Origin of the sequence: Dactylosporangium salmoneum (genome assembly GCF_039532525.1) — a bacterium.
GTDB classification, from domain to species: domain Bacteria; phylum Actinomycetota; class Actinomycetes; order Mycobacteriales; family Micromonosporaceae; genus Dactylosporangium; species Dactylosporangium salmoneum.
The window spans coordinates 243,748-358,044 of record NZ_BAAARV010000004.1; the positions used below are offsets into that span (position 1 = coordinate 243,748).

104 protein-coding genes and 3 pseudogenes (1 of these 107 only partly in view) are annotated in these 114,297 nt (G+C 72.9%); 55 read left to right on the plus strand and 52 right to left on the minus strand.

Going from position 1 to position 114,297, the window contains the following annotated elements; genetic code table 11:
* Window positions 1-319: pseudogene (locus tag ABD352_RS02070) on the minus strand (M17 family peptidase N-terminal domain-containing protein); the annotation flags it as partial.
* Between the two features lie 129 nt (window positions 320-448).
* Between ABD352_RS02070 and gcvT the strand changes: the two are divergent.
* Complete coding sequence (gcvT, locus tag ABD352_RS02075; protein WP_344610441.1) at window positions 449-1,540, plus strand: glycine cleavage system aminomethyltransferase GcvT; 1,092 nt, start codon at window positions 449-451, stop codon at window positions 1,538-1,540.
* A 36-nt stretch (window positions 1,541-1,576) separates the two neighbouring features.
* Here gcvT and cobS read toward each other — a convergent pair whose 3' ends face one another.
* Together cobS and ABD352_RS02085 are read right to left on the minus strand one after the other, a co-directional pair.
* Window positions 1,577-2,320 (minus strand): adenosylcobinamide-GDP ribazoletransferase, encoded by a 744-nt coding sequence (cobS, locus tag ABD352_RS02080; RefSeq protein WP_344610442.1) that lies wholly within the window; start codon window positions 2,318-2,320, stop codon window positions 1,577-1,579.
* On the minus strand, window positions 2,308-4,050 hold the full coding sequence (locus ABD352_RS02085; RefSeq protein WP_344610443.1) for a bifunctional adenosylcobinamide kinase/adenosylcobinamide-phosphate guanylyltransferase: 1,743 nt from the start codon (window positions 4,048-4,050) through the stop codon (window positions 2,308-2,310). Before ABD352_RS02085 ends, cobS begins: the two co-directional genes overlap by 13 nt.
* A gap of 96 nt (window positions 4,051-4,146) precedes the next feature.
* Between ABD352_RS02085 and ABD352_RS02090 the strand changes: the two genes are divergently transcribed.
* A complete protein-coding gene (locus tag ABD352_RS02090; protein ID WP_344610444.1) occupies window positions 4,147-4,347 on the plus strand; it encodes a hypothetical protein in 201 nt (66 codons plus the stop codon).
* 1 nt (window position 4,348) lies between these two features.
* On the plus strand, window positions 4,349-5,143 hold the full coding sequence (locus tag ABD352_RS02095) for a site-2 protease family protein (RefSeq protein ID WP_344610445.1): 795 nt from the start codon (window positions 4,349-4,351) through the stop codon (window positions 5,141-5,143).
* Window positions 5,144-5,152: 9 nt separating this feature from the next.
* On the opposite strand, the gene ABD352_RS02100 is transcribed toward ABD352_RS02095, so the two are convergent.
* The 5 genes from ABD352_RS02100 to nadA form a co-directional block, all read right to left on the minus strand.
* Entirely contained in the window at window positions 5,153-6,151 is a 999-nt protein-coding gene (locus ABD352_RS02100) for an aldo/keto reductase family protein (protein WP_344610446.1), read from the minus strand.
* 25 nt (window positions 6,152-6,176) lie between these two features.
* Entirely contained in the window at window positions 6,177-9,545 is a 3,369-nt protein-coding gene (locus ABD352_RS02105) for a WG repeat-containing protein (RefSeq protein ID WP_344610447.1), read from the minus strand.
* A 160-nt stretch (window positions 9,546-9,705) separates the two neighbouring features.
* Window positions 9,706-10,326, minus strand: coding sequence for a DUF3043 domain-containing protein (locus tag ABD352_RS02110; RefSeq protein WP_344610448.1), 621 nt, complete (start codon window positions 10,324-10,326; stop codon window positions 9,706-9,708).
* Window positions 10,327-10,428: 102 nt separating this feature from the next.
* Window positions 10,429-11,772: a UDP-N-acetylglucosamine 1-carboxyvinyltransferase gene (gene murA, locus ABD352_RS02115; protein ID WP_425553439.1), complete on the minus strand. Its 1,344-nt coding sequence runs from the start codon at window positions 11,770-11,772 to the stop codon at window positions 10,429-10,431.
* Between the two features lie 250 nt (window positions 11,773-12,022).
* Window positions 12,023-13,186 (minus strand): quinolinate synthase NadA, encoded by a 1,164-nt coding sequence (nadA, locus tag ABD352_RS02120; protein ID WP_344610450.1) that lies wholly within the window; start codon window positions 13,184-13,186, stop codon window positions 12,023-12,025.
* Between the two features lie 291 nt (window positions 13,187-13,477).
* Between nadA and ABD352_RS02125 the strand changes: the two genes are divergently transcribed.
* The 5 genes from ABD352_RS02125 (at window position 13,478) to ABD352_RS02145 (ending at window position 17,129) form a co-directional block, all read left to right on the plus strand.
* Window positions 13,478-14,596: a glycerate kinase family protein gene (locus tag ABD352_RS02125; protein WP_344610451.1), complete on the plus strand. Its 1,119-nt coding sequence runs from the start codon at window positions 13,478-13,480 to the stop codon at window positions 14,594-14,596.
* Between the two features lie 175 nt (window positions 14,597-14,771).
* Complete coding sequence (locus tag ABD352_RS02130; protein WP_425553440.1) at window positions 14,772-15,140, plus strand: HesB/IscA family protein; 369 nt, start codon at window positions 14,772-14,774, stop codon at window positions 15,138-15,140.
* A 145-nt stretch (window positions 15,141-15,285) separates the two neighbouring features.
* Window positions 15,286-16,266, plus strand: coding sequence for a carbohydrate kinase family protein (locus ABD352_RS02135; RefSeq protein ID WP_344610452.1), 981 nt, complete (start codon window positions 15,286-15,288; stop codon window positions 16,264-16,266).
* Between the two features lie 48 nt (window positions 16,267-16,314).
* Window positions 16,315-16,716 (plus strand): thioredoxin family protein, encoded by a 402-nt coding sequence (locus ABD352_RS02140; RefSeq protein WP_344610453.1) that lies wholly within the window; start codon window positions 16,315-16,317, stop codon window positions 16,714-16,716.
* Window positions 16,713-17,129, plus strand: coding sequence for a DUF4395 domain-containing protein (locus tag ABD352_RS02145; RefSeq protein ID WP_344610454.1), 417 nt, complete (start codon window positions 16,713-16,715; stop codon window positions 17,127-17,129). Before ABD352_RS02140 ends, ABD352_RS02145 begins: the two co-directional genes overlap by 4 nt.
* Here the strand turns inward: ABD352_RS02145 and ABD352_RS02150 are convergent.
* Together ABD352_RS02150 and ABD352_RS02155 are read right to left on the minus strand one after the other, a co-directional pair.
* Window positions 17,126-17,281 carry a sulfurtransferase TusA family protein gene (locus ABD352_RS02150; protein ID WP_344610565.1) on the minus strand — a complete coding sequence of 52 codons (156 nt, stop codon included), beginning with the start codon at window positions 17,279-17,281 and terminating at the stop codon, window positions 17,126-17,128. The two genes, ABD352_RS02145 and ABD352_RS02150, sit on opposite strands and share 4 nt — an antisense overlap.
* A gap of 47 nt (window positions 17,282-17,328) precedes the next feature.
* The gene (locus ABD352_RS02155) at window positions 17,329-18,411 is read right to left on the minus strand and encodes a cysteine desulfurase family protein (protein ID WP_344610455.1); all 1,083 of its coding nucleotides are present in this window, start codon (window positions 18,409-18,411) and stop codon (window positions 17,329-17,331) included.
* A 162-nt stretch (window positions 18,412-18,573) separates the two neighbouring features.
* Here ABD352_RS02155 and ctaC point away from each other — a divergent pair, with 162 nt between their 5' ends.
* A complete protein-coding gene (gene ctaC / locus ABD352_RS02160) occupies window positions 18,574-19,437 on the plus strand; it encodes an aa3-type cytochrome oxidase subunit II (protein WP_425553441.1) in 864 nt (287 codons plus the stop codon).
* A 13-nt stretch (window positions 19,438-19,450) separates the two neighbouring features.
* On the plus strand, window positions 19,451-19,894 hold the full coding sequence (locus ABD352_RS02165; RefSeq protein ID WP_344610456.1) for a cytochrome c oxidase subunit 4: 444 nt from the start codon (window positions 19,451-19,453) through the stop codon (window positions 19,892-19,894).
* 38 nt (window positions 19,895-19,932) lie between these two features.
* On the opposite strand, the gene ABD352_RS02170 is transcribed toward ABD352_RS02165, so the two are convergent.
* From ABD352_RS02170 to ABD352_RS02195, 6 genes are all read right to left on the minus strand, one after another.
* Window positions 19,933-20,463, minus strand: a complete 531-nt coding sequence (locus ABD352_RS02170) for a phospholipase (RefSeq protein WP_344610457.1) — start codon at window positions 20,461-20,463, stop codon at window positions 19,933-19,935.
* Between the two features lie 79 nt (window positions 20,464-20,542).
* Window positions 20,543-20,737 (minus strand): hypothetical protein, encoded by a 195-nt coding sequence (locus tag ABD352_RS02175; protein ID WP_344610458.1) that lies wholly within the window; start codon window positions 20,735-20,737, stop codon window positions 20,543-20,545.
* 57 nt (window positions 20,738-20,794) lie between these two features.
* Window positions 20,795-21,559 (minus strand): hypothetical protein, encoded by a 765-nt coding sequence (locus tag ABD352_RS02180; RefSeq protein ID WP_344610459.1) that lies wholly within the window; start codon window positions 21,557-21,559, stop codon window positions 20,795-20,797.
* 66 nt (window positions 21,560-21,625) lie between these two features.
* A complete protein-coding gene (gene trpD / locus ABD352_RS02185) occupies window positions 21,626-22,675 on the minus strand; it encodes an anthranilate phosphoribosyltransferase (RefSeq protein ID WP_344610460.1) in 1,050 nt (349 codons plus the stop codon).
* A 26-nt stretch (window positions 22,676-22,701) separates the two neighbouring features.
* Window positions 22,702-23,097: a response regulator gene (locus ABD352_RS02190; protein WP_344610461.1), complete on the minus strand. Its 396-nt coding sequence runs from the start codon at window positions 23,095-23,097 to the stop codon at window positions 22,702-22,704.
* Window positions 23,094-24,056, minus strand: coding sequence for a cytochrome c oxidase assembly protein (locus ABD352_RS02195; protein ID WP_344610567.1), 963 nt, complete (start codon window positions 24,054-24,056; stop codon window positions 23,094-23,096). The genes ABD352_RS02190 and ABD352_RS02195 overlap by 4 nt, the downstream gene beginning before the upstream one ends.
* Window positions 24,057-24,160: 104 nt before the next feature.
* Between ABD352_RS02195 and ctaE the strand changes: the two genes are divergently transcribed.
* From ctaE to qcrB, 4 genes are all read left to right on the plus strand, one after another.
* The gene (gene ctaE, locus ABD352_RS02200) at window positions 24,161-24,760 is read left to right on the plus strand and encodes an aa3-type cytochrome oxidase subunit III (RefSeq protein WP_344610462.1); all 600 of its coding nucleotides are present in this window, start codon (window positions 24,161-24,163) and stop codon (window positions 24,758-24,760) included.
* Window positions 24,761-24,845: 85 nt separating this feature from the next.
* The gene (gene qcrC, locus ABD352_RS02205; protein WP_344610463.1) at window positions 24,846-25,712 is read left to right on the plus strand and encodes a cytochrome bc1 complex diheme cytochrome c subunit; all 867 of its coding nucleotides are present in this window, start codon (window positions 24,846-24,848) and stop codon (window positions 25,710-25,712) included.
* Entirely contained in the window at window positions 25,709-26,806 is a 1,098-nt protein-coding gene (gene qcrA / locus ABD352_RS02210; protein ID WP_344610464.1) for a cytochrome bc1 complex Rieske iron-sulfur subunit, read from the plus strand. The genes qcrC and qcrA overlap by 4 nt, the downstream gene beginning before the upstream one ends.
* Window positions 26,803-28,428 (plus strand): cytochrome bc1 complex cytochrome b subunit, encoded by a 1,626-nt coding sequence (qcrB, locus tag ABD352_RS02215; protein WP_344610465.1) that lies wholly within the window; start codon window positions 26,803-26,805, stop codon window positions 28,426-28,428. Before qcrA ends, qcrB begins: the two co-directional genes overlap by 4 nt.
* A gap of 46 nt (window positions 28,429-28,474) precedes the next feature.
* On the opposite strand, the gene ABD352_RS02220 is transcribed toward qcrB, so the two are convergent.
* Window positions 28,475-29,299 carry an alpha/beta hydrolase family protein gene (locus ABD352_RS02220; RefSeq protein WP_344610466.1) on the minus strand — a complete coding sequence of 275 codons (825 nt, stop codon included), beginning with the start codon at window positions 29,297-29,299 and terminating at the stop codon, window positions 28,475-28,477.
* A gap of 66 nt (window positions 29,300-29,365) precedes the next feature.
* On the opposite strand from ABD352_RS02220, the gene ABD352_RS02225 reads away from it, so the two are divergent.
* Window positions 29,366-31,294 (plus strand): S9 family peptidase, encoded by a 1,929-nt coding sequence (locus ABD352_RS02225; RefSeq protein ID WP_344610467.1) that lies wholly within the window; start codon window positions 29,366-29,368, stop codon window positions 31,292-31,294.
* Between the two features lie 101 nt (window positions 31,295-31,395).
* Here ABD352_RS02225 and ABD352_RS02230 read toward each other — a convergent pair whose 3' ends face one another.
* The 7 genes from ABD352_RS02230 to ABD352_RS02260 all read right to left on the minus strand — a co-directional run bounded on the left by ABD352_RS02230 (window position 31,396) and on the right by ABD352_RS02260 (window position 40,678).
* Window positions 31,396-32,412, minus strand: coding sequence for an aspartate-semialdehyde dehydrogenase (locus ABD352_RS02230; protein ID WP_344610468.1), 1,017 nt, complete (start codon window positions 32,410-32,412; stop codon window positions 31,396-31,398).
* A 147-nt stretch (window positions 32,413-32,559) separates the two neighbouring features.
* Window positions 32,560-32,847 (minus strand): Lrp/AsnC family transcriptional regulator, encoded by a 288-nt coding sequence (locus ABD352_RS02235; RefSeq protein ID WP_344610469.1) that lies wholly within the window; start codon window positions 32,845-32,847, stop codon window positions 32,560-32,562.
* Between the two features lie 39 nt (window positions 32,848-32,886).
* Window positions 32,887-33,705 (minus strand): nucleotidyltransferase family protein, encoded by an 819-nt coding sequence (locus ABD352_RS02240; protein ID WP_344610470.1) that lies wholly within the window; start codon window positions 33,703-33,705, stop codon window positions 32,887-32,889.
* Window positions 33,702-34,220, minus strand: a complete 519-nt coding sequence (locus ABD352_RS02245) for an NUDIX hydrolase (protein WP_344610471.1) — start codon at window positions 34,218-34,220, stop codon at window positions 33,702-33,704. The genes ABD352_RS02240 and ABD352_RS02245 overlap by 4 nt, the downstream gene beginning before the upstream one ends.
* Before the next feature lie 18 nt (window positions 34,221-34,238).
* Complete coding sequence (locus ABD352_RS02250; protein WP_344610568.1) at window positions 34,239-36,029, minus strand: RelA/SpoT family protein; 1,791 nt, start codon at window positions 36,027-36,029, stop codon at window positions 34,239-34,241.
* Between the two features lie 1,975 nt (window positions 36,030-38,004).
* Window positions 38,005-39,738: a DEDD exonuclease domain-containing protein gene (locus tag ABD352_RS02255; protein ID WP_344610472.1), complete on the minus strand. Its 1,734-nt coding sequence runs from the start codon at window positions 39,736-39,738 to the stop codon at window positions 38,005-38,007.
* Between the two features lie 46 nt (window positions 39,739-39,784).
* The gene (locus ABD352_RS02260; RefSeq protein ID WP_344610473.1) at window positions 39,785-40,678 is read right to left on the minus strand and encodes a GAF domain-containing sensor histidine kinase; all 894 of its coding nucleotides are present in this window, start codon (window positions 40,676-40,678) and stop codon (window positions 39,785-39,787) included.
* 204 nt (window positions 40,679-40,882) lie between these two features.
* Here ABD352_RS02260 and ABD352_RS02265 point away from each other — a divergent pair, with 204 nt between their 5' ends.
* The 4 genes from ABD352_RS02265 (at window position 40,883) to ABD352_RS02280 (ending at window position 45,637) form a co-directional block, all read left to right on the plus strand.
* On the plus strand, window positions 40,883-42,259 hold the full coding sequence (locus ABD352_RS02265) for an NYN domain-containing protein (RefSeq protein ID WP_344610474.1): 1,377 nt from the start codon (window positions 40,883-40,885) through the stop codon (window positions 42,257-42,259).
* Between the two features lie 82 nt (window positions 42,260-42,341).
* Window positions 42,342-42,578 (plus strand): hypothetical protein, encoded by a 237-nt coding sequence (locus tag ABD352_RS02270; RefSeq protein ID WP_344610475.1) that lies wholly within the window; start codon window positions 42,342-42,344, stop codon window positions 42,576-42,578.
* Window positions 42,579-42,587: 9 nt separating this feature from the next.
* Window positions 42,588-43,844, plus strand: a complete 1,257-nt coding sequence (locus ABD352_RS02275; RefSeq protein ID WP_344610476.1) for a M48 family metallopeptidase — start codon at window positions 42,588-42,590, stop codon at window positions 43,842-43,844.
* Between the two features lie 656 nt (window positions 43,845-44,500).
* A complete protein-coding gene (locus tag ABD352_RS02280) occupies window positions 44,501-45,637 on the plus strand; it encodes a glycosyltransferase family 4 protein (protein ID WP_344610477.1) in 1,137 nt (378 codons plus the stop codon).
* 146 nt (window positions 45,638-45,783) lie between these two features.
* Here the strand turns inward: ABD352_RS02280 and ABD352_RS02285 are convergent, their stop codons facing one another.
* The 3 genes from ABD352_RS02285 to ABD352_RS02295 form a co-directional block, all read right to left on the minus strand.
* On the minus strand, window positions 45,784-46,452 hold the full coding sequence (locus tag ABD352_RS02285; protein WP_344610478.1) for a response regulator transcription factor: 669 nt from the start codon (window positions 46,450-46,452) through the stop codon (window positions 45,784-45,786).
* Window positions 46,453-46,485: 33 nt separating this feature from the next.
* Window positions 46,486-48,036, minus strand: coding sequence for a sensor histidine kinase (locus ABD352_RS02290; protein WP_344610569.1), 1,551 nt, complete (start codon window positions 48,034-48,036; stop codon window positions 46,486-46,488).
* 128 nt (window positions 48,037-48,164) lie between these two features.
* A complete protein-coding gene (locus tag ABD352_RS02295; RefSeq protein WP_344610479.1) occupies window positions 48,165-49,955 on the minus strand; it encodes an AMP-dependent synthetase/ligase in 1,791 nt (596 codons plus the stop codon).
* Between the two features lie 129 nt (window positions 49,956-50,084).
* Between ABD352_RS02295 and ABD352_RS02300 the strand changes: the two genes are divergently transcribed.
* From ABD352_RS02300 to ABD352_RS02325, 6 genes and pseudogenes are all read left to right on the plus strand, one after another.
* On the plus strand, window positions 50,085-50,528 hold the full coding sequence (locus ABD352_RS02300) for an SRPBCC family protein (protein WP_344610480.1): 444 nt from the start codon (window positions 50,085-50,087) through the stop codon (window positions 50,526-50,528).
* Window positions 50,525-50,821: pseudogene (locus ABD352_RS02305) on the plus strand (hypothetical protein); the annotation flags it as partial. The gene ABD352_RS02300 and the pseudogene ABD352_RS02305, both read left to right, overlap by 4 nt.
* A 54-nt stretch (window positions 50,822-50,875) precedes the next feature.
* Complete coding sequence (locus ABD352_RS02310) at window positions 50,876-51,820, plus strand: ROK family glucokinase (protein WP_344610481.1); 945 nt, start codon at window positions 50,876-50,878, stop codon at window positions 51,818-51,820.
* On the plus strand, window positions 51,817-52,491 hold the full coding sequence (locus tag ABD352_RS02315; RefSeq protein WP_344610482.1) for an endonuclease/exonuclease/phosphatase family protein: 675 nt from the start codon (window positions 51,817-51,819) through the stop codon (window positions 52,489-52,491). Before ABD352_RS02310 ends, ABD352_RS02315 begins: the two co-directional genes overlap by 4 nt.
* 45 nt (window positions 52,492-52,536) lie before the next feature.
* Complete coding sequence (locus tag ABD352_RS02320; protein ID WP_344610483.1) at window positions 52,537-53,949, plus strand: flavin-containing monooxygenase; 1,413 nt, start codon at window positions 52,537-52,539, stop codon at window positions 53,947-53,949.
* Window positions 53,950-53,960: 11 nt separating this feature from the next.
* A complete protein-coding gene (locus ABD352_RS02325; protein WP_344610484.1) occupies window positions 53,961-54,746 on the plus strand; it encodes an alpha/beta hydrolase in 786 nt (261 codons plus the stop codon).
* Between the two features lie 714 nt (window positions 54,747-55,460).
* On the opposite strand, the gene ABD352_RS02330 is transcribed toward ABD352_RS02325, so the two are convergent.
* Entirely contained in the window at window positions 55,461-56,273 is an 813-nt protein-coding gene (locus ABD352_RS02330) for a DUF308 domain-containing protein (RefSeq protein ID WP_344610485.1), read from the minus strand.
* A gap of 178 nt (window positions 56,274-56,451) precedes the next feature.
* Here ABD352_RS02330 and ABD352_RS02335 point away from each other — a divergent pair, with 178 nt between their 5' ends.
* Window positions 56,452-57,159 (plus strand): lysophospholipid acyltransferase family protein, encoded by a 708-nt coding sequence (locus ABD352_RS02335; RefSeq protein ID WP_344610486.1) that lies wholly within the window; start codon window positions 56,452-56,454, stop codon window positions 57,157-57,159.
* Window positions 57,160-57,198: 39 nt separating this feature from the next.
* On the opposite strand, the gene ABD352_RS02340 is transcribed toward ABD352_RS02335, so the two are convergent.
* Window positions 57,199-60,762, minus strand: coding sequence for an AAA family ATPase (locus tag ABD352_RS02340; protein WP_344610570.1), 3,564 nt, complete (start codon window positions 60,760-60,762; stop codon window positions 57,199-57,201).
* 129 nt (window positions 60,763-60,891) lie between these two features.
* Entirely contained in the window at window positions 60,892-61,584 is a 693-nt protein-coding gene (locus tag ABD352_RS02345; RefSeq protein ID WP_344610487.1) for a Crp/Fnr family transcriptional regulator, read from the minus strand.
* Window positions 61,585-62,017: 433 nt separating this feature from the next.
* Between ABD352_RS02345 and ABD352_RS02350 the strand changes: the two genes are divergently transcribed.
* On the plus strand, window positions 62,018-62,767 hold the full coding sequence (locus tag ABD352_RS02350; protein WP_344610488.1) for a phosphotransferase: 750 nt from the start codon (window positions 62,018-62,020) through the stop codon (window positions 62,765-62,767).
* Window positions 62,768-62,800: 33 nt separating this feature from the next.
* Window positions 62,801-63,295 carry a polyadenylate-specific 3'-exoribonuclease AS gene (locus ABD352_RS02355; protein WP_344610489.1) on the plus strand — a complete coding sequence of 165 codons (495 nt, stop codon included), beginning with the start codon at window positions 62,801-62,803 and terminating at the stop codon, window positions 63,293-63,295.
* 125 nt (window positions 63,296-63,420) lie between these two features.
* Here the strand turns inward: ABD352_RS02355 and ABD352_RS02360 are convergent.
* The 3 genes and pseudogenes from ABD352_RS02360 to ABD352_RS02370 all read right to left on the minus strand — a co-directional run.
* Window positions 63,421-63,544 (minus strand): annotated as a pseudogene (locus ABD352_RS02360) (IS5/IS1182 family transposase); the annotation flags it as partial.
* A gap of 88 nt (window positions 63,545-63,632) precedes the next feature.
* On the minus strand, window positions 63,633-64,064 hold the full coding sequence (locus ABD352_RS02365; protein WP_344610490.1) for an ABA4-like family protein: 432 nt from the start codon (window positions 64,062-64,064) through the stop codon (window positions 63,633-63,635).
* The gene (locus tag ABD352_RS02370; RefSeq protein ID WP_344610491.1) at window positions 64,061-64,999 is read right to left on the minus strand and encodes a hypothetical protein; all 939 of its coding nucleotides are present in this window, start codon (window positions 64,997-64,999) and stop codon (window positions 64,061-64,063) included. Before ABD352_RS02370 ends, ABD352_RS02365 begins: the two co-directional genes overlap by 4 nt.
* Window positions 65,000-65,081: 82 nt before the next feature.
* On the opposite strand from ABD352_RS02370, the gene ABD352_RS02375 reads away from it, so the two are divergent.
* The 12 genes from ABD352_RS02375 to ABD352_RS02430 all read left to right on the plus strand — a co-directional run bounded on the left by ABD352_RS02375 (window position 65,082) and on the right by ABD352_RS02430 (window position 78,277).
* Entirely contained in the window at window positions 65,082-65,720 is a 639-nt protein-coding gene (locus ABD352_RS02375; protein WP_344610492.1) for a MerR family transcriptional regulator, read from the plus strand.
* A gap of 121 nt (window positions 65,721-65,841) precedes the next feature.
* A complete protein-coding gene (locus ABD352_RS02380; protein ID WP_344610493.1) occupies window positions 65,842-66,870 on the plus strand; it encodes a 6-phosphofructokinase in 1,029 nt (342 codons plus the stop codon).
* Between the two features lie 67 nt (window positions 66,871-66,937).
* A complete protein-coding gene (gene proC, locus ABD352_RS02385) occupies window positions 66,938-67,741 on the plus strand; it encodes a pyrroline-5-carboxylate reductase (protein WP_344610494.1) in 804 nt (267 codons plus the stop codon).
* A 34-nt stretch (window positions 67,742-67,775) separates the two neighbouring features.
* Entirely contained in the window at window positions 67,776-68,276 is a 501-nt protein-coding gene (locus ABD352_RS02390; RefSeq protein ID WP_344610495.1) for a DUF2199 domain-containing protein, read from the plus strand.
* A gap of 590 nt (window positions 68,277-68,866) precedes the next feature.
* Complete coding sequence (locus ABD352_RS02395) at window positions 68,867-69,952, plus strand: FHA domain-containing protein (protein WP_344610496.1); 1,086 nt, start codon at window positions 68,867-68,869, stop codon at window positions 69,950-69,952.
* Window positions 69,953-70,587: 635 nt separating this feature from the next.
* Window positions 70,588-71,775 carry an elongation factor Tu gene (gene tuf, locus ABD352_RS02400; protein ID WP_344610497.1) on the plus strand — a complete coding sequence of 396 codons (1,188 nt, stop codon included), beginning with the start codon at window positions 70,588-70,590 and terminating at the stop codon, window positions 71,773-71,775.
* 42 nt (window positions 71,776-71,817) lie between these two features.
* Window positions 71,818-72,324, plus strand: coding sequence for a DsbA family protein (locus ABD352_RS02405; protein ID WP_344610498.1), 507 nt, complete (start codon window positions 71,818-71,820; stop codon window positions 72,322-72,324).
* Window positions 72,325-72,454: 130 nt separating this feature from the next.
* On the plus strand, window positions 72,455-73,492 hold the full coding sequence (locus ABD352_RS02410) for an acyltransferase family protein (RefSeq protein WP_344610499.1): 1,038 nt from the start codon (window positions 72,455-72,457) through the stop codon (window positions 73,490-73,492).
* Window positions 73,493-73,564: 72 nt separating this feature from the next.
* Window positions 73,565-74,356: a hypothetical protein gene (locus ABD352_RS02415; RefSeq protein WP_344610500.1), complete on the plus strand. Its 792-nt coding sequence runs from the start codon at window positions 73,565-73,567 to the stop codon at window positions 74,354-74,356.
* Between the two features lie 32 nt (window positions 74,357-74,388).
* Window positions 74,389-75,516, plus strand: coding sequence for a hypothetical protein (locus tag ABD352_RS02420; RefSeq protein WP_344610501.1), 1,128 nt, complete (start codon window positions 74,389-74,391; stop codon window positions 75,514-75,516).
* A complete protein-coding gene (locus ABD352_RS02425; protein ID WP_344610502.1) occupies window positions 75,513-76,988 on the plus strand; it encodes a hypothetical protein in 1,476 nt (491 codons plus the stop codon). Before ABD352_RS02420 ends, ABD352_RS02425 begins: the two co-directional genes overlap by 4 nt.
* Complete coding sequence (locus ABD352_RS02430; RefSeq protein WP_344610503.1) at window positions 76,985-78,277, plus strand: AAA domain-containing protein; 1,293 nt, start codon at window positions 76,985-76,987, stop codon at window positions 78,275-78,277. The genes ABD352_RS02425 and ABD352_RS02430 overlap by 4 nt, the downstream gene beginning before the upstream one ends.
* Window positions 78,278-78,335: 58 nt before the next feature.
* Here the strand turns inward: ABD352_RS02430 and ABD352_RS02435 are convergent, their stop codons facing one another.
* The 3 genes from ABD352_RS02435 to ABD352_RS02445 form a co-directional block, all read right to left on the minus strand.
* On the minus strand, window positions 78,336-78,635 hold the full coding sequence (locus ABD352_RS02435) for a hypothetical protein (protein ID WP_344610504.1): 300 nt from the start codon (window positions 78,633-78,635) through the stop codon (window positions 78,336-78,338).
* 877 nt (window positions 78,636-79,512) lie between these two features.
* Window positions 79,513-80,124: a winged helix-turn-helix domain-containing protein gene (locus ABD352_RS02440; RefSeq protein ID WP_344610505.1), complete on the minus strand. Its 612-nt coding sequence runs from the start codon at window positions 80,122-80,124 to the stop codon at window positions 79,513-79,515.
* 375 nt (window positions 80,125-80,499) lie between these two features.
* The gene (locus ABD352_RS02445) at window positions 80,500-80,892 is read right to left on the minus strand and encodes an NYN domain-containing protein (RefSeq protein ID WP_344610506.1); all 393 of its coding nucleotides are present in this window, start codon (window positions 80,890-80,892) and stop codon (window positions 80,500-80,502) included.
* A gap of 79 nt (window positions 80,893-80,971) precedes the next feature.
* Here ABD352_RS02445 and ABD352_RS02450 point away from each other — a divergent pair, with 79 nt between their 5' ends.
* On the plus strand, window positions 80,972-82,960 hold the full coding sequence (locus ABD352_RS02450) for a diguanylate cyclase domain-containing protein (protein WP_344610507.1): 1,989 nt from the start codon (window positions 80,972-80,974) through the stop codon (window positions 82,958-82,960).
* Here ABD352_RS02450 and ABD352_RS02455 read toward each other — a convergent pair.
* Entirely contained in the window at window positions 82,952-83,716 is a 765-nt protein-coding gene (locus ABD352_RS02455) for a thioesterase family protein (protein WP_344610508.1), read from the minus strand. The two genes, ABD352_RS02450 and ABD352_RS02455, sit on opposite strands and share 9 nt — an antisense overlap.
* 29 nt (window positions 83,717-83,745) lie before the next feature.
* Here ABD352_RS02455 and ABD352_RS02460 point away from each other — a divergent pair, with 29 nt between their 5' ends.
* The 4 genes from ABD352_RS02460 to ABD352_RS02475 all read left to right on the plus strand — a co-directional run bounded on the left by ABD352_RS02460 (window position 83,746) and on the right by ABD352_RS02475 (window position 88,589).
* A complete protein-coding gene (locus ABD352_RS02460) occupies window positions 83,746-84,717 on the plus strand; it encodes a magnesium transporter CorA family protein (RefSeq protein WP_344610509.1) in 972 nt (323 codons plus the stop codon).
* On the plus strand, window positions 84,714-86,093 hold the full coding sequence (lpdA, locus tag ABD352_RS02465; RefSeq protein ID WP_344610510.1) for a dihydrolipoyl dehydrogenase: 1,380 nt from the start codon (window positions 84,714-84,716) through the stop codon (window positions 86,091-86,093). Before ABD352_RS02460 ends, lpdA begins: the two co-directional genes overlap by 4 nt.
* Window positions 86,094-86,167: 74 nt before the next feature.
* Entirely contained in the window at window positions 86,168-87,562 is a 1,395-nt protein-coding gene (locus ABD352_RS02470; protein ID WP_344610511.1) for a class II 3-deoxy-7-phosphoheptulonate synthase, read from the plus strand.
* The gene (locus ABD352_RS02475) at window positions 87,555-88,589 is read left to right on the plus strand and encodes a threonine aldolase family protein (protein WP_344610512.1); all 1,035 of its coding nucleotides are present in this window, start codon (window positions 87,555-87,557) and stop codon (window positions 88,587-88,589) included. Before ABD352_RS02470 ends, ABD352_RS02475 begins: the two co-directional genes overlap by 8 nt.
* 69 nt (window positions 88,590-88,658) lie before the next feature.
* On the opposite strand, the gene ABD352_RS02480 is transcribed toward ABD352_RS02475, so the two are convergent.
* From ABD352_RS02480 to ABD352_RS02495, 4 genes are all read right to left on the minus strand, one after another.
* A complete protein-coding gene (locus ABD352_RS02480) occupies window positions 88,659-89,876 on the minus strand; it encodes an MFS transporter (protein ID WP_344610513.1) in 1,218 nt (405 codons plus the stop codon).
* Between the two features lie 118 nt (window positions 89,877-89,994).
* Window positions 89,995-90,849, minus strand: coding sequence for a deoxyribonuclease IV (locus tag ABD352_RS02485; protein ID WP_344610514.1), 855 nt, complete (start codon window positions 90,847-90,849; stop codon window positions 89,995-89,997).
* Window positions 90,849-92,849: a Stk1 family PASTA domain-containing Ser/Thr kinase gene (locus ABD352_RS02490; RefSeq protein ID WP_344610515.1), complete on the minus strand. Its 2,001-nt coding sequence runs from the start codon at window positions 92,847-92,849 to the stop codon at window positions 90,849-90,851. Before ABD352_RS02490 ends, ABD352_RS02485 begins: the two co-directional genes overlap by 1 nt.
* 34 nt (window positions 92,850-92,883) lie before the next feature.
* Window positions 92,884-93,504 carry a hypothetical protein gene (locus tag ABD352_RS02495; protein ID WP_344610516.1) on the minus strand — a complete coding sequence of 207 codons (621 nt, stop codon included), beginning with the start codon at window positions 93,502-93,504 and terminating at the stop codon, window positions 92,884-92,886.
* A gap of 82 nt (window positions 93,505-93,586) precedes the next feature.
* Here ABD352_RS02495 and ABD352_RS02500 point away from each other — a divergent pair, with 82 nt between their 5' ends.
* From ABD352_RS02500 to ABD352_RS02510, 3 genes are read left to right on the plus strand one after another with little or no spacing between them, the layout of a single operon-like run.
* Window positions 93,587-93,895 carry an Rv2175c family DNA-binding protein gene (locus tag ABD352_RS02500; protein ID WP_344610571.1) on the plus strand — a complete coding sequence of 103 codons (309 nt, stop codon included), beginning with the start codon at window positions 93,587-93,589 and terminating at the stop codon, window positions 93,893-93,895.
* Between the two features lie 4 nt (window positions 93,896-93,899).
* The gene (locus tag ABD352_RS02505) at window positions 93,900-94,220 is read left to right on the plus strand and encodes a lycopene cyclase domain-containing protein (RefSeq protein ID WP_344610517.1); all 321 of its coding nucleotides are present in this window, start codon (window positions 93,900-93,902) and stop codon (window positions 94,218-94,220) included.
* Window positions 94,217-94,558 (plus strand): lycopene cyclase domain-containing protein, encoded by a 342-nt coding sequence (locus tag ABD352_RS02510; protein WP_344610518.1) that lies wholly within the window; start codon window positions 94,217-94,219, stop codon window positions 94,556-94,558. The genes ABD352_RS02505 and ABD352_RS02510 overlap by 4 nt, the downstream gene beginning before the upstream one ends.
* Here ABD352_RS02510 and ABD352_RS02515 read toward each other — a convergent pair.
* Complete coding sequence (locus tag ABD352_RS02515; RefSeq protein WP_344610519.1) at window positions 94,494-95,558, minus strand: polyprenyl synthetase family protein; 1,065 nt, start codon at window positions 95,556-95,558, stop codon at window positions 94,494-94,496. The two genes, ABD352_RS02510 and ABD352_RS02515, sit on opposite strands and share 65 nt — an antisense overlap.
* A 10-nt stretch (window positions 95,559-95,568) precedes the next feature.
* Window positions 95,569-97,572: an NsdA family TPR-like regulatory protein gene (locus tag ABD352_RS02520; protein WP_344610520.1), complete on the minus strand. Its 2,004-nt coding sequence runs from the start codon at window positions 97,570-97,572 to the stop codon at window positions 95,569-95,571.
* Between the two features lie 145 nt (window positions 97,573-97,717).
* Between ABD352_RS02520 and metF the strand changes: the two genes are divergently transcribed.
* Both metF and ABD352_RS02530 read left to right on the plus strand, forming a co-directional pair.
* Window positions 97,718-98,635: a methylenetetrahydrofolate reductase [NAD(P)H] gene (metF, locus tag ABD352_RS02525; RefSeq protein ID WP_344610521.1), complete on the plus strand. Its 918-nt coding sequence runs from the start codon at window positions 97,718-97,720 to the stop codon at window positions 98,633-98,635.
* Window positions 98,622-99,284: a CDP-alcohol phosphatidyltransferase family protein gene (locus ABD352_RS02530; protein WP_344610522.1), complete on the plus strand. Its 663-nt coding sequence runs from the start codon at window positions 98,622-98,624 to the stop codon at window positions 99,282-99,284. Before metF ends, ABD352_RS02530 begins: the two co-directional genes overlap by 14 nt.
* Before the next feature lie 130 nt (window positions 99,285-99,414).
* On the opposite strand, the gene ABD352_RS02535 is transcribed toward ABD352_RS02530, so the two are convergent.
* Genes ABD352_RS02535 through ABD352_RS02560 form a run of 6 tightly spaced genes read right to left on the minus strand, consistent with a single transcriptional unit; the run spans window position 99,415 to window position 104,320 of the window.
* Window positions 99,415-100,851, minus strand: coding sequence for a phytoene desaturase family protein (locus tag ABD352_RS02535; protein WP_344610523.1), 1,437 nt, complete (start codon window positions 100,849-100,851; stop codon window positions 99,415-99,417).
* A complete protein-coding gene (locus ABD352_RS02540; RefSeq protein ID WP_344610524.1) occupies window positions 100,839-101,924 on the minus strand; it encodes a glycosyltransferase family 2 protein in 1,086 nt (361 codons plus the stop codon). Before ABD352_RS02540 ends, ABD352_RS02535 begins: the two co-directional genes overlap by 13 nt.
* A complete protein-coding gene (locus tag ABD352_RS02545) occupies window positions 101,912-102,649 on the minus strand; it encodes a carotenoid biosynthesis protein (RefSeq protein WP_344610525.1) in 738 nt (245 codons plus the stop codon). Before ABD352_RS02545 ends, ABD352_RS02540 begins: the two co-directional genes overlap by 13 nt.
* The gene (locus ABD352_RS02550) at window positions 102,646-103,182 is read right to left on the minus strand and encodes a GNAT family N-acetyltransferase (protein ID WP_344610526.1); all 537 of its coding nucleotides are present in this window, start codon (window positions 103,180-103,182) and stop codon (window positions 102,646-102,648) included. The genes ABD352_RS02545 and ABD352_RS02550 overlap by 4 nt, the downstream gene beginning before the upstream one ends.
* Window positions 103,179-103,784 (minus strand): monooxygenase, encoded by a 606-nt coding sequence (locus tag ABD352_RS02555; protein ID WP_425553442.1) that lies wholly within the window; start codon window positions 103,782-103,784, stop codon window positions 103,179-103,181. The genes ABD352_RS02550 and ABD352_RS02555 overlap by 4 nt, the downstream gene beginning before the upstream one ends.
* A gap of 47 nt (window positions 103,785-103,831) precedes the next feature.
* Window positions 103,832-104,320: a YbaK/EbsC family protein gene (locus ABD352_RS02560; protein ID WP_344610528.1), complete on the minus strand. Its 489-nt coding sequence runs from the start codon at window positions 104,318-104,320 to the stop codon at window positions 103,832-103,834.
* A 681-nt stretch (window positions 104,321-105,001) separates the two neighbouring features.
* Here ABD352_RS02560 and ABD352_RS02565 point away from each other — a divergent pair.
* The 4 genes from ABD352_RS02565 (at window position 105,002) to ABD352_RS02580 (ending at window position 112,431) form a co-directional block, all read left to right on the plus strand.
* Window positions 105,002-105,376, plus strand: coding sequence for an SAV_6107 family HEPN domain-containing protein (locus tag ABD352_RS02565; protein WP_425553443.1), 375 nt, complete (start codon window positions 105,002-105,004; stop codon window positions 105,374-105,376).
* A gap of 1,411 nt (window positions 105,377-106,787) precedes the next feature.
* Window positions 106,788-107,546, plus strand: coding sequence for a hypothetical protein (locus tag ABD352_RS02570; protein WP_425553444.1), 759 nt, complete (start codon window positions 106,788-106,790; stop codon window positions 107,544-107,546).
* Complete coding sequence (locus ABD352_RS02575) at window positions 107,543-109,075, plus strand: DNA polymerase Y family protein (protein ID WP_344610530.1); 1,533 nt, start codon at window positions 107,543-107,545, stop codon at window positions 109,073-109,075. The genes ABD352_RS02570 and ABD352_RS02575 overlap by 4 nt, the downstream gene beginning before the upstream one ends.
* Window positions 109,075-112,431, plus strand: coding sequence for an error-prone DNA polymerase (locus ABD352_RS02580; RefSeq protein ID WP_344610531.1), 3,357 nt, complete (start codon window positions 109,075-109,077; stop codon window positions 112,429-112,431). Before ABD352_RS02575 ends, ABD352_RS02580 begins: the two co-directional genes overlap by 1 nt.
* On the opposite strand, the gene ABD352_RS02585 is transcribed toward ABD352_RS02580, so the two are convergent.
* From ABD352_RS02585 to ABD352_RS02595, 3 genes are read right to left on the minus strand one after another with little or no spacing between them, the layout of a single operon-like run.
* Window positions 112,428-113,171: a hypothetical protein gene (locus tag ABD352_RS02585; protein WP_344610532.1), complete on the minus strand. Its 744-nt coding sequence runs from the start codon at window positions 113,169-113,171 to the stop codon at window positions 112,428-112,430. The two genes, ABD352_RS02580 and ABD352_RS02585, sit on opposite strands and share 4 nt — an antisense overlap.
* 19 nt (window positions 113,172-113,190) lie before the next feature.
* Window positions 113,191-113,616 (minus strand): hypothetical protein, encoded by a 426-nt coding sequence (locus ABD352_RS02590; RefSeq protein ID WP_344610533.1) that lies wholly within the window; start codon window positions 113,614-113,616, stop codon window positions 113,191-113,193.
* Window positions 113,609-113,974: a hypothetical protein gene (locus ABD352_RS02595; RefSeq protein ID WP_344610534.1), complete on the minus strand. Its 366-nt coding sequence runs from the start codon at window positions 113,972-113,974 to the stop codon at window positions 113,609-113,611. The genes ABD352_RS02590 and ABD352_RS02595 overlap by 8 nt, the downstream gene beginning before the upstream one ends.
* Window positions 113,975-114,166: 192 nt before the next feature.
* Between ABD352_RS02595 and ABD352_RS02600 the strand changes: the two genes are divergently transcribed.
* Window positions 114,167-114,297, plus strand: partial view of a hypothetical protein gene (locus tag ABD352_RS02600; RefSeq protein ID WP_344610535.1) — the 5' portion only. The gene runs 307 nt beyond the window's last position; 131 of the gene's 438 nt are visible here — the first part of the coding sequence; the start codon lies at window positions 114,167-114,169; its stop codon lies off the right edge, out of view.

Sequence of the window (114,297 nt, forward strand, 5' to 3'; positions counted from 1 at the left end):
GCAGCGACTCGCCCGCCGGGGCCTGGGCCGGGTCCCCGGCGGGCGGAGCTCCCAGGCCGACCGCCACCACGAGCGGCGCGGGCACCGCCCCGAACGCGGCCAGCTTGGTCACCTCGCCGAGCGCGCCGGTCGCACCGAGCACCCGCAGGGTCTCGGCGAGCCCGCCGCCCGGCCGTTCGCTGAAGGCCGCGGCCACGCTCTCGGCGCCCGGGGCGAGCTGCAGCTTCGTGTCGCCGCCCTCCTCGGCGTAGAGCCCGATGACGACGGCGTCGGCGGCGAGGTCGGCTGGGTCGGTGTCGACCAGGGTCAGGGTGGTCACAGATGCTCCACATCACTCGTGGTTCGTGTGCGTTTTGTGGGCGGCCGGATTCACTATGGCTTTTCCGCAGCTTCAGCATGCCGCCGATTCGGGTGCAGGACACGATAACCAACGCGATAGGTTGCGGGCATGACGCAACCCTTGCGGCACCCCGCGCTGTATCACCGTCACACGGCGCTCGGTGCCAAGTTCGCGGCGTTCGGCGGCTGGGAGATGCCCCTCGAATACGCCGGCGGCGGCGTGCTCAAGGAGCACGCGGCCGTCCGCGAGGACGTAGGAGTGTTCGACGTGTCGCACCTGGGCAAGGCCCGGGTCCGGGGCCGCGGCGCCGCCAGTTTCGTCAACGCCTGCCTGAGTAACGACCTCGATCGGATCAGCGCCGGCCAGGCGCAGTACACCCTCTGCCTGGACGACGACGGTGGCGTGGTGGACGACCTCATCGCGTACCGGTTCGGCGACGACGACGTATTCCTCATCCCCAACGCGGCCAACACGGCGGAGGTGGTCCGCCGTCTGACCGCGGCCGCCCCGAACGGCATCAGCGTGGTCGACCAGCACGAGCTGTTCGCCGTCCTGGCCGTGCAGGGCCCCCGCTCGAAGCCCCTGCTGGACTCCCTGGGCCTGCCGACCGACCACGACTACATGAGCTTCACCGTGGCCGAGCACGCCGGCACCGACGTCGTCGTCTGCCGGACCGGCTACACCGGCGAGCACGGCTACGAGCTGGTCGTCCCGTCCCACGACGCCCACACCCTGTGGGACGCCATCGTCGAGGCGGGCGCCCGTCCCTGTGGCCTGGCCGCCCGCGACACCCTGCGCACCGAGATGGGCTACCCGCTGCACGGCCAGGACCTGTCGCTGGAGATCAGCCCCGTCCAGGCCCGCTCGGGCTGGGCCGTGGGCTGGTCGAAGCCCGCCTTCTGGGGCCGCGACGCCCTGCTGGCCGAGAAGGCCGAGGGCCCCCGCCGCCTGCTGTGGGGCATCGAGTCCCTGGACCGGGGCATCCCGCGCGCCCACATGACGGTCCTGTCGGGCGACACGGCCATCGGCGAGGTCACGAGCGGCACCTTCTCCCCGACCCGCAAGGTCGGCATCGGCCTGGCCCTGATCGACACGGCGGCCGGCGTCTCGGAGGGCGACGAGGTCGCGCTGGACGTCCGGGGCCGGCGCTCCGCCGTCCGCGTGGTGAAGCCCCCGTTCGTCACGTCCTCCGTCCGCTGATCCCGGGGTTGACGGGCGGCGCTGTGCCGCTGCCCGTCAACCCACCGCCAGCACGATCAGCGCCCCCGCCGTGGACAGCTCGACGGCCGCCCCGATCACGTCACCGGTGAGGCCGCCCAACCGCCGCCGGGCGTGGGTGGTCAGTCCCCAGGAGACGGCCACCGCCACCACGACGGCAAGCGGCCCCCGCCACGGGGAGGCCAGCGACGCCGCCCCGGCCGTGACCAATGTCACTGCGGCCAGCCACGCGAGCGGCACGGTGGAGGCCACCAGGGCGCCCATGCCCTCCGGGCGGGCCGCCGGCAGGCCCCGGCGGCAGGCCACCGTCGCCCCGAGCCGCCCCGCGGCGAACGCCGCCGCCGCGGTCGCCACGGAGCTCCAGAACGGCCGGGCCAGCAGCGAGGCCGCCGCGGCCGCGTCGATCAGCAGCACCGCCGCGATCGCCGCCACGCCGAACGGCCCGATGTCCGACTTTTTCATGATTTCGAGGGCCTTGTCGGAAGTGGCGTACGAGCCCAGCCCGTCCGCCGTGTCCGCCAGCCCGTCCACGTGCAGCCCGCGGGTCAGCAGCAGCGACAGGGCGACCAGCACGGCCGCCCCCAGCAGGGGAGTCGCCCCCGCCAGGACCAGCCCCCGGCCGGCCAGGCCCAGGACCAGCCCCAGGAGCGCGCCGGCGAGCGGCGCCAGGAGCATGGCGTGACGTACGGCCGGGCGGTCCAGACTCGACGCCCGGACCGGCGCGACCGTGAACAGGCTCAGGGCGAGCCTCAGGCCTCCCACGACGGCTTCACGTACGGCATCTCCGCCGTCGGCGAGTCGGCCACCACGCGCTGGATCTCCGCCTCGATGCGCTCCTGCTCGCTCAGCCCGTCCGCGGCCGGCGTGGGCTCGGCGACCCGGATCGGGGTGGCCGCGGCGATCGTCAGGGCCGTGTTGACCAGCGGCAGGGCGGTGAGCGCCGTCGCGCCCTCGCCCAGCGCGAGGCCCATCTGCAGGAACGGCACGGCGCCGAGGACGTCGGCGGCGAGCTTGACCGTCGGGTTCTCGCCGTGGTCGGGCATCAGCAGCCAGTGGCGGGTCTGGGCGCCGTAGTCGCGGGCCACGAGCGCGCCGGCGATGGCGACCGGGCCGTCCACCATGACCGGCAGGCGGCGGGAGGCGGCGCCGAGGATGGCGCCGGTGGCCACGGCGATGTCGCCGCCGCCGAGCATCGAGAGCATGACGTGCGGGGCGCGGCTGCGGGCGCGGATGCGGTGCCGGGCGTCGCGCACGGCGGCGACCTTGCGGATCCAGGCGGCGTCGTCGACGAAGCCGGAGGAGTCCACCACCCGGCCGAGCAGGGCGGCCGGCTCGGCGCCGGTGAGCACCGCCACGACGGCGGCCGCGGCGGCGTCCGAGCCCGCGCCGCAGGCGGCCAGGACCAGCATGTCGACGCCCTCGTTGGCGGCGGCGTCGGCGAGGCGCCAGCCCAGGGTCAGCGCGGCGTCCACGGAGGAGTCGTCCAGCGAGTCGTGCACCTCGGCCGGGCCGGCGTCCGGGCAGTCGATGGCCTGCACACTCGCCCCGGCGGTGGCGGCGAGCATGGCGATCGTGCCGGTGCCCTCGACCACCTCCTGGAGGCGGCGGTCGGCGGCCTCGGCCGTGTCCCCGGCGGCGAACCCGCCGGTGCGGTCGCCGCGCAGCACCAGCACCCGCGGACGCTGGAACGGGCGCGGGTCGGGGCGGCCCTGCACGCCGCCGGCGAAGCGCACGACCGGGGTGAGCCCGCCGAGGCCCGCGCCGTTGAGCCGCAGGGTCAGCAGCCGCTCGCCGGCCTCGTGGGCGGTCGACTCGTCCGGCAGCGGAAGTTCCATGCCGGGGGAGAAGGACAGGGCGTCGCCGCCGTCCGCCGTGGACAGCACCGTCCCCGCCCCGGCCGCCTCGAAGACGAACGGCTCGGCCATCGGCACCACGGGAGCGGGCCGCGGACCCTCCCCGCCGCCGAGCCACGAGATCTGGCCCGCCACGACCAGGCCCACGAAGTCGCAGGCGGCCGCCACGCGCTGGTTGAGCAGGCCGTTGGCGTCGGCGAAGGTGCGGCCCGAGGCGGTGGCCGGCAGCACGCCCAGGCCCACCTCCGGGCTCACGAGCACCAGCCGCGCGGCCGCGCACGAGCGCACCGCGTCGGCGAGGGCGCCGATCGGGCCGTCGGCGTACGACGGATCGGACCAGTCGCCGCCGTTGTCGTACACCGCGCTGAGCCACCCGCCGAGGTCGTCGACGAGGATCGTCTCCTCGGGCTTGGCCTCGGTCAGCAGCTGCGCCAGCCGCTCGGGCGCCCCGCCGATCTCCTCGGTCCGCCAGTCCGAAGGCCGGCGGGCCTGGTGCGCGGCGATGCGCGCCGTCCAGCCGCCGTCCGACGTGCTCTCCTGGGCGGTCGCGACGTACCGCACCACGCCGGCCCCGGCGACGAGCGCCTCAGCCGCTTCCGACTTTCCGGACCGGATTCCTCCGAGCACCAGCAACCGCATGCCCCGTACTTTAGAGGGACACCCGTGGCCGGAGTCGGCTCAGGGCCAGCGGGCCGATACGCTCGAAGTCTTTCCACTGGGAACAGGAGTGTGACCATGGCGTGGACGTGGCAGTTCGAAGACGCTGAGAGTAGGTCCGTGGATGGGCCCAACGAGGCGTTTTCCAGCCAGTCCGACGCGGAGTCGTGGCTCGGCCAAAGCTGGCGTGACCTGGTGGCCAAGGGCGCGACGACGGCGATCCTCACCGAGGACGACCGCACCGAGTACCGGATGAATCTGTTGCCGGCCGGGGGCTGAGGTGTCGTACTACGGGCAATTCGGCAGCCGGACCAGCCGGCTGCCCAAGGAGGCGTTCCGCCCGAGTGCGATCTTCCTCGGGCTGCTCGCGTTGCTGGTGGCCAGCGGCTGGATGGCGTTCGAGGGCTACGGCAACGCGCGGATCAACGTGTTCCTCTTCGTCGCCGCGGGCTGGACGATCTCGCTCTGCCTGCACGAGTACTCCCACGCGCTGGTCGCGTTCAAGGGCGGCGACCACGACATCGCGCATCGCGGGTACCTGACGCTCAACCCGTTGAAGTACACCCACCCCCTGCTGTCGATCGTGCTGCCCCTGGTCTTCGTCCTGATCGGCGGCATCGGCCTGCCCGGCGGCGCGGTCTGGGTCAACCACGGGGCCATCCGCAGCCGGTTCGTCGACAGCCTCATCAGCTTCGCCGGGCCCGCGATGAACCTGGTGCTGGCGATCCTGCTGGTGATGCCGTTCACCCTGGGCCTGGACACGTCCGGGCAGCCGGAGTTCTGGGCGGGGCTGGCGTTCCTGGCCTTCCTGCAGCTCACGGCCAGCGTGCTCAACTTCGTGCCGATGCCGGGCGTGGACGGCGGCAACCTCGTCTACCCGTGGCTGTCCCCGCAGTGGCAGCGCGGCTTCAACCACGTGGCGCCCTGGGGCATGCTGATCCTCATCGCGCTGCTGTGGTCGCCGCGGATCAACGTCTGGTTCTTCTCGGTCGTGTACGGCATAGGCGACCTGATAGGACTCCCGTCCTACCAGGCCGACTACGGCTACTCGCTGTTCCGGTTCTGGTCGTTCTAGCCCGGCGGGCTACGGCCGCGAGGCGGGGCTCTGCGTCAGCGCGGGGTCCCGCTGCACGACCGGCTCCAGCACCTCGTCGATCCGCTTGAGCAGCTCCGCGTCGAGCGTGAGCCCGGACGCCTTGACGTTGTCCTCGAGCTGCTCGGGCCGGGTGGCGCCGACGATCGCCGACGAGACGTTGGGGTTCTGCAGCACCCAGGCCACCCCGAGCTGCGCCATCGACAGCCCGGCCTGCTCGGCCAGCGGGCGCAGCTGCTGAACCGCCTCCAGCACATCGTCCTGGAGCAGCCGCGCGATGAAGCCGGCCCCCGACTTCTGGTCCGTCGCCCGCGAGCCCGCCGGCGCCGGCTGGCCCGGCTTGTACTTCCCGGTGAGCACCCCCTGCGCCAGCGGCGACCACACAATCTGCCCGATCCCGAGCTCCTCGCTGGCCGGCACGACCTCGGCCTCGATGACCCGGTACAGCGCCGAGTACTGCGGCTGGTTCGACACCAGCTGGATGCGCAGCTCCTTGGCCAGCGCCGCGGCGGCCCGGATCTCCTCGGCCCGCCACTCCGACACGCCGATGTACAGCGCCTTGCCGGCCCGGACCACGTCGGCGAACGCCTCCATGGTCTCCTCGAGCGGCGTGCTGTGGTCGTACCGGTGTGCCTGGTACAGGTCGACGTAGTCGGTCTGCAGCCGGCGCAGCGACCCGTCGATCGACTTCATGATGTGCTTGCGCGACAGGCCGCTGTCGTTGCGGCCGGGCCCGGTGCGCCAGAAGACCTTCGTGAAGATCTCCAGGCCGTCGCGGTTCTGGCCCTTCAGCGCGTCGCCGAGCACCACCTCGGCGCGCGTGCCCGCGTAGACGTCGGCGGTGTCGAAAGTCGTGATGCCGAGGTCGAGGGCGGTGTGCACGCACGCTGTGGCCTGCTCCGCCTCGACCTGCGAACCATGAGTGATCCAGTTGCCGTACGAGATCTCGCTGACGAGCAGACCGGAACGGCCGAGGTGTCGAAACTCCATGTCACGACCCTATGTCGGGCCGTTGCTACATCACCGGGCGGGTGTCGGCCAGCAGCCGGTCGATCTCGTCCGTGACGCCGATCCGGCTGGCGAAGGTGGCCTGGATGATGGTCCGCCCGCGCCGGTCCAGCGCGCCCCAGCGCTGGGCGTCGTCGACGATCAGGAACGCCACCGGGTGGATCATGATGGTGTGGTGCACCGGCGGCACCAGCACCCGCCCGGAGCGGTCCACCACGCCCTTGCGCCCGTCCAGCGACACGACGGCGAGGCCCTCGTCGCTGAAGCCGTCGATGTACCGCCCGTCGAGCAGCGCCGTGGCGAAGCCGTCGTACTGGAACTGGACCACGACCCGCCCGACGCTGTCGACCGCGCCCCAGTGCCGGCCGCGCCGCACCGCCGAGACGCCCCGGCGGAAGGGCCGCACGTCGTCGTACCCGGTGGAGATCAGCACGGTGTTGTTCTTGTCGATGGCGATCCACCGGGTGGTGCCGTCGCGCGACACCCAGGCCACGCCGTCGGAGAAGCTGCCCACGCCGATGTACCCGGCCTCGGGCTCGATCAGCACCCGGCCGCCGTCGTCGATGAGCTCCCAGTTCTGCGCGCCCTGCCGGTGCACCCAGGCCACGCCGTCGCGGAACGGCTGCACGTCGAGGTATCCGGGCCCGATGACGAAGTTGCCGTCGGCCTCGATGTACCCCCAGCGCTGGGTCTGCTCGTCGAACGCGGGGGAGGGCGCCTTGCGGATCTGCAGGATCTCGTCGCGGCTGCGGGGGTACGGCCCCCACCCCTTCTCGGCCACCCGCCGGAACACCGCGTCCAGGGCCAGCTCGGTCTGCGCGATGAGCTCAGGATCCTCCTCCTTGCGAAGGTCCAGCGCCCGCTCGAAGTGGTTGCAGGCCTCCATGTAGCGCCCCTGGTCGTAGGCGCACTTGCCGGCGTGCTGGTGCATGGTCGCCCGCAGCCGGTCCGGCAGCTCCGAGGAGTTGGCCAGCGTGAACAGCCGGTCGGCCTCCTCGAACTCCTCCCGCCACTGCAGCACGTGCGCCAGGCGGGCCTGCGCGATCGCGATGCGCCGCAGCTCGCCGGTCGCCTCCGCGTGCGCGAGCGCCAGCTTGCCGTCGGCGAACGCCTTGGGCAGGTCCCCGAGGATTCGCGACACCACCGCGCGGAGGCTGAGCAGCCGCGCCCGCGTCGGGTTGTCCGACACCCCGTTCAGCTTCGCCGTGAGCTGGTCGCGGATCTCGGTGACCCGTACCACCTCGTCCCCCTCGACCTGCTCGCGCAGCGTGTCGGGATCGAACCGCCAGACGAACGACGCCAGCACCTGCTCCGGGTCGGGCCCGGCGGCCGGCTCGGCCCGCGGCCCCGGCGGCGAGGTCGGCGCGATCGCCGCCAGCTCGGGCGGGAACCCCTCGGCACCCGGCCGCACGATGGGCAGGTACCCGGTCGCCTGCAGCCCGTCGACCCCGGCCCCGGTCAGCTGCGCGGAGCGATAGGCGCCCATGGAGTCCCCGGACGCCACCGACGGCGCCGGCGCCTCGCCGACCTCCACGAACTCGACGCGGATCCCAGGACCGGAGGACCCGGCGCTCGTACCGCCTGTGCTCACGCTTCCGCCCACCGCACCCGGATCGACCTCGGCAACTTCACCAGTGCCCTCGTCCCCCGAGGGCGCGCCGTGCGCGGCTTCCGCGCTCACGGGCGTTTCGTCCGCGTTCCCGCCGCCATCGCCGTCGGCGCCGCGCTCGGGCTCCTCGGCCGCATGACCGCCACGGGAGTGTGCCCCGCCGCCGACCGGCGCGTCCTGGGCATCGCTCGCGTGTGCCCCACCCATCGGCGCACCGCTCACGGGCGCGCCGCTGACTGGTGCGCCACTCACCGGCGCGGCGCTGACCGGCGCGTTGCGCGGCGGCTCGGGAGCCGCGGCCGCCGGCGCGGTCGGCTCGGCGTTGCCCGGCCCGGAGTCGATCGGTCGGTGGGGGATTTGCCCCGGGTTGTTCCGCCCCGGGGTGATCGGCCCGTAGACGACCGGACCGTACGTGACCGGACCGGGACCGCCGGGCGCCGAACTCACGGGCGCACTGCTCACGGGAGCGGCGCTCACCGGCGCCGAACTGACCGGTGCCGAGCTCACGGGCGCGGAGCTGACGGGCGCGGAGCTGACGGGCGCCGAACTGACGGGTGCCGAGCTGACCGGGGCCGAGCTCACGGGAGCGGCGCTGACCGGGGCGTTCTCGGGCGTACCGTAGACGCCCGGCGCCGCCCGGCCGACCGTGGCCCGCCCGGAGGAGCGCACCGGCGCCGCCGGCGGCCCGGCCTGCGGGTTCGCGGTCCGGGGATGCCCGGGATTGCTCCGCCGCACCCGCGGCACCTCGTCGGTCGGCTCGTCGAGCGCCCGGCTGCGCGGCCGCCCGTACGCGTTGCCCTGCGCCGGTCGCGCCGGGTAGCCGCCCGGTTCCGCGCCGCGCCCCGGCGGGTACCCGCGCGGATCGCCCCCGCGCTGGTCGCCGTAGTCCCGCCGGTCGGGGAACCCGCGGCCGTCGGTGAACTCGCGGCGGTCGTCGCGCTCGCGCGGGCCGCCGGGTTCGCGCCGGTCGGCGAATCCGCGGCCGTCGGTGAACTCGCGGCGGTCGTCGCGCTCGCGCGGGCCGCCGGGTTCGCGCCGGTCGGCGAATCCGCGGCCGTCGGTGAACTCGCGGCGGTCGTCCTGGTCGCCGCGCCGCTCGTCGTGCCTGCGGCCGTCGGGGAAGTCCCGGCCGTCGCCGTAGCCGCGCTGTTCACCGCGGCCGCGGGGGTCGCCGTGGTCCCGGCGGTCGTCGTAGCGGCGGTCGTCGTGGGCGCGCCGGTCGTCGTACCCGCGAGGCTCGTCGTGCCCGCGCCGGTCGTCATAGCCGCGGGGCTCGTCGTGGGCGCGCCGGTCGTCGTAACCGCGGGGCGCGTCGTAGCCACGCCGCTCGTCGTATCCACGCCGGTCGTCGTAGCCGCGGGGCGCGTCGTAGCCGCGGCGGTCGTCGTGGGGGCGCTGGTCGCCGTACCCCCGGCGATCCTCGTAGCCGCGGGGCTCGTCATAACCGCGCCGGTCGTCGTGGCCGCGGGGGCGATCGGGGGCGCGGCGATCGTCGTGGCCGCGCGGGGCGCCGTGGTCGCGCCGGTCGTCGTAGGCGCGGGGGTCGTCGTGCGGGCGGCGGTCGTCGTATCCGCGAGCGTCGTCGTATCCGCGGCCGCGCGAGTCGTATCCGCCCTGGTCAGGGGCCTGGCCGCGATGCTGGCCACGCCCGAGTCGGTCGGCCTCGTCGCGTCGCTGTTCCGGAACTCGCCCGCGGGGCACGGTCGGCACGGCCGCCCAGTTGGGCGCGGCGGTTCCCGGCTCTTCCCCCGGGTACTCGTCGCTCACAGCTTCGCTCTCCTCGCCACGCTCCGGCACCCATGCTGCACCGGCGCCCGCCACGCGCCTACCGGTGACGTTGTGGTCCGGTCGCGAAGGGAGACTACGGCTTGGAGCCCCTCCACCGCCACCGCCGCCGCCGAAACGTGTCCGGGCGGCCGACAGAGGATCAGATGGGCTGGCCGATCTTGACCTGCGGCTTCGGGTTGCGGATGAAACGGAACGAGATCGAGCGCATGACCGCGTAGAGGTACAGCGAGCCCATCTTGTCCTTGGCGTCCGGGAAACGCTGCTTGACCAGCTTCTTCACGGAGCGGGAGATCAGGAAGCCATCGACGAGGGTGGCCAGCAGCATCACGAAGAACAGCGCGTTGGCGGCGATGTAGATGCTCGGGTTCAGCGATCGGTTGAAGCCCACGATCATGACGAGGAACGTGGTGCCGAAGAAGAAGGTCCCGATCGTGCGGCGGGAGTCCACGATGTCGCGCACCAGGCGGCGGACCGGACCCTTGTCGCGGGCCAGCAGGAAGCGGTCGTCGCCGTTGGCCATGCCCTCGCGCGCCTCGAGGCGCTCCTGGCGCTGCTTCTCGCGCAGGCGCTTGGTGGCCTCCTTGCGGTTGGCCGCAGGCGGCTCGGGGACCCGGCGCCCAGCGATCACGCGCTTGGGCGTCTTCTGCCCCAGCTCTTCCTTGCTCGGGGTGTAGCCCTTCCTCGTCGCGGGCGTCTCGGGCTCGGAGACGGCGACGGAGGCTTCGGGCGCTTCTGGCTTACGGCGAAACAGCGACGGCACGACACGAAGGGTAGCCGACGCTGCGGAAGATCAGCAGCATCGGCTACCTCTCAGCCGATTTCTCTCAATGCGGCGGCCGGCTGGCCGTTACGCACCGTGCGTTCAGCCAAGCTCCACGTGGGCGCCCAGCGCGTTGAGCTTGCCCTCGAAGTCCTCGTAGCCGCGCTGGATGAGCTTCACGCCGTACACCCGGGAGGTGCCCTCGGCGGCCAGCGCCGCGATCAGGTGGCTGAAGCCAGCCCGCAGGTCGGGGATCACCAGGTCGGCCGCGTGCAGCTTGGACGGCCCGGCGATGACCGCCGAGTGCATGAAGTTGCGCCGGCCGAAGCGGCAGGGCGTGCCGCCCAGGCACTCGCGGTACGTCTGGATCGTCGCCCCCATCTGGTTGAGCGCCGCCGTGTAGCCCAGCCGCCGCTCGTACACCGTCTCGTGCACGATCGACAGGCCCCGGGCCTGGGTGAGCGCCACGACCATGGGCTGCTGCCAGTCGGTCATGAAGCCGGGGTGCACGTCGGTCTCCATGGCCACGGCCTTGAGCTCGCCGCCCGGGTGCCAGAAGCGGATGCCGCCCGTGCCCGGCGCGTCGTCGATCTCGAACGCCCCGCCGACCGAGGTGAAGAGGTTCAGGAACGTCATCATGTCGGCCTGCCGCGCGCCCTTGACGAACACGTCGCCGCGGGTGGCCAGCGCCGCCGCGGCCCAGCTGGCGGCCTCGATGCGGTCCGGGATCGGCCGGTGGCTGTAGCCGGTCAGGCGGGGCACGCCCTGGATCTCGATGACCCGGTCGGTGTGCACCTTGATGATCGCGCCCATCTTCTGCAGCACGCAGATGAGGTCGATGATCTCCGGCTCGACGGCGGCGTTGCGCAGCTCGGTGACGCCCTCGGCGCGCACCGCAGTCAGCAGGATCTGCTCGGTGGCGCCGACTGACGGGTACGGCAGCTCCAGCTTCGCGCCCTTGAGCCCGTCGGGCGCGGTGATGTCCATGCCCTTCTCGGACTTGTCCACGACCGCGCCGAACTCACGCAGCGCCTGGATGTGGAAGTCGATCGGCCGGCCGCCGATGTTGCAGCCGCCCAGGTCGGGGATGAACGCGTGGCCGAGGCGGTGCAGCAGCGGCCCGCAGAACAGGATCGGGATGCGGCTGGAGCCGGCGTGCACGTTGATCTCGTCGACGTTGGCCGACTCGACGTCGGACGTGTCGAAGACGAGCTCGCCGTCGAGCGCGCCGCGCGTGACCTTGACGCCGTGCAGCTCCAGCAGGCCGGTGACCACCTCGACGTCGCGGATCGCGGGGACGTCGTACAGCCGGCTCGGAGTCTCACCGAGCAGCGCGGCCACCATCGCCTTGGAGACAAGGTTCTTGGCACCGCGCACACGGAGCTCGCCGTTGAGCGGCGTGCCGCCGTGCACGGTGAGGACGTCACCGGCGTCGTAGTTGGTCACGGAACCCCTCCTGCAGGCAGGAAATAGAAGCAAGACGCTGACACAGCGTGACCGGAGCGCGGAATTCGCGCCGCATCGCCCGCGCAGCATATCCACATCTACTGCATGCAAAAGTCAGGCGCACGTCAGCCCTGGCACGAAGACGGGACTCGGACACAGATCACCACAGAGGGTGACGGCTCACTATGCGCTACGCAGACGCCGGCTCCCCCTCGGCGGGGGCGCCGGCGTCTCAGTCGAACGGGTGGTCCTACGGCAGCGCCAGCATCCGGTCGAGGGCGACCCGCGCGTAGTGCGCGGTCTGCGCGTCGACCGTGATCTGGTTGGGCACCCGCCCGGCGACGAGCTCCTCGAGCGCCCACACCAGGTGCGGCAGGTCGATCCGGTTCATCGTCGAGCAGTAGCAGACGTTGCGCTCCAGGAACATGATCTGCTTGTCCGGGTGCGCCAGCGCGAGCCGCCGGACCAGGTTGAGCTCGGTCCCGATCGCCCACGCCGAGCCGGCCGGCGCGTTGTCGATCATGCGGATGATGTACTCCGTGGAGCCCACGTAGTCGGCCGAGGTGACCACGTCGTGCCGGCACTCGGGGTGGACCAGCACGTTGACCCCCGGCACCCGGGAGCGCACGTCCTGCACGGCGTCGAGTGAGAACCGCCCGTGCACCGAGCAGTGCCCCCGCCAGAGGATCATCCTGGCCGCGAGGAGCTGCTCGTCGGTGAGCCCGCCGTTGGCCTTGTGCGGGTCGTAGAGCACGCAGTCGGAGAGCTCGAACCCGAGCTTGAGCACGGCGGTGTTGCGCCCGAGGTGCTGGTCGGGCAGGAAGAACACCTTGCTGCCCTGCTCGAACGACCACCGCAGCGCCGTCTCGGCGTTCGACGAGGTGCACACGACGCCGTCGTTGCGCCCGACGAACCCCTTGATGTCGGCCGAGGAGTTCATGTACGTCACCGGCACGACGTCCCCGGCGATCCCCAGCGCCGCGAACCGCTCCCAGGCCTTCTCGACCTGCGAGAGCACGGCCATGTCGGCCATCGAGCACCCGGCGGCCAGGTCGGGCAGGACGACCCGCTGCGCGTCGGAGGTGAGGATGTCCGCGCTCTCGGCCATGAAGTGCACGCCGCAGAACACGATGTACTCGGCCTCGGGCCGCGCCGCGGCCTCGCGCGCGAGCTTGAAGGAGTCACCGGTCACGTCGGCGAACTGGATCACCTCGTCGCGCTGGTAGTGGTGTCCCAGCACGAAGACGCGATCGCCGAGCGCGGCCTTGGCGGCACGGGCGCGCTCGACCAGCCCAGGGTCGCTGGGCGCGGGCAGGTCGCCGGGACACTCGACCCCTTTTTCGGTGTCGGGATCGGTGCCACGCCCCAGCAACAGCAGCGCGGTGGCGGTAGACGAAGGTTCATCCCAGGTCACGTCCTGATGGTCCCACGCTGCGTCGCGGCGGGAACTGTGACGTGCGCGATGACCGACCAAACCGGCATTGCGGATAAGTCGGGCGCTCCGCGCCACGACTTATCCGACTTTTCGCCCGCCGGGCGATTCGCACCCTGAGCCAGATATGCCGAGATGTCGCCACACCCGAAATTACGCCTGTCGGGGTATAAATCCGACATGTCGTGGCGCGCCAGCGCCCGACATGTCGGGAATCGACGCAACCGGGACCGCCCGGGGAGCGCGAGCGCGGGCGGCGCGCACAATGACCCAATGCGCGTGCTCGTGTGCCCCGACAAGTTTGCCGGCACGATCTCGGCCGTCGGCGTGGCCGAGGCGTTCGCCGAGGGCTGGCGGTCCGAGAAGCCCGGCGACGAGCTGGTGCTCCACCCGCTCTCCGACGGCGGCCCCGGCTTCGGGGAGGTGCTGGCCACGGCCCTTCCCGACGCCAAGCGCTTCGCCGTGCCGACCACCGACCCGCTCGGCCGCCCGGTCGAGGGCCACGTGCTGCTGGACGGCGAGACCGCGTACGTCGAGAGCGCCGAAGCCTGCGGCCTGCACCTCCTCGCCGAGGCGGAGCGTGATCCCAAACACACGACGACGTTCGGCCTCGGGTCGCTGGTCCTCGCCGCGCTGGAGGCCGGGGCCCGGGAGGTCGTCATCGGGCTCGGCGGCAGCGCGACCAACGACGGCGGGGCCGGCTTCCTCGCCGCAGTCGGGGCGGCGCCGCTGGACGCGGCCGGGTACGCGCTGCCGTACGGGGGAGCAGCCCTCGCCGGCGTCGCGGCGCTCGGCGGCGAGCCCCGGCTGCGCGGGGCCACGCTGGTCGCCGCCACCGACGTGGACAGCCCGCTGCTCGGCCTGCACGGGGCGAGCGCGGTGTACGGGCCGCAGAAGGGCGCCGGCCGCGAGGACGTGTTCGTGCTCGACGGGGCGCTGACCCGCTTCGCCGAGGTGCTGGGAGGGCTCCCGGGGGCGCCGGCCGGCCTCGCGGGCCTGCCGGGGGCGGGGGCGGCCGGCGGGCTCGGGGCGGCGATCCTCGCGGTCGGCGGGCGGGTCGAGTCCGGCATTGGGCTGGTCCGGCGGCTCACCGGGCTCGACGCCGAGCTGGAGGAGGCCGGGCTGGTGGTGACCGGGGAGGGCTCCTTCGACGAGCAGTCGCTGCGCGGGAAGGTCGTGGCCGGTGTGGCGAACGCCGCACGCGACCTCGGGGTGCCCTGCGTGGTGCTGGCCGGCCGGGTCGACGCGGGGCGCCGGGAGGCCGCCTCGATCGGTGTCACCGAGGCCCACAGCCTGGTGGAGCACTTCGGCAGCGTGGCCACGGCCCTCGCCCGCCCCGCCGACGGCCTGCGTGAGCTGGGCCGGCGCCTGGCGAGGCAGTGGAGCCGCTAGCCACAGGTCGTAGGGCCATACCCGCCGCGGGGTGCCGTGGGTGGGTCCGGGAACCGGAAAGCCCTGGCAGTGGAGCCGCTAGCAGAAACCGTGTCACTATGAGAGGGAATGCCATCGGAAGCCGGGGTGTTGGCTTCTGAAGGAACTGTAGACATCACCGCAGGGAGCTTTGATCGTGACCGCTTCGCAGCTTGCCGAGCCCGTTCAGACGGACAACCCGGCCGGCATCGGCCTCACCGCGGATGCCGCTCTCAAGGTGAAGGCGCTGCTCGAGCAGGAGGGCCGGGGCGACCTGCGGCTGCGCGTCGCGGTGCAGCCCGGCGGCTGCTCGGGCCTGCGCTACCAGCTGTTCTTCGACGAGCGCTCGCTCGACGGGGACAAGATCAGCACCTACGACGGCTTCGAGGTCGTCGTCGACCGCATGAGCGTGCCCTACCTCACCGGCGCGACGATCGACTTCGCCGACCGCATCGACGCCCAGGGCTTCACCATCGACAACCCCAACGCCCAGGGCTCGTGTGCCTGCGGCGACTCGTTCCACTAGGCCTCGGAACACCAAGCTCAAAGCACGCGAAACGGCCACTCGACCGAGGTCGGGTGGCCCTTTCGTTTGTAACGGGAAAGTAAAGGTTCGGGGGGTAGTCTGTTCAGGCTCGTTCACCCGCCGCCCGAATCCATCGAGGATTTCTATGAAGATCGCCGTCACCGGCTCGATCGCGACCGACCACCTGATGCACTTCCCGGGCCGCTTCGCCGAGCAGCTCCTGGCCGACCAGTTGCACAAGGTGTCGCTGTCGTTCCTCGTCGACGACCTCACGGTCCGTCGCGGTGGGATTGCCGCCAACATCGCCTTCGGCATGGGCCTGCTCGGCCTGCGCCCGATCCTGGTCGGCGCGGTCGGCGCCGACTTCGACGACTACCGCAGCTGGCTCACCCGCCACGGGGTGGACTGCGAGTCGATCTACGTCAGCGAGATCGCCCACACCGCCCGCTTCGTCTGCACCACCGACGACGACATGAACCAGATCGCCTCGTTCTACGCGGGCGCCATGTCCGAGGCCCGCAACATCGAGCTCTCCCCGGTCGCGAGCCGGGCCGCCGGCCTCGACCTGGTCATCATCGGCGCCAACGACCCGGTCGGCATGATCCGTCACACCGAGGAGTGCCGCGAGCTGGGCATCCCCTTCGCCGCCGACATCTCCCAGCAGCTGGCCTTCATGTCCGGCCCGGACATCGCCAAGCTCGTCGACGACGCCGCCTACCTGCTCACCAACGAATACGAGTTCGAGCTGCTGCAGTCCAAGACCGGCCTGACCACGGACGTGCTGCTGGACAAGGTCGACATCATCGTCACCACGCTCGGCAAGGACGGCGCGCTCATCCGCAGCCGCAGCCTCGACGCCGAGATCCGCGTCCCGGCGCTGCGCGGGGTGCAGAGCGTCGACCCGACCGGCGTCGGCGACGCGTTCCGGGCCGGCTTCTTCGCCGCCCTGTCGTGGGGCATGGGCCTGGAGCGGGCGGCCCAGGTCGGCTCGACGGTGGCGGCGCTGGTGCTCGAGACCGTCGGCCCCCAGGAGTACTCCATCCAGCGCGACGACTTCGCCAAGCGCATCGCCGTCACGTACGGCGACTCCGTCGCCGACGAGATCCGCGCCCACCTCCCCGCGTGATCAACGTATCCCTATCGACTTGATAGGGATCGGAGTATCGTGGCCGCCGTGACGTACCTGGTCCTGGCGGTCCTCGCCGTGGCGACCGTCGCCGGCCTGCTCTACCGAGCCCGCTACGGTCGCCTCCGCACGTCGGCCGGCGACCTTCCTCCCGGTCTGCTGCCCCCGGGCGCCTCCGACGGCGTCGTCCTGCTGCACTTCACCTCGGCGACCTGCGCCCCGTGCCGCCAGGTGAAGGCCGTCTGCGCCGATCTTGTCCAGACCCTTCCAGGTGTACGGCACGTCGAGGTCGACGCCGACGCGCACCTCGACGCCGTGAAGTCCCTCGACATCTGGCGCCTGCCCACGCTGCTGATCGTCGACCGCGGCGGCAACATCGCCCGCCGCAGCGTCGGCGTCCCCGACAGGTCCGAGCTGCGCCGCACGGTCACGGAGGTCATGGCGGCATGAACACGACAGGACTCGACCCCCGCGGTCCCCGGTTCGCCGCAGTGCTCACCACGATCGTCTTCGTGGTCGTCCTGCTCACCGGCAGCGGCTGGCTCGCCCTCGCCCAGGCTGTGATCTTCGCCATCGGCGCCTACGACCCGCGCCGCACGCCGTACGGCCTCATCTACCGCCATCTCGTGGCGCCCCGCCTCGCGCCGCCGGCCGAGCGCGAGGACCCGGCCCCGGTCCGCTTCGCCCAGACCGTCGGCCTGGTCTTCACGGTCGTCACCGTGGCCGGCTACCTGTCGGGCGCCACGGTCCTCGGCATCGTCTTCGCGGCGTTCGCCCTGGTCGCGGCGTTCCTCAACGGCTTCTTCGGGCTGTGCCTGGGCTGCGAGGCGTACCTGCTCATCCGCCGTCTCCGGGCGGCCTAGAGACGCACGGTGTGGCGGTCGCCCTCGGTCGCCACGAACGTGTGACCCTTCATCCGGCACCAGGCCGGGATGTCCAGGGCCGCCGCCGGGTCGTCGGCCAGCACCGCGATCTCGGTCCCCGGCGCCTGCCCGGCGGCCGTCCTGGCCAGCATGATCACCGGCAGGGGACACCGCTTGCCGAGCGCATCGATGACAAGGGTCACAGGCCGGCCTCCGCCCGCGCCTCGGCGACCAGCCCCGGCAGCACGCCGAGGAACGTGCGGACGTCCTCGGCGGATACTCCACTGTGGAGCGAGACCCGCACGTTGCCGTGGGTGAGCACGCCCATCGCGGCGAGCACGTGCGAGGGCCGCAGGGTGTCCGAGGTGCAGGCCGAGCCCGACGAGACGGCGAAGCCGGCCCGGTCGAGGGCCTGCAGCAGCACCTCGCCGTCGACGTAGAGGCACGAGAAGGTGACGATGTGCGGCAGCCGCTCGTCCGGCTCGCCGACCACCTCCACGTCGGGCACGCTCCGCGCGACCGCGTGGCGGATCTCGGCGACGAGGGCGGCCTGCCGTACCGACTCCTTCTGGGCCTCCTCGGCCGCGGCCCGCAGCGACGCCGCGGCCGCGACCACCGCGGGCACGTCCGTCGCCCCGTCGTCCCAGGGGGACTCCCACCGGGTGCCCTTGCGGACCGCGAGCACCCCCACCCCGGCCGGCCCGCCCCACTTGCGGGCGCTGCCGGCCAGCAGCGACCAGCCCCCGGGCAGTGGCACCCGGCCGATGGACTGGGCGGCGTCGACCAGCAGCGGCACCCCCGCGGCGGCGCACAGCTCGGCCGCCGCGGCCACCGGCTGCACCGTCCCCACCTCATGATTCGCGCTCTGGACGGCGGCGAGGGCCACTTCCGGGGAATTGATCGCCAGTTCCAGCGCGGGCAGGTCCACCACCCCGGTGCGCGACACCGGCACGCTCACCGCGGCGTCCCCGGCGGCCTTGATCACCGACGAGTGCTCGACCGCTGTGTGCACCACCACGCGCCGGTCGCGGGAGCGCCGCACGCCCTCCACGGCCCGCCGGACCGCGTCCGACCCGCCGGAGGTGAAGTGCAGCTCGTCGGGGCGCACGCCCAGCACCGCGGCGGCGGTCTCCCGGGCCGCGTCCAGCAGCCGGCGGGCCCGGCGGGACGGGGTGTAGAGCCGGCCGGGGTCGGCCCAGCCGTCCTCGATGGCGGCCAGAAATGCTTGCCTGGCAACGGGATGCGGGGGCACGGCGGTGGCCGAGTCCAAGTAGACGCCCACCCGGGCAACGCTATCGCGACCCGGACACGGCTACCCCAAGCCGGGCGGACCGCACATGGTCGAGTACGCTCGCCAGCGTTGGAGAGGCTTGCCGTGCGAAGCTACCTAAAGATCGCTTTCACGGCGCTGCTAAGGAGGCAGGAGCAGGTGGTCTCAAGAGGTTTGAGCCCCGCGCGAGCCATTGGGCTCGCCGTCTCGGCCGTCGGGGTGACGACCCTGCTCGCCGGATGCTCCGTCGAGGACACGTTCCACGGCTTCGGCTGGCCGAAGGGCATCACCGAGCAGGGTGACCGGATGTTCGACCTGTGGATCGGGTCGGTCGTCGCGGCGCTCGCCGTCGGTGTCTTCGTGTGGGGTCTGATCTTCTGGTGCGTGGTGCGCTACCGGAAGCGGGGCGACGCGCTGCCGCCGCAGACGCGGTACAACATGCCGTTCGAAATTCTCTACACGGTGGCGCCGTTCGTGGTCATCGCCGTGTTGTTCTTCTACACCGCGGTCATCCAGACCGACGTCGACCGGCTGTCCAAGAACCCGGACGTCAACGTCGAGGTCATCGCCTCCAAGTGGAACTGGCAGTTCGTCTACACGAACACCAAGGGCCCGGACGGCAAGGACATCACCACGGTCGGCTCGGACGACTACATCCCGGTGCTGGTGCTGCCGGCGGGCAAGACGGTGCAGTTCAAGGAGACCTCGCGGGACGTCATCCACTCGTTCTGGGTGCCGGACATCCTGTTCAAGCGGGACGTCATCCCTGGCGTGGAGAACCGGTTCGAGATCAAGCTCAAGGACAACGCCCAGGGCGCCTACGTGGGCCGGTGCGCCGAGCTGTGCGGCACGTACCACTCGATGATGAACTTCGAGCTGCGGGTCGTGAACCCGGACCAGTACACGCAGTACCTGTCCCTGCGCACCGCGGGCAAGAGCACCCCCGAGGCGCTCGCGTCGCTCGGCTTCCCGAACCAGGGCTACGCCACGACGACCCACCCGTTCGACACCGACCGCACCAAGCGGTCCTCGAGCTGACAGGGGCACGGACATGAAGGCTGAGAACCGTCTCTTCTTCGTGCTGGCGCTGTTCATCTTCGCCATGGCCGGGCTCTACGGCTGGTGGACCAGCGCGGCGTCGCCCGAGCAGACCGGGCACCGCGGCGTCGAGTGGATCGGCGTGGTCGCGCTGATCCTGTCCGGCCTGCTGCTGACCATGATCGGCGGCGCGCTGGCGCTGATCTCCCGGCGCATCGAGCCGCGCCCGGAGGACCGCCCCGACGCGGAGATCGCGGAGGGCGCAGGCGACCTGGGCTTCTTCAGCCCGGGCAGCTACTGGCCCTTCGGCCTGGCCCTCTCGGCCATGATCGCGAGCCTCGGCCTGGCGTTCGACCAGTGGTGGCTCGTGGCCGTCGGCCTGATCTCGGTGCTGGTCGCCACCTGCGGCCTGATGTTCGAGTACTACACCGGCACCCGCCGCGGCGCCGAGCACTGAGTTTCGCCTAGGAAAAGGGGGCCCTCGGGCCCCCTTTTTCATGCCCGCGAACGGGCCTCGGCGGCCTGTCCCTTGGCCAGCAGGTCGGCGGCGCGGTCCAGGGCGGCGTCGCTCAACGCGACGCTGCCGAAGGCCTTCACGGCCTGGTAGTACGTCCACGCGAGGCTGGTGCAGGCCGGGCGCACGAAGACGTTGTACGCCGCGCACTTGGCCTTCAGGTCGTAGTAGAACGAGTCGTCGATGCGGCCCTTGTTGGCCGGGAACGTCCCGATGGCCTTGAAGTTGCGGTAGCCGAAGTCGTGCCGGGCGCACGGCAGCCGGAAGTCGAAGCCGAGCGGCTGGTCGGGGCTGTCCGAGCAGTAGTCGGTGGACCAGTCGAAGCCGTAGGAGGCCCAGTCCGACTGGTGCTGGCGGGCCGAGAGCCAGGCGTTGGCGCTGGCCGCGGTGGGCTGCGACCAGGAGGTGAGCACCGCCGGCTTGTCGGCGGGCACGGCGGCGTGGGCGTCGGTGGCGACGCCGATCGCGATGAGCAGCGCGGTGACGGGAATGACGAGGCGCCGGAGCTTCATGGCCCGGATTGTTGCCTGTCGATGTCGCCCGCGGCGGAACTCTGCGCCGAGCGGTACTTGCCGGTAGCTGAACGGAGGTTCAGGCGGCGCGCCGGCTCGGCCGGCGCAGCAGCACCCGCGGGCGCCGGTCCATGAGCAGGATCACGGGGGCGACCGCGACGGCCGTGCCGCAGCCCGTGCAGGCCAGGTCCGGGCGGTTCGCCGCCGGGTGGGCGGGGCGCGGCGGGCGTTCGAAGGTCCGCACCCGGCCGCAGGTGTCGCAGTGCAGCTGCATGCCGCCACCGTGCCATCGCCGCGGCGCCGTGGGCCGGACCCTCGCCCGCGTGTCGGATTACTTTTTGGACGCTTTCGCGGTCGACGGCGTCGGGGAGGGGCCGACCGCCCGCGGCGGCTGGAAGGCCTCCTCGCTGACGCTGGGGGTGGTGTACTGCAGCACCAGCTCGGTCGTCTTGCCCGCGTCGGAGGTGCCCTGGAAGTAGGCGAGCAGCCCGGCCGGGTTCACGCACGCCGTCTCGGTGCGGATCCCGGTGGCGGTGACCGACACGCACTGCGCGTCGCCGCGCTTGGAGGCCCCGGCCCGCGCCCCCTGACCCTGCGCGATCGTGGCCAGGCGCCCCAGGGCCGCCTCGGGGGCCAGGAATTCGCCCCCGAACGCCTCGCTGATGGCCTTGGCCTCGGTGGGGGACATCGTGTCCGCCCCCGGGCCCTCCTGGCACATCACGGGCACCGTGGTGGGCTTCTTGCCCTTGGTGGGGGAGGGGGCCGGGCCGATCTGGCACAGGAACGTGCCGTCGGGCGTCGAGATGTACGTCATGGACCCGCTGCGGTACGCCCGCCGCGGCGCCGACTGCGACACCGTCACGACCGCGCCAGAGGGCGTGCCGTACTGCATCGTCGCGTCCGAGTCGAGCCCGAGCACCAGCCGGGAGGCGAGCGAGTCGACCATCTCCAGGGCCTGGTTGGCCGACTCGGCCTGCTGCTTGGCGGGCGCGCTGCAGGCGCGGAACATCATGCCGGCGAAGCCGAGCGTCAGGGCGCCGGCCACGACGGCGGAGAGCAGCGCCTTCTTGGGGTTGTTGCGCGGCAGTTCGGCCATGCCCCAACCAACGCGCGGCCCGGCTTGTCGGTTATGCGCGGCTCGATGACTCGGCGCCGCGACGCGTCATTCGGCGGGCTTGAAGGCCGCCCAGCGCTTGACCAGGGCCGTCGCCGCGCCCGAGTCCACCGCCGCGGCCGCGCGCTCGATGCCGGCCTTGAGCTGGTCCTGGAGGTTCTGCGGGTCGATGCCGCCCCGGGCGGTGAGCGCGGCGGCCGCGTTGAGCAGCACCGCGTCGCGCACCGGGCCGGGCTCGCCGGCGAACATCCGCCGGGCCACGTCGGCGTTGTGGGCCGAGTCACCGCCGCGCAGGTCGCCCGGGGCCGAGCGGGGCAGGCCCAGGTCGACGCTGTCGAGCACGGTCTCGGTGACCGTGCCGCCGCTGACCACCCAGACCCTCGTCGGGGCGGCGGTGGTGAACTCGTCGAGGCCGTCCTCGCCGCGGACCAGCAGCACGGAGTACCCCCGGCCGGCCATGACCCCGGCCATCACCGGCGCCATCCGCAGGTCGAAACAGCCGATGGTGGCCGCCGTGGGCCGGCCCGGGTTGGTCAGCGGGCCGAGGAAGTTGAACACCGTCGGCACGCCCATCTCGCGGCGCGGCACGCCGGCGTGGCGCATGCCGGGGTGGAACCGCGCGGCGAAGCAGAAGCCGATGCCGACCTCCGCGACGCAGCGGGCCACCTCCTCGGCACCCAGGTCGATCGTGACCCCGAGCGCCTCGAGCAGGTCGGCCGCGCCGGTGGAGGAGGACGCGGCCCGGTTGCCGTGCTTGACCACCGGCACCCCGGCGGCCGCCGTGACCACCGCCGCCATGGTGGAGATGTTCACGGTGTTGGCCCGGTCCCCGCCGGTGCCGACGATGTCGACGGCCGCGTTGCGCAGCTCGTCGGAGATCGGCACCGGGGTCGCCTGGGCCAGCATCGTCTCCGCGCACCCGGCGACCTCGGCCGCCGTCTCGCCCTTGGCGCGCAGCGCGATCACGAAGGCGGCCGTCTGCACGGGCGTGGCCGACCCGGTGAAGATCTCACCCATCGCCCACTTGGTGTCCTCGGTGGACAGGTCGTCCCCGCGGAGCAGGGCGGTGAGCAGCGTCGGCCAGGTGCGGTCGCCCATGGCGGCCTCCAGGGGTGGGGGGTGTCCTACCGGCGGATAGCGGGGTATGCGCGGAGCAGGGCGGAGACGGTCTCCCCGGTGGTGACGGGGTCGAGCGGGTACATGATCGTGCCCTCGACCTTCGCGTAGGAGGCGAGCCAGCGGTCCGCGGCGCGGGCGATGGCCAGCACGACCGGGGGCGCGTCGGTGATCTCGTCCTTGAGCTGCCGGGCGATGCCCAGCCCGCCGCCCGGGGTGGCCTCGCCGTCGAGGACCAGCAGGTCGACGTCGGTGTCGTCGACGAGCTTGACGACCTCGGCGTACGTCGAGGCGTCGACGAACTTCACCTTCAGGTCGGCCGCGGGGCGGGTGCCGATGGCCAGCCGCATGCGGTCGCGGACCTCCGGGTCGTCGCTGTACAGCAGGACAATGTGCTCGCTCATGTGCGCGCTGCTCCTCGTGTGGCGTCTGCCCCGGGGATCGTACCGTCCGGGGTGATGGCGATTCCTGTGCGGGCCGACCACTCGGCCTCCTCCTGCCGCGCGCGCTCCTCGCGGTCCAGCTGGCGGTCGATCCGCTTGGCCTCCCGGTCGGACTGACGCATCCACTGCACGACCAGCACCGCGAGCATCGTCACCGACACGAACTCGCCACCGGCCCACAGAATGCCGCCCGCCGTGACCTGGTCCGCGACCGGGTCGGCCCAGCTCAGGTGCAGCGACGGGTACCAGTCCCCGCCCAGCAGCGTCTTGCTCTGCATGATGGTGAGCCCGAGCACGGTGTGGAACGGCGTGGACAGGAACATCAGCAGGGCGCGGGCCGGGTACGGCCACCGCCCCGGCAGCGGGTCCAGGCCGATCAGCGGCCAGAAGAACAGGCAGCCCACGGCGATGAAGTGCGCGTGGGTCAGCTCGTGGACCCACTCGTGGCGCATGGTGAGGCCGTAGAGGTCCGTGAAATAGAGCACGAACGGCGTGACCACGAAGAAGCCGAAGGCCACCAGGGGGAACGCCAGGATCCTGGCCGCCCGCGAGTGCACGACCGCCAGCAGCACCCGGCGCCCGCCGGCCGGCAGCGTGCGCAGCGCCAGCGTCACCGGCGCGCCCAGGGCCAGGAAGATCGGCGCGATCATCGACAGGATCATGTGCTGGACCATGTGGATCGACAGCAGTGCGGTGTCGTACTCCTCGACCCCGCTCATCGTCACCGCGGCGATCGAGCCCAGGCCCGGGAACAGGAACAACAGCGTGCGCGCGACCGGCCAGCGGTCGCCCCGGCGGTGCAGCTTCACCACACCGGCGAGGTAGAGCCCCGCGGCGGCCACCATCGCCAGCGTCAGCCACGAGACGTGGAAGGAGCCGAGGAGCGACGAGGCCGACGGAGGACCGGGTTCACCTGCGATGACGAGTGCGTGGAACACGCCCCCAGACTATGCCGTCGCCCGGATAGTCCCTGTCTGGTGGACCCCGAGGAAACCTGGTGATGATCGGAGGCAATAATGACGCTGTGACTGCGGCCCCAGCGATTGCCAAGAGCCAGATCCACTCACTGACCAGGCCCAACATGGTCAGTGTCGGGACGATCGTGTGGCTCTCCAGCGAACTGATGTTCTTCGCGGCGCTGTTCGCGATGTACTTCTCCATCCGCGCGGCTGCGCCGGAGCTGTGGGAGAAGCACACCGAGGCGCTGAAGATCCCCTACGCGTTGACATTCACGATCATCCTCGTGCTGTCGTCCATCACCTGCCAGATCGGCGTGTTCCGCGCCGAGCGCGGTGACGTCCACGGCCTGCGGCGCTGGTTCGCGCTGACGTTCATCATGGGTCTGGTCTTCGTGCTCGGCCAGGTGAACGAGTACCGCAACCTCGTGCACGAGGGCATCAAGATCAACGGCGACGGATACGGCTCGATGTTCTACCTGACCACCGGGTTCCACGGCCTGCACGTCACGGGCGGCCTCATCGCCTTCATCATCTATCTCATCCGCACGACGATGGGCCGCTTCACCCCGGCCCAGGCGACCGCGGCGATCGTCGTGTCCTATTACTGGCACTTCGTCGACGTCGTGTGGATCGCGCTGTTCGCGATGATCTACTTCTTGCAGTAGCCGTCGGGCCGCGTCACGCTCCTCGACCCCTTCTGCTGACCACAACCACCGAGACGACATAGGTGATGACGACAAAGGTGAGGCCATGACTTCTGACCAGAGCAAGCGACCGCTTGCCCGGCTGGTCCCGGGGAGCAGGCGCGCGGCGCGGAGCAAGCTTCGCCGGCGGCTGGAGGCGGCCGTGCGGCTGATCGCCGCGCTCACGATTGTCGGCGGCCTATACAGCGCATACGCCCCCGGCGTCGGCCGCGCCGAGGACACTCCGGCCCTGTCGCAGCAGGCGCAGCACGGCAAGGAGCTCTACCAGACCTCCTGCATCACCTGCCACGGCGGCAACGCCCAGGGCGTGCAGGACCGCGGCCCCAGCCTCATCGGCGTCGGGTCGGCCGCGGTCGAGTTCCAGGTCAACACCGGCCGCATGCCGCTGGCCCGCCAGGAGGCCCAGGCCGAGCGCAAGGCGCCGGCGCTGAGCCCGCAGGACGCCGCCGACATCGGCGCCTACATCCAGGAGCTGGGCGGCGGCCCGCAGCTGCCGAGCGCGAGCAGCCTCGACGCTGACGTGAAGAAGGCGCAGTCCGACCCCAAGACCCTCGCCCGCGGCGGCGAGCTCTACCGGGTCAACTGCTCCTCCTGCCACGCCTTCTCCTCCGGCGGCGGCGCGCTGTCCTCGGGCAAGTTTGCCCCGACGCTGGAGCATTCGACCAACCGCGATATCTACGGCGCGATGCTGACCGGGCCGCAGAACATGCCGGTGTTCGGCAACAACCAGCTGAGCCCCGACGACAAGGCCGCGGTCATCGCGTACATCCAGAACCTCAACAAGAACTCGCAGACAGACCCCGGTGGCTGGAACATCGGCCGCTACGGCCCGGTCCCCGAGGGAATCGTCATCTTCCTCATCGGTATCGCGGCGCTCGTGTTCGCCACGCTGTGGATTGCAGGGAAGTCATGACCACCCACACCGACGCGGCCGTCGAGCCGTTCGACGTCAGCGACCCGAGCCTGACCCGGTTCGACCTCGTCAAGGAGGGCGCGCGCCGGGACGGTGTCGAGATCGTGCACTACGCGCCGCGCTTCCCGGTGCCGGGGACGAAGGCGGAGAAGCGCATCGAGCGCGTCCTCGCGTTCCTGTTCCTGCTCACCGGGCTCATGGGGACCGCGTTCGTGGTCGCCTACATCGCGTGGCCCTGGCGCTACGGGCACGGCGACGAGACGTACCAGAAGCTGTACCCCTACTACAACCCGGTGCTCGGCGCGACGCTCGGCCTCGCGCTGCTGACCCTGGGCCTGGGCATCATCACCTGGTCGAAGAAGCTCCTCCCCGAGGAGGTCTCGATCCAGGAGCGCCACGACGGCGCGTCGGACCGCACCGAGCAGCTGCTCACCGCGGCCACCATCGTCAACATGGGCGACGAGCTCGGCCTCAAGCGCCGCCGCTTCGTCGGCCTGGCGTTCGCGGCCGGCGCGGCCCCGCTCGGCGCGGTTGCCGGCGCGCTGCTGGTCGGCTCGATGATCAAGGCGCCGACCCAGAACGGGAAGAACGTGTTCTTCACGACGGGCTGGGACCCGGCCAACAACGGCGGCAAGCCGGTCCGCCTCACCCACGAGGACGGCACCCCGATCCGCCCGGCCGACGTCAGCGTCGGCGGCCAGATCACCGTCTTCCCCGGCATCCCGGGCGGCGCGACGAACAAGTACGCCGACTCGCCCACCCTGCTCATGCACCTCCGCGAGGGGGACGCGCAGGACACGTTGAAGAACGCCAAGCCGGTCAACAAGGGCTCGCAGTGGCAGAACTTCGTGGCCTACTCGAAGATCTGCACCCACGCGGGCTGCCCGGCGAGCCTGTACGAGCAGCAGACCAACCGCCTGCTGTGCCCGTGCCACCAGTCGCAGTTCCAGATCACCGACAACGCGCGGCCGGTCTTCGGCCCCGCCAGCCGGGCGCTTCCGCAGCTGCCGATCACGGTGGACGATGAGGGATACTTCGTAGCGGTGTCCGACTACAAGGTCGCCATCGGACCGGCCTTCTGGGAGCGGCCATGAAACGGCGTAAGTTTGACGTCCGGGCCCTCCCGGCCAAGTCCGCCGAGGCGCTCGACGAGCGCTTCCAGGCGGCGACCCCGCTGCGGCGGCTGCTGAACAAGGTCTTCCCCGACCACTGGTCGTTCCTGCTCGGCGAGATCGCGCTCTACTCGTTCATCGTGCTGCTGCTCAGCGGCATCTTCCTGGCGCTGTTCTTCGACCCGTCGATGGCCGAGGTGACGTACAGCGGCAGCTACGCGCCGCTGCAGGGCGTCGAGATGTCGCAGGCGTACAACACGGCGCTGCACCTGTCGTTCGACGTGCGCGGCGGCCTGTTCATGCGCCAGATGCACCACTGGTCGGCGCTGCTGTTCATGGCCGCGATCGTCGTGCACATGTTCCGGGTGTTCTTCACCGGCGCGTTCCGCAAGCCGCGCGAGGCCAACTGGATCGTCGGCGTGCTGCTGTTCTGGATGGGCTTCCTGGAGGGCTTCGCCGGCTACTCCCTGCCCGACGACGCGCTGTCCGGCACCGGTCTGCGCATCGCCAGCGCCATCATGCTGTCGATCCCGATCGTCGGCACCTGGGTGACCACCTCGCTCTTCGGCGGCGAATTCCCGGGCGACGTGATCCTGGACCGGCTCTACATCGCGCACGTGCTGCTCATCCCGGGCGCGCTGCTCGCGCTCATCAGCGTCCACATGGGCCTGCTGGTGAAGCAGAAGCACACCCAGTGGCCCGGCCCCGGCCGCACGAACGAGAACGTGGTCGGCGTGCGGATGTTCCCCGGCTTCGCGGCCAAGGCCGGCGGCTTCTTCATGATCGTGTTCGCGATGATCGCCGCGCTGGCCGGTCTGATCCAGATCAACCCGATCTGGCTGTTCGGCCCCTACAAGGCCGCGGTCGTCTCGGCGGCGAGCCAGCCCGACTGGTACGTCATGTTCCTCGACGGCTCGACCCGTCTCTTCCCGGCCTGGGAGATCCGGTTCGACCTGTTCGGCTGGGGTGACGGCTACACGATCCCGCCGATCTTCTGGCCCACGGTGGTGCTGCCCGGCATCCTGACCATGCTCCCGCTGTTCTATCCGTTCATCGAGGCGCGGTTCAGCAAGGACAAGGCCGTGCACAACCTGCTCGAGCGCCCGCGGGACAACCCGCTGCGCACCGCGCTGGGTGCCATGGCGATCTCGTTCTACGTCGTGCTGCTGATCTCCGGCGGCAACGACGTGCTGGCCGACAAGTTCCACATCAGCCTCAACGCGATGACCTGGGCGGGCCGCATCGGCATCCTCGTGCTCCCGCCGCTGGCCTACTACGTGGCCTACCGCCTCGCCCTGGGCCTGCAGCAGCACGACCGCGAGGTGCTGGCCCACGGCGTCGAGACCGGCATCATCCGGCGCCTGCCGGACGGCCGGTTCATCGAGGTCCACCAGCCGCTGCCCAGCGCCGCGGTCAGCCACGCCGAGGGCGAGGAGCACCACGGCCTGGAGTACGCGGGCTGGGTCGTGCCGAAGAAGATGAACCGCATCGGCGCGCTCGCCCCCACGGTGAAGGGCTTCTTCTTCCCGATCGAGAAGGCCGCGCCCCCGGCGCCGCGCCAGCTCGGCGGCGAGGAGCGCGAGGAGATCACCTCGGGCCACTGAGCCTGGTTCTCGTGAGTCGGCCCCCGGCAATTGCCGGGGGCCGTTCTCATTGGAGGTCCCAGGCGGCTATGCGGGCCGCCAGCCCGGCCCCGTGCTTCGCCCAGCGGAAGTGGTCGATCGGCGGACCGGGCTCGTAGGGCTCGCGGGTCACCGGGGCCGCGACGAGCTTCTCCAGCAGCTGCGAGACCGTGCCGGGCGGCGTGTACCGGTCGCCGGCCATGTCCACCGCCAGCACCGGCGTGGTGACCCTGGCCAGCCCGGCCTCCATGTCCACGCCCAGCAGCGCCGGATAGCGCCCGGTGCGGGCCGTGTGCGCCCAGTCCCGGATCACGCCGCGGGCCTGCCGCCCGCCGAAACCCCAGCCCGGCCACACCCGCAGCAGCGCCCCGGCGGCGGCGAGGGTCTGGGTCTGCGCCAGCACCTTGAACCGCTCGCCGGCCGGGTACCGCCGCCAGTACGGCACCCCGACCGCCAGCAGCGCGAGCCCGTCCACCTCGGAGCCCGGCTGCGCCGCGAGGTGCAGCGCGCACGCCTGCCCGCCGAGCGAGTGTCCGATGAGGAGCGTGCGCCGCCCGGCCCGACGCGGCTTGAGGTGCTCCAGCACCGCGTCCACGTCGGCGGTGAGCTCACCGAGCCCGTACCGCGACGTCCGGGAAGGCGCCGGCGTGCTCGCCCCGGTGCCGCGCAGGTCGGCCACGACCACCGCGAGCCCCTGCGAGGCCAGCTCCGAGGCGAACGCCCGGTAGTAGCGGGCCGGCACCCCCATCGCCGGCCAGAGCACGGCCAGCGTCGGTGCGCCGTCGTCCGCCGGGTACACGTGCAGGGCTATCCGGTCGGTCCCACGGTCCACCGTCTCCAGCGTCGGCTCCATGGTCGTAGGGTAGGGGTAGGAGGTTACCCGCGGGTAAGAAGAGTGACCCCCATTACTGTGCAGGTCGTGAAACCCGACGATCTACCGCATATGCGCACACCCGGCGCGCCCACCCTGAGCCCCGACGGGACCACCGCCGTCGTCGCCGTCGCCCGCCCCGACCTCGCTGCCGACGCCTACACCTCGCAGCTGTGGCTGGTCCCGACCGACGGCTCGCGCCCCGCGTCGCAGTTCACCACCGGCTGGCACGACAGCGAGCCGCGCTGGTCGCCCGACGGGCGCTGGCTCGCCTTCCTGCGCCGGGCCGCCAAGAGCGCCAAGCCCCAGCTGTGGGTCCTGCCGGCCGCGGGCGGGGAGGGCCGCCAGTTGACCGACGAGCCGCTGGGCGTGGGCCCGGCCGACTGGTCGCCGGACTCCACCAGCCTGGCGTTCTCCGCCCGCGTACCGCAAGGGCCCCGCTACGGCACCGCCACCACCGACGACGGCGACCCCGTCGGCCCCGACGCCGAGCCCCCGCGCCGCATCACGGAGCTGTTCAACCGCCTCGACGGCGTCGGCTTCCTGCGCGACCGCCCGTCCCACCTCTTCGTCGCCGACCTGGACGGCGGCGTCACCCGCATCACGACGGGCGGCCACGACCACGACGACCCGCGCTGGAGCCCGGACGGCGAGTGGCTGACCTTCGTCTCCGCCCGCCATCCCGGCTGGTCGGCCGACTGGGCCGCCGACGTCTGCGTGATCCGTCCGGACGGCACCGCCCTGCGCCCCCTGACCGGCGCCGCCTTCGTCCCGAGCCGCCCGCGCTTCACCCCGGACGGCGGCGCGATCGTCTTCGCGGGCGCCCCGGCCGGCGAGCATCGCGTCGACCCGGTGCTGCGCAACGAGTCGCTGTGGTCGGTCCCGGTCGCCGGCGGCGAGCCCCGCCCGCTGCTGGACCCGGCCGCGTACCACCTTGCCGCGCCGGGCGGCGACCTGGACGTGACCCCTTCGGGCGTCCTGTTCGCCGCCGAGCACCGCGGCGAGGTCCACCTGCTGCACGTCCCCTTCGACGGCGGCGCGCACCGCGTCGTGGTCTCGGGCCGCCGGCAGGTCGCGGGCTTCGCGTGGTCCGCCGGCACCTTGGCCGCCACCATCGCCACCCCGTCGGACTGGGGCGAGCTCTACGCCCTACCCCTGCCAGCCTCCGCCCCGGCCTCCGCTCCCGGCGCATCCCGGCTGACCACCTTCAGCGACGGCATCCAGGCGCTCGAACAGACTGAACTCACCGCCACCGCCCCCGACGGCTACCCCGTCCACGGCTGGGTCGTCCGCCCCGCCACCCCCGGCCCCCACCCCGTGCTGCTGATGATCCACGGTGGACCCTTCACCCAGTACGGCTGGCGCCTCTTCGACGAGCCCCAGGTCTACGCCGGCGCGGGCTACGCGGTCGTCTACGGCAACCCGCGCGGCTCCTCCGGCTACGGCGAGGCCCACGGCCGCGCCATCCGCGGCAACGTCGGCGAGGTCAGCGCCGCCGACCTGCTGGCCCTGCTCGACGCCGCGCTCGAGTCCCCCGATCTCGACACCGGCCGGGTCGGCGTGCTCGGCGGGTCCCACGGCGGCTTCATGACCACCTGGCTGGCCGCCCACCACGGCGAGCGCTTCCGGGCCGCGGTGTCGGAGCGGGCGGTCAACGCCATCGACAGCTTCGCCGGGACGTCGGACATCGGGTGGTTCTTCGCCGACTCGCTGTACGTCGACGAGTTCGCGCGGCAGAGCCCGCTCACCTACGCCGACCGGATCGCCACCCCCATGCTGATCATCCACTCCGAGCAGGACTGGCGGTGCCCGGTCGAGCAGGCGTACCGGCTGTTCGTGGCCCTCAAGCGCCGCGGCGCGCCGGTCGAGCTGCTGCTTTTCCCGGGTGAGGGGCACGAGCTGTCGCGCACCGGCCGGCCGTCGCATCGCGTCCAGCGCTTCGACGCGATCGTCGACTGGTTCGATCGGCACATGTAGCTCGTCGGTGCCGCTCCGTCTTAGTAAACCTAAGTCTAGGTCTCCCCAAAAAATCGGGGCCGCCGAAGATCGCGGAGCTAAGACGGAGCGTCACAAGCGAACTACGCGGCGAGCAGCTCCGCGATCTGCACGGCGTTGAGGGCGGCACCCTTGCGCAGGTTGTCGTTGGAGACGAACAGCGCCAGGCCGTGCTCGACGGTCTCGTCGACGCGGATCCGGCCCACGTAGGACGGGTCGGCGCCCGCGGCCTGCAGCGGCGTCGGGATGTCGCTGAGCACCACGCCCGGCGCGTCCGACAGCAGCTCCGTGGCCCGCGCGACCGACAGCGGCCGGGCGAAGCGGAGGTTCAGCTGCAGCGAGTGGCCGGTGAAGACGGGGACCCGCACGCAGGTGCCGGAGACCTTGAGGCCGGGGATCTCGAGGATCTTGCGGCTCTCGTTGCGCAGCTTCTGCTCCTCGTCGGTCTCGAAGGAGCCGTCGTCGACGATCGAGCCGGCCAGCGGGAGCACGTTGAACGCGATCGGGCCGGCGAACTTCTTCGCCTCCGGGAACTCGACCGCCGAGCCGTCGAAGGCGAGGGCCGCGGCGCCGTCGGCCACCTTGCGGACCTGCTCGTCGAGTTCGGCCACGCCGGCCACGCCCGCGCCCGACACGGCCTGGTACGTGGCGGCGACCATCGAAACGAGTGAGGCCTCGTCGTGCAGCGGGCGCACGACCGGCATGGCGGCCATCGTGGTGCAGTTCGGGTTGGCGATGATGCCCTTCGGCCGGTTGGCCGCGGCGTGCGGGTTGACCTCGGCGACGACCAGCGGCACGTCGGGGTCCATCCGCCAGGCCGAGGAGTTGTCGATGACGACGGCGCCGGCGGCGGCCACCTGCGGGGCGAGTTCCTTCGACGTGCCCTTGCCGGCCGAGAAGAGCACGATGTCCAGCCCGGCGTAGTCCGCGGTCGCCGCGTCCTCCACCGTGACCTGCGTGTCCTGCCAGTCGATGGGCCGCCCGGCGGAGCGGGCGGACGCGAACAGTCGCAACTCGTCTACTGGGAACTGGCGCTCGGCCAGGATGTGGCGCATGACGCTGCCGACCTGCCCGGTGGCCCCTACGATGCCGATCCTCATGGCGGCGAGGGTACCGGGTCGCGGGCCCGCACTCGATGCGATTTGGCGCACTACCGACGCCCTAACCAGGGCAAACGGGGGCTTCTTGCGGCCCGCCCGAGCGCTGGCGGCACGCCTTCTTGCGCAGGACGCGGAAAAACGTGGGAATTAGTCCGCGTCGGGCAGGCCGATCGCGAACGCCTCCTCGAGGTCGTGCCTGGAGTACGCCCGGAACGCGATGTGCGTGTCGGTGTCCACCACGCCCGGCACCTTCGAGATGCCGTTCGCGATGACCTGGGCGATGTCGTCGAACTGGCGCACCCGCACCATGGCGATCAGGTCGGTGTTGCCGGCGACGGAGTACACCTCGCTCACGCCGTCGAGGTTGGCGATGTTCTCGGCCACCTCGGGGATCGAGTCGGTGGCGCAGTCGATGAGGACGATCGCGGTGATCACCTGCGGTGCTCCCTCCATCCGGTGGTGGACATGGTCATGTTAGTGCGCGAGCACGGTCAGCCCCCGGCCGACCCGGATCGCGTCGGTGAGCTTCTCGTCCGCCGCCACCTCGCCGCCCGGCCACACCACCCCGCGGGTCACGTCCCCGGCCACGACGGCCCGCGCCCCGATCACGGCCCGGTCGAGCGCGCCGGTGACGAGGGCGTCCTCGCCGATCAGATTTCCCGGGTGTACGGCGTGCAGGTTCGCCGCCAGATAGTCCGCCGGAGTGCCAGTGTCCAGATAGGTACCCGGATACTCGACCACCCGCAGTCGGCCCTGGCGTTCGGCCGGGCGCCAGGCCAGACGTACCAGATCGGACGGCTCCGGCTCCAGAGTGGCCACCAGGTCCCACGGCAGCAGCGAGAACCCGGCGAAGCGGTGCCCGCCGAACTCGTTCGGCGGGCCGGGCACCCCGAGGATCCGAGCCTCGCGCCCGTCCCAGTCCTCCAGCAGGGCGGCGATGTCCGCCCCGGGCGGCAGCGCGTCGGACGCCAGGTAGGCGTCGGCGTTGCCCACGAGCACGCCCCGGCCGCCGATCCAGTCCCGCAGCAGCCCGATCCCGCCCGCGGTGCCGAGCGGGTCGCCGGGCTCGACGGAGAGGTGGGCCCGGTCGCCGACGTGCTCGGCGACCATGTGCCCGAGGTAGCAGGCGTTGACGGCGACCGGCAGGCCGAGGGCCTCCATCCGGGCCAGCGCGCGGTCCAGCAGCGGCACGTTGCCGACCGGGCACAGCGCCTTGGGCAGGTGCTCGGTGAGCGGGCGCAGGCGGCGCCCCTCGCCGGCCGCCAGAACGACCGCGCAGACGTCCCCGCTCATGCCTCGCGCACCTCGGGGTAGTCCTTGTACGGCCCGATCGCGTAGTGGGCGAGCAGCTGCGACGTCGACACCGTGAGCGGCGGCAGGTTGTCCAGCCGGTGCCAGGCCGCCTCGATCACCTCGGCCGAGTCGACGACGAGCTCGACGCCCGGCTCGACCTCGGTCTCGAACACCATGTCGACCCACTGCCCGCGGGTGTGCACGATCGCGTTGGGGTTCGCCGCGCGCATCCGCTCCGGCGGCAGCTTGATGCCGGTCTCCTCGGCGAGCTCCCGCGCGGCGCACTGCACCGGGGTCTCGCCGCGGTCCATCAGCCCGGCCGGCAGCGACCACCCGGCCCCCGGGGGCTGGCGCAGCAGCAGGATGCGGGTCAGTTGGGGGTCGCGGACGACGGCCACGGCGCCGATCGTGTACGTGGGCTGGAACGTGCGCACGATCCGGCGGCGCCAGCGGCCGGGCAGCCGGTAGAACGTGCGGTACGTCAGCGCGCGCACGCGACCTCGGAAGGGGGTCATCCGGCTAAGGCTAGTGAGCTATCGCGGCGAGTGGTCGACCAGGGCGATCAGCTCGGCCACGACGTCGTCGGCGCTGCGCGCGTGGTCGGCCACGGCGACGAACAGCGTCTCCAGGTCCGGGTAGCCCAGCCGCGGCGCCAGCCGCACCAGCGGCAGGTCGCTGGCCAGGCCGCGGCCCTGCTGGCGCAGCGCGAGCCCGATCGCCAGCCGCCCCAGCCGGACCTTGTTGGCCACGGTGATCGACGGCGCCTCGTGCGCCTCGAACCACCGGCTGATGTGCAGCCGCGCGTGCGGCGTCCGCACGAAGTCCAGCCACTCCGGCGACGGCCCGCGCGCCGGTGCGTCCGCGTCGAAGTCGAACTCGTCGCGCTGCCCGGCCCGCGTGATGATCTCGACGGTGTCCCCGTCGGCCAGCGGCGACGACACCGCGATCAGCCGCCCGTTGACCCGCGCCCCGATACATCGGTTCCCGACGTCCGCGCCGAGGATGTACGCCAGGTCGACCGGCGTCGCGTCGGCCGGCAGCAGCACCGGCCGCCCGCCCCCGGCCGTCAGCACCAGGATCTGGTCCTCGGCGAGGTCGCAGCGCAGCGAGGCGATGAACTGCGACGGGTCCGACGCCGCGGCCTCCCAGTCGAGCAGCCGCCGCAGCCAGTTCAGCTGCTCGGCCTTGCTCGCCGGCCCGAACCGCGCGGCGGTGGTCGGGTAGCGGAAGTTCGCCACGATGCCGTACTCCGCCGCCTGGTGCATCTCGACGGTGCGGATCAGCACCTCGAGCGAGCGCCCCTCCGGCCCGAGCACGGTGGTGTGCAGCGACCGGTAGTTGTTGTTCTTCGGCGTCGCGATGAAGTCCTTGAACCGGCCCGGCACCGGCCGCCACTTGCCGTGCACCGCGCCGAGCGCGGCGTAACAGTCCGTCTCCGGCCCGTCGACGACGATGACCACCCGCGGCAGGTCGTGTGGCTCCGCGTAGTTGCCGTCGACCGTGTCCTTCCAGATGGAGTACAGGTGCCGCGGCCGGGGCGCCACGGTCGCGTCGAGGCCGAACTTCTTCAGGTCGCTGTTGACCGCCGAGGTGACCTTCTCCAGGTACCCCTCCCAGCCGACCCGCTGGTTCACGTAGTCGGCCACCACCGCGTACCCGCTGGGGGACACGGCCCGCAGCACCCAGTCCTCGAGCTCCCGCTTCAGCGCCTGGATGCCGAGCCGCTCGCACAGCGGGATCAGTACCTCGCGGGTGGCGGTGGCGATGCGTACCCGGCTCTTCACCGACCGCGCGTCGATCGTGCGCATGTTGTGCAGCCGGTCGGCGAGCTTGATGACGAGCACCCGCACGTCCCGCCCGGCCGCCACGATCATCTTGCGAATCGTCTCGGCCTCGGCGTCCGCGCCGTAGAACATCTTGTCGAACTTCGTGACGCCGTCGACGAGCAGCGCCACCTCGCCGCCGAAGTCCCGCTCCAGCGCGCCGAGCGTGTAGTCGGTGTCCTCCACGGTGTCGTGCAGCAGCGCCGCCACGAGCGTGGTGGTGTCCATCCCGAGGTCGGCCAGGATCTCGGTGACCTCGAGCGGGTGCGTGATGAACGGCTCCCCGCTCTTGCGCATCTGCCCACGGTGCATCTGCTCCGCCGTGCCGTACGCCCTGCGCAGCAACGCGATGTCGGCCGACGGGTGGATCTGCCGGTGCACCCGCAGAATCGGCGCCATGGGGTCGTCGCTGGTCTGCCACGGCAGCATGGCCCGCAGCCGCGAACCGATGATCGCGGAGTACGTGGCCGTCGGATCGCCGGGCACCGCCGCCCCGATCAGCGCCGAATAACTCGGCGGTGGCGGTACCTCGGGCGAGTCGTCGGTGGGCGGCGCGGTGAGCTTCTGCCGGGGCGCCGCATATCGATCGTCGAGCTGGGCGTCCCGCCCCTTGCCCCGCGAACCCGCCGTCGGCTTCCGGGCGCCGTCGCCCTCGGGGCGCTTCGCTTCCGGCATCGGGTCTTCGCGGCGGGGCTGGTCCGTCCCGGAGGCCTGCGATGTGCCGTCACCGTGCGTGTTGCGCGGCTTGTCGGCCCGAACTCGGTTCTCGATGGCCCGGTCGTTGGCGGGCCAGTCCGCCGGCCCGCGCTGCTGCGCCGCCTCGGGCTGGCCGTCCTCGCCGCTCGGGCCCGGCCGGTCGCGCCACTCGGTCCGCTCCGGCCGGCTCGGCTGCTCCCGCCGGGCGTCGCGGTCGTTGTGGGCGTCGCGGGCGGTGCGGGTCGCGCGGTCGTTCGGCGCGTGGTCCGTGTGGGCGGCGCGGTCGTTCGCGGCGTGGTCCGCCTGGGCGGGGCGGTCGTTGTGGGGGTCGCGGGTCGCGCGGTCGCTCGGCGCGTGGTCCGCATCGGGGGCGCGGTCGTTCGCGGGGTGGTCCGTGTGGGCGGAGCGGCCGTTCGGCGCGTGCTCGTTGGGCGAGCGGTCTTGCGGGGCGCGGTCCTGCCGCGTGCGATCGCCGGGGGCGGGGTCTTGCCGTGTGGGATCGCCGGGGGCGGGGTCTTGCCGTGTGTGGTCGCCGGGGGCGTGGTCTTGCGGGGCGCGATCGGCGGGGGCGCGGTCGTTCAGGGCGCGGTCGTGCTGGTGGCCGCGGTCGCCGGCCCCGGTGGGCATTCGTTCCGGCCGGCGGCCGTGCTCGTCGGCGGCGCCCCCGGAAGGCTGCCGGTCGGCGGCCAACCGGTCGCCCGAACCCGGTGGCGCGGCCCGGCGCCGGGCGGGCGCCTCGGGCACATTGATCGCGGCGGTCGGGAGACCCTTGGGGCCGAGGAACATCTCACCGGCGTGGAGCCGCTCACCCCCGTTCCCCGCGGCGGCGTTGCTGCCCGGTGGTTTGACGCTCCCGGGCGGGTTGGTCGCGAACCCCCCACCGCCGAGCGCCTCGACCCGTATCGTCATCGGCCCGAGGGCCGGCGCGTCCCCGTCGAGGGCGCCCAGCGCCTCGTCCCGGAGCCGTCGGGCATCGTCGCTGGTCGCGGCGGTCAAGAATCCGGTCGCCGGGCCGACACGGAAATTCGGAAACTCCGTGGGGTTGCCGTCCGACGCCGCTGGGTCCACCATGTACTCGCTGTGCGTCGCGGTCCGATCCGAATACGGGTCGGAAACCGGCTCGACGCCTGCACCAACGCCACTCACACCCGCACCAACGCCACTCGCGCCACCACCGATACCACCGCTGCCCGACAGCCCGCCGCCCGGGTGGACAGCTGGACGAGCGAGCCCCAAGCCGGAATGCGGGCCGTGGCCGACCAGGCCACCGCCGAACGACCCACCAGTCAGCGAACCGCCCGAACTCACGACGCCGGGACCACCGCCGCCCAGGAAGCCATCGGGTGCTGCACCACCATCGAACGAGCCGCCGTCGACCGAGTCCTCGCCAGGGCCGGGCAGGCCGGGGGAATGGACGGCGAATGACAGACCCGAACCCGCAGTGAGCGCGTGACCACCGGGCGGCGCGCCGGGCGCGTGAGCCGCAGGGGAGGGCGCATGACCAACGGGAGCCGATTGGCCGGGGCCCGCGCCGGGTGACTGGCCGCTGGAGGTCGGGCCGAGGTCGTCGGGGCCGGATATCTCGGCCGCATGAGGAGGCTCGGCGGCCGGGCCTGGCGGGGAGAGGGCCGCGCTGAAGTGCGCGCCGGACTGCAGACCGGGCTCCATGCGGCACCTCCTCACCGACGGGCCGGGGGGGCCTGGGTTTGGGTAGGTTCCAGCCTAGTTTCCTCTTGGGCATCCGATCGGTCATTTGAGTATGTGCGATCGTCCGATGTGCCTACCCATCCAGATCGGCCTGAACCGTGGCCGCGGCCTCCGCGCGGGCCAGGAACGGCCGCCACCGCCCCGCCCCGTCGGCCGGCGATGACCAGCCCACATCCGTCTTGACCAGCCTGGTTTCGGGTCGCTCGAGCCACGCGAGGATCCGTTCGGTCTCCTCCGGCGAGGCCCGCGGCGCCGGGCCCGGACCGGGCAACACCGTCTCCGCTGTGGCCAAAACCACATCAAGCGTCGGCTGTGGATGCACCCTCGGGGGTGAAACGCCCGCCGCGGCGAGTCGCCCGTGCCGCACGACCGCGATTTCCCAGCCCCCGGCCGCGGACGGGCGCGCCGCGACCAGCTCGGGCAGGCTGCTCAGCGAGGCCAGCCGCTGCATCCGGATCGCGGTACGCAAAAACACGATGAGCCGGCCACGGAGGGTCGCCGCGTCCTCGAAGCGCTCCGCCGCCGAGAGCGTCTCGATCCGCGCCATGAGTCCCCGCACGATCGGGCTCGGGTCGCCGGTCGTCGCGGCGCGGAACGGGGCGGCCGCCCAGGCCTCGTAGTCGTCGGCCGAAATCCGGTGCTCGCAGGGCGCGGGGCAGCGGCCCAGCTCGGCGAGGGCGCAGGCCGGCGTGGGCGTGCGCGGGGACAGCTTGTGGGTGCACTGGCGGATGGGCAGCGCGTCGTACACCCCGGCGGCGGCCAGCTCGGCGCCCCGCCGCGAGCCGAACGGCCCGAGATAGGCGCCGCCGTCGGCGTGCAGGTCGCGCACGACCGACAGCCGTGGGTAGGCCTCGGTGGTGAGCTTGAGCCACATGACGCGCTCGGGGAACTTCGAGCGGCGGTTGTACGGCGGCTTGTGCGCGGCGATCAGCCGCAGCTCGCGCACCTCGGCCTCCAGCGAGTGCGCGCAGGGGATCGCCTCGACCCGCTCGGCGGCGTTGAGCATCTCGTCGATGCGCGCCCGCTTCTCGGCCGCCGTGAAATAGCTGCGCACGCGGGTGGCGATCGAGGAACTCGTCCCGATGTACAACGGCCGGTCCTTGTGCCCCCGGAACACGTAGACCCCGGGCTTGTCGGGCAGCCCGTCGGCGAGGTGCCGTTTGCGCCGCTGGGCCGGGCTGACCGCCTTCACGAACTCGATGACGTCGCCGACGGTGTGCACCTTGAGACTGCCGAGCCGGGCGAAGAGCCCGTGCAGCACGTCCACGGTGGCGCGGGCGTCGTCCAGGGCCCGGTGGATCGGCTGGGTCGTCGCCCGGAAGTGCCGGGCCAGCGTGGAGAGCTTGTTGTTGGGCACCTCGTCGGCGATGAGCGCCCGCCGCGCGATCGCGGCGGTGTCGAGCACGATCGGCTTGGGCCACGGGTAGCCGTGCTTGGCGCAGGCGGCCTTCAGGAACCCCGTGTCGTAGGGCGCGTTGTGCGCGACCCACACGGTGCCCTTGGCGAACTCGAGGAAGCTCGGCAGCACCGTGTCCAGCTTCGGGGCCTCCAGCAGCATCATCTCCGTGATGCCGGTGAGCACCGTGATGAAGGCGGGCAGCCGCTCCTCGGGGTTGACCAGCGTGCCGAACTCGCCCAGGATCTGCCCGCCGCGGACCTTGACCGCGCCGATCTCCGTGATGCCGCCGCCGTCGGGCGCATTGCCGGTCGTCTCCAGGTCCACCACGACGAACGTGGTGGAGAAGAGCGTTGCCGCGCGGGGATCGTCGAAGAGGGTGTCGAGCGTTTCCTGGTGGTATTCGGCCACGGCCGCACACTACGGCCAGGGTGTGACAAAAACGCGTCCGCGCAGCTCAGTGCGGCGGGAAGCGCACCTCGAAGCGCACGTCCGGCGAGCCGAAGCTGGCCGAGGTGTCCATGATGGTGGCGCCGTGGGCCCGCAGGATGCCGGCGACGGCGCGCGGCACGGGCTCGTCGGCCTCCCGCAGGCCGGCCAGGTCGGTGTGCCACTCGGGCCGGATGCTGCCCCCGGCGTGCCTGATCTCGACCGCCGGCACCGGCTCGCCCAGCACCCGCACCGCGATCCGCCCGCCGGCCGGGGCGACCTTGAGCGCGCTGAAGATCACGTAGTCGAGCGCGCGGGACAGCTTGCCCGGGTCGGCGTGGATCATGGTCGCGTCGGTGAGGCCCAGGGTGATCGCGATGTTGCGGGCGTCGGCGATGCCGCGCAGCTCGCGGATGCGGGCCTCGGTCAGGTACGCCAGGTCCACCGGGCGCGGCTGCGCTCGCGGCTCCAGCTCGTCGGTGACCACCAGTCGTCGCAGCTCCAGCAGCTCCGTGACCTGCTTGGCCAGCGCCCGCAGTGCGCGCATCTGGTCGAGGTCGAGCCGGTGCGGGGAGTGGTCGACCACGCACAGGGTGCCCAGCGCGGCGCCGCCCTGGGTCAGCAGCGGCGCGCCGGCGTAGAAGCGGATGCCGTCGTCGCCGCGGACGAAGGGGTTGTCGGCGAAGCGCACGTCGGCGGTGGCGTCGGGCACCACCATCAGGTCCCGGCCCATGATCGCGTGGGCGCAGAAGGCCACCTCGCGTGGCGTCTCGGGCAGGTCGACGTCGCCGACCTTCGCCTTGAACCACTGCCGCTCGGCGTCGACCAGGGTGACCAGCGAGATCGGCGCGCCGCAGATCTCGCTGGCGATCCGGACGATGTCGTCGAAGTCGGTCTCCGGGGGCGTATCCAGGACGGCCATCGCATGTAAAGCAGAAAGCCGCTCCGCCTCGTTCTGTGGTACCGGTGCCGCCATCCCGACCTCCCGTGAACCTGATCGCGCGAACCCCTGCCGTACACCTAATCGGGTGAAATAAGGATATGTCAGCTTTTAGCCGTTCGAGGTAAGGCGGCGGTCCTGGACACCATCCCGGGCGAATGTGGTCGAGAATGCGACACTGGAGTGATGTCTGCGTACGACGTTCCCGATGACCTCGACCCCGAGGCCGCGGTGACCGCTGCGCAGGCCGCCGATGACCAGGAGCCAGCGCTGCCCGAACCGGTCCGCCAACGGGTGATCGCCCTTGCCGCGGGGGTCATGGGTGGCGTACCGCTGGACGAGCTCCCCATGCCGCTGCGCCGGGTGGCCAAGTTCGCCCCCAACCGCCGCGCGCGCCTGGGCGGGCCGGTCATCGCCATGCACCTGTCCGGCGACCCCCTGCTGCGCCAGCGCCTGGCCACGCGGGTCGTCAACGACGCCGGCGACCTGGGCGCGGCCATCCTGGAGGGCCTCGCGCCGGCGGCGGCCGACCCGGTCGAGGTGGCCGCCCTGGCGTACCTCGCCCGCCCCGACGGCTGGCGCGGGCTCGTCACCGACGCGACCGACGCCGTGCGGGCCGACGCCGAGGGCGCCGTCGCCTCCGAGCGCGTGCGCGACGTCGAGCAGCGCCTGGCCCGGGCCGAGCACGACCGCGCGGTGGCCAAGGTCGAGGCCGACAAGCTGCGCGACGAGCTGGCCCGGCTGCGCGACGAGGCGGCCGGCCTGCGCGACGAGGTGCGCTCGCTGAGCAAGGCGCTGCGGGAGTCGCAGGCCAAGGAGCGCAAGGCCACCGACATGCTCTCGGCCGAGAAGGGCCGGGCGGTGCGGGCCGCCGCCGACCACGACGCCGAGCTGCGCCGCCTGCGGGCCCGCCTGGCCGAGGCCGAGACCGCGGCCGGCGCGCAGCGGCAGAGCGCCAAGGACGCGCGGGCGGTCGACGACGCGCGGCTGTGGCTGCTGCTGGAGACGATCGGTCAGGCCGCCGTCGGCCTGCGCCGCGAGCTGGCCCTCGACCCGACCGACAAGCTCCCGGCGGACTTCGTCGCCGACACCGCCGCCGACCGGCCCGAGAGCGCCTCCGGGGCCGCGTCCGCGCGCGCCCTCGACGCCGACGACCCCGCCCGCCTCGACCAGCTGCTGAGCCTGCCCAAGGCGCACATGATCGTCGACGGCTACAACGTCACGAAGCGGGGGTACGCCGAGATCTCGCTCGAGCAGCAGCGCAACCGCCTGATCGCGGGCGTCGGCGGGCTGGTGGCGCAGACCCGCGCCGAGGTCACCGTGGTGTTCGACGGCGCCGAGCGGGTGCACGGCCTGCCACCGGCGCCGCGCGGCGTGCGCGTGCTGTTCTCCAAGAAGGGCGAGACCGCCGACGAGCTCATCCGCCGCCTGGTGCGGGCCGAGCCGGCCGGCCGGCCGATCGTGGTGATCTCCTCCGACAAGGAGGTCGTCGACGGGGTGCGCCGGCACGGGGCGTACCCGCTGGCGTCCGACACGCTCCTGCGCCGCCTCGCACGGTCCTGAGCTGCGGTTTCTCATTTTTGTCGTACCCCACCGTTACCGTTCGTGCTATCCGGTTCACCGGCACGTCGGTTTTGGAGGAGCGATGCTCGTCGACTGCGAAAGCTGTTCGGTGCGGGGCAACGCCTGCAGCAACTGCGTGATGACCCTGCTGCTCGACACGCCGCCCGCGTTCCACCAGCTCGGTGCCGAGGAGGTGCGGGCCATCGAGGTCTTCGAGCTGGCCGGCTTCGAGGTCACCGTGCTGGAGCCCACCCACTTCGAGAAGACGCCGATCAGGCCCGTCCCCTCACCCCGGCGCCGCCGCGGGCGCGCCGCATAGGCTGTTGCGATGACCCCTCGAGTCTGGGCCGTCGTCACGCTGGTCGGGCTGGTCATCGCGGCCGCCGCCGTCGCGCTGCTGCGGGTCCCGTGGTCGGCGCCGTCGGCCCCGCGGGCCGATCAGCTGGCGGCCCTGGACACGCTGCCGCACGACGCCGTGTCCCAGGGCCGGGCGTTCCATGCCGCGCTGCGCCCCGGCACCTACCTGTCGCTGGCGCTGGGCCTGCTGGTCGCCCTGCTGCTAGGCCTGACCCCGGCCGGCTCCTGGCTGGTCGAACAGGCCGGCCGCCCGTTCGGCGGCCACTGGCTGGCCCGGGCCCTGCTCGGCGGCTTCGCCGTGACGCTGGTCGGCGAGGTGGTGGCCCTGCCGCTGGCCGCCTGGCGCCAGTCCATCCTGCGCCGCTACGGCCTGTCCACCCAGGGCTGGGGAGGCTGGACGGTCGACCTGCTCAAGGGCTACGCCGTCGGCGCCGTCATCGGCGCGATCGTCCTGGTCGGCTTCTTCACCATCACCCACTTCGCCCCGCGCTGGTGGTGGGCCTGGGCCGCGGCCGGCGCGGCGGCCCTCGCCGTCCTGCTCACCTTCGTCTTCCCGGTCCTGGTCGAGCCGGTCTTCAACAAGTTCACCCCGATGCCGCCCGGCGAGCAGCGCACCAGCCTGATGAACCTGGCCGCCCGCGACGGCGTCCCGGTCCGCGACGTGCTGATCGCCGACGCGAGCCGCCGCACCCGCGCGGTCAACGCCTACGTCTCCGGCCTGGGCCCGACCCGCCGCATCGTCGTCTACGACACCCTGCTGGAGAAGGCCCCGCCGGACGAGGTCGAGGCCGTCGTCGCCCACGAGCTCGGCCACGCCAAGGACGGCGACGTCCTGACCGGCACCCTGCTGGGCGCCCTGGGCGCCGCCGCCGCGGTCTGCGTGCTGTACCTGCTGGGCTCCTGGTCCGCCCTGCTGCGCCTGGCCCGCGTCGACTCCATCGCCGAGCCCCGCGCCATCGCCCTGCTCCTGGCCGTCGCCACCGTCGGCGGCCTGCTCGCCGGCCCGGCCCAGTCCCTGGTCACCCGCCGCATCGAGGCCCGCGCCGACGAGCACGCCCTCGCCCTGACCCGCAACCCGGCCGAGTTCGAGGCCATGCAGGGCCGCCTGTCCCTGGTCAACCTGGGCGACCCGGACCCCAACCCCGTCGAGCAGTTCCTGTTCGGCACCCACCCCACCGCCGTCGAACGCATGGCCGCCGCCCGAGCCTGGGCCCGCGCCCATCCCTGACCCAGCCCCGTCCCCACTCACCCTGACCCGCGGGCCCTGACCCACTCACCCTGACCCGCGGGCCCTGACCCACTCACCCTGACCCGCGGGCCCTGACCCGCGGGCCCTGACCCGCGGGCCCTGACCCGCGGGCCCTGACCCGCGGGCCCTGACCCGCGGGCCCTGACCCGCGGGCCCTGACCCGCCGCGCCCCCGGACCCCGTTCGTTCCGCCCTGGCCGTTTCTGCCCCACTCCGACTCCAGCCCATCCCTGTCCCGCCCCCAGGTCACCGACGCGCTGACTCGCTTTCCAGCGCTGTCCGCGCCGCTCGGGCTGTCCGGGCCGGTCGGGCCAGTTGCGCTGCTCGGGCCGGTCGCACTTGTTCGGACCGTCCGCGCTGCTCGGGCTGGTCGTACTGTTCGGACCGTCCGCGCTGTCCGGGGCGTTCGGGCCGTCGGGGCCGTTCGCGCTGCTCGGGCCGTCGGCCGTTTGGGCCGGTCGCGCTACTCAGGGCCGTCCGGGACCCCGGAGCGTGGACCAGCGCGTCGATTCTGGCGGCCCGGGTGCTGAACGGGAGCCAGAGCCGGCGCAGCGTCCGGCCAGTGCCCTTGGTGGCAAGATGCCGGCCGAAGTGGACCCGGGTTTGGGCGGGGCGGGTGGGCGCTGGTAAGCACTGGTGGTGCGGACCCTCCTGGTGACCAACGATTTTCCGCCCCGGCCCGGGGGGATTCAGCAGTTCGTGCACAACCTTGCGGTGCGGGTGCCCGGGGACGAGGTCGTCGTGTACGCCTCCACCTGGAAGGGGGCCGGCAAGTTCGACGCCGAGCAGCCGTTCGAGGTGGTGCGGGAAGACACCGGGATGTTGTTGCCCACGCCGCGGGTGGCCCGGCGGGCGGCCGAGATCGCGCGCGGGCGGGGGTGTGACCGGGTCTGGTTCGGGGCGGCGGCGCCGCTCGGGCTGCTCGCGGACGGGCTGCGGCGGCGGGCCGGCGTCACGCGGGTCGTCGCGCTCACGCACGGGCACGAGGTCGGATGGGCGGCGCTGCCGGGCGCGCGCGGGCTGCTGCGGCGCATTGCGCGGGGGGCCGACGTGGTCACGTACCTGGGGGAGTACACGAGGGTTCGGCTCGACCGGGCGATCGGCGGGCTGACCGCGCTGGAGCGGCTGGCGCCCGGGGTGGACGTGGACGCGTACTCGCCCGGCGTCGACGGCGGTGCGGTGCGGGCGCGGCACGGGCTGCAGGGGCGGCCGGTGGTGGTCTGCGTGTCGCGGCTCGTGCCGCGCAAGGGGCAGGACGTGCTCATCCGGGCGCTGCCGGAGGTCCAGCGGGCGGTGCCGGGGGCGGCCCTGCTCATCGTCAGCGGGGGGCCGTACCGGGGAACGCTCGAGCGGCTGGCCCGCGAGCACGGGGTCGAGCGCGACGTCGTGTTCACCGGGTCCGTGGCCTGGGAGGAACTGCCGGCGCACTACGCGGCGGGGGACGTGTTCGCGATGCCCTGCCGGACGCGGCGGCGCGGGCTCGACGTCGAGGGGCTCGGGATCGTGTACCTCGAGGCCTCCGCCACCGGCCTGCCGGTGCTCGCCGGGGACTCGGGCGGGGCGCCGGACGCGGTGCGGGAGGGCGAGACCGGATTCGTGGTGCCGGGGCGGGACGTGAAGGCCGTGGCCGATCGGCTGATCACGCTGCTGCGGGATCGGGAACTGGCGGCGCGAATGGGGGCCACGGGGCGGGCCTGGGTCGAGGCCGAATGGCGGTGGGAGAGCCAGGCGGCCCGGCTGCATGCGCTTCTTGCCGGTGAAAAAGGCACATGAACAATGAGCGCCGGATCAGCCCCCGACAATCGGAAGAATGGGTGGCCTATTCCGGCAATGATGGGGCGATTGGCGCGGCCGGCTGCCGGGGGTAAGGAACGGCGAGCCGGCCGTCCGCGCGAATTGCTGGGGGAAAGGTAACGACGTCAGAAGCTCGGGGCGTCCGGGGCCTCGAGCAGGCCCAGGCGAAGGGCCGTCATCAGGGCCTGGGCGCGGTTCGCGGCGCCGAGCTTCTCGTACAGCTTCGAGATGTGCGTCTTCGCGGTCGACTCCGAGACGAACAGCTGCTTGGCGATGCCGGCCACGCTCATGCCGTCGGCCAGCAGGCGCAGCACCTGACCCTCGCGGGGGGACAGCTGCGGGCCGCTCGGGGCCAGGCGGCGCTTCATCGCCTCGGCCAGGTCGGCGGCGGTGAAGGCGCTGGGGGCCGAGGCGGCGTGCCGGGCCGCGGCCACGACCTCGTCCGCCGGGGCGGTCTTCGGCACGAACGCCGAGGCGCCGGCCTCGAGGGCGCCGAAGAGCTGGTCGTCGCCGGCGTACATGGTCAGCACGACGATGCCCATGCTGTTGCTGGTCTTGCGCAGGGCGCGGGTGGCCTCCAGGCCGCTGCCGTCGGGCAGGCGGAGGTCCATGATCACGACGTCGGGCTGGAGGGCGCCGGCCTGGCGGATCGCCTCGGCCGCGGTGGCGGCCTCGCCGACCACCTCGAACTGGCGGTCGCGCTCGAACGCGTGCCGCAGCCCCCGGCGGATCAGATCGTGGTCGTCGACGAGCAGCACTTTGGTGCGAGTCGTCGGCGTCGCGGTAGTAGACATTCCCGGTGCTCTCTCCCTCTGGGTGCCTTCACGCTACCGCGCACGCGGTGCGGTTCCGAGCACAACCGCCACTGTGGTCCCATTCGGCACTCGTGGCGTGATCTCCAACCGGCCCCGGATACGTTCCGCCCTCTCGGCCATGATCGCAAGACCATAGCGCCCATCCGGGCGGTTCTCACCGATGCCGCTGCCATCGTCGGAGATTTCTACCTGTGCGAACGGTGGATCGACCGCGCACGTTACCCAAAGATTCTCCGCTCCGGCATGTTTCCGTGCGTTGGTGATGGCTTCTTGGGCGATGCGCAGCAATTCTGCCTCGACGGCGGCGGGCAGCCGGGCGGTGGTCTCGTCGAGCGAGAGGTGGACCCGCAGGCCGGCGGAGGCGCCGACGGTGCGGGCGTAGTCGGCGATGGCGGCGGTGAGCCCGCCGTAGCGGTCGACCTCGCTGCGCAGCTCGAACAGCGACAGCCGCAGCTCGGTGATGACCCGGGTGACCTCGGCGCGCAGGACGCGCAGCTCCTCCTCGGCCGCCTCGGTGTTGGGCAGCGCGGCGACGGCGTTGTCGATGCCGTAGCCGACCATGACGAGCTCCTGGGCCACCCCGTCGTGGATCTCGCGGGCCAGGCGCTGCCGCTCCTCGGTGGTGGCCAGGGACCGGACCTCGTCGAAGAGCAGGGCCGCCTCCAGGCGCAGGGCGGCGGGGCCGGTGACCGCCTGGACCCTGGTGACCAGCGACGGCGGGTACGCCCCGGCCTCGTCGCTCTCCAGCACGATGAGCCCGACGGTGCGCACGCCGGCGATGAGCGGCACCACCATCGACGACGTGGTCTGCCGGCTGCTCACCGAGCGGGCCTGCGAGCGGGCGGAGACGATCGGCTGCTGGGTGGCCCAGGCGTCGGCCACCTTGCTCTCGGTGTCCAGCGCGGTCTCCCAGTCCAGCCGCTCGACGCCGGCCTGGGCCAGCACGACCAGCCGGCCGCCGCCGCTGCCGGACAGCACGGCGCCGCGCACGGACGGCACCAGGGCGCGGACCTCGTCGAGCAGGTGCTCGGCCAGGCCGCCCGGGTCCAGGGTGGCCCCCGGCAGCTGGCGGGCCACGCTGCGCAGCTGGGTGAGCAGGCGGGTTGCCTCGGCGTAGGGCTGCGGCGGCTCCTCCGGGCGGCGGGCCAGCAGGATGCGCTGCAGGATCGTGGCCTGGAAGGCGGCCACGGCGGCGACCACCAGCCACTCGGCGCCCGCGGTCAGGTACGCCCGCTCGTCGAGGCGCCCCTCGACACCCCCGCCGACGACCAGCAGCGCGGCCGAGGCGACGAGGTAGGCGCCCGCCATCCGGCGGCCCTCGGAGAGCGCGGCGGCGACGATCGGCACCGGGAGGTACACCAGGAGGGCCTCGGCGTCCCCGTTGAGCGTGGAGGCGGCGAAGGCCGTGAGGAGGACCTCCGCCGTGCGCCCGAGCCGGGCCACCTCGTGCCCCTGGGGCGCGGCCGTGGCGACGGTCGCCGCGGCGACCAGGAGGGCGAGCCAGAGCAGCTCGGCCGCCCGGATGCCGTCGGACAGCAACAGGGTCGCGGCCAGCGCGAGCATGGCCACGCGCACCGCGACGACGGCCGGGCGTGGGCGGGAGTGGGCGTTGGGTCGGTCCTCGGCCCGGGCGGGGGCGGCGGCCAGGTCCGTCAACAGCGATCCCTTCTCACCGAGAGCACGAAAATGGGTCAGCGCTCGTAGATGGCGGCGATGTCGCCGGCGTATTCCTTCATGACGACGTTCCGCTTCACCTTCAACGACGGCGTCAGCTCGCCGGTCGCCTCGGTGAAGTCGCGCGGCAGGATGCGGAACACCTTGATCGCCTCGGCCTTCGACACCGCCTGGTTGGCCTCGTCGATCGCCTTCTGGATCTCGGCCCGCAGCTGCGCGTCGTCGATCAGGTCCTCGACGCCGGCGGCGTCGGGCTTGCCGTTGTCGCGCTTCCAGGCCGGCAGGGCGTCGGGGTCGATGGTGACCAGCGCGGCGATGAAGGGCTGCCGGTCGCCGATCACCATGCACTGGCTGACCAGCGCGTGGGCCCGGACGCGGTCCTCGAGCACCGCCGGGGCCACGTTCTTGCCGCCGGCCGTGACGATGATCTCCTTCTTGCGGCCGGTGATGCGCAGGAACCCGTCGTCGTCGAGCTCGCCGAGGTCGCCGGTGTGGAACCAGCCCTCGGCGTCGATCGCCTCCGCGGTGGCCTCGGGGTTGTTCCAGTACCCCGTGAAGACGATGTCGCCCTGGACCAGGATCTCGCCGTCGTCGTCGATGCGGATGGTCACGCCGGGCAGCGGGCGCCCGACGGTGCCGATCTTGACGCCGTTGTCCCGGTTGGCGTTGGTCGCCGGGGAGGTCTCGGTGAGCCCGTACCCCTCGTAGATGGTTACGCCGATGCCGCGGTAGAAGTGGGCCAGCCGCTCGCCGAGCGGGGCGCCGCCGGAGATGGCCCGGGTGCACTGGCCGCCGAGCGCGGCCCGCAGCTTGCTGTAGACCAGCTTGTCGAAGAGCGCGTGCTGGGCCTTGAGCACCAGGCCGGGGGAGGGGGTCGCGCTGTAGTCGATGGCCACGCGCTCGGCCCGGTCGAAGATCGCGCCCTTGCCGTCGGCCTGGGCGCGCTGCTTGGCGGTGTTGTAGACCTTCTCGAACACGCGGGGCACGGACAGTACGAACGTCGGCTTGAAGCTCTTGAGCACGTCGGCCAGGTTCTTCGTGTCGGCCGTGTGCCCCATGGTGGCCCGGGCCTGCACGACGCCGATCTGGATCAGCCGGGCGAAGGAGTGGGCCAGGGGCAGGAAGAGCAGCGTGCGGGCGCCCTCGTTGAACAGCGAGCGCAGCTCCGGGATGGCGTTGACGATGTCCGAGAGCATGTTGCGGTGGGTGATCATGCAGCCCTTGGGGCGCCCCGTCGTACCGCTGGTGTAGATGATCGTCGCGAGGTCCTCCGCGGACGTCGCCGTGCGTCGCTTGTCCACGTCCTCGCGGGCCACCGAGGCGCCGTCGGCCCCGAGCTCCTCCACGGCGCCGCGCGGGCCGTCGATCTGCCACACGTGGGCCAGGGCCGGCGCCTGGTCGCGGACCTGGGCCACGGCGTCGCGGTGGGCGTCGGTCTCCACGAAGCAGGCGACCGCGCCGGAGTCCTGCAGGATCCAGGCCACCTGCTCGGGGCTGGAGGTCTCGTAGATGGGGACGGTGACCGCCCCGCAGGTCCAGATCGCGTAGTCGATCAGCGTCCACTCGTAACGCGTCTTGCTCATCAGGGCGACCCGCTCGCCCGGCTCGATGCCGGCCGCCAGCAGGCCCCTGGCCAGGGTCACGACCTGGTCGAGGAACTGTGCGCAGGTCACGTCCTGCCACGCACCGTCGGTCAGGCGCTGGAACTGCACCGCGTCCGGGGCAACGGCGGCGTTGTCCCAGACGGGGTCGGTCAGCGTGGCCGTCTCGGCGATGATGACCCCGGCGGGGACGGAGAACTCGCGCACGTCCGACTCCATTTCGACTGTGGTTCCGTACCCGGAACCTACCGGTAGGTGGGTTCCGGCGCGCGGGGGCCCGCCGGGGGCGGCGAGCCGACGCTCCGCGGTCGTCGCGGCAGAGGTAGCCTGCCACGCATGGCCGACACTTCGACACAGTCGATCGTCATTGACGCGACCCCGGAGCGGGTCGCCGCGGTCATCGCCGACTTCGCCCACTATCCGGAGTGGGTCGCGGCGGTGAAGACGGTGGCGGTGGTCGAGGAGTACGAGGACGGGTACGCCAGCCAGGTCCGCTTCGTGCTCGATTCGGGCCCGGTGTCCGATGAGTACACCCTGCGGTACGAGTACGCCGAGGACCTGAGTCGCATCGAGTGGAGCCTCGTGGCACCGTCGAAGATGCAGAAGCAGCAGGACGGCTCGTATGACATCAGCGCGAACGCGGACGGGACCTCCACCGTCACCTATTCGCTGTCGGTGGAGCTCGCGATCGGCATGCTCGGCATGTTCAAGCGCAAGGCCGAGAAGATGATCATGGACACGGCCCTCAAGGAGCTCAAGCGGCGGGTGGAGGGCGCATGAACCGGGACCCGCGCGAGGAGGCGGAGCGGCTGGTGGCCGCCGCGCTGGCCGCGATGTCGATGGCGGCCCGCAGTACCGCCGGATTCGCCACCGGCTCGGCCGAGTGCTGCGTCTGCCCGCTGTGCAAGGCCATCGCCGCGGCCCGCGACCCCGACCCGCAGGTCGCCGAGCGGCTGGCCACCGGGGCGGGCGACATCGCCGAGGGCGTGGCATCCTTCCTGCGCAGCTTCGGTGGCTCGAACGCCTGGCGGGCGGCCACCCACAACCAGTCAACCACGACCGACAGCGACGTCGAACAGGATTGACCCCAATCACGGCGTAAGCCGGTACGAGAGGAGCTTGCCGCAGTGGGGCTGACCATCGGCGTCGACATCGGCGGGACCAAGGTGCTCGGCGGTGTCGTCGACTCCGCGGGGGACGTGCTCGTCCAGACGCGGCGTGACACACCGGCGCAGGACCCGGGGGAGACCGCCGACCGGATCATCGAGGTGATCAAGGAGCTGGCGACCGCGCACGACGTGCAGGCGGTCGGCATCGGCGCGGCCGGCTGGGTGGACGAGACCCGCTCGATCGTGCAGTTCGCGCCCAACCTGGCCTGGCGCAACGAGCCGCTGCGCGAGAAGATCCAGCAGGCCGTCGGCCTGCCGACCGTGGTGGAGAACGACGCCAACGTGGCGGCCTGGGCGGAGTTCCGCTTCGGCGCGGCGCACGACGCCGACGACTCCATGGTGCTGTACACCGTCGGCACCGGCATCGGCGGCGGGATCATCATCGGCGGCAAGCTCATCCGCGGCGCCCACGGCGTGGCCGCCGAGCTCGGCCACGCGGTCATGGTGCCGGACGGCCACCCGTGCGGCTGCGGGCGCAAGGGGTGCCTGGAGCAGTACACCAGCGGCAAGGCCCTGATCCGGTTCGCCCAGGCCGACGCCAAGGCCCGCCCAGAGGACGCGAAGCGCCTGCTGGGGCTGGCCGGGGGCGACCCGGAGGCCATCAACGGCCCGGCCGTCACCGAGGCGGCCCGGCAGGGCGACGAGGTCGCCATCGGCGCCTTCGGACAGGTCGGGCACTGGCTCGGGGTGGCCTTCGCGGACATGGTGCAGACGCTCGACCCGCAGGTCATCGTGGTCGGCGGCGGCGTGATCGACGCCGGCGACCTGCTGCTGGAGCCGGCCCGGGTCAGCTATCACGAGCAGCTCGCCCAGCGTGGCCGGCTGCCCGTGGCCGAGGTGCGCGCGGCGCTGATGGGCAACCTGGCCGGCGTGGTCGGAGCGGCGGACCTGGCCCGCACATGACGAAGATCAGGGTGCTCTCCTACAACCTGCACGGTCGCAAGGACGACCGCAAGGCGCTCGCGGCCGTGGTCCGGGAGGCCGCGCCCGACGTCGCGATCCTGCAGGAGGCGCCGCGGCGCTTCCGGTGGCGGCAGAAGTCGGCGGTCCTGGCCCGCGAGTTCGAGCTGGTCATCGCCGGTGGCGGCCTGCCGGCCCTGGGCAACCTGATCCTCACCAACCTGCGGGTGCGCGCGGTCGACGCGTGGAACGTGAGCTACCCGCTGACTCCCGGCCGGCACATGCGCGGCGCCGCCTTCGTGCGGTGCCGCGTGGGCCGGTCCACCTTCGTGGCCGCGGGCTCGCACCTGTCGACCGACGCGCAGGAGCGCCCGGCCCAGGCCGAGCTGCTCAAGCGGCACATGGACGAGGTGCCGGAGCCGCTGCTGTTCGCCGGCGACCTGAACGAGAACTCCGGCGGCGCCGCGTGGCGGATGATCGCCGACGGGCTGACCGACGCGGCGGGGACCGACGAGCGGCCGACCTTCCCGGCCACGGCGGCCCGCGAGCGCCTCGACGCGATCTTCGCCGACCAGCGGTTCACGGTGCTGCAGTACGACGTGATCGACACCCCGCAGTCGAGGGCCGCGAGCGACCACTTCCCGGTCGTCGCCGATCTCGAGCTCGAGGGCTGAGGTCAAGACTGGACAAATCGGGGGTCCTCGACAGAGGATGCCGCGGTGAGTGCTGACGGTCGCTTCGACGACCTTGCCGGGAACGCGACGCACTGGCGGGACGGCGAGCCCGTGTACGACCGGGGCGACACGGTCTGCGTGATCGGGGCCGGAGGGACCGGGCTCACGGCGATCAAGAACCTCCGCGAGGCCGGGTTCGGGGTCGACTGCTACGAGCGCGAGACGGGCGTCGGCGGCGGGTGGAACTGGCGGCACGACCGCAGCCCGGTGTACGCCAGCACCCATCTCATCTCGTCGAAGCCCTTCACCCAGTTCCCAGACTTCCCGATGCCCGACGACTGGCCGGACTACCCCCACCACAGCCAGGTGCTCGCGTACTTCGAGCGCTACGCCGACCACTTCGGCCTCCGCGAGCACATCTGGTTCGGCACCGAGGTGGCCCGGGTCGAGCCCGCCGACGACCCCGCGGGCGGCCCGCCGCGCTGGGACGTGACGGTCAAGGGCTCCCGCGGCGGCGCCCCGCGCACCATGCGCTACGCCGCGGTCGTGGCGGCCAACGGCCACAACTGGTCGCCGAAGATGCCCGAGTACGAGGGCCTGGCCGACTTCCGCGGCAAGGTCATCCACGCCAGCCAGTACAAGGACGCCGCCCAGCTGCGCGGCCGCCGGGTGCTGGTGATCGGGGCCGGCAACTCCGGCTGCGACATCGCCGTCGAGGCGGCCCAGCAGGCGGCCAAGTGCTGGCACTCGACCCGGCGCGGCTACTGGTACGCCCCCAAGTTCGCCCTCGGCCGCCCGGCCGACCAGGTCAACGACCGGCTCCTGGCCATGCGCCTGCCCGTGCGGGTGCGCCAGTGGCTGCTGCACCGCACGATCAACATGACCGTCGGCGACCTGTCCCGCTTCGGCCTGCCGCGGCCGGAGCACGGCATCCTCGAGATGCACCCGCTGGTCAACAGCCAGCTGCCGTACTACCTGGGCCACGGCGACATCCTCGCCGTGCCGGACGTGAAGCACTTCGACGCGCACGAGGTGACGCTGGCCGACGGCCGGGTGATCGACCCCGACCTGGTCGTCTTCGCCACCGGCTACCTGCCGAAGTTCGAGTTCCTGGCCCCGGAGCTGCTGTCGACCGACACGGCCGGCCGCCCGCGGCTGGCCCTGCAGATGCTCTCGCGCACCCACCCGACGCTGGCCGTGGCTGGCCTGTTGCAGCCCGACTCGGCGCTGTTCACGCTGTCGCACTGGCAGACCGTGTTCATCGCCCAGTGGCTGCGCGTGCTCGACGCCGCGCCGGACCGCGCCCAGGCCATCTGGGCCCGCCTGCGGGCCGACGGCGACCGCCGCTACACCCAGCGGAAGGTCACCGACTCGACCCGGCACTGGTTCGAGGTGAGCCACTTCGTGTACCTGCAGGAGCTGCAGAAGTCCCTGCACGAGCTGGAGGCGGTCCGTTGACCACGCGGGTGATGCGAGCTGACGAGTGGGCGGACCCGCCGAAGCCGGTGCGCCGGGAGGTCCTGGACGCCCAGCCGGCCCCGGGCGGCTCGGCCACCCCGGTGCTGTTCGTCCCGGGCTACGGCCACGGCGCCTGGGCGTTCGCCCAGCACTGGCTGGAGCACACGGCCGAGCGAGGCTTCCCGTCCTACGCGATGAGCCTGCGCGGCCACGGCGGCAGCGAGGCCGCCCCGGACGCCCGGCTGCGCGACTACGTGCACGACGTCACGCAGGTCGCCGCCTCGCTGCCCCGCCAGGCCGTCCTCGTCGGCCACGGCGCCGGCGCGCTGGTGGTGGCGATGGCCATGGCCCGCTACCCGGTCCGCGCGGGCGTGCTGATCGCCCCGGTCTTCGGCGGCCTCGCCGCCGCCTTCGGGCTGCTCACCCGCAATCCCGTCGGCACCCTGCCGGGACTCTTCGGCGGACGGGTCACGCTGTCGCGCGAGCAGTTGTTCAGCCGGGCGCTGCCGGCCAACCAGGGCCAGGCCTACGCCCAGCGACTGCAGCGCGTCCCGTCCGGCACCCAGCGCCAGCTGCTGCGCCGCCAACAGCCGGAGTCCCCGGTCGGCGCCCCGCCGGTGCTCGTCGTCGGCAGCCCGGACGATCGGGTGGTGTCGGCCTCGGCGCTGGAGTGGGTGGCGCGGCGCTACGGCGGCTCGCCGCTGCTCTTCCCGGGCATGGGGCACGACCTGATGCTGGACGCGCGCTGGCAGGAGCCGATCGACGCGATCGTGGACTGGCTGGAGAAGGTTCGCTAAAGATCTTTCTGGACTCCGGGCCGCGCAACCAGGGGCCGTTGCTCCCGTCAGCGCCTGGTCTGGGTCGATCAGAGCGAAGCCGCATCGAGCCAGACTGGGCGAACCGGTCGGCCCCTGGGGGCCTCCCTGCCAGCGCCGCCGTGCCAAGACCCGCGACGACTCCCACGCCAAGATCAAGCCAGATGAGTCGGGCGCCGGCGCACCACGACCGGTGGACTCAGGCCGGATGACGAACGCGCAGGCCGTGCGGGGGTTGCCCCTCGCCGGCTGCGCGCCTGGGGCCGAGGCCGGCGCGCCCCAGCGGCTGCCCTCGGCGCCCGGCAAGGAACGGCGATCAGCACAGGGCCCGCTCTCGGACCTGTCGCGGCCTAGGCGTGTTCGCAAAACTCGCAGCGACACGCGGTGGCGGTCCATTGGAGAGGGGCAAATGGCGCACCCTTCTCGGCGCTGCTCGGGTGGGGAACACATCGGCCGTCACGACGCGGAGCGCCCGACTTGTCGCAAAGGCCCGAACTGGCGCTCCGTGCCGGGGGCGGGGCAGATGAGGTGGTTGTGACCGGCGCCGGGGGTATTCGACCAGGCGTGGGTGCGTTGCGCCGACCGGCGGAGGCTGGCTTGCACGGGCGCGGACCGGCCGCAGTGGTCGGTTCACGGACGGCGCCGTGGCCGCCCCGGGCCGGACATATGCCCCGTCAGGGCACAAGTAACCCGCCGTCAGACCCGGGCGCCGTTGTCCGGGTCGTCGTCCTCCTCGTCGCCGGGCCGCAGCCGCAGCACGAGCGTGACGAAGCCGGCCAGCACGCCGGCGAAGCCCAGGAACAGCGTGGTCTGCGAGCCCAGCGGCAGCAGGTTGGGCCAGAAGAGCAGCACCAGCCCGGCCGCCAGGGCCAGCACGGCGACGATGGTGACCGGCGCCACCCGGGGCAGCGGCGGCGGGGGAGGCGGGGTGTACCCCTCGTTCTCCTCGTCATCGTCCGGCAGCCCATTGCCGAAGGTGTCCAGGCCGTCCAGCAGCGACCGGTCGACGACATCCGACGGGCGGCGCAGCGACGTGCGCGGGGCAGGCTCGGTGTCCATGTCCACGGCGGCCGTGCTGGAGGAGTCCAGGTTCTCGGCGGCCGGCCAGGGCGTGGCCACCGTCGGGTCGACCGTCGTGTGGAAGCCGGCCACGATCGCGGCGAAGGCCTCGTCGTCGGACTGCCGCTTGGCCGGCGGCTGCTCCACCGGCGACTCGACCGGGGTGTGCTGCTCGGGCACCGCCGCGGTCAGCTGGGCCAGGTAGTCCCGGGCCGTGGCCAGGTGGTCCCGGTCGGCGTAGAGCCGATCGGTGGGCCGGGCCGGCAGTGTCGTGGTGCGGGTGAGCGGATGCAGATCCGAGGCGGGCTGAAGGTAGGCGGCGATGCCGCCCTCGGCCAGCATTTCGAGCAGATGCTCGCCGACCCGGGGGTCGACGTCGCCCACCACCGCGTACTCCTGCGCCACCAGGCCGTTGTCCCGCCGGCCGCGCCGCGCCCCACCCCCTGGCACAGCTCGCCCCTCCCCGCGGTGGTCATCTCGGCGACCGGGTGCGCCGAGAAAAAACCGCTGAACGAAATCCTGACATGCCCGGCCGCCGTTCCGGGAGTGCGTTGTGGTGTGCCGTACTGGTTCGTACGCTCTTTGCGACGGTCATCACCGATTGTCGCGCGATCCCGAAAGGCCGGCCGTGCTCTACTGGCTCCTGAAGTACATCGTCCTCGGACCTTGGCTGAAGCTGGTCTTCCGGCCGAAGGTGGAGGGGCGCGAGCACATCCCCGCTGAGGGGCCCGTGATCATCGCCAGCAACCACCTCTCCTTCGCCGACTCGATCTTCATGCCGCTGAGCGTCAGGCGGCGCGTCACCTTCCCGGCCAAAGCGGAATATTTCACCGGGAAAGGCATCAAGGGCTGGCTGACGAAGCTGTTCTTCGCCGGCACCGGGCAGGTCCCCATCGACCGCTCCGGGGGTAAGGCGGCCCGGGCCGCGCTCGAGGTCGGCCTGCAGATCCTGCGGGAGGGCGGGATCTTCGGCATCTACCCCGAGGGCACCCGCTCGCCGGACGGCCGCCTGTACCGCGGCAAGACCGGCGTCGCCCGCCTGGCCCTGGAGTCGGGCGCGCGTGTGGTCCCCGTCGCCATGATGAACATGGACAAGGTCCAGCCGATCGGGCAGCGGCTGCCGAACCTCAAGCGGGTGCACATCAGGTTCGGCCCGGCGCTCGACTTCTCCCGGTATGCCGGAATGAGCGGGGACCGGTTCATCGAGCGGGCCGTCACCGACGAGATCATGTACGAGCTGATGGTGCTGTCCGGCCGGGAGTACATCGACATGTACGCCCAGAAGGTCAAGAACGCAGCCGCTAAGACGGAGACCCAGGAGCCGGTGGCGGCATGAGCGGTCCGCAGCGAAGCGGAGGGGCCGCGATCGGAAGGCTCAGTTCCTAGGCCTCACGTCGCCGGAGCGAAGCGGAGGCGGCGTGAGGTCCGCGAGCTCGAGGAGGCGGGGGGTGCGCGCCTCCTCGGCGAAGGCCACCAGCTCGGAGCGCCACGGCTCGATGCGCTCGTCCCTGCTGTGCCCGAGCGCCTGCACGGCCCAGGCCACCGACAGGATGCGCGCCGAGTTGTTCGGGATCTCCCCGTAGAGCTCGGCCGCGGCCAGGTGCATGTCGGCCGCCCGGGCGTGGTCGCCGTCGACGAAGGCGATCGCCCCGGTGATCGTGCGCAGCGACGCCTCGACCCACGGGGTGCGGTGCGGCACGTCGGCCAGCATGTCGCGGATCGCCATCATGGCCACCCGCCCGGAGAGCACGGCGGCGTGCGCGGTGGCGTCGATCCACTCGCCGCTGGCGATCGCCCGCACCTCCCGCCAGGTCTTGGCGAGCTCCACGATGAGCGCCTCGGCGTCGCGGTCGCGCCCCTGCAGGGCCCGGCACAGGGCGCCGTGGCCCAGCGTGACCCACTGGAGCCGGTAGAAGCCGCTGCGCCGCCCGGCCGCGACGAGGTCCTCGACGTCGTCCCTGCCGTCGTCGCCCTGCAGCGTGCGGATCCAGGCGTGCACCCCGCGCACCTGCAGGTCCCACTCGCCGCCGGGCTCGGCCAGGGCCGCCTCGGCCGCGGCCGCGTAGCCCGGCCAGTCGCCGGCGAAGTAGGCCGACTGGGCGACGTCGGAGTACCCCGTGGCCAGGGTGTGGCTGCCGGGCACCGCGTTGCGGCTGTCGTCCAGCAGCGCCTCGGCGGCGCTCCAGTCGCCGTCCTCGAGCAGCGCCCAGGCCACGTTGCGCAGCGCCCGGTGCTCCGACAGCAGCCGCCGCTCCCGGCTGACCTCCAGCGCGGACTGCAGCTCGACCAGGCCGGAGCGATCGCCGGCCTGGAACAGCGCGGTGCCGATGGTGATCCGGGCGCCGGTGGCCACCTCGATCAGGCCCAGCCGGTCGGCGATCTCCGCCGCCGCGCTGGCCGCCGCGACCGCCGGGTCGACCTCGAAGTTCAGCATGTGCAGGCGGCCCAGCTCGGCGTACGCGTCGGCCTTCTGCGGCCCGTCGGGCAGCTCGTCGAAGAGCTCCACCGCGCGGTCGAGGCACGACAGCGCGTCGAGCCGGTCGGCCCGCAGCCAGGCGGCCTGGCCCCGGACGGTCCAGGCCCGGGCCGCGCCGGCCTGGTCGCCGGCCGCGTAGAGCCGCTCGGCCAGCCCGACCAGCCGGTCGGCGCCGCCGCTGCCGAGGAACGACTCAGGGTTGGCGTAGAACGCGATCTCCGTGCTCAGCTGCTCGATGCGCAGCCGCTCCAGCGGCTCGGTGTCCCCGTCGCACAGCGCCAGGGCCTTGCCGGCGTGCGCGGCCGCCGCCTCCAGCGCGTGCAGCGCGTAGGCCCGGCGGGCCGCCCGGTGCATCGCGTCGCGGGCCGGCACGCTGTAGCGGGGCGCGTCCAGGCCGAGCGAGCGGGCGATCTCGTAGGCGGTGAAGCGGTGGTTGGCCACCACCTCGGCCAGATCGGTGTCGCGGTCGGCGGCCACGCTGTCGAGCCACTCGGCGGTCAGCTCGTGCCGGGCGACCCGCTCGGTGCGGGGGAGCCGCTGATAGCAGACGTCGCGCACCAGGACGTGGCCGAAGCGGTACTCCGTCTGCCCCTCCATCGTCGAGGCGGCCTGCTCGTGGATGAGGTCGCGCTGCTCCAGCCGGCGCAGCGAGCGCTCGATCCCGTCGGCCGGCCGGCTCATCGCCGCGCCGACCGCGCCCGGCCAGAAGTTCATCCCGACCACCGCGGCCGCCTGCAGCACCGCCCGGTCGGCCGCGTCGAGCAGGTCGACCCGGTTGGCGATGACCGCGTGGACGCTGTCGGGCATCGGCAGCTTCCGCCCGAGGGCGTCGGAGGCGGGCAGGTTGCCCTGCTCGGCGAGCATCCGGGTGTACTCGAGCGCGTAGAGCGGGTTGCCGTCGGCCAGCTCGACCAGGGAGCTCAGCGACTGCGAGGGGAAGGTCGCGGCGCCCAGCAGGTGGGCGTACATGGTGGCGATCTCGGTGTCGCGCAGCGGCGGCAGCGTGATCGACACCGCACCGGCCACCGCCCCGGCCCAGCTCGGGTTGCGCTCCAGCAGCTCCGGGCGGGCGGTGCACAGCAGCAGGAGCGGCACGTCGCGCACCGAGGCGCCCAGCCGTTCGACGAACCGGACCATCGACTCGTCGGCCCAGTGCAGGTCCTCGAAGACCAGGACGGTCGGGCGGTGGGCGGCCAGCGCCACGACGAACCGGCGCCAGGCCGACTCCGTCTCGTCCGGGGCGAGCTTCGGCCCGGGCAGGCCGACGAGCGGGCTCAGCGCGTCGGCCAGCCGCTCGGCCTCGGAGGGCCCGACGATGTCGGCCAGCGCGGAGTCGAGCCGCTCGCGGGTCGTCTCCGCGGAGTCGGTGTCCAGGATGCCGGCCTGCGCCTTGACGACGTCGGCCAGCGCGGCGTACGTGACGTTCTCCCCGAAGGGCGGGCAGCGCCCGGTGCGCCAGGCCACCGGCGCGTCGAAGAGCCGCTCGGCGTGCAGGAACAGCTCGTGCACCAGCCGGCTCTTGCCGATGCCGGCGTGCCCGAGCACGGTCACCAGCTGCGGAGTCCGCTCGCGAAGGCCCCGGTGCAGCGCGTTGACCAGCAGGCTCAGCTCGTGGGTGCGGTTGACCAGCGGCGTCGAGCCGGCCTCGCGGTCCGGGTGGTTGCGCCGCAGCGGGGCCAGGGCCAGCCAGACCTCGGTCGGCGTGGAGCGCCCGCGCAGCGTGGCCGGCGGCTGGACCTCGTAGCGGATCGAGGACTTGGTCAGCGCGTAGGTGGTGCCGCAGACCAGCACCCCGCCGGGCGGGGCGAGCGACTGCAGCCGGGAGGCGGTGTTGACCACGTCGCCGGCCACGATCGCCTGGCCGCCGTCGCGGGCCGCGGCCACGTCGACGAGCGCCTCGCCGGTCGCCACGCCGACCCGGAAGCGCAGCTCGCGCTCGCCCTCGCCGGTGCTGGCGTAGCGGGCGAGCACCCGCTGCAGCTCCAGCCCGGCCCGCACGCAGCGCACCGCGTCGGTCTCGGTGGCCACGGGCGCGCCGAAGAGGGCCATGACCGCGTCGCCGATGTACTTCTCGACGACCCCGCCGTACTGCCCGATCACCTCGCGGGCGGTGGAGAAGAAGCTCTTCTGCAGCTCGCGCACCAGCTCCGGGTCGGCCCGCTCCACGTACGGCGTGAAGTCGATCAGGTCGACGAACAGCACGCTGATGCGCCGCCGGTCCTCGCTGCGGGCCGCCGGGATGGCCGGCACCTGGGCGCGGCCGGTGGCCCGCTCGGCCCGGATCAGGTTGCGCACGGCGGTGGTGTCGGCCCGCGGGGTGCCGCAACCGGTGCAGAAGACGGCGTCGGGCGCCAGGGTGCGCCCGCAGGTCGCGCACGGCGGGTTCAGCTCCGCGCCACAACCGCCGCAGAACCGGTCGCCGTCGCCGGCCTGGCGGCCGCAGCGTGCGCACTGACTGGAAATCGCCGACTCTCCCTAGGGTGTGAGAACCCATCCTCACACGGCGGCGGCCGGGGCGACCAGGTGTCCGATACGACACCCCGCGCCCCGGCCGTCCAGGTGATTTAAGACTGTCCTAAAGGACGGATCGCATCAACGGTCGGGCATACCTGCCCGGCGGCGCAGCGCGCTCAGGTCCGTCACGACGATCCGCCGGCCCTCGGTGCGCAGCCAGCCGCGGCTGGCGAAGGAGCCGATGGCCTGGTTGACGCTCTGCCGGGAGCCGCCGGCCATCTCGGCGAGCTGGCTCTGGTTGAGCTCGATCGTCACCATCGGCGCGGTCGTCTCGCCGGCCAGCCGGACCAGCGTCTTGGCCACCCGCCCGGGCAGGTCCAGGAAGACGTGGTCGGCGTTCTGCTCGGTGAGCCGCCGGATGAGCTGGCCGAGCGAGCGCATGACGGCGTCGAGGATCCGCGGGTTCTGGTGGACCAGCTCGATGAAGGCGTGCCGGGACAGCGCCAGCGCCTGGCAGTCCTCGATCGCCTCGGCCGAGGCCGAGCGGGCCGCGCCGTCGAGCAGCGACACCTCGCCGATCGTGTCCGGCGGGCGGATTACCGACAGGACCGCGCGCTCGCCGGTCGGGGCCGTCCGGAACACCATCACCGCACCGCGCTTGAGCACGATGAGCGACTCGCCCGGATCATTTTCGACGAACAGCAGCTGGCCTTTGCGGTATGTCCGTGGCACCGCCGCCTGGATGACCCGCTGACGCACATCGGGGTCCAGACCACTGAACATTTCCACACCGGTCAGTGCGTCGCCGGGATCTGGCAGCCGACCCTCCACGGTCAAACCCCTCCCGGTTCAGCGTTGATCGGACTTGTGATCACGTTAGGTGATCACGGAGACAGTACGGAACTTCTACCAGATCATGACGTGCGTGTCGGAGTCTGTACATCCCCCGCATCGGCTCACCGACAGCGCCGTTCATGAGTCCGCAGGCAGGCTAATGCCACCACGCAAACCGCTGGGGGGCGGGGGGCATGGCAAGGGCGCGACCGGGCCGTCGGATGGTGCGAGCATCCACGGCCCGGTCGCGTTTTGCCTGTTTCCCGGCAGTGCGCAGCGTGACGACGCATAATGCCTCCGTGGCCGCCCCCGCCGCCGAACAGGTCCGCACGACGCTGCGCCGTGGTTGGCAATGCAATCCGGGCCCGTGCATTCCGCTGGGCCGCGGAGCATGGCAGGTCGAGATCAACGGTGGACAATTCGTCGGCAAATGGGTGCCGGCGCGCCGCAGGTCCTCGAGGCCGGCCTGAGCGCCGCCGGTCGGGCCGAGGCGGCCGGTTTCGATGCCGGGGCACCGCTGCGGGCCGCCGACGGCGCGCTCACGGTGGCGGTCGGCGACGGCGCGGTGGCCCTGCTGCGCCTGGTGCCGGGCCGCCCGCTGCAGGCGGCCGACCCGCTGGACCGGCAGTGGTGGGGCGGCACCCTGGGCTCCGTGCACCGCGCCCTGGGCGGCTTCGCGCACCCGGCGCTGGCCAAGTTCGAGCCCGCAGGTGTACCGCGGGAAGCCCCCCACCTGACCCTGGAGCCCTGGCTGCGGCCGGCGGTGCGGGACACGGCCGCCGCGGTCCGCCGGATCATGGTCACCGACCAGCTCACGTACGGCGTCCTGCACGGCGACCCGCGGGCCGCCCACTTCCGCCTCGACCCGGACACCGGCGCGGTCGGCCTGGTCGGCTGGGCCGCCGCCGGCACCGGCCCGCTGCTGGCCGACCTCGCCGCCGCCGTGCTGGCCGCTGGTGGCCCGGCGAACGCGGCCGGCCTGCCCGAGGCCTACCTGCGGGCCGGCCCGGTCCCGGCCGACGAGTGCGAGGCCGTGCTGCCCGCCCTGCTGTGCCACCGCGCCGCCCTCGCCGCGGCCGGCACGGCGGCCCGCATCCACGTGGACGGCGGCACCCCGCGCGACCACGCCGAACTGACCCGCCTGGCCGTGCTCTACACGGAGCTGGCCGCCTCGCTGTGATCGGCTTCGCCGCCATGGGGCAGGATGGGTGCGGTGTCGGCGTATCGGTACTTCTACGACTGCGAGTTCATCGAGGACGGCCGGATCATCGATCTGGTCTCGATCGGCGTGGTCGACGAGCACGGCCGCGAGTACTACGCGGTGTCCACCGAGTTCGACGACTCCCGCGCGGTCCCGTGGGTGCGCCGCAACGTGCTCGACAAGCTCCCGTCCCCGGCCGACAAGTCGTGGCGCTCGCGCGAGCGCATCCGCGAGGAGCTGCTGGACTTCCTGACCGAGCCGCTGCGCTCGGGGGAGGCGGACGAGCTGGAGCTGTGGGCCTGGTACGCCGCCTACGACCACGTCGCCCTGGCCCAGCTGTGGGGCTCGATGCCGGTGCTGCCGCGGGAGATCCCGCGCTTCACCAAGGACCTCCGCCAGCTCTGGGACGACGCCGGCCGCCCGCCCCTGCCGCTGGCCGAGGGCCGGCACGACGCCCTGGTCGACGCCCGCCACAACCTGGCCCGCTGGCGCGTGATGCACGGCTGAGCGGGATTCCGTCGATTCCCGACATGTCGGGCGCTGCCGCCATGTCGGATTTATAACCTGACGGGGTGTAAATCTGATTACAGCCCCATCGGTAGTGGGTTCTGACCTGGTGGATCGGCTGCGTTGAGGGTGGGTTTCAGCAGCGGCGAGTCGTGCCGGGTCGCGCCCGCGGCGACGATGCCCGGGCGGGACACCGCCGCCGTCGGCGACGACGGAGCCTTTTCGGCCGCCTGTGCCGCGGTCGATCGGGGCTGGCGACCCGCCCATACCCGGCCCATGGACCAGGGCCGTCACGAGATGCTCGAACGCGCCAGCGCCCGACTTGTCGAAACGATCTCTAGACGGCGTCCGGGGCGCGCTTGCCGAAGAGGCGCAGCGCCAGGTACAGCGGCAGCCCGATAGGGGAGAGCAGGATCGTCAGCACCAGCACGGGCGCCATGAGCAGCGGGTGCATCCCCCGGGCCCGGCTGTCGAGGTAGATCCACCGGCCCACGAACAGGTCCCAGGCCAGCACCTGCGCCCACACCGCGGCCACCACCTCGTCCCGCGCCAGCAGCGCCTTCACGCCTTCGAGGTCCGGGCTCAGCATCTCCCGGGCGAAGTCGCCGAACGCCGGCGCGATCGCGAACGCCCACACCACCAGCGCGGGGAGCAGGATCAGCGGCGAGGAGACGATCGCGCGGGTCCACCGCCACGTGGGCAGCAGGATCATGAGGGCCCAGAACGGTACCGCCGCCAGAAATGCCAGCTGGAAGAGCGTCGCCGTCACGAGAACGCCTTCGCCGGGACCCGCGCCGGGGTGCCGATGGCGGCCCAGGCGGCGCCGGCCAGGGTCAGCGCGAGCAGCGCGCCGGCCGCGCCGAGGGTCAGGGAGTCGGGGTGGACCAGCGACTGGCCGCGCAACGCCTGCCAGGTGACGAGGACGGTCAGGCCGGCATAGCCGAAGCCGGCCACCCCGATCAGCCGGACCCGCACCTGGTCGGCCCGCAGGCGGGCGAAGCGGGCGCCGGCCAGGCTCAGCAGCAGCGCGAACAGCGGCAGCGCCTGCAGCGCGTGCATGCCGATGAAGTGGCCGGCCCGCAGGTCGCCGCCCGTGGTGCTCCAGTTGACCAGCGGCAGGCCCGGGCCCCCGTCGGCCACGCCGACGCTGTGCGCGCCGACGATCGTCGGATGGTCCTGGGCGAGCTCGGCCTGGGTCGGGATGGTCATCAGGAAGCCGACCGCCATGCCGCCGAGGGCGATGATGAGCCCGAGCCGTACGGCAAGCGCGTTGGCCCGGTCCGGCATGCGCTGCATCAGCAGCAGGATCGCGAGGATCAGGGTCGCCGCCCAGGCGATCGCGATCGTGGCGCCCATGATGTCGAACAGGGCGCCGTCGAGCGGGGTCTGGAAGTTGAAGTGGCTGCGGTGCCCGCGGGCGGCCTGCCCGTCGATCACGGCGATCTCGATGAGCATCGTCGCCGCGATGATCGTGCCGAGCCACCAGCCGAAGCGCCGGCGCCGTTCGGCCAGCAGGCCGATCATCCACGCGATCGTGACGGCGTAGATCGCGATCGACACGGAGAACTTGAAGGGCTTGAGCCAGATCGGCACGCCGAGCAGCGTGCGGTCGTCGGCGAAGATGCCGATCGCGGTGAGCAGGGCCAGCGCGGCCATGAGGCCGGCGGTGACGACGAGGGGACGGTGAAGTCGGGCGACATGCATCGGACGCTCCCGAAAAAATGGATAGCGGTGCTGTCTGCTATTGGCAAGGTACACTATCCATATCAAGGTCGGAAGGAGTTCCATGCGCATCGCCGAGCTGAGCCGGCACACCGGCGTCCCGGTGCCGACGATCAAGTACTACCTGCGTGAGGGCCTGCTCCCGGCCGGTGAGCTGACCAGCCCGAACCAGGCCCGGTATGACGATCGCCACGTTCAGCGGCTGCGGCTCGTCCGGGTGCTGCTCGACATCGGCCGGTTACCGATCGCCACCATCCGGCAGCTCCTGGCCGCGCTCGACGAGCCCGACCCGGACGTGCACAAGGTGCTCGGCCACGCGCTGCCCTCGGCGGTGGCCAACAAGGACTCGATAGACCCTGACGCGGTCCGGCGGGAGCGCCAACGCATCGACGAGCTTGTGCAGAAGCGGGGCTGGCTGGTCGGCCCCGAGGCGCCGGCCCGGCAGGCCGCGGCCGAGGTGCTCGCCGCATTCGAGCAGGTCGGGGCCGACGTGAGTATGCTGTTGGGGCAGTACGCCGACGCCGTCGAGACGATCGCGGTCTATGACCTGCAGTTCGTCGGGCGGGCCGGGACCCCCGAGGGCATGCTCCACGCGGCGGTCGTCGGCTCCATCCTCGGCGACTCGTTGCTGGCCGCGCTGCGGCGCATGGCCGAGGAACACGAGTCGGCCAAGAAGTTCGGTATTCGCGGGGACGACTGCTGAGGGTTCAGCTGGAGCGACTACAGTGCGCTGTGAATCGGCAGCGTCGCCATGAGCGGGTACCTCCGGCTCGACCGCGCCCGTCCGTGAGGTCGAGCACGCAACCAGGAAGGCAAGATCAAGCATGCGTATCGGCGTACTGACCGGGGGCGGCGACTGCCCCGGCCTCAACGCGGTCATCCGTGCCGTGGTCCGCAAGGGGATCTCCACCTACGGCCACGAGTTCGTGGGCTTCCGTGACGGTTGGCGCGGTCCCCTGGAGGGCCTGACCCGCGAGCTGGGCATCGCCCAGGTCCGCGGCATCCTCCCGCGCGGCGGCACGATCCTCGGGTCGTCCCGCACCAACCCGTTCAAGATCGACGGCGGCGTAGAGAAGATCAAGTCGAACCTGGCCGACCTGGGCGTCGACGCCCTCGTCGCCATCGGCGGCGAGGACACCCTCGGCGTCGCCACCAGGCTGACGGAGCTGGGCGTCAACGTCGTCGGCGTGCCGAAGACGATCGACAACGACCTCGGCGCGACCGACTACACGTTCGGCTTCGACACCGCGGTGAACATCGCCATGGAGGCGATCGACCGGCTGCACACCACCGCCGAGTCGCACCACCGCACCCTCGTCGTCGAGGTCATGGGCCGCCACGCCGGCTGGATCGCCCTGCACGCCGGCCTGGCCGGCGGCGCCAACGTGATCCTGCTGCCGGAGCGGCAGTTCGACGTCGACCAGGTCGCCGGCTACGTCGAGAAGCGCTTCCAGACGCAGTACAGCCCGATCGTCGTCGTCGCCGAGGGCGCCCAGCCGCTCGACGGCCAGATGGTGCTGCACAACCAGGAGCTCGACTCCTTCGGCCACGTCCGCCTCGGCGGCATCGGCCAGTGGCTCGCCGAGCAGCTGGAGGCCAAGACCGGCAAGGAGGCCCGCACGGTCGTGCTCGGCCACATCCAGCGCGGCGGCACGCCCACCGCGTTCGACCGGGTCCTCGCCACCCGCTTCGGCCTGCAGGCGATCGACGCCGTGCACGAGGGCGACTTCGGCAAGATGGTCGCGCTCAAGAGCACCGACATCGTGCGCGTCCCGCTGGCCGAGGCCACCCGTGAGCTCAAGACGGTCCCCGTCGAGCGGTACACCGAGGCCGAGGTCTTCTTCGGTTCCTGATCTCGTCCCGAGGCCTGGGGCCGCCGACGGCGGCCCCAGGCTCCGCCGTTTTCCTGGGGAGTCTCCTGTGCGCACCATCGCGGTCTTCGGCGCCGGCAAGCTCGGCGAGGTCCTGCTGTCCGGCCTGCTGCGCGCGGGCTGGCCCGCCGACAAGCTCCTGGCCACGGCGCGCCGTCCGGAGCGGGCTCAGGAGCTTTCGCAGCGGTACGGCATCCGCGTCGTCGACAACGAGAGCGCCCTGCTCGAGGCGGAGGTGGTCACCGTCGCCGTGAAGCCCCAGGACGCCGGCGCCCTGCTGGCCGACCTCGGCCCGAAGATGCCCGAGGGCAAGCTCGTCGTGTCGCTGTGCGCCGGCCTGCCGACCACGTTCTTCGCCAAGTACCTGCCCGAGGGCACCCCGGTCGTGCGCGTCATGACCAACACCCCGGCCCTGGTCGACGAGGCGATGACCGCCATCTCGGCCGGCTCGCACGCCACCGCCGAGCACCTCGCCCTGGCCGAGGAGATGTTCCGCCCGCTGGGCCGCACGATCCGCGTGCCGGAGTCGCAGCAGGACGCCGTCACCGCCTTGTCCGGTTCCGGCCCGGCGTACTTCTACTACCTCGTCGAGGCGATGACCGACGCCGGCATCCTGCTCGGCCTGCCCCGCCAGGTGGCGCACGACCTCATCGTGCAGACCGCCATCGGCTCGGCCGTCATGCTGCGCGAGTCCGGCGAGCACCCGGTCAAGCTGCGCGAGGCGGTCACCTCGCCGGCCGGCACCACCATCAACGCCATCCGCGAGCTGGAGAACCACGGCGTGCGGGCCGCGCTGCTGGCCGCCCTGGAGGCCGCCCGCGACCGCGCCCGGGAGCTGGCCGCACAGAGCTGAGCGTGTTTCGTCCTCGCGGGTCTACCATGCCGCGGTGACCTTCGTCTGTGCGTGCTGCGATGCGGAGATCGGTGACGTCCCGACCGTGTGGGCGTTCTCGGCACCGGACTATTGGGGCGCCCCGGAGGCGGGCGGCGAGTCGTTCCTCGAGGACGAGCTGTGTTGCATCCACGCGCCCGAGCTCGACGAGCTGCACTTCTTCATCCGCGGCCTGATCGAGATCCCGGTGCGCGGGTCGGAGGAGCACCTGACGTACAACGTCTGGGTAAGCCTGAGCCCGGCCAACTTCGAGCGGGCCGTCTCGCGGTGGGACGACCCGGCCCGCGTGGAGGAGCAGCCCTACTTCGGCTGGCTTTCCAACAACATTCCGGGGTACCCCGACACAATCCAGCTCAAGACCCGGGTGCATACTCGGGAGCCGGGCCGGCGCCCCTTCGTCGAGCTGGAGCCGACCGACCACCCGCTGGCCGTCGAGCAGCGCGACGGCGTCGACGCCCATCGCCTCGCCGAGGTCGCCAAGGTCTGCGGCGGTTGAGGCGGATTTCATTCAGGCATTCATCGTTGTTGACCTCTGCTGTGACGATCTACCTTGATTACCAACGGTTAGCTGATATGTACCCACGACGAACCCGGCGCACCCCCCACGCCCCGTCGTGTAAACCGCGCCCGGCGGCTTCCCCAACCTCCCCTCAGAGGTCCGCCGAGGACGCGGCGTAAAGCCCGCCGTCGACCGCAGAGGTGGTCGGCGGCGGCTTTGCGGGTGTTCCCCGGCTCTCCGCCCGCCGCCCGCCGCGCTGCGGCCCCCGGCCCCGCCGTGTGCCGCGCTGCCGCCCCCGGCCCCGCCGTGTGCCGCGCTGCCGCCCCCGGCCCCGCCGTGTGCCGCGCTGTCGGCCCCGCCGTGTGCCGCGCTGCCGCCCCCGGCCCCGCCGTGTGCCGCGCTGTCGGCCCCGCCGTGTGCCGCGTCTCCCGGCCCCGTCGTGTGCTTGTGTCTCCGGCCCCGCCGTGTGCCGCGTCTCCCGGCCCCGCCGTGCGTTCGCGTCTCCGGCCCCCGCCGGGTGTTCGCGTTTCGTACGGCACCCGGGCGGCTTTGTCGGCATGCGCGGATCTCTGAGGCAGAATGTTCCGGTGCGATTCGAGACGAGCCGAGCACTGGACGCGATCGAGCGACGACTGACGGTCGACCCGCTTGCCGCCGGCGGCATCATCGACCTGGTGGAGGCGGCCCGCAGCGTCGACCTCGACGGCGGCCGCCCGGCGGCCCTGCTGCGCCTCGGCCAGTTCATCGACGCCCTGAGCCGCCGCCTCGGCGACGGCAACACCGGTCTCTATGCCATCGCCGAACGCGGTGCGATGTCCGACACCGACTTCACCTCCAACGAGCGGATGGTCCTGCGCCGCTGGTCCGACGACGGCCTCATCGAGATGCTGCCGCCGGGCGCGCGGGTCAACGCCCGGGTGCGGGAGGTGGCCCACCTGACCGGCGTACCGGTGATCACCCGCTCCCCGCTGCCCGGCCACCCGGGCCCGGTGTACCTCGCCATCGCCGGCCAGGGCGGCCTGGAGCTGAGCCTGGCCCCCGCGACCGGCTCGACGCCGCGCCCGCATCCGGTGCTGCAGCGGTACTGGCGCTGCCCCGCCGCCGACTGCCCGGTCCTCGGCCGGGTCCCCGCCCAGGGTGCCGGCCAGGCCCCGCCGGCCCTGCCCAGCGGAGCCCCCATCTGCCCCCGCCACGGCGACCGCCTGATCGACGCCGGCCCGCGCCCGCTGGCCATGACCCTGGCGGTACGCATCAACGGCATCGTCCGCACCCGCTTCCCGGTGACGGCCGCCCGCCCCGTGGTGGTGGGCCGCGCCCCGGATGACCAGCCGGGCGTGACCATCGGCAACTGGCTCGACGACGAGTCGAGCCGGCGGGTGAGCCGCAACCACCTGCGCTTCGAACTGCACGACGGCATGCTCCTGGTCACCGACGTGAGCACCAACGGCGCCGCGATCCTGGCCCGCACCAGCCCGACGACCCCGCCCCGCGAGGTCGACCTGAACCGCGGCGAGCCCAAGGCCCTGGGGGAGTGGGACGAGGTCGAGATCTACCCGGAGATCACGGTGGGCCGCGCCGACCGTCCGCCGGCCGACGCCCCGACGGGTGGCGCCCCGAAATCGGTGATGGCCGACGCCCCGACGATCGCCCTGCGCCTGCCTCCGCCCCGCTGACGAAAGCCCGCCCGGCGGCTTCGGCCTTTTGCGGATAAGTCGGGCGCTCCGCGCCACGACTATCCGACTTATCACCATTTTTCCGGTCGTCCCCTTCGGCTCCTTTGTCGGATGCCGAGCCGCGTGGCGCCGCAGGCGCCCGCGGGGGGTCTGCCCGCGGGGGGTCTGCCCGCGGGGGGTCTGCCCGCGGGGGGTCTGCCCGCGGGGGGTCTGCCCGCGGGGGGTCTGCCCGCGGGGGGTCTGCCCGCGGGGGGTCTGCCCGCGGGGGGTCTGCCCGGGGTCCGCGAGGTCCGCCCGGGGTCCGCGCGAAGATACCCCCACGGGGTATATGGCGAACGTCACTCGTAAATGCGTTGTCGGTGCAGGCAGTGGCGCGCTACCTTTCCGAACGTGATCGCGACGACCGCCCTTCTGGAGCACGGCCACCTGGCCGGCTCGGCGGTCGCCTGGGCGCCTTCAGCGCTAGACGCGGCGCTAGAGGCCGGCCTGCGACGCTGACCCTCCTCCCGCAGCATCCTGCGGAACCGACGGAGGAGGGTGAGCCGGCCGAGCCGGATCGCCCAGAAGCAACCCAGAGCATCCGGCTCGCCTGAGGGTTCTGCACGTCCAGCCACAAATCCACTGTGGAGTGTCAGATGGCCAAGCAGGCGTTCACGAGGAACAAGCCTCATCTCAACATCGGCACGATGGGTCATGTCGACCACGGCAAGACGACCCTGACGGCCGCCATCACCAAGGTTCTCGCCGAGCGGTACCCGAACGTCAACCGCTACACGAGCTTCGAGGGCATCGACCGGGCGCCCGAGGAGATCACGCGCGGGATCACCATCAACATCGCGCACGTCGAGTACGAGACCGCGACCAGGCACTACGCGCATGTCGACATGCCCGGGCACGCCGACTACGTCAAGAACATGATCACCGGGGCGGCGCAGGTGGACGGGGCGATCCTCGTCGTCAGCGCCGTGGACGGGGTCATGCCGCAGACGCGGGAGCACGTGCTCCTGGCGCGGCGGATCGGGGTGCCGTACCTCGTCGTGGCCATGAACAAGGCCGACGCGGTGGACGACGACGAGCTGCTCGACCTGGTCGAGCTCGAGGTCAGGGAGCTGCTGAACGAGTACGGCTTCCCCGGCGACGAGCTGCCGATCGTCCGCACCAGCGCCCTCAGGGCCCTGGCGGGGGAGCCGGGTTGGGTGCAGAAGATCCAGGATCTGCTCGACGCCGTCGACGAGTACGTGCCGCTGCCCGAGCGGGTGACCGGCGAGCCGTTCCTCATGCCCATCGAGAGCGTGCTCACCATCACCGGGCGGGGCACGGTCGTCACCGGGTCGGTGGAGCGCGGCACGCTGGTGCTCAACACCCCCGTCGAGGTGGTCGGGCTGGGACCCACCCAGTCCAGCGTGGTCACCGGGATGGAGATGTTCGGCAAGCAGCTCGACTCGGCCCAGGCCGGCGACAACGCGGCCCTGCTGCTGCGCGGCATCCGGCGCGGGGAGGTGCAGCGGGGCCAGGTGGTCGCGCTGCCCGGCTCGGTCGCGCCGCACCGGCGGTTCAAGGCTCACGTGTACGCGCTCACGACCAAGGAAGGCGGCCGGCACACGCCGTTCTTCGCCAACTACCGGCCGCAGTTCTACTTCCGTACCACGGACGTGATGGGGTCGGTGGACCTCGGCGAGGTGACGATGGTGATGCCCGGCGACACGGTCGACCTGACCGTCGAGCTCGGCAAGCCGATCGCGATGGACGTCGGCCTCGGCTTCGCCATCCGCGAGGGTGGCCGCACCGTCGGGGCGGGCACCGTGACGGAACTGCTGGACTGACGGGAAGAGACTAGCGAAGCGGGGATTGGGAAGGGTGCGAACATGAGCGGCCTTCCCAATCTCACCAGCGACGACCACGTCCAGGGCCGGCCCGGCGCGGATCTCACGCTCGTCGAGTACGGCGACTACGAGTGCCCCGGCACGGGCCGGGCATTCGGCGTGGTGGAGCGGCTCCAGCTCGCGTTCGGCCAACGGCTGCGCTTCGCCTTCCGGCACTTTCCGCTGGTCGACGAGAACACGAGGGCGATGCCGGCCGCGTTGCTGGCGGAGGCGGCGGCCGACGCCGGGGCCTTCTGGGGCATGCACGCGCTGCTGCTCGCCCACCAGGACCGCCTCGAGGACATCGACCTGGGCCGGTACGCCGAGCAGTTCGGCCTCCCCGACACGGGCGGCACGCGAGCTCACCACCAACGGGTGGAGCGCGACATGGACAGCGGGAAGGCAAACGGCGTCACCGGTACCCCGGCCTTCTTCATCAACGGCGCCAGGCACCACGGCGGCCTGGAGTTCGACGCGCTCAGCGAGGCCCTGCACGCGAGCGGTGGGTGAGAAAAGGGTGAACCGAGTCGATTGTCCGATCGGTTACGGCTGCGCCACTCTAAGATCTTTGAGAATAAACACAGCTAATTTTGAGCTGAGCGAAGGTTGCCCCTAAGGGGAAGAGGGCAACCTAGGGGGGATGCGGAACCGGTACGTAGACCTCCTGCGAGCCGTCGCGATCCTCCGCGTGGTCACATACCACACGCTCGGGTTCGCGTGGCTGACGGTCGCCTTCCCTGCCATGGGCCTCATGTTCGCGCTCGGCGGCTCGCTGATGGCCGCCTCGCTCGACCGCTCCGGGGTAAAGGCGATAGGTCGGCGCATACGTCGCATCGTGATCCCGTTCTGGGTGCTCGGAGCCTTCGCGATCGTGCTCATGTCGCTATGGGGCGGCATGGAGTACGGCTGGCGGACGCTGCTCTGGTTCGTCCCGCTGGACGACCCGCCGACCACCGAGCGCGGGGGCTTCTGGTTCAGCCAGATCTGGTACGTCCGTTCCTACCTCTGGTTCATCATCGCCTCGCCGGCGTTGCTCTGGGTGTTCCGCAAGTGGCCGATCCCGAGCGTGCTCGTCCCGTTCGGTGTCCTGGTCGCCCTGTGGGAGACGGGCCACGGCAGCGGGGGCACGATCCGCGACTTCTTCATGTACGCCCCGGCCTGGATGCTCGGCTTCGCACACCACGACGGCACGCTGCAGCGCATCTCGAAGAAGATCCTCTGGCCGGCGTGCCTCGTGATGGGTGGCATCGGGCTGGCGCTGCTCTTCCACACGCCCGGCCCGCGCGGGTACGACATGAACGACGCCCCGATCGCCGACACGCTGTGGTCGACGGCCTTCCTGCTGCTCATGCTCAACGCCGCGCCCGCCGCCATGTCGCTGGGCGCCGCCGAGCCCGCCATCGAGGCGATCAACCGCCGTGCCCTGACGATCTACCTGTGGCACGAGGCCGCCATCACGTTCGTGCGCATGGTCGGCGTCTGGCTCGGCATCACCCTCGTCGGCGGGTACCACAACCTCGTCCAGCTCAGCATGGTCGCCGTGCTCGTCGTGCTGTCGGTGTTCGGGTTCGGCTGGGTGGAGGATCTCGCCGCGCGCCGCAAGCCGCAGATCTTCCCGTTGCCGCGCCGCGCCCCCATGCGTCGGCTGGACGAACAGCCGGCTCCTGTACCGGCGTAAACAAAAAAGCAAGCGCGACACGCCGACACTGGTCTTTGCTGGAGTTTGCTGGAACCGGCTACCGTGCCGTTCGTGTCCGAACCGATCGAGCTGCTCGAGCGCCGGATCGACCGGCTGCGCAGCGACCTGCGCCGCGCGGCCGTGGCGGGGGACCGGACACAGGCCAGGACGCTGCGCGCCGAGCTCCGTCGCGCGGAGCACGCCTGGGACGAGGCGCTCGCCGACCTGGAGGACCGGGCTCCCGCGGTACCGCGGCAGAACCCCGCGCCCCCGATCCTCTCCATCCGTGAGCAGGTGCACCACGCGCTGACCCTGCTCACGGTCCCGGCGGCGCCGAAGCTGATCATCGCCGTCCACGACGCCTTCTTCCCCGGCGAGCTGGTGGCGGCCCGGCTGACCAGCCTGCGCCGGGACGAGGAACGCTCCTTCAAGGTCGCCCCGTTCGGGCGGCCGTACTACCTCTGCCCGGCCCTGACCGCCGACCTGCTCGCCCCTGCCCGGGGGCTGCTGGCCATCTCGACCTGGCCGCTGGAGACCCGGGTGGTCGGGCCGCTCAGCGCCCGGGTCGACTTCCTCATCGCCGCGATCAAGGTGGCCCATCGGGTGGCCCAGCTACCCGACGACGCCCACGACGCCCGCCGGCTGCTGTGGCGCTTCGCGGCCGGCATCCCCGGGGCCGCGGCGGCCGGCGGCGGCGCGGACCCGGCCACCGTGGCGGCCCAGGCCCAGGCCGAGCTGGACGTGCACGCCGAGTCCGATGCCGCGGACCGCACCGCGGCGGCCGCACGGGCCCAGGAACGGCTCGACGGCGCCGAGGCGCTCTTCGGCGCCCGGCTGCAGCGACTGCGCAGAACCGCGAACTAGAACCGCCCGCTTCCCCGAGATGAGACACCGCAATGGACGCACTGGTAGACCGGCTGGACCGCATCCGCGGCACCGTGGCGCCGCGCAACCACAACGCACGCACCATCGCCGCGCTCACCAACAACCCCGGCTGCGGCCGGCGGGGGCTGATGGACGCGGCCGGGGTGAACAAGGGCGCCGTCGCCGGGCAGCTGGGCTTCCCGGCCGCCTTCGGCCAGTCGCGGTTCGCGATCGCCCGCGGCAACGCGTTCGAGGCACAGGTGAAGGCCGACGGCGCGGCGGAGCTGCTGCAACTGCTGCGTGAGCGGCTGGGGCTGGCCATCCCCGAGGTGGCGTACGACGACCTGTCCAACGTCGGCGGCAACGCCAGCCGCGAGGTGCGCTACGCCCGCACCCGCAGCCTGCTCGCCCGGGCCGCGGCCGAGCGCGAGGACGCCGGCACGCTCTTCGACCACCCGATGCTGCGGCTGGACATCGCCGGCTACTACGCCTACCTGGAGCCCGACCTCATCGCGTTCCGGGTCGGCGGCCGCTTCCACGTGGTCGAGATCAAGTCGTTCGCGGTCATCGACGGGCAGGCCGACCCGGGCAAGGCGGCCGCGGCGGCCAAGCAGTCGGCCGTCTACGTGCTGGCCATGCGCGAGCTGCTGGCCGAGCTCGGGTACCCGCCGGAGACGGTGTCGCACAACGTGGTGCTCGTCTGCCCGGAGAACTTCGCCAACCGGCCCACCGCCACCCTGGTCGACGTGCGCAAGCAGCTGACCGTCCTGCAGCGCCAGCTGTCCCGGCTGACCCGGCTGGAGAAGATCCTCGACGCGCTGCCCGCCGGGCTGTCCTTCGATCTCGCCTACGACGCCGATCACAACGCCACCCGGCCGCCCGACGAGCTGAGCAAGGCCGTCAGTGAGATCGACGCGCGGTACACCCCGGACTGTCTCGGCTCGTGCGAGATGGCGTTCTTCTGCCGGGCCGAGAGCGCCGGCTCGACCTCCGCGCTGGGCCGCTCCATCCGCGACGACCTCGGCGGCGTGGAGAGCGTGTCGACGGTCCTCGGCCTGGCCCGGGGCACCCTCACCCCCGGCGCGGGCCAGGAGGAGATCGCGGCGCTGCTGCGCACGGCGCACCGGCTGCGCACCGAGTGCCTGGCACGGGCTGAGTGAGCATCCTGACGGCGCTCGCGCGCGCGGAGGCCGTGGAGTCGGGCCGCGCCCAGCCATTGACCACGGTGCGGCACACACACATCGCCGCGAAACCCCTGGTGCTGGTACCGCTGGCGCTCGCGGGCGAGGCGGCGGCCCCGCTCGCGGCGATGGTGGGCACCGGCCGCGACGGCGGCGAGTTGCTCGTGGTGGCCAACCCGCGGGACCGCACCCAGCGGTTCCAGTTCGTGGCGCGGCTGGCCAAGATCATGCTGTCGTACATCGAGACCTGCTCCCGCACGGTCGACCCCGAGCAGCCGTCGAAGATGCGCTACGCCGAGGCCCCGCAGGTGCTCGTGCCCAACCGCGGCGGGGTCGAGTTCGTGCGGCTGCTGGGCCGCTCCACCCGCTTCCGCCGCGCCTACGGCCCGCACCCGGTGCACCGCACGGTCCCGCTGCTCGGCCAGTGGCTCACGTTCCTGCGCGAGCGGGCCGACCACCCCGGGTCGGCCACGCTGCTGGCCGTGACCGAGGTGCTCGGCGAGCACTGGGCGACCGGGCAGAGCGGCCTGGAGGACGCCAACCTCGCCGCGCTGCTGGGCTGGATCGACCCGCCCGCCGGCCTCGACGGTGCGGCCGCCGCCGAGCTGGCCGAGGATCCGCTGCGCTGGCCGCCGGCCGGCCCGAGCACCGACCCGACCTTCGACAACGAGGTGCTGGCCCCGGCGCTGGCCTCCTACCAGCGCGCGGCCGACCCGCAGGCGCAGAGCCGGGCGGAGACCGCGCTCGCCGCCGCCGTGCAGGAGCAGGTGGAGCCGACCTGGGGGCTCATGTGGCGGGCCGTGGACCTGCTGCGGGCCCGCCCGGCCGGCGCCTCCGTCGAGGCCAGATGGGCCGTCGATCGCGACGTGTTCACGGTGTACCACATGTCGCTCGCTGAGGGCACCGCGCTTCCGCAGCCCAGGCGGGACAGCGCCGTCGCCGCCGCGGGGCGCCTCGACCGGCTCGAACGCGAGCAGGCCCGCTACGAGGCCCAGCGCGCCCTCGACGACCCGCTGATCATGGCCGAGTTCCGGCTCGCCGGCGAGGCGTTCTCCGGCACCGTCGTCTCGGCCTCGCCCAACCGGGTCGACACGTCGGGCAAGAAGGCCGCGCTGCGCCCGCACATCACGGTGCAGACCGACGACCCGGTGCGCCTGGAGCCCGGCGCGCTGCTCGTCTCCCCGGCCCGCCCGGGCCAGCAGGCCATGGTGGTGTCGGTCTCGTCCGTCGACGTGGTGCTGGAGCTCTCCAAGGGGATGGGCCGCTCGACCAAGCAGCCGGCGCCGGGGTCGGTGCCCGAGGTGGGGGAGCTGGTGACGTACGGCCCGGTGAGCGACGCCTACCAGCCGCCGGGCCGGTTCCCGAGCCGCGAGGACACGCCCTGGACGCACGGGGGACCGCCGCCGGAGTACCAGCCCAACGACTCCGACGCCGCGGAGGACTGGTCATGACCGTCATCGACGAGATCCTCGACGACTTCGGGTCGGCGGCCGGCCGCGGCGTGGTGGTCGACTCCCCGCCCGGCGCGGGCAAGTCCACGCTGGTCGTGCGGGCCGCCCGCACCATGGCCGAGGCGGGGGAGCGGCTCATGGTGGTCGCGCAGACCAACGAGCAGGTCGACGACCTCATCGACCGGCTCGCCACCGCCGCCCCCGGCCTGGAGATCGGGCGGCTGTCGGCCTCGACGTACACGCCGGCCCAGCGCGTGATCAAGCACGGCTCGGTCACCGTCAGCGGCGCCGTCTCCGACGTGCAGACCAGCGCGGTCGTCATCGGCACGGCCGCGAAATGGGCGACGGTCACCGACGGCACCTGGGAGCGGGCGATCGTCGACGAGGCGTACCAGATGCGCTCCGACATGCTGCTGAGGGTCGCCGGCCGGTTCTCCCGCGGCCTGTTCGTCGGCGACCCCGGCCAGCTCGACCCGTTCTCGGTCGTGGCCGTCGAGCGCTGGGCCGGGCTGTCCTGGGACCCGATGCAGAGCGCGGTCGCCGTACTGCTGCGGCACAACCCCGGCCTGCCGGTCCATCGCCTGCCGGTGTCCTGGCGCCTCCCGCCGTCGGCGGCGTCGGTCGTGTCGGCCGCGTTCTACCCCTTCACCCCGTTCGAGGCCGGCACCAAGCCGGCCGACCGGCGGCTCGAGTACTCGGTCCGGGCCATCGGCGCCGACCCGCGGCTCGAGACGACCCTGGAGAACGCGCGGCGCACCGGCTGGGCCCTGCACGAGCTGCCGGCCCGGCACACCGTGCGCACCGACCGGGAGGCGGTCGCGGCCATCGCCGACATCGTGGTGGGCCTGCTGCGGCGCGGCCCCGTCGCGTACTCCGAGCACGCCCCCGACGGCCGCCCGGTGACCGCGGATCGGATCGCGGTCGGGGCGGCGCACCGGGATCAGGTGGCCGCCATCCGGCTCGCCCTGGCCGACACCGTCGCCGCCGACGTGACGGTCGACACGGCGAACCGCCTCCAGGGCCGCGAGTACGACGTGACGGTGATCCTGCACCCGCTCTCCGGCCGCCGCGACGCCAGCGCCTTCCACCTGGAGGCCGGCCGCCTGTGCGTCCTCGCGTCGCGCCACCGCCACGCCTGCGTGGTCGTGGCCCGCGCCGGGATCGCCGAGCTGCTGGACACCCACCCGTCGGCCGAGCCGGTGCACCTCAACGTCCCGGTCCGCTTCCCCGACGGCTGGGAGGCCAACCAGGCGATGCTGGCCCACCTCGCGGGCGTCTCGGTCTCCTGACACGGCCGCGCCCCCGCACCCGGGTGGGTGCGAGGGCGCGGTCTTCTGGGAGAGGAGGTTACCGCTTGACCCGTTTCCTCACGCTCTTGCTGGTGCGTCGCCAGGCGTTGACGGCCTTCTGCCGAGGGGTCTGCTTGGCCTTGCGGCGCCGCATGACCGTGATCACCGCCACGACGGCGGTGGCCACCCCGGCAGCGGCGGCGGTCACCAGCGGAACGGGCCGGCGCCGGGCCACATCCTTGGTCTGCGTGGCCAGGTCGGCCGCACGCTCCTTGGTCTGCGTGGTCAGGTCGCCGAGGGTGCCCTTGAGGTCCTTGCGGGCCTCGGTCACGTTGCCGTTCGCATGCGTCACGCTCATCGCTGCCCCTTTCTCTCTTGCCCCAGGGGATGCCCAAACCCGCCGACCCTCAACCACCCGGCCGGTCATTCCCACGGAAGTGCTGAACTTCCCGATATATCCGGATATCCGGCATCTGCGGGCGTACCGTGCCGAGGGGCGGGCGCAGCGACGAGCATCAACGTGCCAGCGGCGCTCGGCGCTCCGCGGTCGCGAGCAGGCCATCGAAGCGGATGGAGCCCGGCGGCGCCGTGGCCAGCGTCCTGGATGCGCACAGCGGCGTGCGGCAGACGGTCGCGGCCCGTCACCTGGTCAGCTGCGACGGCGCGCAGAACACCGTCCGGCGCTGCCCCGAGGCGCCGATGGACCAGCTCGGCCGCCAAGCAGATGGACGCGAACCGCGAGCCAGCAGCACGGGTGCGGCGGCGTGGGCGCAAACCGCGAATGAGAGCGGGACGCGAAGGGCGAGACGGCGCGGGCGCAAAACGGCGAAGCGGGAGCACGGGCGCAGGCCACGAAGCAGCGCGGGTGCAAACGGCGAACCAGCAGCGCGGGCGCGAACGGTGAGGCGGCGCGGGCGCAAACGGCGAAGTGGGAGCACGGGCACAGGCCACGAAGCAGCATGGGTGCAAACGGCGAAGTGGCAGGACCGGCGCGAACGGCGAAGCGGCAGCACGGGCGCGAACGGCGAGGCTGCGCGACACAAGCCGTGATGCGGCACAGGCGCAAACCGCGATACGGCCGGTCGTAAGCCGCGAAACCGATAAGTCGGGCGCTCCGCGCCGCGACTTATCGGACTTATACCCCGACAGGCGAAATGTCCGAAAAATCCTGATGCCGCCAGGCATCGGGATTTTTCGCGCAAAACACCACGAGCCGGAGAACTGCGACCACGAGGTCAGTCCTCGCGGACCACGACCTGCACGGCGGCGTCGTCATCCAGGCGGTACCCAACACCCCGGACGGTCGCGATGATCCGTGCCGCGTTGCCCAGCTTCACCCGAAGCCGGCGCACGTGCACGTCGACGGTGCGCTCGGTGCCCACCATGTCGTAGCCCCACACCTGCCGCAGCAGCTGCGCGCGGCTGAACACGCGCCGCGGGTGCTCGCACAGGAAAAAGAAGAGGTCGTACTCCCGCCGGGTCAGCGGCACCGCGATGCCGTCCTGCAGGACCAGCCGCGAGCCGGTGCACAGGTACAGCCTCGGCGCGTCCGGCGTGGCCCGGCCGATCCGTCGGACCTTCTTGTCATCGGTGCCGGCCAATTCGAGCTCCGGCTCAATGACGACCGGGGACGGGTCCACGAGACGCAGGGCGCGCTGCTGGGGCGCGGCGGCGGACGGGCGGGAGGCGGTGCTGCGCTGGATTTGCTGGCTGGCCTGGTTGGCCGCGAGAGCCTCGAGGTCACTGAGCAGGCGGGAGGCCTCCGGTGGGAGTTCCTCGCCATTGAGCGTGATGTGAACGGTGATCGTGACCACGGAGGGCGCGGCTTCGGCGACCGGAACGGCCATTTTCAATCCTCTCGAAAACCTTCTGAATGAACGCCGATATCAACCGGGGGTCACTCGACAAAGGCCGTCGAAATGGTGCTCGCGGCGGGATATCCACATCGGATCTAGCAGCACCTCGGGGCACATGGCATCGACCTTACCAGGAACGTCACGGGATGCGACAGCCGTGTTGCGCGCCGCACAGAATAGATCGCTACTAATTCGTCAGACGTTTTGGGGTGGATTTCACCGGCAATTCATGCGAACCGTCCCCAGCTAACTTTCGGTGAGCCCTCGGTAGCCCGTCAATCTGTTCCCACATAGTGGAAGATTGCCAGTAATGGTCACATTGCTACCGACGCATGCTGGGAGATGATCGCCCGTAAATCCTATCGGCTAGATATGTTCGCTGCGTCCACCATATGGGATCGAGGCGCGGAGTCGGCCCGATGTGACAATACTCGCCCCCAGGTCCGTCACCCGTTGGCGCAGCCCTCGGTCGGACGTTACGACGACGACGGGCCGACGCTGCACATTGTCGCGCACCAGCGCCACAATGTGATCGTCGCCGGATTGCGGCGCCGCCTCGACCGGCACGCCGTCGATCGGCAACACCCCGCGGGCCGCCCCCTCCACGACCAGGAGGACGTCCCCCGGGAGGGCGGACCGGTCGCGCGCGGCGAGCGCGTCGCGCAGCCGGGCCGCCGCCCCCGCACGGTCGCGCCACCAGCCGTCCGGCACCGAACCGACCACGTTCGCGCCGTCGACGATGATGAGCGTCTGCTCCATGCGGCAGTTGTACCCCGGTCGGCTGCTGATTCCCCTCAGCCCGCGCGGCGCCGGGCCGATGTCCTGCCTCGGAGGCGCCATGGAACCGATCCGTGAGACGGCCGGCGTCACCCTGCGCGCCATCATGCGATATGTACGCGCACGGGGTGGCGACGCCGCGGTGCCGCGCGTCCTCGAGCTGGCCGGCGAGCGCGAGGCCCCCGAGGCCTACGACGACCCGCGCCGCTGGTGGTCGTACGAGACGAAGATCAACGTCTTCGCGGCGGCGGCGCAGGTGCTGGGCGACGAGTCCATCGGGCTGCAGGTGGGGCAGAGCATCCTGTCGTACTCCGTGAACACCCCGATCCGGCTGGGACTGCTCCTGCTCGGCGGCCCCGCGCAGCTCATCCGCCTGATCGCGACCACCAGCGCCAAGTTCAACGCCAGCGCCGACATGTCGACGCTGTCGTCCGCCCGCGGGGTGGCGACCGTGCAGTACCGCCTGCGCGGCGGATATCGCCCGTCGCACTACGACTGCGACTACACCCGCGGCCTGCTCACCCAGATCCCGGCGCTCTTCGGCCGCCCGCCGGCCACGGTGATCCACGAGGCGTGCCAGGTCGACGGGGCCGAGGCGTGCGTCTACACCATCCGCTGGCGGCAGCGGCGCTGGTGGTCGCGCCGCCGCGGTGGCGAGGACACCTCCGGCGACGTGCTCGCCGGGCGCATGGAGCTGCTGCAGCGCACCGTCGCCGAGCTGGTCGCCGCCGAGCAGCCGGAGCGGGCGCTGGCCATCGTGGCCGACAAGGCGGGGTACGCGGTCAACGCCCAGGCGTTCCTGCTGGTGGCCAGCCCCTCGCCGGGCACGCCGCGCCAGGTGCACGGCTACGGTCTGACCGAGGCCGAGATCGAGGTGCTCGCGGCCGCCCCGCCGACCAGCTTCGGCGGCACCCTCGTCGTGGACATCGCCTCGCCGAACCGCTACTACGGGTACCTCGTCGCCTTCTGCTCCGACTTCTTCGACGCCGAGCGCCGCATGCTCGACGCCTACGCCAACCTGGCCGCGGTCGCCCTCGACGCGCTCTCGGCGCTGGAGACCGCGGCGGAGCGCCAGCGCATCGCCGAGAGCCTGCTGGCGCTGGCCCGCCGGCTCACCACCGCGCGCAGCGCCGCCGAGGTGGCCGAGGTCACCGCCGAGGCGGTCCGCTCGGTGATGGCCGCCGACTCGGCCAGCGTGCTGCTGCACTCCGACGGCCGGCTGCGCGTGGCGGCCAACTCGGGCGCCGGCGGCGAGCGGCAGCGCCGGGCCCGCGGGCTCGCCTTCTCGCGCGACGACTCGGCACTGGCCGAGCGCTTCCGGATGGGCGACCCGCCGCGCACCTACGACCGGGACAGCGCCGACCCGTTCGTGCTCGGCCTGCTCGACACCTTCGGCCACGAGATGATGATCGTGGTGGACATCGCGCTGCCGGGGCACCCGTACGGCATCCTCGTCGCCGCCTACGACACCCCGCAGGGCACCGACCGGGCCCGCGAGACGGTCAACCGGATGGCGGGCATCGCCGACCAGGCCGCCACCGTGCTGCGCACCTGCGAGCTGCTGGAGACCAACTGGCGGCTGGCCCACGTGGACCCGCTCACCGACCTGGCCAACCGGCGGGCGTTCCTGGCCGCGCTGGAGAGCGCGGTCGCGGCCGGCGAGGGCGCGGTGCTCTTCATCGACCTCGACGGCTTCAAGGCGGTCAACGACTCACTCGGCCACGCGGCCGGCGACGAGCTGCTCTCGGCGGTGGCCGGGCGGCTCAACGGCTGCGTGCGGGCCGGGGACGTGGTGGCCCGCCTCGGCGGCGACGAGTTCGTGGTGCTCACCCACGGCGCGCTCGGCGCCGACGGGGTGCCGGAGCTGGCCCGCCGCATCGAGGAAGCGTTCCGCAAGCCGGTCGCGGTGCTCGACGGCACCCTGGTCGAGGCCCGGGCCAGCGTCGGCGGCACCCGGTTCGCGGCCGGCGAGCAGACCCGGCACGTGCTGCACCGCGCCGACACCGCCATGTACGAGGCCAAGCGCGGCGCGGTGGCGGTCCTACGCTGAGGCGTTGCCCATCCGGTAGGCCGCCAGCTGGGTCGCCTGCGCCACGATCCGGCCCTCGGCGTCCCAGACCTCGCACACCTGGTCGACCTGGGTCGCGGTGACCAGGCGGGCCCGTTGGCGCACGCGCAGCGGGCCGGGCGCCGGGATGCCGCGGACGTACGCCGTGAGCTCCAGTGTCGGCGTCCAGCCGAAGCCGCCGAGGGTGAACGTGGCGGGCGGGAACGAGTCGACGGCGAACAACAGAGAGTACGCATCGAAGGCGCTCCCGTCGGCGAAGCTCAGCCATCCGCGCAGGTCGCCCGGGCGGCCGAAGTCGACCCGCTGGTCGATCTGCTCCATCATGTCGATGCGCACCCCGGCCCCCGGCGGCTCGACGGGGGTCCGGAGCAGCTCCTCGCGCGGGGCGACCTCCGGCGGGTCGGCGTCGCTCCACCGCGCCTCGCCCGCCGCGGCCAGGTCGCCGAGCGTGAACAGCGCCTCGACGCAGACCCGGTCCTTCTGGGTCAGCCGCACCCGGGCCTGGCTGGCCGAGCGCCCATCGCGCAGCGACTCGACGGCGACCGCGGCCGGTCCGGGCTCGGGCGGGGAGAGGTACACGGCGCTCGCGCTCAGCGGGTGCGGGTGCAGCGGCGTGGCCGCCGCCCGGGCCAGCAGGGCGAGCAGGTAGCCGCCGTTGGGCCGGCCGCCAACGGTCCATTGTGGATCTAGCTGGGCCTCGTCGCCGTCGATCGCGGTGGCCTGCGTGAACCCGGCCATCTGGTCCCCCTTCTGCTTTGATGGGCGGTATGGCGCGCACGCGGGTCTACCGGGACGGGCGGCTCAAGGCCGAGGACTTTCCGCTCGACGATATATCGGAGCACCTCAAGGACCCGGCGTCGGTCGTCTGGCTGGACCTCACGGACCCTGACAAGGCCGCCTACGACCGGGTCCAGGAGGAGTTCGGGCTGCACCGGCTGGCCATCGAGGACGCCTCCTCGCCGCACGAGCGGCCGAAGCTCAGCCACTATGCCGCCCACGTGTTCTTCAACGCGTACGCGATCGGCTTCGACAAGGACAGCGGCCAGCTGGAGGTGCACGAGGTCTCGGCCTTCGCCACCGACCGGGCGCTCATCACCGTGCACGCCGGCGACTTCGACATGGACGCGGTCGTCGAGCGCTGGGACGCCACCACGGAGCTGGCCGGCCACGGCGTGGCGTATCTCACGCACGGCCTGCTCGACCTGATCGTCGACGGACAGTTCGACGCCGTGCAGCAGCTCGACGACGCGCTGGAGGCGCTGGAGGACCAGGTCTTCGACGAGAGCGGGCAGGCGATCCGGGAGGTGCAGCGGCGCAGCTTCACGCTCCGCAAGGCGCTCGGGCGGATGCGCAAGGTCGTCATGCCGATGCGCGAGCTGGTCAACGGCCTCATGCGCGCCCGTGAGGGCCTCGTCGACGACGAGATGATGCCGTACTACCACGACCTCTACGACCACGTCATGCGCGTGACCGAATTCACCGAATCCCTGCGCGACTTCACCGCCACGCTGCTGGAATCCAACCTGGCGGTGCAGGGCAACCGGCAGAACACTGTCATGAAGAAGGTCACCAGCTGGGCCGCCATCATCGCGGTGCCCACCGCTGTTACCGGCTACTACGGGCAGAATCTGCCCTATCCGGGCTATGACAGGCTCTCGGGGTTCGTTACCTCGTCGGTGCTGATCGTGGTGCTGTCGGTAGGGCTGTACTTCACCTTCAAACGCAGGGACTGGCTATGACTGAACACTTCGACGTCGTCGTGCTGGGCGCCGGCCCGGGCGGCTACACCGCCGCCGTGCGCGCCGCGCAGCTCGGCCTGCGCACCGCCATCGTCGAGGACAAGTACTGGGGCGGCGTCTGCCTCAACGTCGGGTGCATCCCGTCCAAGGCGCTGCTGCGCAACGCTGAGCTCGCGCACATCTTCACCGCCGAGGCCAAGACGTTCGGCATCCAGGGCGAGGTCACGTTCGACTACTCGGCCGCCTTCCAGCGCAGCCGCAAGGTGGCCGACGGCCGGGTCAAGGGCGTGCACTACCTGATGAAGAAGAACGAGATCCGGCAGTACCACACCAAGGGCACGTTCCTGGACGACCACACGCTGCAGGTCGGCGACGAGACCATCACCTTCGCCAACGCGATCATCGCCACCGGGGCCAGCACCCGGCTCCTGCCCGGCACGACGCTCTCCGAGCGGGTGGTGACGTACGAGGAGCAGATCATGACCGAGGAGCTGCCGTCCTCGATCATCATCGCCGGGGCCGGCGCGATCGGCGTCGAGTTCGCGTACGTGCTGCACAACTACGGCGTGAAGGTCACCATCGTCGAGTTCCTCGACCGGATGGTGCCGCTGGAGGACGCCGAGGTCTCCGCCGAGCTGGCCAAGCGGTACAAGCGGCTGGGCATCTCGGTGCTGACCTCGACCCGCGTCGAGTCGGTCGAGGAGACCGGCTCCGGCGTCAAGGTCAGCGTCTCGTCCGGTGGCAAGACCCAGACGCTCGAGGCGGACAAGCTCCTGCAGGCCATCGGCTTCGCGCCGCGGGTCGAGGGCTACGGGCTGGAGAAGACCGGGGTCAAGCTGACCGACCGCGGTGCGATCGAGGTCGACGGGCGGCTGCGCACCAACGTGCCGCACATCTTCGCCATCGGCGACGTCACCGCCAAGCTGATGCTCGCGCACGCGGCCGAGTCGATGGGCATCGTCGCCGCCGAGACCATCGCCGGGGCCGAGACGATGGAGCTCGACTACGTCATGATCCCCCGGGCGACGTACTGCCAGCCGCAGATCGCCAGCTTCGGGTACACGGAGGAGCAGGCCCGGGCCAAGGGCTTCGACGTGAAGGTGTCGAAGTTCCCGTTCACGGCGAACGGCAAGGCGCACGGCCTCGGCGACCCGACCGGCTTCGTCAAGCTGATCAGCGACAACAAGTACGGCGAGCTGCTCGGCGGCCACCTGATCGGCCCCGAGGTCACCGAGCTGCTGCCGGAGCTCACGCTGGCCCAGCAGTGGGACCTCACCGTGCACGAGGTGGCCCGCAACGTGCACGCGCACCCGACCCTGGGCGAGGCCGTCAAGGAGGCCGTCCACGGCCTGTCCGGCCACATGATCAACATGTAGCCGTTCGTAGTCCACCCCGCGGGATCGGCGGGCTGGCACGCCCGCCCGCCGATTCCGCTCGGTACGCTTTGCCCATGCGGCAGGAGTGGCACCACTTCACTTACCCCGGTCCGGAGATCTCCCGCGTCGCCGTCCCGGGCAACCAGGATGACGACGAGTTCGGCCTCGACCGGTGGCGGTCGCTGCCGCGCGCGCAGACGCCGCCGTGGCCCGACCAGGCCGCCGTCGACGAGGTCGGCCAGCTGCTGGCCTCCGTTCCGCCGATCGTCGCCCCCTACGAGGTCGACCAGCTGCGCGAGCGCCTCGCCCTCGTCGCCGACGGCAAGGCGTTCATGCTGCAGGGCGGCGACTGCGCCGAGACCTTCGCCGACAACACCGAGGCTCACGTGCTGGGCAACGCGCGCACCCTGCTGCAGATGGCGGTCGTGCTCACCTACGGTGCCTCGCTGCCGGTCATCAAGATCGGCCGGGTGGCCGGCCAGTTCACCAAGCCCCGCTCGTCCGCGCTGGACTCGCTGGGCCTGCCCGCCTACCGCGGCGACATGATCAACTCGCTGGACAAGAGCCCCGAGGCGCGTGTCGCCGACCCCCAGCGCATGGTCCGCGCCTACGCCAACTCCTCAAGCGCGATGAACATGCTCCGCGCGTACCTCGGCGGCGGCATGGCCGACCTGCACGCCGTGCACGACTGGAACAAGGGCTTCGTGGTGACCTCGCCGGCCGGGCAGCGCTACGAGGCGATCGCCCGCGAGATCGACCGGGCGCTGCGCTTCATGCAGGCCTGCGGCGTCAACGACGACGAGGCGCTGCGCACCGTGACGCTGTACTGCTCGCACGAGGCCCTGGCGCTGGAGTACGAGCGGCCGCTGGTGCGCATCGCGGGCGGGAAGCCGTACGGCCTGTCCGGGCACTTCCTCTGGATCGGCGAGCGCACCCGCCAGCTCGACGGCGCGCACGTCGACTTCATGTCGCGCGTCGCCAACCCGATCGGCGTCAAGCTCGGCCCGACCACCACCCCCGAGCAGGCGCTGGAGCTCTTCGAGAAGCTCAACCCGCATAACGTCCCGGGCCGGCTCACGTTCGTGGCCCGCATGGGCAGCACCAAGGTCCGCGACGCGCTCCCGCCGATCGTGGAGAAGGTCACCGCGGCCGGCTGCCGGGTGGTCTGGCAGTGCGACCCGATGCACGGCAACACCCACGAGTCGTCCAACGGCTACAAGACCCGCCACTTCGACCGCATCGTCGACGAGGTCCTGGGCTACTTCGAGGTCCACCGCGAGCTGGAGACCCACCCGGGCGGCCTGCACGTGGAGCTGACCGGCGAGGACGTCACCGAGTGCCTCGGCGGCGCCCAGGCCATCGTCGACGCCGACCTGCCGGACCGCTACGAGACCGCCTGCGACCCGCGCCTCAACACCCAGCAGTCCCTGGAGCTGGCCTTCCTGGTGGCGGAGATGCTGCGTGGCTGACGCGGCCGTCCTCGTCGACTTCCGCTCGGACACCTTGACCCGGCCGTCGCCCGCCATGCGCGAGGCGATGGCCGCGGCCGAGGTCGGCGACGACGTGTTCGACGAGGACCCGACGCTGCACGAGCTGCAGGCCCACGTCGCCGCCCTCTTCGGCCACGAGGCCGCCCTGTTCACCCCGAGCGGCACGATGGCCAACCAGATCGCGCTGCAGCTGGCCGTCCCGCGCGGCGAGGAGCTGCTGTGCGACGCCGCGGCCCACGTCGTCAGCGACGAGATCGGCGCCGCCGCGGCCCTGGGCGGCATCTCCACCCGCACCTGGCCGACCGCCGGCGCCGACCTCGACCCGGCGGTGGTCCTCGACATGATCCGCCCCGACGGCTTCGTCGCGGTCCCGACCCGCGCCATCGCCGTCGAGCAGACCCACAACCGCCAGGGCGGCGCCGTCATCCCGCTGGCGACCCTGCGGTCCCTGCGGGAGGCCGCGACCGAGGCGGGCGTGCACCTGCACTGCGACGGCGCCCGCATCTGGCACGCCCACGTGGCCGACGGCGTGCCCCTGGACACCTACGGCCGCCTCTTCGACAGCCTCTCGGTCTGCCTCTCCAAGGGCCTGGGCGCCCCGGTCGGCTCGCTGGTCGTCGGCTCGGCCGAGCGCATCGCCGCGGCCCGCAAGCTGCGCAAGCGGCTGGGTGGCGGCATGCGTCAGGCCGGCATCCTGGCCGCCGCGGGCCTGTACGCGCTGCGCAACAACATCGCGCGCCTGGCCGAGGACCACGCCCGCGCCCACCGGCTGGCGGAGGCCCTGGCCCCGGCCGGCGTGGTCGACCCGGCCCGCATCCGCACCAACATCGTCCCGCTGGACCTGTCGGGCGCCGCGGTGGACGGCCCGGCGTTCGCGGCGGCGGCGAGGGAGCAGGGCATCCTGGTCTCGGTCCTCGGCCGCCGGCTGGTCCGCCTGGTCACCCACCTGGACCAGACCGACGACGGCATCGACCACGCCGCGAAGGTCCTGCCGACGCTGCTCTGACCGGTGGCGTTTGCCCCGATAAGTCGGGCGCTGGCGCGCCACGACTTATCGGATTTTTCGCCTGGCGGATCATATGTCCGATAGACCGTGGGATAGCGTGCCCGACTTGTCGGGCTCAGGCCTCAAGGTTTCCTCCCGGGATCCTTCGCGCCGGGCCAGCGCCAGGGCGACCCCCGCGGTCGCGCAGGTCAGCACCCCCGCCGCGATCATCGCGCCGTCCGCCCGCAGCGCCGCCACCAGCGGCGCCGCCGCCGCCGTCCCCAGGCCGATCGCCGTCTGGACCACCGCCGTGGACGCCGCGAAGGCCCGGCCGTGTTGCGCGGCCGGGGTGCGGGTGCTGATCAGCGTGCTCTGCGCGACGTTGACCAGCCCGTTGCCCACCCCACCGGCGACCGACGCGGCGAAGGCGAGGAGGAGGCCGGGCGCGAGCCCGATGCCCGTGATCCCGACGCCGCAGAGCAGGTTGCCCAGGGCGAGGGTCGCCGCCTGGCGCATCGGCAGCCGGGGCGCGAGCTGGCCCCCGACGAGCGCGCCGACGCCCCAGAGCGTGAGGTAGAGGCCGTACCCGTACGACTGCGCCCCGAGCTGCTGCACGAACCGGAACGGCGCGGCGACGTTGTCGATCACCCCGCTGGCGATCGCGATCGCGCTGCCGATGATCGCCGTGCGCAGCACGGCGTCGCCGAAGACCAGCCGCAGGCCGCCCCGTGCGGCCCCGCCGTCGGCCGCGGTGGCTTCCGCGGACGGGCGGCGGCGGGCCCGGACGAACGCGCAGGCGACGGTCAGCAGGGCGAAGGTGGCCGCGTCGACCAGGATCGCCGACGTCGGGCCGAAGGCGCCGGTGAGCAGCCCGCCGGCGGCCGGCCCGGCGATCCAGCCGACGCTCTGGCCGGTGGCGATCTGGGCGTACCCGCGCTTGGTCGTCCCCGCGCCGGCGATCGTCGGCACCAGGGCGGACGTGGCCGGACGCACGAACGCCGACAGTGCGGTGATCCCGGCGAAGAGGGCGACGGTCGCCCCCAGGTTGGTGGCGAGGGCCAGCGGTACCGCGAGCACCGCCTGCCCGGCCAGCGCGATCATGAGCACGGCCCGGGTCTCGAACCGGTCCACGACCCGGCCCGTGAGGGGGGCCAGCACGACGAAGGGCACCAGCTCGGCCCCGAGGAGCCCGGCCACCCAGCCGCTGCCGTGTGGCTGGAGGCGCAGCAGGAGGGCGACCAGCGCCGCCGCGTCGCCGGCGGTGGACGCGGCGAGCCCGACGGCCAGCAGGTTCAGGTCGCGGCGCATCGCTGATCCACGATGTAAGGCTCAAGGACGAAGGGCCACATGTCAAGCATTATGCGAGATCGGACATAGGACCTGTCGGGGTATAAATCCGATAAGTCGCGGCGCGCCAGCGCCCGACTTATCGCGTCAAACCCCGCAGCAGGGCGATGTCGGCGGCGTGGGTCTCGCTCGACGTCTCCACGATCAGGGGGAGGCCCTCGACCGCCGGGTGGGCCCGCAGCTCGGCGAAGGCCTGGGTGCCGATCGTTCCCTTGCCCAGCGACTCGTGCCTGTCCCGGGTCGAGCCGCATGCGTCCTTCGAGTCGTTGGCGTGGATCAGCCGCAGCCGGTCCGCCCCCGCCGCGGCCACCAGCGCGTCCAGCGTCGCGGTCATCCCGCCCGGGGTGGCCAGGTCGTGGCCCGCCGCCCACGCGTGGCAGGTGTCGAAGCAGACGCCGAGGTGCGGGTGGCGGTCCACGGCCGCCAGGTACTCCTCCAGGTGCTCGACCCGCGACGCGAGGGAGCGCCCGCCGCCCGCGCTCGGCTCAACCAGCAGCGGCGGCCAGCCCTCGCGGTCGGCGCGCTCCAGGAGGGGCAGGAGCACCCGCCGTACCGTCGCGAAGGCCTTCTCGGCGTGCTCGGCGTCCACCGCGGAGCCGGCGTGGAAGACGACGCCGCGGGCGCCGATGGCCCGGCCCCGGCGCAGCGCGTGCTCCAGGGTGGCGAGCGACCGCTCGACCGTCGCCTCGGTGGGGGAGCCCAGGTTGACCAGCAGGGCCGCGTGCACGTAGGCGGCCACCCCCTGGTCGGCGCAGCCCTTGAGGAAGGCGTCGTCCTGCTTCGGGTCGCCCTCGGTCAGCGCCCAGCCGCGGGGGTTGGAGACGTACACCTGCACCGCCGTCGCCGACGTCTGCTCGACGTAGCGCAGGGCCGCCTTGGCGAGGCCCCTGGCGGCGGGAGCGTGCCCGCCGACCGGGGTGAGAACGGGGTCCATCAGAAGTACGCGAGCAGCCGCACGTGCTGGCCCGGGGTCACCATCGTGCCGGGCTGGGGGTCCTGCTGGCGCACGGTGCCGAAGCCCTGCACGTCGACCGCCAGACCGAGCCCCTCGAGCTGCTGCCGGGCCTGGTCGAGGTTCTGGCCGCGGACCTCGGGCATCGTGACCTGGGCCGGGCCCTTGGAGATCTGCAGGTCCATGACCATGCCGTCGGCGACGCTGTTGCCGTCGCCGATGCTCTGCGAGACGACCTCGCCCTTGGGCTTGTCGCTCTCGACCTCCTCGACCTTGCCCAGCTGGATCTTCACCTTGTTGAGGTCCTGCTTGGCCTGGTCGAGCTGCCGGCCGACGAGCTGGGGCACCTTCACGGGGTTGGGGCCCTTGCTGACGTACACCGTGATGGTCTGCCCGGGGTTGACCTGGGTGCCGATCTTGGGGTCGGTCTCGACCACGTAGCCGGCCGGGATGGCGTCGTCGAACTTCTCCGCCCGGTTGGCGTTGATCTTCATCGCCTGCAGGTCCTGGACGGCCAGGTCCCACTCCTTGCCCGCGATGTCCGGCACCTTGTAGATCTCGGGGCCGAGCGAGAGGGTGAGCGTGATCGTGCCGCCGTCCAGGATGCGCCCGCCGGGCGGCGGGTCCTGGGTCTTCACCTGGTCCTTGGGCACGCTCGCGTCGAACTCCGCGGTGGCGAACTTGACCTTGAAGCCGGCCGTGGTGGCCAGGTGGACCGCCTGCTCCCGGTTCTGCCGGGTGAGGTCGGGCGTGTCGGTGTAGCGGCCGACGCCGAACCAGTAGCCGCCGATCGCGATCAGCAGGCCGACCGTCAGCATGGCGGCGATGACGCCCAGCCGGGTCCGCGGGTTGGCGTTGATCCGGTCGAGCATTCCCTGCAGGCCGCCGCCCGCGTCGTCGTCGTCCTGTGAGACCTCGGTGCGGTGCCGGCGGGCGACCGCGGACGGGGGAGCGGAGGAAGGGAGCCGGGCCCACGAGGGGCGGTGGCTGGCCTGGTACGTCTGCGGCACCGACTCGTACGTCTGCGGCACCGATGTCTGCGGCACCGACTCCACCCGCGGCACCATGACGGTCGGCGGGGTGACCGGCCGGCCCCGGGTGGCGGTCGCCGCGCCGATGTCGTCGCGGACGGCCTGCACCTCGGCGAGCATCGCGCCGGCGTCGGTCGGGCGGCCGCCCGGGTCGCGGCGGGTCGCCCGGGCCACGAGGTCGTCGACGGCCGGCGGCAGGCCCGGCACGTACCGCGACGGGAAGGGCACGTCGCGGTCCACGTGCTGCCAGGCCACCTCGACCGGCCGGTCGGCCTCGTAGGGCACGCGGCCCGTGAGCATCTCGAAGAGCACGATGCCGGAGGAGTACACGTCCGTGCGCGGGTCGGCGTGCCCGTCGGTGACCAGCTCCGGCGCCACGTAGGCGACGGTGGCCATGAGGTGCGAGCCCTCGTCGGCGCTGGCCTCCACGGCGCGGGCCAGGCCGAAGTCGGCCACCTTCACCACGCCGTCGATGAGGTTGTGCGACTCGCCGGGCGACTCCGCGACCAGCACGTTCTCCGGCTTGACGTCGCGGTGCACCAGCCCGGCCCGGTGCGCGGCGGCGATCGCGGCGAGCATCTGCTCCATGATCGCCAGCGCCTCCTGCGGCTGCAGGCGGCGCCGCTCGGCGAGCACCTCGCGCAGCGTCCGGCCGCGCACGTACTCCATCACCAGGTAGGGCAGGCCCTTGTGGGTGCCCTGGTCGTAGACGGCGACCACGTTGGGGTGGGTGAGCCGGGCGATCGTCTTGGCCTCGTCGGTGAACCGATCGACGAACTGCGGATCGCGCGACTGCGCCGGGTGAATGATCTTCAGGGCGACGGTGCGCTCGAGGCGCTCGTCGAGCGCCGTGTAGACCGTCGCCATGCCGCCCTTGGCGACACGCGAGCGAACGCGGTAGCGCCCGTCGAGAAGCGCACCGAGCAGTGGATCGGCGACCGTTGTGTCCATCGGCTGCGAGTGTACGGCTGGTAGGCCCGAAACCTCAGTGCCCTTCGCCATCGACACTGTTTCGTCCCCATTTCGAGGGCTTCGTCGGCGTCGGCGAGGGCGATGAGCTGGATGCGGAGGGTGACGGGCTGGCGCTCGTGCTCGGGGTCGGGCTGGCCGGCGGCGTCTGCGTGCTCTCGGGATCCGAGGTTTGCGTCACGGGTACGTCCCTCGGCGCCGGCACCTCCGGCAGCGCGATGACCCGGGGCGGCGACGACCGGCGCACCTGCGACCGGGGCTGGGTCGGCGCCGGCGCGGTCGGCCGGATCGCCGACGGCCCGGTCGCCGTGCCCTCGGCGGTGACAGGCGTGGGGGCCGCGGCCAGCGGCGTCTCGGAGGGCTCGGCCCGCAGCGCCGTCAGGCTGCCGGCGACCGCCAGGTACGTGCCGGCCGCGCCCCCGGCGACCAGCAGGGCGACCCCGGTGCCGGCGGCGAACCGGCTGCGGTACTGGTTGGGCATCACGTGCTGGCCGCGGTGCCGGCGGGGCGCGTACTCGGCCGTCTCCGCCGTCCGCAGCCGCAGCGCCTGGCGCCGCGTCGCGTACTGGGACATGTCGTAGCACGCGGAACGCCAGGCGCCGGCGACCTCTCGGTGAACCTTGAGCCAGAGCCCCACTGCCCGTTCCTCCCTGCTACACGGTGAGCATTACTGTTCAGGTGTGACCGAAACATCTGCCGGCCCGGCCGAGTGGCTGACCATGCCCGACGTCGCGGAGCGCCTCGGCATCCCTGTCAACCGGGTGCACCAGCTGGTCCGGGACCGCTCGCTGATCGCCGTCCGGGAGAGTGGCGTGCTGCGCGTCCCCGCGGACTTCATCACCGAGTCGGGCGTGGTCAAGCACCTTCCGGGCGTGCTGACGTTGTTGTACGACGCTGGGTTCAACGAGGCTGAGGCCCTCCGGTGGCTCTACACGCCGGACGAGTCCCTGCCCGGCACCCCGGCGGAGGCCCTGCGCGGCAACCGCGCCACCGAGGTCAAGCGGCGCGCCCAGGCCCTGGGCTTCTGACCGGATGCGCTGGACCTACCTGCTGGTGCTGGCCGGCTGCCTGGTCGGCGCCCTATGGCTGGAGCCGCTGCTCAAGGTCGGCGTGTTGCGCCAGGTTCGCCGCCTGGCGCTGACCGTCCTGCCGGTCGCCGCTGTCTTCGTGGCCTGGGACCTGCTGGCCATCCACGCCGGCCACTGGCACTTCGACCGGCGCCAGATCACCGGCGTGTTCCTCCCGGGCGGGCTCCCGCTGGAGGAACTGCTGTTCTTCGTGGTCGTGCCGGTCTGCGCCATCCTCGGCTTCGAGGCCACCCGCCTGACCCTGCGCCGCTGGTCGCGCCGATGACCTACACCGCCGCGGCCTGCGCCGGGGTGCTCCTCGCGGCGGTACTGGACATCTCGCTGCTGCGCACGCGCCTGCTCTTCGGCCGGGTCTTCTGGTGCTCGTACCCGATCGTGTTCTTCTTCCAGCTGCTGTCCAACGGCATCCTGACCGGCCGCGGCGTGGTCCTCTACAACCCGGCCGACATCCTGGGCCCGCGTCTGGTCCACGCCCCGATCGAGGACCTGGCGTTCGGCTTCGCCCTGGTCCTGACCACGCTGTCGGTCTGGACCCGGCTCAGACCACCCGCTGGGTCGCCGCCTGGGCCAGGCCGGTCAGGACCTCCCGAGCCTCGTCCGTGACGTCCGCCGCGCCGAGCGCCTCGAGCGCGGCCGCGGTGAGCTGAGCGATCCGCTCCTCGGTCCGCCGCAGCGCACCGCTCTCCACGATCGTCTTGCGCAGCAGGGCCACGCCGTGCTCATCCAGCCGCGGGTCCCCGAGGTGCTCGTCGAACACCGCCACCCCGGCCCCTTCGATGGCGGCCGCGATGAGGTACGTCCGCTTGCCCTCCCGCAGGTCGTCCCCGGCCGGCTTCCCGGTCACGGTGGGGTCCCCGAACACCCCGAGCACGTCGTCGCGCAGCTGGAACGCCTCCCCGAGCGGCAGTCCGAACGCCGAGTACGCCTTCGCCACCTCGCTGCCGGCCCCCGCCAGCGCCGCGCCGAACACCAGCGGCTGCTCGATCGTGTACTTGGCCGACTTGAACCGGGCCACCAGGCTCGCCCGCGCGGTCGACGTGTCCCCGGTGGCCTGCGTCTGCACGTCCAGGTACTGCCCGATGGTCACCTCGGTGCGCATCTCGTCGAACACCGGCCGCGCCCGCCCGAGCGTGACGGGGTCCACCCCGCTGGCGTGCAGCATCTCGTCGGACCAGACCAGGCACAGGTCGCCGAGCAGGATCGCCGCCGAGGTCCCGAACCAGTCTGGGTCGCCCCGCCAGCCGCCCGCCCGGTGCGTCCCGGCGAAGCGCCGGTGCACGGCCGGCTCCCCGCGCCGCGTCTCCGACCCGTCCATCACGTCGTCGTGGATGAGTGCGCTGGCCTGCACCAGCTCGAGCGCCGCCACCGCCGCCACGACCTCGTCGGAGTCGGCCCCGCCCGCCCCGCGATACCCCCAGTACGCGAAGGCCGGCCGCAGCCGCTTGCCACCCCCGAGCACCAGCGCCTCGATGGCGTCCGCAACGGGCGCCAGCGCGACCGGCTCGATCCCGGCGAGCCGCTCCCGCCGCCGCTGCAGGAAGCCGTCAAGCGCCGACCGGACCCTCTCGCGAAGGCCGGCCCGATCGAGGTAGGGGTGCGTCACGGCAGAGACGCTAACGCGAAACCTCGCCCACTGCCGCGCCGGTGTCCCCCGCCCGGCCACCCAGCCGGGCCACCATCTCCCACAAATCGGAAAAATCGCGATAGGCTGCCGCTTTTCCGAGCTCCGGCCGCAGCCGCTCCACCTCCCGCAGCACCCGCGCCGACCCGCTGAGCGCACCGGCCTCCACCGCCGAGGCCGCCGCCGAACAGGCCTCCCCGACCTCGCCACCGGCCACGAGGGCCCGCGCCCGCCCCGCGAGGACCAGCCCGGCGCCCCGCAACCGCACCCGGCAGCCGCCCGCCCCGCACCCGGCGCTCCGCCTCCCGCCGCCCGCGCCCCGCCCCACCGCGACCGCCGTGCCGGCCCCGCCCTCCCATGCCCTGGCGTCCGCTCCTGCCCTGGCATCCGCTCCCGGCCCGCCGTCCGTTCCTGGCCTGCCGTCCGTTCCTGGCCTGGCGTCCGTTCCTGGCCTGGCGTCCGCTCCCGGCCTGGCGTCCGCTCCTGGCCTGGCGTCCGCTCCTGGCCTGGCGTCCGCTCCCGGTCTGGCGTCCGCTCCTGGCCTGGCGTCCGCTCCCGGTCTGGCGTCTACCCCCGGCCCGCCGTCCGCGCTCCGCCCCGTCGCGATCGCCCCGCCAGGCCCGCCGTCTCGTGCCCTGGTGTCCGCGCCGGGCCCGCCGTCCGCACCCCGCCCCGCCGCGACCGCCCCGCCCTCTGCGGTCTTCGAGGACGATCCCGGCGCCCCGGTCAACGCGGCGCTCAGCAGCGGCAGGGCGAGCCGGTGCCGCCCCAGCCGCGCCTGGCACAGCCCGGCCAGCCCGGCGAGGTGCGCGTCGTCCAGCCAGTACAGCCAGGCCGGATCGTGCTCCTCGGTGCGCAGCCGATGCGCCCGCTCCGCCGCCGCCAGTGCCGAGTCGCAGTGGCTCCGCTCGCCGCACGCCGCCGCGGCCGCCGCCTCCCGCAGCCACAACACCGCCAGCGTCCCCGCGTCCGCCGGCGCCGCCACCCGCCGCGCGGCCCGGGCCAGCCGCAGCGCCGCGGCCCCGCTGCCCTCCTCGGCCTGCAGCTGCGCGAGGCAGCCGAGCAGGTGCCCGGCCAGGGCCCGATGCCCACCGTCGCGGGCCGCCCGAAGCCCCCGCCGCATCAGCGCCGCGACCGCCTCCCCGCCGACCGGCGCCCCGGCGTCCACCCCCGTCCACACCGCGAGCTGCGCCAGCTGCGCGACGACGCCGAGCCCCGCCGCCCCCGGCCGCGCCCGGCTCCGGCGTACGGCCACACCGAGCTCGTCCCGCACCCGCCGGGCGAGCTCGGCGCCCGAGATCAGGTCGTCCATCCTCCGCAGCTCGTCGATCCGCGGCTGTGCGTCCACGTCGGTCTGCCCCCGGGATCGCCCCGCCGGCCCCAGCCGGACGCGCGCCCCGTTGCCGATCGCCACCGTCCCGCCCCCGTCTCCCGCCGTAGTCGTCCGCGCGGGCTCCGCGCTTCGCAGCTCGTCGATCCGTGGCTGTGCGTCCGCGTCGGTCTGCCCCCGGGATCGCGCCGCGGGCCCCAGCCGGACGCGCGCCCCGTTGCCGATCGCCACCGTCCCGCCCTCGTCTCCTGCCGTAGTCGTCCGCGCGAGCTCCGCGCTTCGCAGCCCGTCGGCCCACGGCTGCCCCCGGGATCGCCCCGCCGGCCCCAGCCGGACGCGCGCCCCGTCGTCCTCCTCGGGCCCGTCGTGATCCATAGCGCCGTCGGCCGGGGTGCGCAGTCGGCGGGACCGGGCGGCGGCGTGCTCGAGGTCGGCGGGCGGCACCTGCAGTACCAACGCGAGCCAGGCCAGCCACGGCGGACCCGGAATGCGGTCGCCGCGCTCCCACCGCGACACCTCGTGCCGTGTGATCGTCGGCACGCCGGCGGCGGCGCACAGCATCTCGGCCAGGCGCAGCTGCGAGCGGCCCCGCGCCAGCCGCAGGCGGGTCAGCAGGGCGCCGAACGACTCGGCGGCGGACGTGCGCCCGCCAGATTGGCCAGGCATTGCTCACCTCCCGCGACCAGCGACCCCACCCGAACGATGTCCACCCCGTTGTACCCCGGGGGTACGACAGAATTCCCGGTCCGGCGCCACCCCCCGGCGCTAGCTGGGGTGCGTACCTGCGGGGGTTGGGCACTACGCTCGGGGCGTGGCTCTCGGACTTCCCTCTGTCATGGCCGGCGGACCCGCCTCGATCGGTGATCTGATCGCGGACCACGGGCCCACGTTCTCGTTCGAGTTCTCGCCGCCGAAGACGGCCGAGGGGGAGCGGCAGCTGTGGCAGGCGATCCGGGAGCTCGAGTCGCTGCAGCCCTCGTTCGTCTCGATCACGTACGGCGCGGGCGGCTCCACCCGGGACACCACCGTGGCGGTCACCGAGCGGGTCGCGACCGAGACCACGCTGCTGCCGATGGCCCACCTGACCGCCGTCAACCACTCGATCGCCGAGCTGCGCAACGTGATCGGGCAGCTCGCCGGGGCCGGGATCCGCAACTTCCTGCTCGTGCGGGGCGACCCGCCGGGCGACCCGACGGCGGAGTGGGTCCGCCACCCCGAGGGCGTGCTCTACGCCGAGGATCTGGTCCGGCTGGTCCACGAGGCCGGGGACTTCAGCATCGGCGTGGCCGCGTTCCCGTACAAGCACCCGCGCTCGCCCGACGTGGAGTCCGACACGGCCAACTTCGTGCGCAAGTGCCGGGCCGGTGCCGACTTCGCCATCACGCAGATGTTCTTCGACGTCGACGACTACCTGCGGCTGCGCGACCGGGTCGCCGCGGCCGGGTGTGACACGCCGATCGTGGCGGGGATCATGCCGGTCACCGCCATCGGTACCATCGCCCGGTCGCAGCAGCTGTCCGGCGCCCCGTTCCCGCCGGCGCTGGCCGCGCGGTTCGAGCGGATCGCCGACGACCCGCAGGCGGTGCGCCGCCTGGGCATCGACCACGCCACCGAGATGGGCCAGCGCCTGCTCGACGAGGGCGTCCCCGGCATCCACTTCATCACCTTCAACCGGTCCACCGCGACCCGCGAGGTGTGGCAGCAGCTCGGCGTCGGTGCGCGGACCTGACCCGCTCGGCTGGGACGAGTACTGCGCGCGCTGGTCCCTCACCCACGGCGGCTACGACCCGCGCCGCGCCTCGCCCCTGGTCCGCGGCTGGCTTCGCCTCGGCCACCGGCTGGGCACGGCGCTGGTCCGCGTGGGCGTGCGCAGCCCCGACGCGGCGACGCTCGCCGGCCTGTTGCTCTCCGCCGCGGTACCGCTGACCGCCCCCGCATTCCCCGCCGGCCCCCTGGTGGCGGCGTTGCTGGTGCTCCTCTCCGCCGTCGCCGACACCGTCGACGGCGTGCTGGCGGTGATCGCCGACCGCGCCACCCGCATGGGCCAGGTGTACGACGCCGCAGCCGACCGCCTGAGCGAGGCCGCCTGGCTGCTGGCCTTCACGCTGCTCGGCGCGCCGGTGTGGCTGACCGTCGCCGCGGGCGCCGCGATGTGGCTGCACGAGTACGTCCGGGCCCGCGCCACGGCGGCCGGCATGCGCGACATCGGCACGATCACGGTCGCCGAGCGGCCGACCCGCGTCCTGGTCACCGTCTTCGGCCTCCTGGCGACCCTGGCCGACCCGCGCGCCGCCACCGTCGCGGCCGCGATAGCCCTGGGCCTGTCCCTGGTCGGTCTGGCTCAGCTCGTGTTCGCCGTGCGCAAGGCCCTTCGCTAAATACGTGCCTATACCCCGGCGCGACGTAAATCGTGAAATGTCCGATAAGTCGTGGCGCGCCAGCGCCCGACTTATCGCCCTAAAAGCTGCTCGGCCAGCCCCAAAGGCGCTCGGCCAGCCCCAAAGGCGCTCAGCCAGCCCCGATGAGGTCCGCCACGATCTTCGCGGACAGCATCACGAGGGGCAGGCCGCCGCCCGGGTGCACCGACCCGCCGACGAGGAACAGCCCGCGCACCGGCGCGCGGTTGGGCGGCCGCAGCAGCCCGTGACCGGCCGTACCGTAGATGGCCCCACCGGGGGAGAGGGTCGCCGCCTCCAGGTCGGCCGGCGTGCGCACCTCGCGGAAGAGCAGCCGCTCCCGCACGTCGAAGCCGCGCGCCGCGAGCACCTCCAGCACCCGGTCGGCGTGGCCGGGCGCGACCGACGGCCAGTCGACCGGGCCCTGCGGGGCGGCATTGACGAGCACGAACCAGGCCTCGTACCCCTCCGGCCGCACCAGCGGATCATCGGCCACGGTCACGAAGACGGTGGGGTCGGCGACCGGCGAGGGCGCGGTACCGAAGATGGCGTCGAACTCGGCGTCGTAGTCGCGCGGGAAGAGGACCGTGTGGTGCGCGAGCCCCGGCGTGCGCCCCCGCACACCGAGGAGCAGCACGAATCCGCCCAGGCTGCGCGCGTGCAGCCGGCGGGCCCGCCGAGGGGCCGGGAGCAGGTCGCGGTACACCTGCAGCGCATCGGCGTTGGCCACCACCACGTCGGCGGGCACCACGGTGCCGCCGTCGAGCACCACGCCGGCCGCGCGGGAGCCCTCGACGGCGATCGAGCGCACGGCGGTGCCGGTGCGCACGTCCACGCCCAGCGAGACGCAGCGCTCCAGCAGCGCGTCGGCCAGGGTGCCCAGGCCCCCGCGCAGGTACCAGCCGCCGAAGGCCAGCTCGGCGTAGGGGATGGCCAGCAGGGCGGCGGGGGCGCGGCGGGGGTCGGCGCCGGTGTACGTCGCGTAGCGGTCCAGCAGCACGCGCAGCCGCGGGTCGCGCAGGTGCGTGCGCCCGAGGCCGCGCAGCGTGCGCCCGGGCGCGATGGCGGCGAGGTCGCCGAGGCGCCAGGCCAGCCCCGCCACGCGCACCGGGTCCACCGGGCTGGTCAGCACGTGCCGCCAGGACGCCTCCCAGACCCGCCCGGCCCGCCGCCACAGCCGCCGCCAGTCCGCGGCCGCGTCCGCGCCCAGGGTCTCGGCGATGCGCTCGGCGAACCGTTCGCCGGGGGCCGAGTCGAGGACGGTGCCGTCGGGGAAGCGGTGCCGGACGATCGGATCGAGCGGCACCAGGTCCAGTCCGCCCCCGCCGGTGGTGGCGAAGAGCTCGGCGGCCACCTGCGGCAGCGTGAAGAGGCTCGGCCCGGTGTCGAACCTGAAGGTCCCGGCCCCGGTCGCCCGCTCGTAGCGCCCGAGCTTCCCGCCGACCACCTCCGCCTGCTCGAACACCGTCACGCGGTGCCCGGCCGCGGCCAGCCGCGCGGCCGCCGAGAGCCCCCCGACGCCCGCCCCGACGACGATCACCGCAGCCACGTCGGGCGCCCCTTCCACGTGGTGCCGGCCCGCCGCCGGTAGGAGCGGGCGACCAGCCAGGCGAAGAGCAGTACCGATGCGGGATGCGCGAGCGCGTCGGGGAACGCCCGGCCGCCGGACGCGCGGGCGCTGACCAACCGGCCGGCCACGCCGAGCGCGTAGGCGGCCAGCCCCGCCCACTGTCCGAAGAGGATGGTCGCGGGGAGGACGACGTACAGCGCGAGCAGCAGCGCGAGCACCGCCACCGCGCCGGCCGGCGAGCCGAACGAGGCCCACAGCGACTTGCTGTAGCCGTCGGCCAGCTCGCGCCAGGAGGTGTACATCCGGCAGCGGGCCAGCGCCGCGCCGTCCGCCAGCGCGATCCGCCCGCCGGCCCGCTTCACCGCCCGGGCCAGCTCGATGTCCTCGAGCACCTTGTCCCGCACGGCCGCGTGGCCACCGGCGCGCTCGTAGGCCTCGCGCCGTACGACCAGGAACTGACCACCGGCGGCGGCCAGCGACGGGCGGGGCGAGCGCTCCATCGCCCGCAGCGGCAGGAACGTGAGCCACGACCACTGCAGCAGCGGCTGGACGAGCCGCTCGCCGGGACTGCCGGCCTCGATGCGCGGATACGGGCTCAGCAGATCCACCCCGGTCGTCCTCAGCAGCGCGACCGCGCGCGCCACCGCGTCCGGGGCGAGCACCACGTCGGCGTCGAGGAACACGAGCACCTCGGCGTCCCCGGCCGCGTCGGCGAGCTGCTGGCACGCGTGCGGCTTGCCGAGCCACCCCTGCGGCAGCGCCCGCCCGCTCAGCAGCGTCGCGCGCCCCCCGGCCACGCGCCGGACGACATCCGCGGTGCCATCGGTCGATCCGTCGTCGAGCACCAGCAGGCGTACGGCGGGAGGCAGCGCCAGCAGCGCCCGCAGGCACGGCTCGATCCGCCCGGCCTCGTCGCGCAGCGGCAGCAGCACGGCGACCTCCCCGGGCCCGGGCGCGGGCGCGGCGGCCGGCGGGCGGCGCAGCAGGCGGGCGTTGACCAGCGTGTGCACCAGCAGCGCGGCCAGCGCCGCGCACCCGATCAGGAGCGCCACAGCCGCACCGCCAGTGGGACCGCGACCAGCCCCATGCCCACGGCCCCCCAGGCGGCCGAGGCCGGCAGCCCCAGGAAGATCCCGTGGGCCACGATGCTGGAGGCGAAGGTCCACAGGTACATCGCGTACATCGGGGCGTCGACGCCCGGTCGCGCGGGGTCGTCCCCGAGGGCCAGGCGCAGCAGGGCCATCAGCGCGACGGCGACCCCCAGCCAGCCCAGGTAGTTGGTGAGCGGGATGCCCGCCACGCCCGGGAGCGCCGGCGACGTCGTGCGCCACAGCCAGTACCGCTGCGACACCATCTGCGGATCGAGGAACAGGTCCCACGCGGCGAGCCCGGCCCCGGCCACGACGACGCGCGCGACCGGGCGGGCGGTCAGCCGCGCCGCCGCCACCCACGCCGGCCAGGCCATCCACGTCCAGGCCAGCGGGATGACCAGCGGCACGCCGAGCAGCCGCGGGCCGAGCGCGCCGGTGTAGTCGTAGGCGCCGAACGGGTAGCCGGTGCTCCGCCCGACGGCCTCGACGGCGAGGCCGCCGCCGGCCGTGACCAGCACCAGCAGCGCGGCCGCGCGCGGGCCCCTCGAGGCGGAGGCGTGGCCCACGGACAGCAGGAAGCCGATGACGACGGTGACGACGACGAGCGCCGCGCGGGCGCGTCCCCCGGTGAGTGGATAGCCGATCTCGGCGAGCACCAGGGCGCCGAGGCCGATCCACGGTCTCACAGGGGAAGTTGCCGGCCGAGCACGGCGAATGGGCGGTCGTCGCCCGGGAAGTTGAAGTGGCGCAGGACGTCGACGAAGCCGAACCGGCGGTACAGCCGCCAGGCCCTGGACGTGGCCTCGGGCGCCTCGGGCGTGGACAGCAGCACGGTGCGGTGCGGCGCGTTGGTGAGCAGGTCGTGCAGCTGGCGCGCGCCGATGCCGTTGCCCTGGGCGTGCGGGCGGACGTGCAGCTCGACCAGCTCGAAGCAGTCGGCGAGCCAGTACTTGCGCGCGTCCCGCTTCAGGGCGTTGCGCACCTGGTCGTGCCACCACTGGCCGGAGGAGCCGCGGTAGCCGTACCCGAAGCCGAGCAGGTTGTTCTCCTCGTCGAGCGTGGCGACCGCCTGGAACGACTCGCGGCGGGTGTGCCCTGCGACGTAACCGCGGCGGGTCTGCAGCAGCTGCACGGAGTACCCCATGGCCTCGCCGTAGACGGCGATGACGTCGTCGAGGCGGTCGATCAGGTCCTCGCCGCGCCACCGCATCAGCCTCACTGGCCGTCCCTCCACCCGATCACCTCTCGGTCGCCGTCGATGTCGAGCACGTGGAACCGGGCGAACAGCTCCTCGGCGTACCAGCCCTGCCGCGGGGTGCGCGCCACGACCGCGGCGTGCTGCGGCCGACGGTACGCGAATCGCACGACGTCCGCCGCGCAGCGCCAGACGCTGACCGTGCCCTGAAATCCTACGGGGGCCTCCCCGATGCCGAAGGCGCAGTACAGCCCCTCGGCGTTGCGCAGGTCGCGCGCAACGGGATCGATGGCCCGCCAGAACGCCACCGCACGCCCGGCCCGCAGCCGGGCCCGCGTGATCACGGCCACGGGTTGGTCGCCCGTGCTCTGCGGATCCGTGGGCGTGAAGGGCGACGATCCCGACCAGGTCCCGCGGCTCGCGATCGGCTCCAGGGTCAGCGTGCAGCTGCTCACCGCCCCCCGCATCGGCGGGCGCACCGCCGGCTCGCCCACGACGATCGCCGCCCACCGGGTCAGGTCGGCCGCGCCCACCCCGAACTCGCGCCCTTTCCCGGTGCCGAGCAGCTTGGCGAAGTCGGCACTTTTGCGGATCTTTCGCCGATCGACGGCCATGGACCAGAACATCGCGGGCACCGCGCGCACCGGCACCCGCCAGACGTGGAGGCGCGCGATCACGCCACTTCGGCAGGGGTACCGCTGGTGATGCGCACCAGTTCGGCGTACGTGATCGGGAAGACCGCCTGCGGAATCCCGCCCGCCGCCCAGACCTCGTCGAACTGCCCGAGCTCGACGTCGACAAGCGTCCGCACCGGCTTGGGGTGCGCCAGCGGCGAGACCCCGCCGATGACCTGCCCGGTGTGCAGCCGCACGAAGTCGGCCTCGGCCCGCTTGACCTTGCCCAGCCCGAGCAGCGCCGCGACCTTCCCGGTGTCCACCCGGTGCGCCCCGGAGGTGAGCACGAGCAGCGGCTCCCCGTCGGCGTTGAAGATCAGTGAGTTGGCGATCTGCCCGACCTCGATACCGATCGCCGCCGCCGCGGCGGCCGCGGTGTGCACCGGCTCGGTGAGCACCGTGACCTGGCAGGGCTCGCCGGCCGCATTGCGCGCACCGGCGGCGTCGAGCGCGTCCTGAATCGCCTGGACGTTGGGATGGGGCTGCATGGCCTCCATCTTGCCGGGCACCGGTTCCTCGCGAGCGGCCGGGTTTTGTCATACCCCCTCGCTAGGGTGCGGGCTGTGACGACGAGCGGGCTGAGGGTTGCGGAGGGGGCGGTCATGGTCCCGGGAGCAGAGATGATCACCCGAACATCTGTTCGAAATTTCTCCCCCAACCATTGCCACCCCCGGCCCATCCCAGTGTAGTCTTAACCCATCGAACGGATGTTCGAACTGCTTCGGGGAAAGCGATTCGCGGCGCCCACCCCGAGCGCGGTCCGCGACACCGCGGAGGCCGGATTTTCGCGGGTCTGGCCTCAGGCGGGGCCGCCGCTCGCCGTCCACGACCCCCGGGCGGCGGGCGGCGACCCAGCCGGCCGGGTGTGGTGTGGGGAAGCTCCACGCCCGGCCGGCGCGCCGTCGCCCATCGCGGACCCGGCACCCGTTCGCCCGCGTGCCGCTGCGACTCCCCCCGCAGCCGGCACGACAAGCGCCCCAGGGCGCGCACCACAGGCACCGACCTGCCACCGCACCACCCGAGGGAGAGAGCACATGCCGACGAACCGTTCGACCACCTCGTCCAACGTCAGTCGCTTCCCGGCCTCCACATCGGCCGGCGCGCCGTCCCGGCAGCTCCCGGTCCCCGCGCACGCCCTCCCGCACCGCACCCCGCGCGAGCTGCTGACCATGGCCCGCCACGGCCTGGAGGAGGCCGCCGAGATCCGCGCCGACGGCATGCGCTACGCCACCGCCCACCTGGCCGCCCTGCGCGCCGCCGCCGCGGTCCTGGCCGCCCGCGCCGTTCCCGCCGCCCCCGGCCGCCGCAGCCGCGTGACCAGCGTCTGGTCGCTCCTGGTCCTGGTCGCCCCCGAGCTGACCGAGTGGGCCTCCTTCTTCGCCGCCGGCGCCAGCAAGCGCTCCGCCGCCGAGGCCGGCATCCCCCGCGTGGTGAGCGCCCGCGAGGCCGACGACCTGATGCGCGCTGCCGAGCAGTTCATCGCCGTGGTCGAGGTCGCCCTGGGCTACTCCTACCAGCCACGGCTCGAGGGCCTGGCCAGCTGACCCGCCCCCGCCCACCAGCCTTCGGTCCGCACCCGGTGCCCACCCACGTGCCCACGCTCCCCGGCCGCGCCTGCCGGTCCGCCGCGCCCGGCGCCCCCGCGCGCCCCGCCGTCCCCACCTCGACGCCCGCCTTCCACGCCCTGGTGCTCGCCTCCCGCGTGGTCCCCAGCCTGCGCCTCGTACCCGCGTACCTCGGCGGCGCCTCCGTGCGTCCCACCGTCCCCGCCTCGGCGCCCGCCTCCCACGCGGCTTCTGGCCTACGCCTCGTGCCCGCGCACCTCGGCGGCGCCCCCATGTGCCCCGCCGTTCCCGCTGGCCCGGTGCGCCTGGCTCTCCCTGTGCCGGCGTCGGCCTTCACTCCGGCGGCCCACCTCGCCTTGGCGTCGACCCTCCGCGCGGCCTCCCTGCGGGTCGTCCACCTCACCCGGGCGTCAGTCCTCCAGGTGGGCTTCCCGCCGGTTGCCCACCTTGCCCCGACGTCGGCGCCCTGGGCTGGCCCGTCGATCCGCGCGGACTCCGCCTTGCCGCGCCCCGCTCGCCGTGTGCCGCCGCCGGCGTTCCGTGTCAGCGCTCGGCCGTCCTGCCGGCGTCCCGCTCGCCGTGTGCCGGTGCCGGCATTCCGCGTCGAGCCGTCGTCGGCGTTCCGCGTCGAGCCGGTGCCGGCGTTCCGCGTCGAGCCGTCGTCGGCGTTCCGCGTCGGGGCTCGGTCGTCCTGCCGGCGCCTTGCCGTGATGGGCGTCCGCCGTGCGGGTTTCCCGCCGGGTGCCCGGCTTGTCCCGGCCTCGGCGGTCTGGGCTGGTCGGCCGTCTCGTGGGCGGTCCGCTTCGTCGGCCTTCCTCTGCTCTGCTGCGGGGCGTCCTGGTCGTGCCCATCGCGCCTCGAACTTCGTGGCGTGCCTTGCCCCTCGGGGCCTGACGCCTTTCCCTCCTCGGCCCGCCTCGGTATCGGCCGCCGGTCACTTCCCCCTTCCGGTTGCCCTGCCGTTGCGTGCCCGGGGTGGTCCGGTGGCGGTGGTCCGTGGCGCCCTGTTGTCGCGCGCCGGGGGTGAGGGGCCGCCCCACCGTCCCTGAGGGCGGTGAAGAGGGAGTAGCGCGCAGGAGTATTTGGGCGATTTGCCCATATTTATCGGTATTTATCGCTCGGAGGTTCGTGCCGGGCGAGCGAGTGGCAGGACAGTGGGGGAGCAAGGGCCGTGGCTGGCATGTCGGCTTCGGTGGCCGCCGAGTTCTACGACGAGGCGTACGACGAGGCGCGTCCCGAGGACGACGACTGGGCATCGGTCGCCGTCGTCGGCGGGCGCTCAACGCCCCGCCGGCTCGAGCGGGTGGCCGCCGATCCGGACGGGCGCGGCATCGAGGATGCCGGGCCGAGTCCGGTCGGCGGTTCGAGCCGGAAGGCCCCGGTCGAGCGGCTGCGGGGCGCGGCCCGGCGGGCGGCCGGGCTGCAGGTGGTGCGGGCGGCCGGGCTGGGCGACGCGGTGCGCACGGCCGGGGAGCACGCCGCCGGCGAAGTGGGCGTCACCCGGACGCTGCCGGTGCTCTCGGGGCTGCGGGCCCTGCTGCCGGGCGGCGGGCTGCGGCGAGGGGCGACGATCGCCGTGCACACCTCCTCGGTCCTGCTCGCGCTGCTCGCCGCCGCCTCGCGGGCCGGGTCGTGGTGTGCGGTCGTGGGGTTGCCGGGGCTCAGCCCGATCGCCGCGGCCGAGATGGGGATCGCGCTGGAGCGGCTGGCGCTGGTGCCGCATCCGGGGACCGAGTGGACCACCATCGTGGCCGCGCTGCTCGACGGGGTGGACATCGTCGTGGCGGCGCCGCCCGGGCCGGTGGCGCCGGTGGTGGCCGGGCGGCTGGCGGCCCGGGCCCGGCAGCGGGGGAGCGTGCTCATGCCCGCGGGGGCGTGGACGGGGGCCGACCTGACCGTCGCGCCGGTGCGCGGGGTCTGGGGTGGTCTCGGCGCCGGGCGGGGGCGGCTGCGGGGACGGGAGATGACCATCCAGGCCCGCGGGCGGGGGGCGGCCTCGGCGCCGCGCGAGGTGACCCTGTGGCTGCCGGCGGTGGAGGGCGTACTCCCGCCGGTGAGCCGGGGCAGCAAGGCCGGCGAGCGAGGAGCCGGCGGGCGAGAGGTTGGCGGGCGAGAGGCCGGCGGGGACACGTTGCGCAGGGTGGGGTGAGGACGGTGCGGACGATCGTGGTGTGGTGCCCCGACTGGCCGGTGATCGCGGCCGAGATCGTGGATGGGTACCCGGCGCACGAGGCGGTGGCGGTCATGCACGCCAACCGGGTGCTCGTCGCGTCCCCGGCGGCGCGCGAGGAGGGAGTACGGCGGGGGCTGCGCAAGCGCGAGGCGCAGGGGCGGTGCCCGCACCTCATCGTGCTCGAGCACGATCCGGGGCGGGACATGCGGGCGTTCGAGCCGGTCCTCGCGGCGGTCGAGCACATCGCGGCCGGGGTGGAGACGCTGCGGCCCGGTGCCTGTGCGCTCGGGGCGCGCGGGCCGGCGCGGTACCACGGCGGGGAGGCCGCGGCGGCCGAGCGGATCGTCGAGCACATCGCGCAGCAGTGCGACGTCGAGGCACAGATCGGTGTCGCCGACGGGACGTTCGCGGCGGGGCTCGCGGCGCGGGCCGGGGTCATCGTGCCGGACGGGGAGACCGCGCAGTTCCTGGAGGGGCTGAGCATCGGGGCGCTCGGGCGGCCGTCGCTGGTCGACCTGCTGCGCCGCCTCGGCATCCACACGCTCGGGGAGTTCGCGGCGCTGCCGGGGGCCGACGTGCTCGAGCGGTTCGGGTTCGACGCGGCGCTCGCGCACCGGCTCGCCGGGGGTCGCGACGAGCGGCCGCTCGCGCCGCGCCGGCCGCCGGCCGACCTCGACGTGAGCGAGACGTTCGACGAGCCGGTCGACCGGGTCGACGCGGCGGCGTTCGCGGCCCGGGCGCTCGCCGAGCGGCTGCACGAGCGGCTCGGGGCGCACGGGCTGGCCTGCACCCGGCTGGGCATCGAGGCGGTCACCGAGACGGGGGAGGAGCTGGTCCGCACCTGGCGCCACGACGGCCTGCTGAGCGTGAACGCCATCGCCGACCGCCTGCGCTGGCAGCTCGACGGCTGGCTGCGCGGGTCCCGCAGCCGGGCGGCGGGGATCATCCGGCTGCGGCTGGTGCCGGAGGGGGTGATCGAGCACCTCGGGCTGCAGCCGGGGCTCTGGGGGGAGGCCGGCGACGAGCGCGACCGCGCGCACCGGGCGTTCTCCCGGGTCCAGGGCCTGCTCGGCCCCGACGCGGTGCTCACCGCCGTGCTCGATGGCGGGCGGGCCGACCGCAGCCGCATCCGGCTCGTGGCCTGGGGCGACGAGCGGGTCGCCCAAGGGGGCGAGGCGCCCTGGCCCGGCCGGGTGCCCGGGCCGAGCCCCGCCACCGTGTACGCCGAACCGCTGCCGGCCGAGGTGGTCGACGTCGACGGGCAGCCCGTGCGCGTCGGCGGGCGGCTCGAGCTCAGCGGGGTACCGGCGATGGTTCGTATCGGGGAGGAAGAGCGCTTCGTCGGGATCGTCGGGTGGGCCGGCCCCTGGCCCGTGGACGAGCGCTGGTGGGCGGAGGGCGAGTCGTGGCGGGTGGCCCGGTTCCAGCTGCAGCTGGCCGACGACCGGGCCTTCTCCGCGGTACTGCGCAACGGTGCCTGGTTCATGGAAGCGCTGTACGACTGATGGGCTTCAGCAACCCCGACATCCCGTGGTCGGAGCTGGAACGGCGGCTCTCCGGGCGCAAGCCGGACGGCAAGAGCTGGGAGCCGCCCGGGTCCGACTACCACCCCGACGTGCTCGCGGCCGACCACGGCGACGGCGGCGACTCGCCGGCCTGGTCCCGCAAGCGCGCCGAGTACCAGGCGCCGGCGCTCGTGCGGCCCGACGACCCGGTGCCCTACGCCGAGCTGCACTGCCATAGCAACTTCAGCTTCCTCGACGGGGCCAGCCACCCCGAGGAGCTGGTCGAGACGGCGGCCCGGCTCGGGCTGCCGGCCGTGGCGATCACCGACCACGACGGGTTCTACGGCGTGGTGCGCTTCGCCGAGGCGGCGCGGGCGCTGGAGGTGCGCACCGTCTTCGGGGCGGAGCTGTCCCTCGGGCTGCCCGGCCCGCAGAACGGCGAGCCGGACCCGGTCGGGCGGCACCTGCTGCTGCTCGCCCGCGGCCCCGAGGGCTACGCCCGGCTGTCCCGCGTCATCAGCGAGGCGCACCTGCGGGGCGAGGAGAAGGGCCGCCCGGTGTACCACCTGGAGTCCGCCGCCGCCGACCTGCGCGACCACGTCGTGGCGCTCACCGGCTGCCGCAAGGGGCACGTGCCCGCCGCGCTGCTGCGGGACGGCCCCGACGCGGCCGCCGCGGAGCTGGACCGGCTGGTGGCGCTGTTCGGTCCCGGGTCGGTTGCCGTCGAGCTGACCTCGCACGGCGACCCGCTCGACGACGAGCGCAACGACGCGCTGGCCGACCTGGCGGACCGGTTCGGCCTTCCGGTCGTGGCCACGAACAACGTCCACTACGCGGGCCCCGGGCGGCGCCGGCTGGCCACCGCGCTCGCCGCCGTGCGGGCCCGCCGCAGCCTCGACGAGATCGACGGATGGCTCCCCGCGGCCGGCACCGCGCACCTGCGCAGCGGCGCCGAGATGGCCGCCCGGTTCGCCGCGTTTCCCGATGCGGTACCGCATGCCGCCGCCCTCGGCGAGGAACTGTCCTTCGACCTGCAGCTGGTCGCGCCGAATCTGCCGGCGTACCCCGTTCCCGTCGCGGGCGTGTCGGAGATGCAGTGGCTGCGCCACCTCACGGCGCAGGGCGCGGCGGAGCGGTACCCCGGCAGCCAGAAGGCCCATGAGCAGCTCGAACACGAGCTGGCGCTGATCGAGGAGCTGGATTTCCCGGGGTACTTCCTGGTCGTGCACGACATCGTGACGTTCTGCCGCGAGAACGGCATCTACTGCCAGGGCCGCGGCTCGGCGGCGAACTCGGCCGTGTGCTACGCCCTGAAGATCACCAACGTCGACGCGGTGCGCTGGGGCCTGCTCTTCGAGCGCTTCCTGTCCCCGGAGCGCGACGGACCGCCCGACATCGACATCGACATCGAGTCGGACCGCCGCGAGGAGGTCATCCAGCACGTGTACGGCAAGTACGGCCGCACGTTCACCGCCCAGGTGGCCAACGTCATCTCGTACCGCCCGAAGTCCGCGATCCGCGACATGGCCAAGGCGTTCGGCCACTCCCCGGGCCAGCAGGACGCGTGGAGCAAGCAGGTCGAGCGCTGGGGCTCGGTCGCGACCGCCGAGCTCGAGGAGATCCCGTCCCAGGTCGTGGACTTCGCCAACGAGCTGCTCACGTTCCCGCGGCACCTGGGCATCCACTCCGGCGGCATGGTCATCTGCGACCGCCCGGTGATCGAGGTCTGCCCCGTCGAGCACGCCCGCATGGAGCACCGCACCGTCCTGCAGTGGGACAAGGACGACTGCGCCTCCGTCGGCCTGGTCAAGTTCGATCTCCTGGGCCTGGGCATGCTCTCGGCCCTGCGGTACGCGTTCGAGATGATCGACTCCGAGCTGGACATCGCCCACATGCCCCTGGACGACCCCGAGGTCTACGACATGCTCTGCCGGGCCGACTCGGTGGGCGTGTTCCAGGTGGAGAGCCGCGCCCAGATGGCCACCCTGCCGCGCCTCAAGCCCCGCACGTTCTACGACCTCGTCGTCGAGGTCGCCCTGATCCGCCCGGGCCCGATCCAGGGCGGCTCGGTCCACCCGTACATCCGGCGCAAGAACGGCCTGGAGAAGATCTCCTACCCGCACCCGCTCCTGGAGCCGTCCCTGGAGAAGACGCTGGGCGTGCCGCTGTTCCAGGAGCAGCTCATGCAGATGGCCATCGACGTGGCCGGCTTCACCCCGGCCGAGTCCGACGAGCTGCGCCGGGCCATGGGCTCGAAGCGCTCGATGGAGCGCATGACCGCGATCCGCACCCGCCTCTTCGCCGGCATGGCCCGCAACGGCATCACCGGCCCGCTGGCCGAGGAGCTCTTCGAGAAGCTGGCCGCGTTCGCCAACTACGGCTTCCCGGAGAGCCACGCGATGAGCTTCGCCTACCTGGTGTACGCGAGCGCGTGGCTGAAGCGCTACCACCCGGCCGCCTTCTGCGCCGCCCTGCTCAACGCCCAGCCGATGGGCTTCTACTCCCCGCAGAGTCTGGTCGACGACGCCCGCCGCCACGGCGTGACGGTCCTGCGCCCCGACGTCAACCTCAGCGCCGCCATGGCCATCCTGGAACCGCCCGCGCACCCGCCGGACGGGACCGGCGGGCAGCCGCGCGACTGGGGCCGCGGCGGCCCGATCGTGCGGCTGGGCCTGAAGGCGGTGCGCTCGCTGGGCGAGAAGGTGGCCGAGCGGATCGAGGCCGAGCGCCTGGCCGGCGGTCCGTACGCCTCGATGGCCGACCTCGCCCGCCGCGCCGCCCTCACCACGGCCCACCTCGAGGCGCTGGCGACCGCCGACGCATTCGCCGGCCTCGGGCTGACCCGCCGCGAGGCGCTGTGGGCGGCCGGCGCGGCGGCCAAGGAGAGCGAGGGCCGGCTGCCCGGCACCGCCGGCGGGACCACGGCGCCGATGCTGCCCGGCATGGACGCCGTCGAGCGCATGGTCGCCGACGTCTGGGCGACCGGCCTGGCCCCGGACGCGCACCCGGCGCAGTTCGCCCGGCCGTACCTCGACACGATCGGCGCGTTCGCGGTCGAGGCGCTGCACGGGGTCGAGGCCGGCCGGCGGGTGTCGGTCGGCGGGATCGTCACGCACCGGCAGCGCCCGGCGACCGCGGCCGGGGTGACGTTCATCAACCTCGAGGACGAGACCGGCATGCTCAACGTGACCTGCACGCCGGGGCTCTGGCAGCGGTACCGCAAGGTCGCCCGCACGGCCAACGCCATGGTCGTGCGGGGGATCCTCGAGCGGGTGGAGGGGGTGCTCAACCTGCGGGCCGACCACCTCGCGACGCTGGCCCTGCCGATCCGATCCCCGTCCCGCGACTTCCGCTAGCTCGACCGCACGCCCCAGTCGGCGGCGAACTTGTGCGGGTCCGACGGGTCGACCTTGACGGGGATGACCCCGCCCGGCCGCATGGCGTCGACCCGCTCCAACGGGACCGCGAGCACCGCCGGGGCGGCGACCGGCGGGTGGGCCGGGACCTGGATGAGGAGCTGGACGGAGTACACCGGGCGGGCCTGTTCGTCGAGGCTGCCGGCGAACTCGGCCGACAGCACCCGGGCGGTCCCGGGGACGCCGGCGGCGAGCGCCCAGGGCTCGGGCGGGAGAGCCTGCCGGATCTCGGGGGCGGAGGCCGTGTGGACGAACTCCCAGTCGATCAGGATCTGCCGGCGATCGAGGGGGTCGACGCGGACCGACAGCGGACGGCCGTTGCTCAGCAGGCCCAGCGCGATGAACGGCACGTAGTCCTTCACCGTCGTGTCGTAGGTGCCGTGGCCGGGGGCGGTGACGCGCAGGTCCAGGGCGACCTGCGGCTGGTCGTTGACCGACACGCCGGTCTGGCGGGCGGACAGGACCTGGGCCGTGCCGACGACGGCCCGCTGGCGCAGGGCGCGGGCCCGGGCGGCGCGCATCGCGAACCGCATGCCCAGCCAGAACAGCAGCGCGGAGGACAGCATCAGCGCGCCGCCCACGTAGGCGAACGTGACGTCGGTGCCGAGGAGGGCGAGGAGGCCGGCGCCCACGGCCAGTTCCAGGGCGGCGACCGCGAACATCACGCGGGATGAGGTCATACCGCGAATGTTCGGTGCATCAATCCCTGGGCGCAGTCGCGGAGGCGACGGGGGCGCGTCGGGAGGTTCGCCAAAGCCAGAAGAGCCCGACGAACGGCAGCACCAGCGGGACGTAGCCGTAGCCCTGGCCGAAGCCGGACCAGACCGTGGCGTCCGGGAACGCCTCCTTGTCGACGAGGCTGGCGGTGCCCACGGCGAGCACGCCGACCAGCTCGAAGACGACCGCGGCGACGGCGATGCGGCGGGAGGCCGCGCTGGAGCGGGCCAGGGCGACGGTCGCGACGATGTAGACGAAGGCGGCGAGGGCCGAGAGCGTGAACGCCAGGGGAGCCTCGCGGAACTTCGTGGCGATCTGCACGCTCGCGCGGGCGCCGGCGGACAGGGCGAAGACGCCGTAGATGGCCACGAGCACGCGGCCTGGGCCCTTGTTGGTTGGTTCAGCCATTCCAGATCTGTCCGAGTCGCAGGATGAGCACGGGCACGATCACCGCGGCCGCGCCGATGAGCAGGGAGCCCCACCGGGTCGGCTCCATGCGGGCCAGCACCGCGCCGGCCGGGGGGAGCAGGGCGGCGGTGAGCATGTACCCGACGAGCGTGACCTGCTCGTCGCCGGTCTGCGGGCCCTGGCCGCCGGCCATGCGCACGATGAGGACGACGACCTGGACGAGCACCAGCAGCTCGACCGCGCCGAGGCCGGCGAAGAGCGGCCGGGTCGGCTCGCGGTGCCGGAAGAACTCGGCGAACGCCCACACGGCGAGCGCCAGCGACAGCACGTGGATGGCGACTGCCAGCGGCCCGATCACGGCGGACAGCGTATCCGGCGGCGCCGGCGCCCTTTCCGTGGCCCGACACGAACACACAAAAGCCCGACAGCCAAGCCGCCGTGAGCATGGTGCACTTCTGTCGGTAACCCGCCACTGGCACGTTTCCGGGATCGCACCGCGCTGCGGTGGCCGTACCGTTCCAACCAACGCAAGGACGACCTAGGGGAACAGATGAGCGACGACTTCGGCGCCGGCGACAGCGGCTACGACGGCGGCCACGACAGCGTGGACTACGGCCACTTCGACGCCGGTCAGCAGCACGACGCGATGGACCAGCTGCACCAGGCCCACGGTTCGGAGGC

Bases quoted from the DNA above. Each gene is read 5' to 3' on its own strand.
- gcvT (WP_344610441.1), top strand. From the start codon at position 449: ATGACGCAACCCTTGCGGCACCCCGCGCTGTATCACCGTCACACGGCG.
- ABD352_RS02085 (WP_344610443.1), bottom strand. From the start codon at position 4,050: ATGCGGTTGCTGGTGCTCGGAGGAATCCGGTCCGGAAAGTCGGAAGCG.
- ABD352_RS02090 (WP_344610444.1), top strand. From the start codon at position 4,147: ATGGCGTGGACGTGGCAGTTCGAAGACGCTGAGAGTAGGTCCGTGGAT.
- ABD352_RS02100 (WP_344610446.1), bottom strand. From the start codon at position 6,151: ATGGAGTTTCGACACCTCGGCCGTTCCGGTCTGCTCGTCAGCGAGATC.
- ABD352_RS02125 (WP_344610451.1), top strand. From the start codon at position 13,478: ATGCGCGTGCTCGTGTGCCCCGACAAGTTTGCCGGCACGATCTCGGCC.
- ABD352_RS02135 (WP_344610452.1), top strand. From the start codon at position 15,286: ATGAAGATCGCCGTCACCGGCTCGATCGCGACCGACCACCTGATGCAC.
- ABD352_RS02145 (WP_344610454.1), top strand. From the start codon at position 16,713: ATGAACACGACAGGACTCGACCCCCGCGGTCCCCGGTTCGCCGCAGTG.
- ABD352_RS02150 (WP_344610565.1), bottom strand. From the start codon at position 17,281: ATGCTGGCCAGGACGGCCGCCGGGCAGGCGCCGGGGACCGAGATCGCG.
- ABD352_RS02165 (WP_344610456.1), top strand. From the start codon at position 19,451: ATGAAGGCTGAGAACCGTCTCTTCTTCGTGCTGGCGCTGTTCATCTTC.
- ABD352_RS02170 (WP_344610457.1), bottom strand. From the start codon at position 20,463: ATGAAGCTCCGGCGCCTCGTCATTCCCGTCACCGCGCTGCTCATCGCG.
- ABD352_RS02175 (WP_344610458.1), bottom strand. From the start codon at position 20,737: ATGCAGCTGCACTGCGACACCTGCGGCCGGGTGCGGACCTTCGAACGC.
- ABD352_RS02180 (WP_344610459.1), bottom strand. From the start codon at position 21,559: ATGGCCGAACTGCCGCGCAACAACCCCAAGAAGGCGCTGCTCTCCGCC.
- trpD (WP_344610460.1), bottom strand. From the start codon at position 22,675: ATGGGCGACCGCACCTGGCCGACGCTGCTCACCGCCCTGCTCCGCGGG.
- ABD352_RS02190 (WP_344610461.1), bottom strand. From the start codon at position 23,097: ATGAGCGAGCACATTGTCCTGCTGTACAGCGACGACCCGGAGGTCCGC.
- qcrC (WP_344610463.1), top strand. From the start codon at position 24,846: ATGACTTCTGACCAGAGCAAGCGACCGCTTGCCCGGCTGGTCCCGGGG.
- qcrA (WP_344610464.1), top strand. From the start codon at position 25,709: ATGACCACCCACACCGACGCGGCCGTCGAGCCGTTCGACGTCAGCGAC.
- qcrB (WP_344610465.1), top strand. From the start codon at position 26,803: ATGAAACGGCGTAAGTTTGACGTCCGGGCCCTCCCGGCCAAGTCCGCC.
- ABD352_RS02220 (WP_344610466.1), bottom strand. From the start codon at position 29,299: ATGGAGCCGACGCTGGAGACGGTGGACCGTGGGACCGACCGGATAGCC.
- ABD352_RS02230 (WP_344610468.1), bottom strand. From the start codon at position 32,412: ATGAGGATCGGCATCGTAGGGGCCACCGGGCAGGTCGGCAGCGTCATG.
- ABD352_RS02240 (WP_344610470.1), bottom strand. From the start codon at position 33,705: ATGAGCGGGGACGTCTGCGCGGTCGTTCTGGCGGCCGGCGAGGGGCGC.
- ABD352_RS02245 (WP_344610471.1), bottom strand. From the start codon at position 34,220: ATGACCCCCTTCCGAGGTCGCGTGCGCGCGCTGACGTACCGCACGTTC.
- ABD352_RS02260 (WP_344610473.1), bottom strand. From the start codon at position 40,678: ATGGCCGTCCTGGATACGCCCCCGGAGACCGACTTCGACGACATCGTC.
- ABD352_RS02265 (WP_344610474.1), top strand. From the start codon at position 40,883: ATGTCTGCGTACGACGTTCCCGATGACCTCGACCCCGAGGCCGCGGTG.
- ABD352_RS02270 (WP_344610475.1), top strand. From the start codon at position 42,342: ATGCTCGTCGACTGCGAAAGCTGTTCGGTGCGGGGCAACGCCTGCAGC.
- ABD352_RS02275 (WP_344610476.1), top strand. From the start codon at position 42,588: ATGACCCCTCGAGTCTGGGCCGTCGTCACGCTGGTCGGGCTGGTCATC.
- ABD352_RS02285 (WP_344610478.1), bottom strand. From the start codon at position 46,452: ATGTCTACTACCGCGACGCCGACGACTCGCACCAAAGTGCTGCTCGTC.
- ABD352_RS02290 (WP_344610569.1), bottom strand. From the start codon at position 48,036: ATGCTCGCGCTGGCCGCGACCCTGTTGCTGTCCGACGGCATCCGGGCG.
- ABD352_RS02300 (WP_344610480.1), top strand. From the start codon at position 50,085: ATGGCCGACACTTCGACACAGTCGATCGTCATTGACGCGACCCCGGAG.
- ABD352_RS02315 (WP_344610482.1), top strand. From the start codon at position 51,817: ATGACGAAGATCAGGGTGCTCTCCTACAACCTGCACGGTCGCAAGGAC.
- ABD352_RS02325 (WP_344610484.1), top strand. From the start codon at position 53,961: ATGCGAGCTGACGAGTGGGCGGACCCGCCGAAGCCGGTGCGCCGGGAG.
- ABD352_RS02350 (WP_344610488.1), top strand. From the start codon at position 62,018: ATGGGTGCCGGCGCGCCGCAGGTCCTCGAGGCCGGCCTGAGCGCCGCC.
- ABD352_RS02370 (WP_344610491.1), bottom strand. From the start codon at position 64,999: ATGCATGTCGCCCGACTTCACCGTCCCCTCGTCGTCACCGCCGGCCTC.
- ABD352_RS02375 (WP_344610492.1), top strand. From the start codon at position 65,082: ATGCGCATCGCCGAGCTGAGCCGGCACACCGGCGTCCCGGTGCCGACG.
- ABD352_RS02380 (WP_344610493.1), top strand. From the start codon at position 65,842: ATGCGTATCGGCGTACTGACCGGGGGCGGCGACTGCCCCGGCCTCAAC.
- tuf (WP_344610497.1), top strand. From the start codon at position 70,588: ATGGCCAAGCAGGCGTTCACGAGGAACAAGCCTCATCTCAACATCGGC.
- ABD352_RS02405 (WP_344610498.1), top strand. From the start codon at position 71,818: ATGAGCGGCCTTCCCAATCTCACCAGCGACGACCACGTCCAGGGCCGG.
- ABD352_RS02410 (WP_344610499.1), top strand. From the start codon at position 72,455: ATGCGGAACCGGTACGTAGACCTCCTGCGAGCCGTCGCGATCCTCCGC.
- ABD352_RS02420 (WP_344610501.1), top strand. From the start codon at position 74,389: ATGGACGCACTGGTAGACCGGCTGGACCGCATCCGCGGCACCGTGGCG.
- ABD352_RS02430 (WP_344610503.1), top strand. From the start codon at position 76,985: ATGACCGTCATCGACGAGATCCTCGACGACTTCGGGTCGGCGGCCGGC.
- ABD352_RS02435 (WP_344610504.1), bottom strand. From the start codon at position 78,635: ATGAGCGTGACGCATGCGAACGGCAACGTGACCGAGGCCCGCAAGGAC.
- ABD352_RS02440 (WP_344610505.1), bottom strand. From the start codon at position 80,124: ATGGCCGTTCCGGTCGCCGAAGCCGCGCCCTCCGTGGTCACGATCACC.
- ABD352_RS02445 (WP_344610506.1), bottom strand. From the start codon at position 80,892: ATGGAGCAGACGCTCATCATCGTCGACGGCGCGAACGTGGTCGGTTCG.
- ABD352_RS02450 (WP_344610507.1), top strand. From the start codon at position 80,972: ATGGAACCGATCCGTGAGACGGCCGGCGTCACCCTGCGCGCCATCATG.
- ABD352_RS02455 (WP_344610508.1), bottom strand. From the start codon at position 83,716: ATGGCCGGGTTCACGCAGGCCACCGCGATCGACGGCGACGAGGCCCAG.
- ABD352_RS02460 (WP_344610509.1), top strand. From the start codon at position 83,746: ATGGCGCGCACGCGGGTCTACCGGGACGGGCGGCTCAAGGCCGAGGAC.
- lpdA (WP_344610510.1), top strand. From the start codon at position 84,714: ATGACTGAACACTTCGACGTCGTCGTGCTGGGCGCCGGCCCGGGCGGC.
- ABD352_RS02470 (WP_344610511.1), top strand. From the start codon at position 86,168: ATGCGGCAGGAGTGGCACCACTTCACTTACCCCGGTCCGGAGATCTCC.
- ABD352_RS02480 (WP_344610513.1), bottom strand. From the start codon at position 89,876: ATGCGCCGCGACCTGAACCTGCTGGCCGTCGGGCTCGCCGCGTCCACC.
- ABD352_RS02485 (WP_344610514.1), bottom strand. From the start codon at position 90,849: ATGGACCCCGTTCTCACCCCGGTCGGCGGGCACGCTCCCGCCGCCAGG.
- ABD352_RS02490 (WP_344610515.1), bottom strand. From the start codon at position 92,849: ATGGACACAACGGTCGCCGATCCACTGCTCGGTGCGCTTCTCGACGGG.
- ABD352_RS02500 (WP_344610571.1), top strand. From the start codon at position 93,587: ATGCCCGACGTCGCGGAGCGCCTCGGCATCCCTGTCAACCGGGTGCAC.
- ABD352_RS02505 (WP_344610517.1), top strand. From the start codon at position 93,900: ATGCGCTGGACCTACCTGCTGGTGCTGGCCGGCTGCCTGGTCGGCGCC.
- ABD352_RS02510 (WP_344610518.1), top strand. From the start codon at position 94,217: ATGACCTACACCGCCGCGGCCTGCGCCGGGGTGCTCCTCGCGGCGGTA.
- ABD352_RS02520 (WP_344610520.1), bottom strand. From the start codon at position 97,572: ATGCCTGGCCAATCTGGCGGGCGCACGTCCGCCGCCGAGTCGTTCGGC.
- ABD352_RS02555 (WP_425553442.1), bottom strand. From the start codon at position 103,784: ATGTTCTGGTCCATGGCCGTCGATCGGCGAAAGATCCGCAAAAGTGCC.
- ABD352_RS02560 (WP_344610528.1), bottom strand. From the start codon at position 104,320: ATGCAGCCCCATCCCAACGTCCAGGCGATTCAGGACGCGCTCGACGCC.
- ABD352_RS02565 (WP_425553443.1), top strand. From the start codon at position 105,002: ATGGCCCGCCACGGCCTGGAGGAGGCCGCCGAGATCCGCGCCGACGGC.
- ABD352_RS02580 (WP_344610531.1), top strand. From the start codon at position 109,075: ATGGGCTTCAGCAACCCCGACATCCCGTGGTCGGAGCTGGAACGGCGG.
- ABD352_RS02585 (WP_344610532.1), bottom strand. From the start codon at position 113,171: ATGACCTCATCCCGCGTGATGTTCGCGGTCGCCGCCCTGGAACTGGCC.
- ABD352_RS02590 (WP_344610533.1), bottom strand. From the start codon at position 113,616: ATGGCTGAACCAACCAACAAGGGCCCAGGCCGCGTGCTCGTGGCCATC.